The sequence below is a fragment of the Aeromonas crassostreae genome (genome assembly GCF_054052445.1).
This window is the reverse complement of sequence record NZ_JBSTYM010000008.1, coordinates 54,485-163,852: the sequence shown is the minus strand read 5'-3', so window position 1 is coordinate 163,852 and position 109,368 is coordinate 54,485. Positions and strand designations below refer to the sequence as shown.

97 protein-coding genes (1 of these 97 running past the window's edge) are annotated in these 109,368 nt (G+C 63.7%); 45 read left to right on the top strand and 52 right to left on the bottom strand.

Going from position 1 to position 109,368, the window contains the following annotated elements; translation table 11 throughout:
• Positions 1-132: 132 nt before the first annotated feature.
• The 3 genes from aqpZ to ACW5W4_RS08765 all read right to left on the bottom strand — a co-directional run bounded on the left by aqpZ (position 133) and on the right by ACW5W4_RS08765 (position 3,408).
• Positions 133-822: an aquaporin Z gene (gene aqpZ, locus ACW5W4_RS08775; RefSeq protein WP_408792428.1), complete on the bottom strand. Its 690-nt coding sequence runs from the start codon at positions 820-822 to the stop codon at positions 133-135.
• 285 nt (positions 823-1,107) lie between these two features.
• A complete protein-coding gene (ruvC, locus tag ACW5W4_RS08770) occupies positions 1,108-1,629 on the bottom strand; it encodes a crossover junction endodeoxyribonuclease RuvC (RefSeq protein WP_041993544.1) in 522 nt (173 codons plus the stop codon).
• Between the two features lie 117 nt (positions 1,630-1,746).
• A complete protein-coding gene (locus tag ACW5W4_RS08765) occupies positions 1,747-3,408 on the bottom strand; it encodes a sigma-54-dependent Fis family transcriptional regulator (protein ID WP_456689110.1) in 1,662 nt (553 codons plus the stop codon).
• A gap of 290 nt (positions 3,409-3,698) precedes the next feature.
• On the opposite strand from ACW5W4_RS08765, the gene exaC reads away from it, so the two are divergent.
• Positions 3,699-5,216, top strand: a complete 1,518-nt coding sequence (gene exaC / locus ACW5W4_RS08760) for an acetaldehyde dehydrogenase ExaC (protein ID WP_456689109.1) — start codon at positions 3,699-3,701, stop codon at positions 5,214-5,216.
• Between the two features lie 61 nt (positions 5,217-5,277).
• Here exaC and ACW5W4_RS08755 read toward each other — a convergent pair whose 3' ends face one another.
• Positions 5,278-6,072, bottom strand: coding sequence for an AraC family transcriptional regulator (locus ACW5W4_RS08755; RefSeq protein ID WP_456689108.1), 795 nt, complete (start codon positions 6,070-6,072; stop codon positions 5,278-5,280).
• Positions 6,073-6,168: 96 nt separating this feature from the next.
• Here ACW5W4_RS08755 and ACW5W4_RS08750 point away from each other — a divergent pair, with 96 nt between their 5' ends.
• Positions 6,169-7,056 (top strand): DMT family transporter, encoded by an 888-nt coding sequence (locus tag ACW5W4_RS08750; protein WP_456689107.1) that lies wholly within the window; start codon positions 6,169-6,171, stop codon positions 7,054-7,056.
• Positions 7,057-7,201: 145 nt separating this feature from the next.
• Here ACW5W4_RS08750 and ACW5W4_RS08745 read toward each other — a convergent pair whose 3' ends face one another.
• The gene (locus ACW5W4_RS08745) at positions 7,202-8,185 is read right to left on the bottom strand and encodes an aldo/keto reductase (RefSeq protein ID WP_456689106.1); all 984 of its coding nucleotides are present in this window, start codon (positions 8,183-8,185) and stop codon (positions 7,202-7,204) included.
• A 99-nt stretch (positions 8,186-8,284) separates the two neighbouring features.
• Between ACW5W4_RS08745 and ACW5W4_RS08740 the strand changes: the two genes are divergently transcribed.
• Positions 8,285-9,193, top strand: a complete 909-nt coding sequence (locus tag ACW5W4_RS08740; RefSeq protein ID WP_456689105.1) for a LysR family transcriptional regulator — start codon at positions 8,285-8,287, stop codon at positions 9,191-9,193.
• Between the two features lie 103 nt (positions 9,194-9,296).
• Here the strand turns inward: ACW5W4_RS08740 and ACW5W4_RS08735 are convergent, their stop codons facing one another.
• The 4 genes from ACW5W4_RS08735 to ACW5W4_RS08720 are packed head-to-tail and all read right to left on the bottom strand — an operon-like array spanning position 9,297 to position 14,441.
• Positions 9,297-9,989, bottom strand: coding sequence for a response regulator (locus ACW5W4_RS08735; RefSeq protein ID WP_456689104.1), 693 nt, complete (start codon positions 9,987-9,989; stop codon positions 9,297-9,299).
• Between the two features lie 3 nt (positions 9,990-9,992).
• On the bottom strand, positions 9,993-11,561 hold the full coding sequence (locus ACW5W4_RS08730) for an ATP-binding protein (protein ID WP_456689103.1): 1,569 nt from the start codon (positions 11,559-11,561) through the stop codon (positions 9,993-9,995).
• A gap of 17 nt (positions 11,562-11,578) precedes the next feature.
• Complete coding sequence (locus tag ACW5W4_RS08725; RefSeq protein WP_456689102.1) at positions 11,579-13,129, bottom strand: NAD-dependent malic enzyme; 1,551 nt, start codon at positions 13,127-13,129, stop codon at positions 11,579-11,581.
• Positions 13,130-13,139: 10 nt separating this feature from the next.
• On the bottom strand, positions 13,140-14,441 hold the full coding sequence (locus ACW5W4_RS08720; protein WP_456689101.1) for a 2-hydroxycarboxylate transporter family protein: 1,302 nt from the start codon (positions 14,439-14,441) through the stop codon (positions 13,140-13,142).
• 256 nt (positions 14,442-14,697) lie between these two features.
• On the opposite strand from ACW5W4_RS08720, the gene slyA reads away from it, so the two are divergent.
• The 4 genes from slyA to ACW5W4_RS08700 all read left to right on the top strand — a co-directional run bounded on the left by slyA (position 14,698) and on the right by ACW5W4_RS08700 (position 17,862).
• Entirely contained in the window at positions 14,698-15,171 is a 474-nt protein-coding gene (slyA, locus tag ACW5W4_RS08715) for a transcriptional regulator SlyA (protein WP_456689120.1), read from the top strand.
• Position 15,172: 1 nt separating this feature from the next.
• Complete coding sequence (locus ACW5W4_RS08710; protein ID WP_456689119.1) at positions 15,173-16,228, top strand: HlyD family secretion protein; 1,056 nt, start codon at positions 15,173-15,175, stop codon at positions 16,226-16,228.
• A 19-nt stretch (positions 16,229-16,247) separates the two neighbouring features.
• Complete coding sequence (locus tag ACW5W4_RS08705; protein WP_456689100.1) at positions 16,248-17,297, top strand: DUF2955 domain-containing protein; 1,050 nt, start codon at positions 16,248-16,250, stop codon at positions 17,295-17,297.
• 211 nt (positions 17,298-17,508) lie between these two features.
• Positions 17,509-17,862 carry an MliC family protein gene (locus tag ACW5W4_RS08700; protein ID WP_427260783.1) on the top strand — a complete coding sequence of 118 codons (354 nt, stop codon included), beginning with the start codon at positions 17,509-17,511 and terminating at the stop codon, positions 17,860-17,862.
• Positions 17,863-17,941: 79 nt separating this feature from the next.
• Here the strand turns inward: ACW5W4_RS08700 and ACW5W4_RS08695 are convergent, their stop codons facing one another.
• From ACW5W4_RS08695 to ACW5W4_RS08670, 6 genes are all read right to left on the bottom strand, one after another.
• Positions 17,942-18,112 carry a YqaE/Pmp3 family membrane protein gene (locus ACW5W4_RS08695; protein ID WP_408792446.1) on the bottom strand — a complete coding sequence of 57 codons (171 nt, stop codon included), beginning with the start codon at positions 18,110-18,112 and terminating at the stop codon, positions 17,942-17,944.
• A gap of 138 nt (positions 18,113-18,250) precedes the next feature.
• Positions 18,251-18,766, bottom strand: a complete 516-nt coding sequence (nrdG, locus tag ACW5W4_RS08690) for an anaerobic ribonucleoside-triphosphate reductase-activating protein (protein ID WP_456689099.1) — start codon at positions 18,764-18,766, stop codon at positions 18,251-18,253.
• Positions 18,767-19,007: 241 nt separating this feature from the next.
• The gene (gene nrdD, locus ACW5W4_RS08685; RefSeq protein WP_456689098.1) at positions 19,008-21,125 is read right to left on the bottom strand and encodes an anaerobic ribonucleoside-triphosphate reductase; all 2,118 of its coding nucleotides are present in this window, start codon (positions 21,123-21,125) and stop codon (positions 19,008-19,010) included.
• Positions 21,126-21,600: 475 nt separating this feature from the next.
• Positions 21,601-23,607, bottom strand: a complete 2,007-nt coding sequence (ligA, locus tag ACW5W4_RS08680) for an NAD-dependent DNA ligase LigA (RefSeq protein ID WP_456689097.1) — start codon at positions 23,605-23,607, stop codon at positions 21,601-21,603.
• Positions 23,608-23,706: 99 nt separating this feature from the next.
• Positions 23,707-24,801: a cell division protein ZipA gene (gene zipA / locus ACW5W4_RS08675; protein ID WP_456689096.1), complete on the bottom strand. Its 1,095-nt coding sequence runs from the start codon at positions 24,799-24,801 to the stop codon at positions 23,707-23,709.
• A gap of 15 nt (positions 24,802-24,816) precedes the next feature.
• Positions 24,817-28,188, bottom strand: coding sequence for an AAA family ATPase (locus ACW5W4_RS08670; protein WP_456689095.1), 3,372 nt, complete (start codon positions 28,186-28,188; stop codon positions 24,817-24,819).
• Between the two features lie 210 nt (positions 28,189-28,398).
• Between ACW5W4_RS08670 and cysZ the strand changes: the two genes are divergently transcribed.
• Positions 28,399-29,163, top strand: coding sequence for a sulfate transporter CysZ (cysZ, locus tag ACW5W4_RS08665; protein ID WP_408792458.1), 765 nt, complete (start codon positions 28,399-28,401; stop codon positions 29,161-29,163).
• A 136-nt stretch (positions 29,164-29,299) separates the two neighbouring features.
• Positions 29,300-29,914 (top strand): trimeric intracellular cation channel family protein, encoded by a 615-nt coding sequence (locus ACW5W4_RS08660; protein ID WP_427260730.1) that lies wholly within the window; start codon positions 29,300-29,302, stop codon positions 29,912-29,914.
• A 67-nt stretch (positions 29,915-29,981) separates the two neighbouring features.
• On the opposite strand, the gene ACW5W4_RS08655 is transcribed toward ACW5W4_RS08660, so the two are convergent.
• The 4 genes from ACW5W4_RS08655 to ACW5W4_RS08640 form a co-directional block, all read right to left on the bottom strand.
• A complete protein-coding gene (locus tag ACW5W4_RS08655) occupies positions 29,982-30,233 on the bottom strand; it encodes a DUF3862 domain-containing protein (RefSeq protein WP_427260729.1) in 252 nt (83 codons plus the stop codon).
• Positions 30,234-30,309: 76 nt separating this feature from the next.
• Positions 30,310-30,855 (bottom strand): DUF882 domain-containing protein, encoded by a 546-nt coding sequence (locus ACW5W4_RS08650; protein ID WP_427260728.1) that lies wholly within the window; start codon positions 30,853-30,855, stop codon positions 30,310-30,312.
• A 132-nt stretch (positions 30,856-30,987) separates the two neighbouring features.
• Entirely contained in the window at positions 30,988-32,472 is a 1,485-nt protein-coding gene (locus tag ACW5W4_RS08645) for a L,D-transpeptidase family protein (protein ID WP_456689094.1), read from the bottom strand.
• Between the two features lie 105 nt (positions 32,473-32,577).
• Positions 32,578-33,342, bottom strand: a complete 765-nt coding sequence (locus ACW5W4_RS08640) for a substrate-binding periplasmic protein (RefSeq protein WP_456689093.1) — start codon at positions 33,340-33,342, stop codon at positions 32,578-32,580.
• 330 nt (positions 33,343-33,672) lie between these two features.
• Between ACW5W4_RS08640 and ACW5W4_RS08635 the strand changes: the two genes are divergently transcribed.
• The 5 genes from ACW5W4_RS08635 (at position 33,673) to ACW5W4_RS08615 (ending at position 39,171) form a co-directional block, all read left to right on the top strand.
• The gene (locus ACW5W4_RS08635) at positions 33,673-34,233 is read left to right on the top strand and encodes a hypothetical protein (RefSeq protein WP_427260725.1); all 561 of its coding nucleotides are present in this window, start codon (positions 33,673-33,675) and stop codon (positions 34,231-34,233) included.
• 29 nt (positions 34,234-34,262) lie between these two features.
• Positions 34,263-35,315, top strand: a complete 1,053-nt coding sequence (locus ACW5W4_RS08630) for a glycosyltransferase family 2 protein (protein WP_456689092.1) — start codon at positions 34,263-34,265, stop codon at positions 35,313-35,315.
• Positions 35,312-35,683, top strand: a complete 372-nt coding sequence (locus ACW5W4_RS08625; protein WP_041993472.1) for a GtrA family protein — start codon at positions 35,312-35,314, stop codon at positions 35,681-35,683. Before ACW5W4_RS08630 ends, ACW5W4_RS08625 begins: the two co-directional genes overlap by 4 nt.
• A complete protein-coding gene (locus tag ACW5W4_RS08620) occupies positions 35,683-36,837 on the top strand; it encodes a hypothetical protein (protein WP_456689091.1) in 1,155 nt (384 codons plus the stop codon). The genes ACW5W4_RS08625 and ACW5W4_RS08620 overlap by 1 nt, the downstream gene beginning before the upstream one ends.
• Before the next feature lie 219 nt (positions 36,838-37,056).
• Positions 37,057-39,171 (top strand): alpha-amylase, encoded by a 2,115-nt coding sequence (locus tag ACW5W4_RS08615; protein WP_456689090.1) that lies wholly within the window; start codon positions 37,057-37,059, stop codon positions 39,169-39,171.
• A 64-nt stretch (positions 39,172-39,235) separates the two neighbouring features.
• Here ACW5W4_RS08615 and ACW5W4_RS08610 read toward each other — a convergent pair whose 3' ends face one another.
• A complete protein-coding gene (locus tag ACW5W4_RS08610) occupies positions 39,236-39,865 on the bottom strand; it encodes a glutathione S-transferase N-terminal domain-containing protein (protein WP_456689089.1) in 630 nt (209 codons plus the stop codon).
• A gap of 160 nt (positions 39,866-40,025) precedes the next feature.
• On the opposite strand from ACW5W4_RS08610, the gene ACW5W4_RS08605 reads away from it, so the two are divergent.
• The 4 genes from ACW5W4_RS08605 (at position 40,026) to ACW5W4_RS08590 (ending at position 43,767) form a co-directional block, all read left to right on the top strand.
• Positions 40,026-40,670 carry a response regulator gene (locus tag ACW5W4_RS08605; RefSeq protein ID WP_456689088.1) on the top strand — a complete coding sequence of 215 codons (645 nt, stop codon included), beginning with the start codon at positions 40,026-40,028 and terminating at the stop codon, positions 40,668-40,670.
• A gap of 192 nt (positions 40,671-40,862) precedes the next feature.
• Positions 40,863-41,456 carry a TetR/AcrR family transcriptional regulator gene (locus ACW5W4_RS08600; RefSeq protein WP_456689118.1) on the top strand — a complete coding sequence of 198 codons (594 nt, stop codon included), beginning with the start codon at positions 40,863-40,865 and terminating at the stop codon, positions 41,454-41,456.
• Between the two features lie 167 nt (positions 41,457-41,623).
• Positions 41,624-42,481: an alpha/beta fold hydrolase gene (locus tag ACW5W4_RS08595; protein WP_456689087.1), complete on the top strand. Its 858-nt coding sequence runs from the start codon at positions 41,624-41,626 to the stop codon at positions 42,479-42,481.
• Positions 42,482-42,597: 116 nt separating this feature from the next.
• Positions 42,598-43,767, top strand: a complete 1,170-nt coding sequence (locus ACW5W4_RS08590; RefSeq protein WP_456689086.1) for a patatin-like phospholipase family protein — start codon at positions 42,598-42,600, stop codon at positions 43,765-43,767.
• 53 nt (positions 43,768-43,820) lie between these two features.
• Here the strand turns inward: ACW5W4_RS08590 and ACW5W4_RS08585 are convergent, their stop codons facing one another.
• Positions 43,821-45,773 carry a monovalent cation:proton antiporter-2 (CPA2) family protein gene (locus ACW5W4_RS08585; RefSeq protein WP_456689085.1) on the bottom strand — a complete coding sequence of 651 codons (1,953 nt, stop codon included), beginning with the start codon at positions 45,771-45,773 and terminating at the stop codon, positions 43,821-43,823.
• 128 nt (positions 45,774-45,901) lie between these two features.
• On the opposite strand from ACW5W4_RS08585, the gene ACW5W4_RS08580 reads away from it, so the two are divergent.
• Positions 45,902-46,807: a GGDEF domain-containing protein gene (locus tag ACW5W4_RS08580; RefSeq protein WP_456689084.1), complete on the top strand. Its 906-nt coding sequence runs from the start codon at positions 45,902-45,904 to the stop codon at positions 46,805-46,807.
• A gap of 118 nt (positions 46,808-46,925) precedes the next feature.
• Here the strand turns inward: ACW5W4_RS08580 and tilS are convergent, their stop codons facing one another.
• On the bottom strand, positions 46,926-48,281 hold the full coding sequence (tilS, locus tag ACW5W4_RS08575) for a tRNA lysidine(34) synthetase TilS (RefSeq protein ID WP_456689083.1): 1,356 nt from the start codon (positions 48,279-48,281) through the stop codon (positions 46,926-46,928).
• 130 nt (positions 48,282-48,411) lie between these two features.
• Between tilS and ACW5W4_RS08570 the strand changes: the two genes are divergently transcribed.
• Both ACW5W4_RS08570 and ACW5W4_RS08565 read left to right on the top strand, forming a co-directional pair.
• Positions 48,412-50,445 (top strand): M13 family metallopeptidase, encoded by a 2,034-nt coding sequence (locus ACW5W4_RS08570; RefSeq protein ID WP_456689082.1) that lies wholly within the window; start codon positions 48,412-48,414, stop codon positions 50,443-50,445.
• Positions 50,446-50,527: 82 nt separating this feature from the next.
• Positions 50,528-50,965, top strand: a complete 438-nt coding sequence (locus ACW5W4_RS08565) for a PliI family lysozyme inhibitor of I-type lysozyme (protein ID WP_456689081.1) — start codon at positions 50,528-50,530, stop codon at positions 50,963-50,965.
• 67 nt (positions 50,966-51,032) lie between these two features.
• Here the strand turns inward: ACW5W4_RS08565 and yjeH are convergent, their stop codons facing one another.
• Positions 51,033-52,316: an L-methionine/branched-chain amino acid transporter gene (gene yjeH / locus ACW5W4_RS08560; RefSeq protein WP_456689080.1), complete on the bottom strand. Its 1,284-nt coding sequence runs from the start codon at positions 52,314-52,316 to the stop codon at positions 51,033-51,035.
• 160 nt (positions 52,317-52,476) lie between these two features.
• On the opposite strand from yjeH, the gene ACW5W4_RS08555 reads away from it, so the two are divergent.
• Positions 52,477-52,902, top strand: coding sequence for an Lrp/AsnC family transcriptional regulator (locus ACW5W4_RS08555; RefSeq protein ID WP_041993430.1), 426 nt, complete (start codon positions 52,477-52,479; stop codon positions 52,900-52,902).
• A 183-nt stretch (positions 52,903-53,085) separates the two neighbouring features.
• Here ACW5W4_RS08555 and ACW5W4_RS08550 read toward each other — a convergent pair whose 3' ends face one another.
• Positions 53,086-54,384: an HAAAP family serine/threonine permease gene (locus tag ACW5W4_RS08550; protein WP_456689079.1), complete on the bottom strand. Its 1,299-nt coding sequence runs from the start codon at positions 54,382-54,384 to the stop codon at positions 53,086-53,088.
• A 469-nt stretch (positions 54,385-54,853) separates the two neighbouring features.
• Between ACW5W4_RS08550 and ACW5W4_RS08545 the strand changes: the two genes are divergently transcribed.
• Both ACW5W4_RS08545 and ACW5W4_RS08540 read left to right on the top strand, forming a co-directional pair.
• Positions 54,854-55,765, top strand: a complete 912-nt coding sequence (locus ACW5W4_RS08545) for a LysR substrate-binding domain-containing protein (protein ID WP_456689078.1) — start codon at positions 54,854-54,856, stop codon at positions 55,763-55,765.
• Positions 55,766-55,860: 95 nt separating this feature from the next.
• Entirely contained in the window at positions 55,861-57,258 is a 1,398-nt protein-coding gene (locus ACW5W4_RS08540) for an MATE family efflux transporter (RefSeq protein ID WP_456689077.1), read from the top strand.
• A 69-nt stretch (positions 57,259-57,327) separates the two neighbouring features.
• Here the strand turns inward: ACW5W4_RS08540 and accA are convergent, their stop codons facing one another.
• The 17 genes from accA to rpsB form a co-directional block, all read right to left on the bottom strand.
• On the bottom strand, positions 57,328-58,278 hold the full coding sequence (gene accA, locus ACW5W4_RS08535; protein WP_408792509.1) for an acetyl-CoA carboxylase carboxyl transferase subunit alpha: 951 nt from the start codon (positions 58,276-58,278) through the stop codon (positions 57,328-57,330).
• 16 nt (positions 58,279-58,294) lie between these two features.
• The gene (dnaE, locus tag ACW5W4_RS08530; protein ID WP_456689076.1) at positions 58,295-61,774 is read right to left on the bottom strand and encodes a DNA polymerase III subunit alpha; all 3,480 of its coding nucleotides are present in this window, start codon (positions 61,772-61,774) and stop codon (positions 58,295-58,297) included.
• Positions 61,775-61,832: 58 nt separating this feature from the next.
• Entirely contained in the window at positions 61,833-62,423 is a 591-nt protein-coding gene (gene rnhB, locus ACW5W4_RS08525; RefSeq protein ID WP_456689075.1) for a ribonuclease HII, read from the bottom strand.
• Between the two features lie 78 nt (positions 62,424-62,501).
• Positions 62,502-63,641, bottom strand: a complete 1,140-nt coding sequence (gene lpxB, locus ACW5W4_RS08520) for a lipid-A-disaccharide synthase (protein WP_456689117.1) — start codon at positions 63,639-63,641, stop codon at positions 62,502-62,504.
• Complete coding sequence (gene lpxA / locus ACW5W4_RS08515; protein ID WP_456689074.1) at positions 63,634-64,425, bottom strand: acyl-ACP--UDP-N-acetylglucosamine O-acyltransferase; 792 nt, start codon at positions 64,423-64,425, stop codon at positions 63,634-63,636. Before lpxA ends, lpxB begins: the two co-directional genes overlap by 8 nt.
• Positions 64,426-64,427: 2 nt before the next feature.
• On the bottom strand, positions 64,428-64,889 hold the full coding sequence (gene fabZ / locus ACW5W4_RS08510; RefSeq protein ID WP_041993394.1) for a 3-hydroxyacyl-ACP dehydratase FabZ: 462 nt from the start codon (positions 64,887-64,889) through the stop codon (positions 64,428-64,430).
• An 18-nt stretch (positions 64,890-64,907) separates the two neighbouring features.
• Positions 64,908-65,930 carry a UDP-3-O-(3-hydroxymyristoyl)glucosamine N-acyltransferase gene (gene lpxD, locus ACW5W4_RS08505; protein WP_427260780.1) on the bottom strand — a complete coding sequence of 341 codons (1,023 nt, stop codon included), beginning with the start codon at positions 65,928-65,930 and terminating at the stop codon, positions 64,908-64,910.
• Positions 65,931-65,933: 3 nt separating this feature from the next.
• Complete coding sequence (locus ACW5W4_RS08500; protein ID WP_427260699.1) at positions 65,934-66,446, bottom strand: OmpH family outer membrane protein; 513 nt, start codon at positions 66,444-66,446, stop codon at positions 65,934-65,936.
• Between the two features lie 162 nt (positions 66,447-66,608).
• A complete protein-coding gene (gene bamA / locus ACW5W4_RS08495) occupies positions 66,609-69,032 on the bottom strand; it encodes an outer membrane protein assembly factor BamA (RefSeq protein ID WP_427260698.1) in 2,424 nt (807 codons plus the stop codon).
• A gap of 34 nt (positions 69,033-69,066) precedes the next feature.
• A complete protein-coding gene (gene rseP / locus ACW5W4_RS08490; RefSeq protein ID WP_456689073.1) occupies positions 69,067-70,419 on the bottom strand; it encodes a sigma E protease regulator RseP in 1,353 nt (450 codons plus the stop codon).
• Positions 70,420-70,492: 73 nt separating this feature from the next.
• Positions 70,493-71,689: a 1-deoxy-D-xylulose-5-phosphate reductoisomerase gene (gene ispC, locus ACW5W4_RS08485; protein WP_427260696.1), complete on the bottom strand. Its 1,197-nt coding sequence runs from the start codon at positions 71,687-71,689 to the stop codon at positions 70,493-70,495.
• Positions 71,689-72,546, bottom strand: a complete 858-nt coding sequence (locus tag ACW5W4_RS08480; RefSeq protein ID WP_427260695.1) for a phosphatidate cytidylyltransferase — start codon at positions 72,544-72,546, stop codon at positions 71,689-71,691. Before ACW5W4_RS08480 ends, ispC begins: the two co-directional genes overlap by 1 nt.
• 27 nt (positions 72,547-72,573) lie before the next feature.
• Positions 72,574-73,350, bottom strand: coding sequence for a polyprenyl diphosphate synthase (uppS, locus tag ACW5W4_RS08475; RefSeq protein WP_041993377.1), 777 nt, complete (start codon positions 73,348-73,350; stop codon positions 72,574-72,576).
• Between the two features lie 72 nt (positions 73,351-73,422).
• A complete protein-coding gene (gene frr / locus ACW5W4_RS08470; RefSeq protein WP_041993374.1) occupies positions 73,423-73,980 on the bottom strand; it encodes a ribosome recycling factor in 558 nt (185 codons plus the stop codon).
• An 84-nt stretch (positions 73,981-74,064) separates the two neighbouring features.
• Positions 74,065-74,799, bottom strand: coding sequence for a UMP kinase (gene pyrH, locus ACW5W4_RS08465; protein ID WP_427260694.1), 735 nt, complete (start codon positions 74,797-74,799; stop codon positions 74,065-74,067).
• Positions 74,800-74,869: 70 nt separating this feature from the next.
• On the bottom strand, positions 74,870-75,751 hold the full coding sequence (tsf, locus tag ACW5W4_RS08460; RefSeq protein ID WP_041993370.1) for a translation elongation factor Ts: 882 nt from the start codon (positions 75,749-75,751) through the stop codon (positions 74,870-74,872).
• A gap of 105 nt (positions 75,752-75,856) precedes the next feature.
• Complete coding sequence (gene rpsB / locus ACW5W4_RS08455) at positions 75,857-76,585, bottom strand: 30S ribosomal protein S2 (protein WP_408792521.1); 729 nt, start codon at positions 76,583-76,585, stop codon at positions 75,857-75,859.
• A gap of 362 nt (positions 76,586-76,947) precedes the next feature.
• Between rpsB and map the strand changes: the two genes are divergently transcribed.
• The 4 genes from map to ACW5W4_RS08435 all read left to right on the top strand — a co-directional run bounded on the left by map (position 76,948) and on the right by ACW5W4_RS08435 (position 81,999).
• Positions 76,948-77,736: a type I methionyl aminopeptidase gene (map, locus tag ACW5W4_RS08450; RefSeq protein ID WP_408792522.1), complete on the top strand. Its 789-nt coding sequence runs from the start codon at positions 76,948-76,950 to the stop codon at positions 77,734-77,736.
• Between the two features lie 53 nt (positions 77,737-77,789).
• Positions 77,790-80,429 (top strand): bifunctional uridylyltransferase/uridylyl-removing protein GlnD, encoded by a 2,640-nt coding sequence (gene glnD, locus ACW5W4_RS08445; RefSeq protein ID WP_408792524.1) that lies wholly within the window; start codon positions 77,790-77,792, stop codon positions 80,427-80,429.
• A 120-nt stretch (positions 80,430-80,549) separates the two neighbouring features.
• Entirely contained in the window at positions 80,550-81,377 is an 828-nt protein-coding gene (dapD, locus tag ACW5W4_RS08440) for a 2,3,4,5-tetrahydropyridine-2,6-dicarboxylate N-succinyltransferase (protein ID WP_041993357.1), read from the top strand.
• 238 nt (positions 81,378-81,615) lie between these two features.
• Positions 81,616-81,999 carry a DUF3461 family protein gene (locus tag ACW5W4_RS08435; protein ID WP_041993354.1) on the top strand — a complete coding sequence of 128 codons (384 nt, stop codon included), beginning with the start codon at positions 81,616-81,618 and terminating at the stop codon, positions 81,997-81,999.
• A gap of 150 nt (positions 82,000-82,149) precedes the next feature.
• Here the strand turns inward: ACW5W4_RS08435 and ptsG are convergent, their stop codons facing one another.
• From ptsG to ACW5W4_RS08405, 6 genes are all read right to left on the bottom strand, one after another.
• Positions 82,150-83,580, bottom strand: coding sequence for a PTS glucose transporter subunit IIBC (gene ptsG / locus ACW5W4_RS08430; RefSeq protein WP_427260690.1), 1,431 nt, complete (start codon positions 83,578-83,580; stop codon positions 82,150-82,152).
• A gap of 424 nt (positions 83,581-84,004) precedes the next feature.
• Positions 84,005-84,973, bottom strand: coding sequence for a MalM family protein (locus tag ACW5W4_RS08425; protein WP_456689072.1), 969 nt, complete (start codon positions 84,971-84,973; stop codon positions 84,005-84,007).
• A gap of 91 nt (positions 84,974-85,064) precedes the next feature.
• Positions 85,065-86,321, bottom strand: a complete 1,257-nt coding sequence (locus tag ACW5W4_RS08420) for a maltoporin (protein WP_456689071.1) — start codon at positions 86,319-86,321, stop codon at positions 85,065-85,067.
• Between the two features lie 530 nt (positions 86,322-86,851).
• Positions 86,852-87,292: a flavodoxin gene (locus tag ACW5W4_RS08415; RefSeq protein WP_456689070.1), complete on the bottom strand. Its 441-nt coding sequence runs from the start codon at positions 87,290-87,292 to the stop codon at positions 86,852-86,854.
• 92 nt (positions 87,293-87,384) lie between these two features.
• The gene (gene truC / locus ACW5W4_RS08410; protein WP_456689069.1) at positions 87,385-88,170 is read right to left on the bottom strand and encodes a tRNA pseudouridine(65) synthase TruC; all 786 of its coding nucleotides are present in this window, start codon (positions 88,168-88,170) and stop codon (positions 87,385-87,387) included.
• A complete protein-coding gene (locus ACW5W4_RS08405) occupies positions 88,167-88,502 on the bottom strand; it encodes a YqcC family protein (RefSeq protein ID WP_408792534.1) in 336 nt (111 codons plus the stop codon). The genes truC and ACW5W4_RS08405 overlap by 4 nt, the downstream gene beginning before the upstream one ends.
• A 254-nt stretch (positions 88,503-88,756) precedes the next feature.
• On the opposite strand from ACW5W4_RS08405, the gene ACW5W4_RS08400 reads away from it, so the two are divergent.
• The 5 genes from ACW5W4_RS08400 to ACW5W4_RS08380 all read left to right on the top strand — a co-directional run bounded on the left by ACW5W4_RS08400 (position 88,757) and on the right by ACW5W4_RS08380 (position 91,663).
• Positions 88,757-89,785, top strand: coding sequence for a DUF3549 family protein (locus ACW5W4_RS08400; protein ID WP_456689068.1), 1,029 nt, complete (start codon positions 88,757-88,759; stop codon positions 89,783-89,785).
• Positions 89,786-89,805: 20 nt separating this feature from the next.
• Complete coding sequence (locus ACW5W4_RS08395; RefSeq protein ID WP_427260684.1) at positions 89,806-90,108, top strand: DUF3301 domain-containing protein; 303 nt, start codon at positions 89,806-89,808, stop codon at positions 90,106-90,108.
• An 80-nt stretch (positions 90,109-90,188) separates the two neighbouring features.
• Entirely contained in the window at positions 90,189-90,419 is a 231-nt protein-coding gene (locus ACW5W4_RS08390) for a DUF2789 domain-containing protein (RefSeq protein ID WP_427260683.1), read from the top strand.
• A gap of 115 nt (positions 90,420-90,534) precedes the next feature.
• The gene (locus tag ACW5W4_RS08385; protein WP_456689067.1) at positions 90,535-90,858 is read left to right on the top strand and encodes a hypothetical protein; all 324 of its coding nucleotides are present in this window, start codon (positions 90,535-90,537) and stop codon (positions 90,856-90,858) included.
• A gap of 19 nt (positions 90,859-90,877) precedes the next feature.
• On the top strand, positions 90,878-91,663 hold the full coding sequence (locus tag ACW5W4_RS08380; RefSeq protein WP_456689066.1) for a Zn-ribbon-containing protein: 786 nt from the start codon (positions 90,878-90,880) through the stop codon (positions 91,661-91,663).
• 91 nt (positions 91,664-91,754) lie between these two features.
• Here ACW5W4_RS08380 and syd read toward each other — a convergent pair whose 3' ends face one another.
• Positions 91,755-92,303: a SecY-interacting protein gene (gene syd / locus ACW5W4_RS08375; RefSeq protein WP_408792543.1), complete on the bottom strand. Its 549-nt coding sequence runs from the start codon at positions 92,301-92,303 to the stop codon at positions 91,755-91,757.
• A gap of 50 nt (positions 92,304-92,353) precedes the next feature.
• Here syd and queF point away from each other — a divergent pair, with 50 nt between their 5' ends.
• The 7 genes from queF to ACW5W4_RS08340 all read left to right on the top strand — a co-directional run bounded on the left by queF (position 92,354) and on the right by ACW5W4_RS08340 (position 101,494).
• Positions 92,354-93,202: an NADPH-dependent 7-cyano-7-deazaguanine reductase QueF gene (queF, locus tag ACW5W4_RS08370; RefSeq protein ID WP_427260679.1), complete on the top strand. Its 849-nt coding sequence runs from the start codon at positions 92,354-92,356 to the stop codon at positions 93,200-93,202.
• Positions 93,203-93,313: 111 nt separating this feature from the next.
• On the top strand, positions 93,314-95,581 hold the full coding sequence (locus tag ACW5W4_RS08365; protein ID WP_456689065.1) for a hypothetical protein: 2,268 nt from the start codon (positions 93,314-93,316) through the stop codon (positions 95,579-95,581).
• A 95-nt stretch (positions 95,582-95,676) separates the two neighbouring features.
• Positions 95,677-97,311, top strand: coding sequence for a GGDEF domain-containing protein (locus ACW5W4_RS08360; protein WP_456689064.1), 1,635 nt, complete (start codon positions 95,677-95,679; stop codon positions 97,309-97,311).
• A 188-nt stretch (positions 97,312-97,499) separates the two neighbouring features.
• Positions 97,500-98,855 carry a nucleotide 5'-monophosphate nucleosidase PpnN gene (gene ppnN / locus ACW5W4_RS08355; RefSeq protein ID WP_427260676.1) on the top strand — a complete coding sequence of 452 codons (1,356 nt, stop codon included), beginning with the start codon at positions 97,500-97,502 and terminating at the stop codon, positions 98,853-98,855.
• A 134-nt stretch (positions 98,856-98,989) separates the two neighbouring features.
• A complete protein-coding gene (gene xni / locus ACW5W4_RS08350) occupies positions 98,990-99,778 on the top strand; it encodes a flap endonuclease Xni (RefSeq protein WP_456689063.1) in 789 nt (262 codons plus the stop codon).
• A 149-nt stretch (positions 99,779-99,927) separates the two neighbouring features.
• Complete coding sequence (locus ACW5W4_RS08345) at positions 99,928-100,935, top strand: isocitrate dehydrogenase (RefSeq protein WP_456689062.1); 1,008 nt, start codon at positions 99,928-99,930, stop codon at positions 100,933-100,935.
• Between the two features lie 121 nt (positions 100,936-101,056).
• Complete coding sequence (locus tag ACW5W4_RS08340) at positions 101,057-101,494, top strand: hypothetical protein (protein ID WP_456689061.1); 438 nt, start codon at positions 101,057-101,059, stop codon at positions 101,492-101,494.
• Here the strand turns inward: ACW5W4_RS08340 and ACW5W4_RS08335 are convergent, their stop codons facing one another.
• Positions 101,495-102,670 (bottom strand): membrane-associated sensor domain-containing protein, encoded by a 1,176-nt coding sequence (locus ACW5W4_RS08335; protein ID WP_456689060.1) that lies wholly within the window; start codon positions 102,668-102,670, stop codon positions 101,495-101,497.
• Between the two features lie 86 nt (positions 102,671-102,756).
• On the opposite strand from ACW5W4_RS08335, the gene ACW5W4_RS08330 reads away from it, so the two are divergent.
• The 3 genes from ACW5W4_RS08330 to ACW5W4_RS08320 all read left to right on the top strand — a co-directional run bounded on the left by ACW5W4_RS08330 (position 102,757) and on the right by ACW5W4_RS08320 (position 104,499).
• Positions 102,757-102,993 carry a YheU family protein gene (locus ACW5W4_RS08330; RefSeq protein WP_427260671.1) on the top strand — a complete coding sequence of 79 codons (237 nt, stop codon included), beginning with the start codon at positions 102,757-102,759 and terminating at the stop codon, positions 102,991-102,993.
• 75 nt (positions 102,994-103,068) lie between these two features.
• The gene (locus ACW5W4_RS08325) at positions 103,069-103,938 is read left to right on the top strand and encodes a phosphoribulokinase (protein ID WP_408794986.1); all 870 of its coding nucleotides are present in this window, start codon (positions 103,069-103,071) and stop codon (positions 103,936-103,938) included.
• A 15-nt stretch (positions 103,939-103,953) separates the two neighbouring features.
• A complete protein-coding gene (locus ACW5W4_RS08320; protein WP_456689059.1) occupies positions 103,954-104,499 on the top strand; it encodes a DUF4136 domain-containing protein in 546 nt (181 codons plus the stop codon).
• 68 nt (positions 104,500-104,567) lie between these two features.
• On the opposite strand, the gene ACW5W4_RS08315 is transcribed toward ACW5W4_RS08320, so the two are convergent.
• Together ACW5W4_RS08315 and ACW5W4_RS08310 are read right to left on the bottom strand one after the other, a co-directional pair.
• Entirely contained in the window at positions 104,568-104,867 is a 300-nt protein-coding gene (locus ACW5W4_RS08315) for an MliC family protein (protein WP_408794981.1), read from the bottom strand.
• 37 nt (positions 104,868-104,904) lie between these two features.
• Positions 104,905-105,309, bottom strand: a complete 405-nt coding sequence (locus ACW5W4_RS08310) for an OsmC family protein (protein ID WP_427260669.1) — start codon at positions 105,307-105,309, stop codon at positions 104,905-104,907.
• A 317-nt stretch (positions 105,310-105,626) separates the two neighbouring features.
• Here ACW5W4_RS08310 and crp point away from each other — a divergent pair, with 317 nt between their 5' ends.
• Together crp and ACW5W4_RS08300 are read left to right on the top strand one after the other, a co-directional pair.
• Entirely contained in the window at positions 105,627-106,265 is a 639-nt protein-coding gene (gene crp / locus ACW5W4_RS08305; RefSeq protein WP_041995525.1) for a cAMP-activated global transcriptional regulator CRP, read from the top strand.
• Between the two features lie 190 nt (positions 106,266-106,455).
• The gene (locus tag ACW5W4_RS08300) at positions 106,456-107,256 is read left to right on the top strand and encodes a putative RNA methyltransferase (RefSeq protein ID WP_456689058.1); all 801 of its coding nucleotides are present in this window, start codon (positions 106,456-106,458) and stop codon (positions 107,254-107,256) included.
• Positions 107,257-107,360: 104 nt separating this feature from the next.
• On the opposite strand, the gene ACW5W4_RS08295 is transcribed toward ACW5W4_RS08300, so the two are convergent.
• Positions 107,361-109,368 carry the 3' portion of a glycosyl hydrolase family 18 protein gene (locus tag ACW5W4_RS08295; protein ID WP_456689057.1) on the bottom strand. Its footprint extends 587 nt past the window's final position, so only the last 2,008 of its 2,595 coding nucleotides appear in the window; the start codon falls outside the window, past its right edge; the stop codon is at positions 107,361-107,363.

The following is a 109,368-nucleotide window of genomic DNA, read 5'->3' as shown; positions in this document are numbered from 1 at the left end:
TACGCATAAAAAATCCGAAACCAAATCAACAGGTTTCGGATTTTTACACATCAGGAGGATCGGTCAATGGATCCTTAACTGATCGGCATTACGCCGGATGGCGTGTTTTTTCGATGCACGGAGAAACCCGGGTTATTTCTGCTCGGTCGCCACCATGCGATAGGCCAGCGCCCCCAGGATACCGCCCACGATCGGCGCCACCCAGAACAGCCACAGCTGGCTCACCGCCCAGTCACCCACGAACAGGGCGACGCCGGTGCTGCGCGCCGGGTTGACCGAGGTATTGGTCACCGGGATGCTGATCAGGTGGATCAGGGTCAGGCACAGACCGATGGCGATGGGGGCAAAGCCCGCCGGCGCCCGGCTGTCGGTGGCACCCATGATGACGAACAGGAAGAAGGCGGTCATCACCACTTCGCACACCAGGGCCGCCAGCATGGAGTAACCCCCGGGGGAGTGCTCACCGAAGCCGTTGGAGGCAAAGCCGCCACTGACATCGAAACCGGCCTGACCGCTGGCGATCACGAACAAGACGGCACCGGCCGCGATCCCGCCCAATACCTGGGCCACGATGTAAGGTGCGACACCGGAGGCCGGGAAGCGGCCACCGGCCCACAGGCCAACGGTCACCGCCGGATTGAGGTGGCAACCCGAGATGTGACCGATGGCGAAGGCCATGGTCAGCACGGTCAGACCAAACGCCAGGGAGACCCCGAGCAGACCGATACCCACATCCGGAAATGCCGCCGCCAGCACGGCGCTGCCACACCCGCCCAGCACCAGCCAAAAGGTGCCCAAAAACTCTGCTGCATATGGTCTCACGATAATTCTCCTGATTGATCAATCTCTTCTATGACAAGAGCCTCACAAGAGGCCGCCATCTCAGCAAGTGTATTATCGGGATATGAAGACGAATGACGAGGCACCCAGTTTCCGACAAAAATGTGATATCCATCACAAGTTATTGTTCTTACAACGATATATCCACAATATAAAAAAGGGATTACGCAATGGGGTCGGGAGGCAGCGACAAAAAGTGTCAGAATGAATCAAAAAACCGCCAGAAGCGGGCCTGATCACTCCATCAAAAAGAACCCAAAGGAATCCCTATCGATAGCGGCCCCGTGCGGCACCGGAGACCCGGCCCGCCATCTTGATCAGACTCTGGCGCGTGTGAAAGTGGCACAGGGCGACGCCGAGGGCATCGGCGGCATCGGCCTGAGGGGTGGCGGAGAGCTTGAGCAGATGGGTCACCATGTGCTGCACCTGCTCCTTGGCGGCCCCTCCCGTCCCCACCACGGCCTGCTTGATCTGGGTCGCCGAATACTCGCTCACCGGCAGATAGGCGTTCACCGCCGCCACGATGGCGCTGCCACGGGCCTGCCCCAGCTTGAGGGCAGAGTCCGCATTGCGGGCCATAAAGACACGCTCGATGGCAAATTCATCCGGCTTGAACTGGGTGATGATCTCGCAGACGCCGTCATAGACCTGCTTGAGCCGCTCAGGCAACTCGCCACAGTCGGTGCGGATACAACCGGACCCCAGGTAGCTGGCCTTGCCGGCAACGATACGAATGACGCCGTAGCCGGTGATCCGCGAGCCGGGATCGATTCCCAAAATGATACTCATGACAGCCGTTGTTCCAAAAAACCATGATGGGCGCCAAGATAGCAAACTCGAGGCCCCCGCGCTTGTCCGAGCCATCACTCGGGTTCGCTGACAGGCGAAAATCCGGCGGCGCCTCCCCTATTCCCGCCCCTCCCTCGCGAGGTGGCGATAGAAGGTGGTGCGGCTGATGCCAAGACGGCGCGCCGCCTCGCTCACGTTTCCGCCGCACTCTGCCAGGGTCTGCTGCACCCGCTGCCGGCTCTGCTCGCGCAAGGTGGTGACGCCACAGGGAGCCGGCATGGCGGCCACCTCGGGCAGATGCAGGTGGGCGGGTTCAATCCAGCCCTGCCCTTCCGCCAGCACGCAGGCCACCTCCAGCGCCTGCTTGAGCTGGCGCACGTTGCCGGGCAGGGGATGGGCCAGCAGTTGCCGCTCCGCCTGCGGCGTCAGTTGCAGGGCAGGATCCATCTCGAGGAGCAGGCGCCGGATCAGCCCCTGGCGCTCGGGCACCGGCCATGCCCGCAGCGGCGCCAGTTGCTGGCGCCAGCCGCAGATGCGGTAGTAGAGATCTTCGCGAAACGTCCCGGCCGCCACCATGGCCGCCAGATCCCGGTGGCTGGCGCTGACCAGCCAGAAATCCACCGCTTCGGGCTTGTGGCTGCCCACCGGGGTGACGGCACGCTCCTGCAACACCCGCAGCAGCCGGGTCTGGGCCGAGAGCGGCAGCTCGCCGATCTCATCCAGCATCAAGATGCCGCCGTGGGCGGCGCGCAGATAACCCTGGCTACCCTGGCTGCGGGCACCGCTGAAGGCGCCACCCACATAGCCAAACAGCTCGGCCTCCACCAGCTCCGCCGGCAGGGCGCCGCAGTTGACGCATACCAGGGGCTTGTCCCGTCGGCTCGACTGACTGTGCAGGGCACGCACCAGGTGCTCCTTGCCGCTGCCGGTCTCCCCCTCGATAAGCAGCGAGATACCGCGCTCCAGCATCTTGAGAGGCACCCCGGCGGTAACGGCTGGCTGGGGCTGGTTTTCGGTTTGAATCACCACAGGTTCGGGCTCCAGCCGCAGGCCGCGGCGATCCCGCAGCAGCTGCTTGCCGTCAAACGGGTGCAGGCCGAGCCAGAGCCGTCCGGCCCGGTTGGCCCCGAGCAGCTCCCCACCCTCCCCCAGCAGCAAACGGGCGGACCAGAGACTCTGAGGATCGAGATCCACCAGCCAGCCCGGCTGACGCGCCAGCAGGGCGTTTTCCAGGGTCATGGCCAGGAGCCGCACCGTGCCCAGCATGTCACCATCGTGATGGGCCGCATCGGTGGATATGTCGAGCACGCCCAGCAGTTGCCCGTCCGGCCCGAGCAGGGGGCAGGCGCTGCAACTGAGGAAGCTGTGCTGGGCGAAGAAGTGCTGGGCCCCCAGCACCTGCACCTCGCTCTGCTCGGCGAGCGCTGTGCCTATGGCATTGGTGCCCTTGCTCGCCTCCCCCCAGCGGGCACCGCTGCGCAAAAAGATCCGCTCGGCATGGCGGGTAAAGCCGTCGTCCCCGCTGGCAGCCAAAATGGCCCCCTCGCCGTCGCACAGCAGCAGGCGACAGGGGCGCCCCGCCAGCAACTGGCCAAACAGCGGCAGCACGAAGCGCTGGAAGCAGGTAATAAGCGTTCTGTGCTGCTCCTGGCGGGCCGACAGCTCCCCCTGGGGCAGCAGATCCAGCTCGGCGCTCTGCTGGCGGAGCAGGCCCTGATGCAGGCAGCGCTGCCAGGAGCGCTGGATCGGGCTGGGACTGGGTTGAAGTGACTCACTCATCACGCCTCCTGCTCATACAGAACATGAATAGGGCCGGGGCTAGATTGAGGTAACTCGCTCATCACGCCTCCTGTTCACAAAGGGCACAGTGTCACGACCACTGTCCAGAAACGGCACAGTCTCATCGGCACCGCCGCGGTCATTGGTTAATCAAGATACGCCGCCGCACCCCGTTTGATAACGTTTTATTAACTTTCAACCCTCTGGTCAGACCCTCTGGCACGGCCCTTGCGATATCAGCTGGTCACCGGCCCCGGGCCGGTCAGGACCACACACATAAGGATGATGAGATGATTTATACCGCTCCCGGTCAGGCAGGCGCCCTGGTCAGCTTCAAGTCCCGTTACGACAACTTCATCGGTGGCGACTGGGTGGCGCCGCGCGCCGGCCGCTACTTCGAGAACGTCTCGCCGGTGGATGGCCGGGTGTTCTGCGAGGTGGCCCGATCCGACGCAGCCGACATCGAGCTCGCCCTGGACGCCGCCCACAAGGCGTTCGTCAGCTGGAGCAAGACCAGCGTCACCGAGCGCAGCAACCTGCTGCTGCGCATCGCCGATCGCATCGAGCAGAACATCGAAGTGCTCGCCATCGCCGAGACCTGGGAGAACGGCAAGGCGGTGCGCGAGACCCTGGCCGCCGACCTGCCACTGGTGGTGGATCACTTCCGCTACTTCGCCGGCTGCATCCGCGCCCAGGAGGGCTCGGCCGCCGAGCTGGACCAGCACACCGTCAGCTACCACTTCAAGGAGCCCATCGGCGTGGTCGGCCAGATCATCCCCTGGAACTTCCCGCTGCTGATGGCGGCCTGGAAGCTGGCCCCTGTGCTGGCGGCCGGCTGCTGCAGCGTGCTCAAACCCGCCGAGCAGACTCCGGTCACCATCATGCTGATGATGGATCTCATCAAGGACATCCTGCCCCCCGGCGTGGTCAACGTGGTCAACGGCTTCGGCGCCGAGGCGGGTCAGGCGCTGGCTACCAGCGACCGGATCCAGAAGCTGGCGTTTACCGGTTCGACCGAAGTCGGCGCCCATATACTGCGCTGCGCCGCCGACAAGCTGATCCCCTCCACCGTCGAGCTCGGCGGCAAGTCCCCCAACATCTACTTCGCCGACGTGATGCAGCACGAGAGCAGCTACATCGACAAGGCGGTGGAAGGCATGCTAATGACCTTCTTCAACCAGGGGGAGGTGTGCACCTGCCCCTCCCGCGCCCTGGTGCAGGCCAGCATCTATGACGACTTCATGGACAGGGTGCTGGCCCGCGCCCGCACCATAGTGCAGGGCAACCCCCTCGATACCACGACCCAGGTGGGCGCCCAGGCGTCCCGCGAGCAGTTCGACAAGATCCTGAGCTACATGGAGATTGGCCGCGGCGAGGGGGCCAAGATGCTGATAGGCGGCGGCCCGGCCAGGGTGAGCGGCCTGGAGGGGGGCTTCTACATCCAGCCCACCATCTTCTCGGGTCAGAACAAGATGCGGGTGTTCCAGGAGGAGATCTTCGGGCCCGCCCTCGGGGTCACCACCTTCAAGGACGAGGCCGATGCCCTGGCCATTGCCAACGACACCCAGTACGGCCTGGGGGCGGGGCTCTGGACCCGGGACAGCAACCTGGCCTGGCGCATGGGGCGCGGCATCCAGGCTGGCCGGGTCTGGGTCAACTGCTACCACGCCTACCCTGCCCACGCCGCCTTTGGCGGCTACAAGAAGTCAGGGATAGGCCGCGAGACCCACAAGATGATGCTGGATCACTACCAGAACACCAAGAACCTGCTGGTGAGCCACGACATCAACCCCCTCGGCTTCTTCTGATCCTGCCACCTCTGATGACAAGGGCGCCTGTAAGGCGCCCTCTCTTTTTCCACCAGGCTCATCAGCCCCCTGGCTGGCCCAGCTGCTGGCGATAGCGCTGGGGGGCGCAGCCCTGTTCCCGCTGGAACATGGCGATGAAAGCCGAGGTGGAGGCGTAACCGAGGCGCCAGGCGATCTCCTGCACCGGCATCTCGCCCCGCAGCCAGTCCAGCGCCTTCACCAGCCGCAGCCGGGTGCGCCACTGGCCCAGGCTCATGCCAAGCTCCTTCTGGCAACGCCGCGCCAGGGTGCGCTCCGTGGTGTGCAGCGCCCTGGCCCACTCCACCAGCGTGCGGTTGTCCTCCGGCGCCGCCTGCAATGCCGCCAGCAAGGGTGCCAGCAGGCGATCCCGGCTCTGGGGCAGGTAGCTCGGCTGGCAACGGGTGCGGGCCAGCTTCTCGATGAAGAGCTCACCCTGACGGGCATCCCACTCATCCTCCATGTGGCCGACCCGGCGCTGGGTGAAGTCCTCCAGCAGGGCCCGCAGCAAGGGGGTGAGGGCCAGCAGCTGGGGTTCCCGTGGCAGGCGCGGTGCCAGCGCGTGGCTGACGTAGATGGAGGTGTAATCCAGGGTCTGCTCGTTGAAGGCGGTGTGGGGCAGGTCCGCCGGCACCCAGATGAGGTAGTCCGGAGGCGCCACCAGCCGCTCTCCCCCCACCTCCACCACCATGACCCCCAGGCTGATGAGGCTGAGCTGACCCCAGGGGTGGGCGTGCTCGGCGCAGGCGTTGCCCCCCTGGATCTGGCTGTAGCGAAAGTAGAGGGGGTTGGGGTCGGCCAGCAGGCGATCTTGCTCGGCCAGGGTGAGGGTGCCCATGCAGATTGTCCCAAAGCGGTTATGACATGTCTTATTTACGCTACTTACCTCGTTCAAGACAAGGCTAGACTCTCCCCATCGTACCAAGGAGTGCCTATGCCTTTTCTCTTCCCCCTGCTCGCCATCCTGATCTGGGCCGCCAATACCGTGGTCTCCAAGGCCGCCGCCGGCGTGCTGGATCCCGCCGCCATCTCCTTCTATCGCTGGGTGATCGCCGCCCTCGCGCTCTCCCCCTTCTGCCTGCCGCAGCTCTGGCGCCGCCGGGCCGACATCCGCCCCTGGCTCGGCAAGCTGCTGGTGCTCTCCCTGCTCGGCATGGTGCTCTACCAGTGCCTCGCCTACTACGCCGCCCACAGCACCTCGGCCACCAACATGGGGGTCATCGGCTCCCTGCTGCCCCTGCTCACCCTGCTCATCGGGGCCTGCTGCTTTGGCCAGAAGCCGGGCAAGCAGGCGCTGCTCGGCATGAGCCTCTCCCTGTTCGGGGTGCTCTGGCTGCTGGGTCAGGGCAATCCCCTGGCACTGCTGCACAGCGGCATCAACCCCGGCGACGGCATGATGCTGCTGGGGGCGGCCAGCTATGCCCTCTATGGCCTGCTGATCCGCCGCTGGCAACTGCCGTTCGGCCCCTGGCTCAACCTCTACCTGCAGATCCTGCTGGCGGTGCTGCTGCTCATCCCGGTGGCCCTCTCTGCCGACTCCCTGGCCATTCCCGCCCAGGGCTGGAGCATGGTACTGTTCGCCGGCCTCGCCTCCTCCATCTTCGCCGCCTACTGCTGGATGCGCGGCCTCGCCACCCTGGGGGCGGAGCGCACTTCGGTCTTCATGAACCTGATGCCCCTGTGCACGGCCCTCATCGCCGTCATCACCCTGGGGGAGCCCATCCACGGCTATCACCTGCTGGGGGGCGGCCTCATCCTGACCGGGGTCATGCTCTCCCAGCTCAAGCCGAGGGTATGCCGTCCTCTGCCGGAAGGGGCTTGAGCCGGCCAGCACCATGAAAGAAGGGAGCCTCGGCTCCCTTCTTGCTGCCCTCGTCAGGGCAAACCTGACCTTTTCGCCATGACGGCGTTTCATGGCGTCCTTGCCCCACCGCGCCCTCATGGGCAGCGAAGGCGCTGCGGGCCGCTCAGGCATTCACCCCCTTCATCCCCTCGGCGGTATAGCGCTCCCCCGCCACCGGCAGGGTCCGGATGGCCTGACCCAAGACCCCGAGCTCCACAGGGGAGAGACGCACCGAGAGGGCGCCGAGGTTATCCTCCAGGTGGGTCAGGCGCCGGGTGCCGGGGATGGGCACTATCCCCTCCCACTGTGCCAGCAGCCAGGCCAGGGCTATCTGCGCCGCCGAGCATCCCTTCTGCTGCGCCAGGGCCATGACCGCCTGCACCAGGGTGCGGTTGGTGGCGAGGTTCTCCCCCTGAAACCGCGGCAGAGCGGCCCGAAAATCCCCCTCCTCGAACACCGCCTCCTGCTGGTAGCGCCCGGTCAGAAACCCGCGCCCCAGGGGGGAGTAGGCCACCAGACCAATCCCCAGCTCCCGGCAGGCGGGCAGTACCGCCGCCTCCACCTCCTGGGTCCAGAGGGAGTATTCGGTCTGCACCGCCGCCACCGGGTGCACGGCATGGGCGCGCCTCAGGGTGGCCTCGCTCACCTCGCACAGACCGATGCGGGCTATCTTGCCCTCCTGCACCAGCTGCGCCAGGCCGGCCATGGTCTCCTCGACGGGATGGGCCGGATCGAGCCTATGCACATAGTAGAGATCGATCTGCTCGATGCCGAGGCGGCGCAGGGAGCCCTCGCAGCTCTGGCGCGCATAGCGGGCGCTGTTGTCGAGGGTACGCCTGTACTCCCCGTGCTGACGCACTATGCCGAACTTGGTGGCGACCTTCACCTGCCCCCGCCGGGTCGCGAGAAAGCGCCCGATCAGCGCCTCGTTGTGGTGGGGGCCGTACATGTCGGCGGTGTCGAGCAGGTTGATGCCCCGCTCCACCGCCTCCGCCAGCACCCGCAGGGACTGCTCGTCGTCCCGCGGCCCGTAGAATTCGCTCATCCCCATGCAGCCCAGCCCCAGGGCAGAGACCTGCAGGTTGGCTCCCAGTGTTCGTCGTTGCATCGCATTTTCTCCCTGACAAGTTGCAGGGGAGTATGGTCTTCCAAAAATGAATGAGATATAGAGATAACTCGCAACCTATTTTCCGATGATGGAAACACTATGCATGATCCCCTGCTCTGGGACGACGCCCGCGTCTTCCTGGCCATCGCCCGCAGCGGCACCCTGAGCGGCGCCGCCCACGCCCTTCGCCTGGGAGTGGCCACCGTCTCCCGGCGGCTGGACAGGCTGGAGGCGGCCCTCGGCCTGCCCCTGTTCAGCCGCCACCAGCAGGGCTATCGCCTGACCGACGACGGGGAGGCCCTGCTGGAGCGGGCCGAGGCGCTGGAACATGCGGGACTGGCCTTTGGCGAGGCGGGGCAGCAACAGGGGCAGGTGGCCGGCACCGTGCGCCTCGCCACCGCCGAGAACCTGGCCAACCCCCTTATCATCCCCTCCCTGCCGACGCTCTTTGCCCAGCACCCCGAGCTGAGGGTGGAGCTGGTCACCGGGGTGCAGACGGTGAACCTGCACCGGCGCGATGCCGATCTCGCGGTGCGCATGGTCAAGCCCGATGCGGGCAACCTCACCATCAAGCGGCTGGGCACCCTGGGCTTCGGTCTGTATGGGGCCCGCGCCTATGTCGATACCCGCCAGCCGGGGACAGATGCCGCCAGCTTCGATCGGGATGACTTCATCGGCTGGAACGAAACCCAGATCCAGCTGCCCGCCGCCAGATGGATGACCCGCATGCTGCGCGGCCGCCCCTGCCGGGTGGAAACCGGCACCCTGACGGCCCAGCTCGCCGCCGCCCGGGCCGGTCTGGGGCTGGCGGTGCTGCCCCACTTCCTGGCCAAAGAGACGGATCTGGTCTGCCTGCTGCCGGATCTGGGGGTGGATCAGCCCATCTGGCTGGTGCTCCACAGCGATCTCGCCCACTCCCGGCGGGTGCGGGCCGTGGCGGATCACCTGATCCAGCTGTTTGAGGAGGCCGAGTCAGGCCTCCACCCTTTCCCTCTGGGCGTACTGTGAACAAGGCTGGTTAGGAAGGGCTGCCAAGCATATGGCAACAGGCAGACAGCAAGAAGGGAGCCTCGGGCTCCCTTCTTGTTCTCCATGCTTTGCTCAAGCCACCTCAGCTGCCCCGGCGCCAGTGGTAGCGCCGCTCGGGGCGACCACGCTGGCCGTAGTTGAGGTCCACATCGACCCTGTCTTCGGACTCCAGATACTCCAGATAACGGCGCGCCGTGGTACGGCTGAGCGACAGCCGCAGCGCCACAATATCGGTGGAAAACGCCGTGTCCGGCTCGCCGGCCAGCAGCTCCAGCACCTGACGCAGGGTGATGGCGTCTATCCCCTTGGGGGTGTCACGCACTTCTCTCGGCTGGATGCGCCCCTTGCCCATCAGCTTGTCCAGATCGCTCTGCGCCAGGGAGCCCCGCTCGCAGATGCGTCTGTGCAGGGTGAGGATCTCCTCCAGGCTCTGCTGAACCCGAAACAGCCGCAGCGGCTTGATGATGTAATCCTGCACCCCCAGGTTCAGGGCCTGCTGTATGGTCTCAACATCGCAGGAGGCGGTGACCATGATGACGTAGGCCTCCCGGTTGTGGCTGCGTAGCCGGTTCACCCACTCCAGGCCCGAGCCGTCGGGCAGTGAGATGTCCACCAGCAGCAGCTGGGGCTCGGTCGCGCGCATCATGAGATCGGCCTGGGTCAGGCTCTCGGCCCGACCCAGCAGGGAAAATCCGGGGGTGGAGGAGACCAGCTCGGCCAGGATGGCACCGATCCGTTCGTCATCCTCGATCACCAGGGTGAAAATGGGCGCCATGACTCACACCAATTGGTTTTTATTCAAGTAGATACCGAACAGAGTGGTCTGTTCGGCGGTGCGGCGCCATTCTATCACACCCCCTCGTCTGGCCACCGTCTCCTTGACCAGGAAGAGGCCCACACCGTGATCGCCGGTCTGACGGCTCACCCCGTAGTCGAACAGGTGATCCGCCAGCGCCTCGTCCACCCCCTCGCCGCTGTCCTCCACCTCGATCACCAGGCGGCGGCCGAAGTCGTTGATAGAGATCAGCACCCGGGGCGGACAGCTGTTGCGCCGCGCCCAGGCGGCGCGGATGCCGTTGTCCAGCAGGTTGCCGATGAGGGTAATGAGATCCGCCGACACCGCCGCCGGATACTCCCCGAGCGCCGAGTCGGGATCCAGCACCAGGGTCACCCCCAGCTCCCGCGCCCGGCTGAACTTGCCGAGGATGAGGCCAGCCACCGGTTTGTCCTCGATGGCCCGCAGCAGCCCCTGCAGCATGGTCTGGCACGCCTCGCTCTCCTGCTGGATCAGCTCCACCGCCTGATCCACGTGGCCGAGCTGCAACAAGCCGGAGAGGCTGCTCAGCTTGTTGGCAAACTCGTGGGTCTGGATGCGCAGCATCTCGGCATACTGGCGCAGATGGGTCACCTGCATGCCGAGGCTGCCGGTCAGCTCGGGGCGGCTGAAGATGATCAGGCGGCCGGGCACCTTGCCCTCCACCGCCTGCCAGCACCCAACGAACGCCTCCCCGTGCACGGTGAAGCCGAGCTCGGTCTCCACCTGGGTCAGGGCGGGCGCCAGGGGCGGCGAGACCTGTGCCAGGGGCTGACCCAGCAGGGCGTGGCGCCCCGTGCCCGGCAGGCGCAGCTGATAGAAGGCGGCGCTGTTGAGCATGCGGATGCGGCCCTGGCTGTCCAGGGCTATCACCCCTTCCGGGATGTGCTCCAGCACCAGATCCTGCAACATGAAGCGATGGACGATGGCCTCGGGTTCGAGATCCAGCAGGGTACGACGCAGCAGATGCTGCACCCAGAGCGCCAGCAGCAAACCGCACCCCAGCACGGCAAGGATGGCGCAGGCCAGCAGGGCGACCCGCTCCAGGTAGATGCCCTCCACGGTGCGCATCAGGTAGCCCACCACCACGGCGCCCATGGCGCGACCATCGGGGCCGAGCACGGGGGCGAAGCAGCGGATGGCGGGCCCCAGGGTCCCCGCATCCTTGGAGCAGTAGCTGATCCGCTGGTTGAGGGCGGGCCAGATGTCGTCGCCGCGAAACCGGCCGCCGACCCGCGCCGGGGAGGGGTGGCTCAGGCGCACCCCATGCTCGTCGGTCACCACCATGTAGGCGGCATCGGTGCGGCTGCGGATCCCCTCCACATAGTCCCGCAGGCCCGGATCCCGCCCCTGCTTGAGGGCCTGTACCACCCGGCTGTCCGCCGCCAGCACCCGGGCCAGATCGCCGCCGCTCTCCTGCAGGTTGCTCTCCAGCAGGTGGCGGATAAAGAGGGCGAGCAGGCTGCCCAGGATCAGGATCAGCAGCAGTGACAGCCCGAGGGAGAGGGTGACCACTTGGTGACGCAGTTTCATCGATTAGCCTTGCAACATCAGGACGCGGACCAATAGTGCGGACGCCACCAGGTCTGGTCAATGAGGGGGGCGGGATCACCGTCAAAATCCGCCAATCCCTCCTCGCGGGCGGTGAGGGCCACGGCGCGAGCGACCGCGCGGGCCACCTCCCCCACCTGCTCGATGGGAGGCAGCAGGCGCCCCTCTGCCAGGGGATAGGCCCCCACCGCCCGCACCGCCGCCTGCAACATGCCGTCACTGATGCGCCTCGCCTTGACCGCGCAGGCGCCGAGACCGATGCCAGGGAAGACATAGACGTTGTTGCACTGGGAGACCACACGCGCCTCCCCCGCCACGGTCACCGGGGCGAAGGGGCTGCCGGTGGCGAGCAGGGCGCGACCATCTGTGGCCTGCCACACCTGCTCCGGCGTCGCCTCGGCGCTGCGGGTCGGGTTGGAGAGCGGCAGTATCACCGGCCGCTCGCACGCCTCCCCCATGGCCCTGAGCACGGCCTCTGTAAAGAGCCCGCCCTGGCCGCTCACCCCGATCAGCACCCCTGGGCGCAGCCGCTCAATGAGCGCAGGCAGGGCGGCGCAAGCCTCTTGCGCCGGACGGGCAAAAGGTCGTTGGGATGGGGTCAGATTGGCGCGATCCAGGCAGACCAGCCCATCTTGATCAAACAGTTGCACCCGATCCGGACTGCCCGCCAGTTGCGCCAGCATGGCGGCGATGCCGCAACCGGCAGATCCCGCCCCGACGATGAGCACGGGGGTGTCGGCCAGGGTAGTGCCCGCCTGCTGCAAGCCCGCCAGCACGCAGGCCGAAGCCACCGCCGCCGTGCCCTGGATGTCGTCGTTGAACATGCACAGCTCATCCCGGTAGCGGGCCAGCAGATTGGCGGCATGCTTGCCGGCGAAGTCTTCAAACTGCAACACCACCTGGGGCCAGCGGGTGCGGATGGCCGCCACCACCTTGTCCATGAAGTGGTAATAGGATTCGCCATCCACCCGGTTGGCCTGCCAGCCGAGGTAGGAGTCATCCTCCAGCAGCTCGGGATTGTTGGTGCCCACGTCCACGCACAGGGGCAGGGTACGGGCCGGGTTGATGCCGCCGGCGGCGCTGTAGAGCGCCAGCTTGCCGATGCAGATCCCCATGCCGCCGATGCCGAGATCCCCCAGACCCAGCACCCGCTCACCGTCGGAGATGACGATGACGTCCACCTCCTGCTCCACCGAGGCGAAGATGGCGTCCAGATCGTCTCTGTCGTGCCAGGAGAGGTAGAGACCGTGGCTGCGCAGATAGAGATCGCTGTGGCGCTGGCAGGCCTCCCCCACCACCGGGGTGTAGATGATGGGCAAGAGCTCCGGCAGGTGGTGGCGCACCAGATCGTAAAACAGCACAGGGTTGTCTTCTTGCAGCTGGCGCAGCAGCAGGTGCTGGTCGAACGGGCTCTGCATGGCGCTGACCAATCGGTAGATGCGGCGCCGCTGCTGGGCCAGGGACTCCTCCTTGTGGGGCATGCGCCCCATCAGGCCCTGACGCTTGCGTTCGGCGTAGGGCAGGCTGGTGCCCATCATGATGTCGTTCATTGTCGATTCCTTATGCCAGCAGCGAGATGAGCAGGGTGGCCAGGATCAACATGACGGCGCCCCCGAGACGGGAAGAGATCTGGGCGAACGGCATCAGCTTCATGCGCTGGGCCGCCGACAGCACGGCCACATCGCCCGTGCCCCCCATGTTGGCCATGCACAGGCCGCCGGTGATGGCCGCCTCTATGGGATAAAAACCTATCATGCGCCCCACCAGGGCCGCGCCGAGGGCGCCGCCGACCACGGTCACCAGCACCAGCACGAAGTAGCTGACGGAGAAGGCGCTGATGAGCTCCGGGATGCTGGTATAGGCGACCCCTATGCCCACCAGCAGGGAGGGGGTGAGATTGGTGACCACGAACTGGTACCAGTCGGCGGCAGCCTGCTCGTAGCGGCGCGGCAGCAGGCCGCTCACCTTGACGAAGGCCACCGCCAGTATCATGAGGGCGAAGGGGTGCATGGGGATGAAGTTGCCGAGCAAGGAGCCCAGCACGAACATGCTGGAGCTGATGAAGAGCCCGAGGCCCAGACTCTCCAGCGTCGGCGCCTGGGCCTGCTCGTCGGCGACGCTCTGGCTGTTTTCCTTGACCATCAGCTTGCCGTTGCCGGTCAGGGAGGGGTAGCGACGACCGAGGCGCGCCAGCAGGGAGCCCATCAAAATGGCCAGGGTGTTGGCGATCACCACGGCGGGGACCATGCGCGACAGCAAGTCTGCGCTGGACATCTGCAAGGGGCCGGAGAGGATCTCCACCAGGGGCACGGCGCCGGCGCCCATGCCGCCACCCATGATGGGCAGGCCGATGAGCAGCACGGCATTCTTGAAGCCATAACCCATCAGGGAGCCCACCAGACCGACGCTGAGCAGCGCCACGGCGACCCCACCCAGGATCACCGGCAGGTAACGCATGGCGGCGTTTTTCAGCAGGGCACTGCTCATCCCCAGCACAGATCCGGTCACCAGGCTGGCGATGAAGAAGTTCAGAAAGCCCCCCTCCTTCATGAAGCGGGTGATCACCTGACCGGCCTCGACCGGCAGCACCTGGTATTCGAACAGGGCGGCGCCGCCGAAGATGGCGAGTATGGTGCCGCCCCCCAGGTATTCACGGATGGGGTGGATGCGCTCGCCCAGCTCGCTTAGCAGGGTGCCGAGCACGAACATCAGCGCCAGGGCGCCGACCATGCCGAGCGGCAAAGAGCCGTTCCAGCCGGAGAAGAGGACGCAGGTGGCAAGCCCGAGGAAGATCATCATGGGCATGCCGGCGATTTGTTGACTGCCCCAGGGGGCGGCTTTCGGGGTAGAGAGGCTTTTCATTGTTATGCTCCAGGGTGTGAGGTGGCGCTACTCTAGTGCCCCGCCCCTCGCCTGTCGGTTAGCCCGGCTGCAAAGGCATATAAAAACATTAAAACCTTAAACGCCACCTCCCTGCCCGGCGAAACCTAACAGGTCTCCCGCCCCTTGCCCGCCGTGGCCACGGGCCAGCTCGGTCAAACAAGATCTCGATCACACTATTTACTTAGCCTGCTAAATAAATATAATACTTAGCAGGCTAAGTAACAGGAGCGAGATGATGGTCAAGGATCTGGAGATGTTGCGCGAGTTGTCCCTGGCGGAACAGTTGGCCCGGCTCAGCCGGTTGTGGCGCACCGTGGCCGATCACGAACTGGCCCCCCTGGGGCTGACCCATCCCCGCTGGACCGCGCTGTGGAAGCTCTCCCGCCTCGGGGGCTCCCTCAGCCAGAAGAGCCTGGCCGATGCCCTGGAAATCGAGCTGCCCTCCCTGATGCGCACCCTGGGTCAGCTGGAGGAGCAGGATCTGATCGCGCGCCACTGCTGCCATCAGGACAAGCGGGCCCGCATCGTGACCCTGACCCCGGCGGGCAAGGCCCTGCTCGACCAGATCGAGGACCGCATCATAGGGGTGCGCCGGGAGCTGCTCGGCGGCATCAGCAATCAGGATCTGATCCAGTTCGAGCAGATCATTGCCCGCATCTCGACCAATGCCATCGACAAGCTGGAACAACAGAGTGAAGAGAGAGAATAAGATGACGCCGGATCAACAATTTGCCCGCTGGATAAAGTTTGCCATGCTCGGCTTCGCGGCGGTGTTTGCCTACTTCCTGCTGGCCGACATCGAGATGCCCCTCACCCCCCAGGCCATGGCAACCCGGACCGTCACCCGCATCACCCCCCAGGTCAGCGGCAAGATAGTCGAGGTGGCGGTGAGCAACAACCAGGCCGTCAAACGGGGGGATCTGCTGTTCGCCCTGGATGGCGAACCCTTTCGCCTGGCGGTGGAGCAGGCCCGGCTCGCCCTGGATCAGGCCATGCAGGACAACCGTCAGCTCGATGCCAGCCTGGACGCCGCCAAGGCGGATCTCAGCGCCAACCTGACCGATCTCGCGCAAAAGGAGCGCGATGCCCGTCGCCTGGAGACGCTGTTCGCCAAGAAGCTGGTCTCCACCCAGCAGCGGGATCAGGCCAACAGCGCCTGGCAGACCGCCCGCGCCAACCTGATGGCAAGCCGGGCGCGCCTGGACCAGATCAGGGTCAACCGCGGCCTGGCAGGCGCCGACAACCTGCGCCTGCGCCAGGCCCGCAACAAGCTGGCCCAGGCCGAGCTCAACCTCGCCTACAGCCAGGTGACGGCGCCCCAGGACGGCATAGTGACCAATATGCAGCTCAAGCAGGGCAGCTTCGCCGCCGCCGGATCGCCCCTGCTGGCCCTGGTCTCGGACAAGGTGGATCTCATCGCCGATTTTCGCGAGAAGAGCCTGCGCAACGTCACGGCGGGGGCCAGGGCCCTGATCGCCTTCGATGGCAAGCCCGGCCAGATCTTCCAGGCCAGGGTCAGCAGCCTGGATGCCGGGGTCAGCGCCGGTCAGTTCGATGCCAACGGCCTGCTGGCCAGCCCGGTGGAGTCGGATCGCTGGGTGCGTGATGCCCAGCGCCTGCGCCTGCACCTGACCCTGGATAAGATGCCCAAGGGCCTGCCCACCGGAGCCCGCGCCACCGTCCAGCTGCTGCCAGACAACGCCCTGACCGCCCTGTTTGCCCGCGGCCAGATCCGGTTGCTGAGCCTGCTGCACTACATCTACTGATGCCAAGCGGACGCACATAATGGCAAGTACCCTGATCAACCCCACCCTCTGGCACAGGCCCCTGGCGGCCAACGAGCTGCGCCAATGCCTGCGCATCGCCTTCGGCAGCACCCTGGGCTTCCTGCTCTGCAAGCTGTTTGGCTGGAACTACGGGGTCTTCTTCACCGTGACCCCCATGCTGCTGCTCGGCATGGTGCCCGTGATGAGCGGCCACGCCGCCCGCCAGCTGATCGCCGCCGCCGTGATGTGCGGACTGGAGGTCGGCCTGCTCGGCGGTCTGTTTGGCGCTCATCCCGCCCTGATGACCCCCGTCGCCTTCCTGCTGTTCGTCTATCGCTTCGCCGCCATGTCCCGGGGCAGCCTGTTTCTGTTTGGCGCCAACGGCGTGCTCAGCCTCAGCATCATGCTGCACTTTGCCAGCTACCCGGACACGGACTTGAACGATCTCATCTTCAGCAACCTCTGGGCCAACGTGCTCTCCGTACTCATCGCCTACCTGATGACGGCCCTGCTGCCGGACGTGGAGCCCAGACCCAGCCCTGTGAGCCAGCCCAAGGCGCCGCACCGGATGCGCCACGAGGCGCTGCTGGGGGCCGCGGTCGCCACCCTCTCCTTCCTGGTATTCCAGATGTTCGACCTGCGCGACTCCATGTCTGCCCAGGCCACCACCCTGCTGGTGCTCTTCCCCATGCACTGGAACGGCGCCCTCGGCTATGCCAGGCGCCGGGCCATGGGGACCCTGCTCGGGGTCAGCTTCGGCATCCTGTGCCAGCTGGTGCTCTATGACTGGTCCGGACAGCTGATCCTGGTCGCCCCCCTGCTCTGGCTCGGCGCCATGCTGTTCAGCCACGCCCACGTCAAGGAGGCGAGCGGTTCGGGAGTCGGCTTTGGCGCCCTCACCACCCTCGGCATCCTGTTCGGCCAGTATCTGACCCCGGGCAACGATCTGGTGTTCAGCGCCCTCTATCGGGTCAGCAGCATCCTCTTTGCCATCGTCGCCACCCTGCTGGCCTGCTACCTGCTGCACCACCTGCTTAACCGGTTCGAGGCGACCCGCTTCGGCCACTGACTACTGTGATGAGCCCATGGACGAGCTTGCTTTTTGCCCCGATCATCGGGGCTTTTTTTGGCCACAAGCCAGGCCCGGGGCGAGGGGGAAACGTCACGACTCGACCAGGGGTTTGCCCCTGCCCCTTGCCTGAGCCGCCCGCTCTGTTAGGCTTTACCCCAGGTTATGGGTTCAGTCGAACCTATATCGCACCAATGGAGTCTTCATCGTGATGTTTCTGCGCTTCTCTCTGCCGGGCGCCCTGCTGCTCGGCCTCGCGGGCTGTGCCCCGGCTCCCCACACCCTCACCGTCACAGGCGGCGCCCCAATAGCCTATCAGTGTGCCAACGACCAGAAGGTTCAGGTGAGCTACTACGCCCTCTCCGACGACAGCCTCAACTTCATCAAGCTCGCCCTGCCCGATGGCAAGGATTACACCCTGCCCCAGGTGGTCTCTGCCTCTGGCGCCCGCTATACCGATGAGCATGAGGCCGTCTGGTGGAACAAGGGGAGCGAAGGCTTCGTCGAGATGAGGGGCGAGAGCGGTGAATGGCAGAGCGCCTACACCGACTGCAAGCAGCAGTGAGCCCAAGGGGCCATACCGCCAGACAGCAAAAAGGCCAACCCCTGGGTTGGCCTCTTCTTTGCGTCTGCGCTGTCGTGGCTCAGGCGCGCTTGTCCGTCACCACCAGCCAGAGCGCATGGACCATGCCGGGCAGGCCGCCGAGCAGGGTCAGCACTATGTTGAGGAAAAAGTGCAGGCTCAAGCCGACCTGGATAAAGGCGCAGACCGGGGGCAGAAAGATGGCCAGCAAGATTTTGACTAGGTTATTCATCACATTCTCCCGTGAGTTTGATGCCCTACAGTAAGCCTCACGCACTCAGTTGGCAACTAAGGCGCGGATTGCCCTCCCTCGCCGGCCCGCCGCTTCATCCCAGGCCAGGCGCCCCCAGATCGCCATCAGGGCCCGAGGTCACGCCAGCTGCAGACAGGAGATCCGACTCTTGTGTTCCCGCTCCCGCCAGCCGTTGAGGTCGTGAACGATCTGGTTGCTGCTGCCGCGCCAGAGCAGGCCGGGATCGGCCAGGGCCTTCTCGAACTTGCCATCCACCAGCACGTCCAGCAGGGCGACCAGCTCGCGCTGGGCCGGGCTGAGATCTGCCAGCAGATAGCCGGTCCAGCACCAGATGTCCTTGCCGGGGCACTCGGCCCGCACCCGCTTCACCAGCGCCAGCACGCTGGCCAGGTTGGCGGGGTGGAGCGGATCGCCGCCGGAGAGCGACAGCCCCCGCCGCTTGATGCGCGAATCGTTGAGATCGCCAATGATGCGATCGCTCATCCCCTGATCGAACGGCTTGCCCCCATCGAGGCGCCAGGTGCTCTGGTTGTAGCAGCCTGGGCACTGGTGCTCGCAGCCCGACACAAACAGGGTGGCGCGGGTGCCGGGGCCATTGATCACATCGACCGGGTAGTACTGGTGGTAGTGCATCTTTTCTCTCGGTTCACTGTTTGGCAGGCAAGTGATGATGGATTTTCAGCCCCCTCATCCCCAGCCCTTCTCCCACTCTTTTCAACGTGAGCGGGAGAAGGGTGCAGAGCGACGTATTGCGGATAGTCCCGAGGAAACCAGCTTGCCAATCAGAACAAGAGATGACTGTCGCTCTTCGGCCCCCACAGCTCAGCTATCGGTTCCCTCTCCCTCTGGGAGAGGGCCAGGGTGAGGGCTCGGCTTACATATGCTTGACCCGGCGCTTCACTTCTTCCTGCTTGCCCGCGTTGAAAGGGCGCGCATCCGGGCTGCCGAGGTAGCCGCACACCCGGCGGGTCACCGACACCTTGGCCGGATCGTGGTTGCCGCAGCGCGGGCAGGTAAAGCCCTTGGAGGTGCACTCGAACTCGCCGGTGAAGCCGCAGTCGTAGCACTCGTCTATGGGGGTGTTGGTGCCGTAATAGGGCACCTTGTCATAGCTGTAGTCCCAGACGTTCTCGAGCGCCTCCAGGTTGTGCTGGATGTTGGGGTACTCGCCGTAGCAGATGAAGCCACCGCTGGCGATGGGGGGATAGGGCGCCTCGAAGTCCAGCTTGTCGTAAGGGTTCACCTGCTTTTCCACGTCCAGGTGGAAGCTGTTGGTGTAGTAGCCCTTGTCGGTCACCCCGGCCACCACGCCAAACTCCTTGGCGTCGATGCGGCAGAAGCGGGTGCAGAGGTTCTCGCTCGGGGTGGAGTAGAGGCTGAAGCCGTAGCCTGTCTCCTCCTTCCAGGCGTCGGTGGCCGCCTTGAGCCGCGCTATGATGGCGATGGCCTTCTGGCGCAGGGTCTCGCTGTCAAACAGGTGTACCGAGTCGCCGAACAGGGCGTTGATGGTCTCGTGCACCCCTATATAGCCGAGGGAAATGGAGGCACGGCCATGTTTGAAGATCTCGCTGACGTTATCGTCCGCTTTCAGCCGCACACCGCAGGCCCCTTCCATATAGAGGATGGGGGCGACCCGGGCTTTCACACCGTCCAGGCGCTCGATGCGGTACATCAGCGCCGTCTTGGCCACCCGCAGGGCGGCGTCCAGACGATCCCAGAAGTCCGCTTCGTCACGGGATTTCAGCGCAATGCGCGGCAGGTTGAGGCTCACCACCCCCAAGTTGTTGCGTCCCTCGTGGACCAGCTCACCATTCTCCTTATAGGCACCGAGGAAGGATCGGCACCCCATGGGAGTCTTGAAGGAGCCGGTCACCTTGACCACCTGGTCATGGTTGAGGATGTCCGGATACATCCGCCTGGAGGCACACTCCAGCGCCAGTTGCTTGATGTCGTAGTTGGGATCGCCCTGCTTGTGGTTCAGGCCATCCTTGATGGCGAACACCAGTTTCGGGAACACGGCGGTCTTCTTGTTCTTGCCAAGGCCTGCGATACGGTTGCCGAGGATGGCGCGCTGGATCATCCGCGACTCCCAGCTATCCCCCAGGCCGAAGCCGAAGGTGACGAAGGGGGTCTGACCGTTGGCGGTGTGCAGGGTGTTGACTTCGTACTCCAGTGACTGGAAGGCGTCGTAGCACTCTTTCTCGGTGCGGGCCATGGCGTAGGCATCCACATCCTGGATCCCCCACTCTTCGGCCACTTCACGATGCTTCTGCCAGCTGATGGTCACATAGGGGGCCAGCACTTCGTCGATGCGGTTGATGGTGGTGCCGCCATAGATGTGGCTCGCCACCTGGGCGATGATCTGGGCGGTCACCGCAGTGGCCGTGCTGATGGATTTGGGGGTGTCGATCTCCGCGTTGCCCATCTTGAAGCCGTGGGTCAGCATCCCCTTCAGGTCGATCAGCATGCAGTTGAACATGGGGAAGAAGGGGGAGTAGTCGAGATCGTGGAAGTGCAGGTCGCCACTCTCGTGGGCCTGAACCACCTCGCGGGGCAGCATGTGGCTGATGGCGTAGTGCTTGGCGACGATACCGGCCAGCAAGTCGCGCTGGGTCGGGATCACCTTGGAGTCCTTGTTGGCGTTCTCGTTGAGCAGGGCCGCGTTGGTCTGCTCGACCAGGCCGCGGATCTCCTGGGCCAGGCGGCCACGGGCCTCGCGGGCCTGATCCCGGTCGTGACGGTATTCGATGTAGGCGCGGGCGATGGCCTTGTCGTCGGAGGCCATCAGGTGGTTCTCGACCCGGTTTTGGATCTCGTGGATATCCACCTCGCCCCGCCCTTCCAGCTCCTGGCTGACGGCGCCGGCGATGCGCTCGGCCAGCGCCGGACTGGCCTGATTGACCGCTTCCGCCGCCCGGCTCACCGCCTCGGCAATCAGCTGGCCATTGAATGGCGCACGGCATCCATCACGTTTGATCACAACCGGTTTCATCTCTTATCCCCGCAAAAAATGGTCGTATCGGGTCGACCCGATGAGCGATGCCAGCCCGCCCGGCTCACCAGGGCGAGGCGGGGCCAGCCGGGCCTCTGACCCTGGCTGACATCTGGCAGAGGCTGACGTTATACACAGCTTACAAACACAATATATAGGTGATTTATTTCTTTAATGCCCTATATGTGGTGGCTATTAGGCCCCAAAGCCGGCACCGCTTTCTTGATCCAGGACAGGTTTTCCGCCAGCTGCTCAGTTAGAAATCAGACCCAAAGGGATAGTATTTCCGTCCAGGCCAGACCCCGATTGGCCCGGACGCGGATCCCCGGTTTTCACTTTTTTGCTCTTTTCCAGGTCTCCCCTGATTCGCCGCGACGGCGCCGTCCTCTCCCCTGTCGCCATCCCTGATCCTGCGGCCAGCAGAAACGGCAGACCCGGCCTGGGCCGGGTCTGCTGTCATCGTGAAGAGGGGGGCTCAGGGCTGAAGCGCCGCCTGCAACTCGGCTTCGGTCCAGATGGTGATGCCGAGCTCCTGGGCCTTGACCAGCTTGGAGCCGGCGGCGTCCCCGGCCACCAGCACGTCGGTCTTGGCCGACACCGAGCCCGCCACCTTGGCCCCCAGGGCCTGCAAGGCCGCCTTGGCGTCGTTGCGCGAGAGCTGGGTGAGGGTGCCGGTCAGCACGAAGGTCTTGCCGGCGAAGGGCTGGGCGCTTGCCTCCTTCTTCTCGATGGCCGGCCAGTGGATGCCGGCGGCCAGCAACGCATCCAGCACCTCTATGTTGTGGGGCTGGCGCAGGAAGAAGTAGACATGCTTGGCCACCACGTCCCCCACGTCCGGCACGGCGAGCAGCTGCTCCACGCTCGCCTCCCGCAGCGCCTCCAGGGTGAGGAAGTGGTTGGCGAGGTTCAGCGCCGTCGCCTCCCCCACCTCGCGAATGCCGAGGGCAAACAGGAAGCGGGGCAGGGTGGTGCTGCGGGCCTTGTCGATGGCGGCCACCAGGTTGAGGGCGGATTTTTGCCCCATCCGCTCGAGACCGGCCAACTGGATGGCGTTGAGGCCAAACAGGTCCGCCGGGGTCTTGATCATCCCCTTGTCCACCAACTGATCCACTATCTTGTCCCCCAGGCCATCCACATCCATGGCGCGGCGGGCGGCGAAATGCTTGATGGCGGCGGCGCGCTGGGCCTCGCAGAACAGGCCGCCGGCGCAGCGGGCCACCGCCTCCCCTTCCAGCCGCTCCACCGCCGAGCCGCACACCGGGCACTGGGCGGGGAAGAGGATCTCGCGGGCATCCGCGGGGCGCTTCGCCTCCACCACGGCCACTATCTGCGGGATCACATCCCCCGCCCGGCGCACGATCACGGTATCGCCGATCATGACGCCGAGGCGCGCTATCTCGTCGGCATTGTGCAGGGTGGCGTTGGAGACGGTGACGCCGCCGACGAACACGGGTTTGAGCTTGGCCACCGGGGTGATGGCGCCGGTACGGCCCACCTGGAACTCGACATTCTCCAGCTCCGTCATCTCCTCCTCGGCCGGGAACTTGTGGGCGGTGGCCCAGCGCGGCGCCCGGGCCACGAAGCCCAGCTCCAGCTGCAAGGGGATGGCATCCACCTTGTAGACCACGCCATCAATTTCATAGGCCAGCTCACCGCGACGGGCCAGGATGTCATCGTGGAAAGCCTGGCAGCCGGCCGCCCCTTCCTTGAGCTTCACCTCGGGGCTGAGCGGCAGTCCCCAGGCCTTGAGCTGATTGAGGCGAGCGAAGTGGGAATCCCCCAGCTCGTCGCCGCCCACCCCCACGCCATAGGCGTAGAAGCTCAGGGGACGGCTGGCGGTGATGCGGGAATCGAGCTGACGCAGGCTGCCGGCGGCGGCGTTGCGCGGGTTGACGAACACCTTCTCCCCGGCGGCCAGGGCTTTCTCGTTCATGGCCGCGAAGCCGGCCCTGGGCATGAAGACCTCCCCCCTCACCTCCAGCCGGGCGGGCCAGCCGCTGCCCCGCAGGGAGAGCGGAATGGCCTTGATGGTGCGCACGTTCTCGGTGATCTCCTCCCCCGTGGTGCCATCGCCCCGGGTGGCCGCCTGCACCAGCTGGCCCTCCACATAGAGCAGGCTGACTGCCAGGCCGTCCAGCTTGGGCTCACAGCAGAAGGTGAAACTCACCTCCCGCTTGAGGCGATCCTTCATGCGCTGCTCGAACGCCTGCAGCTCCTCGCCGCTGAAGACGTTGTCCAGGCTCAGCATGGGGATCTCGTGGCGCACCTGTTTGAAGGCCGAGAGCGGCGCACCGCCGACCCGAGCGCTGGGGGACGAGGGGGTCTTCAGCTCGGGATGCTCGGCCTCGAGCGCAATCAGCTCGCGCATCAGGCGATCGTATTCGGCGTCCGGCACAGTGGGGTTGTCCAGCACGTAATACTGGTGGCCGTAGTCATTAAGCAGTTCACACAGCTGGCTGTGGCGGGAGAGGGGCTCGCTCATGAAAAAGTCTCGAAGTGTGATGAAAAATCCAGGCCGGGGCAGAAACAAAAATGCGGCACCTGGGTACCGCACTCTTGCTCTTGCAGACCCCGGGGAGTCTTAGTCGCGGCCCGCCTCGAAGGCGGCCAGCTCGCGGCGATAACGGGCTATGGTCTCGTCGCTCAAGGGGCTGCGCTCCATGTCGGTCAGCATGGCATCCAGATCGCTGGCCAGCTGATCGGCGGCCTGCAACATGTGTTCGAACGCGAACGCCACGTTGCTGCGCAGGGGCAACTGCATGAAGAGCGACACACCCGGGGTGCTGAACTGCTCCATGCGGTAGGGGTTGAAGGTGCCCGGCTTGACCATGTTGATCATGGAGAAGAGCACCTCCCCATGACCATCCAGCCCCTCGTGGCGGTGGAAGATGTCCATCTCGCCAAACTTGAACGCCAGAGATTGCAGGGAGGCGAGCAGGGCGGCCCCTTGCAGCTCCTGACCGGGGCGGGCCATCAGGTTGATGACGTAGACATCCTGCCAGATCTTCTCGACCGGGGCGCGTACCGGCTCGGGCTCGTCATAGACGGGGGCCTGAACGGGAGCGGCGCGCTCGCTCCGGGTCTCGACCAGGGGGGCGCGTTCGGCGACGGGTTCGGCGGCCTGACGGGGTTGGGCCCGGGGCGCCTCGCCAAAGCTGAGGCCGCTGGTGTAATCGGGCTCGCTCTGGGGCTCATCATCAAACGGCTGCATGGCCGGTTCGCGCTGGGGGCGGGAGCGGTAGACCGGGGTGCGACGATTGACCTGGGCAGGCTTGCGCTGGGGCTCGGGTGCCACTGTCTCCAGCACCGGCTCCTCCATCTCCTCTTCCTCTTCATAGACGGGAGGGGGAGCGACCGGACGGGCGACGGGTTTGCGCGGGGCGGGCGGCGGCAGCTCGTCCTCGTCCTCGTCATCGAGATACTGGCTGCGCGGGACGGCTTCGCTCTGCAGCTTGGGCTCGGCACGGCGCCCGGCACTGACCACGCGCACCTGGCCGATGCCGTCGCTGTCGAAGGCATCGCTGTCACGATCCCGTGTTTTGCTGTCCATCCGGTTCAAGGGTTTCTCCTTGATCGGGGACTGACGATTCTTCCTGTTGCTCCACAACCCGTGAATGAGCAATGCCGCAATGGCAATCCCGCCCAAGGCGACCAAGATGTAACGCAATTCCTGCATTAGCTGCTTCTCTTTCTAGTTTTGCTCAGCCAAAGCGACGGCTTCACCGATATCGACCGAGACGATGCGAGAAACCCCAGGCTCTTGCATCGTTACGCCGACCAGTTGTTCGGCCATCTCCATGGAGACCTTGTTATGACTGATATAAATGAACTGTACTGTGCTCGACATCTCTTTGACAAGAGAACAGAAGCGACCGACGTTCACTTCATCGAGCGGTGCATCCACCTCATCCAGCATGCAAAATGGCGCCGGATTGAGTCTGAAGATGGCAAAAACCAGCGCCAGCGCGGTCAAGGCCTTCTCCCCCCCGGAAAGCAGGGCAATGGTAGCATTCTTCTTGCCCGGAGGTCTTGCCATGATGCTCACCCCGGCCTCCAAAAGATCGTCGGAGGTGAGTTCCAGCCAGGCACTCCCGCCCCCAAACACCTTGGGGAACAGGGATTTTAAATCTTCATTGACCTTATCGAAAGTGTCACGGAAGCGTATTTGTGTCTCTTTATCAATTCTTTTAATGGCTTGGCTCAAGGTTTCCAGTGCCTGTTCGAGATCCTGGCACTGATCTTCCAGGTATCCGGCCCGGCTCTTCGCCTCTTCATACTCCCCAAGGGCGGCCAGATTGATGGCCCCCAGCGCCTCCACCTGCCCCTCCAGGGTCTGGATCTCCTGGCGCAGGGCGGTGCGGTTGGCGGCGATGAGCGCCGCCTGATCGAGGTCAATCAGGCGCACCCCCAGCTCCTCGAGCTGCTCGTGCAGCCCCTGCCTGCGGGTGAGATTGCGCTCGCGCTCCAGACGCAGCTGGGCCAGCTGCTCTTGCAGGGTCACCATCTGCGCCCGATCCCGGCTGCGGGCCTGCTCCAGCTCGGCCAGCGCCTGATCGAGGCGAGCGATGCGCTGATGACAGGCAAGCTGGGCCTCTTCGAGGGCGCGCTGCTCGCCAAGCAGGGGCGACAGTTCCTGACTCTCCTGCGGCTGCGGCGCCTTGAGCTGCGCCAATTCCAGCCCGAGCCGGGCCAGCTCCTGCTCGCGCAGGGCGATAAGCTGATTCAGATTCTGTTTTTCCAGCAGCAGGCGCTGGCACTGCCCCTGCTGCTGCTCACGGCGCCCCCGCGCCACCTCCAGATCCTGCTCGGCCCGCTGCGCCTGCTCCTCGAGCAGACGCCGCTGTGCCTGCTCCGACTCCCCCTGGGCCAGGTGCTCCTGCCACTGGGCATCGGCCAGCTCGAGGGCCTGGGTGAGGGCCTCGCCGCGGCTGGCCTCGGCGGCCTGCTCGGCGTCGAGGCGGCTCAGCTCTTCGCCGAGCTGGCCCAGGCGCAGCAGACGCTCCTGACGCTGGCCCTGCTGCTGGCTCCAGGCTTCCCGCAGTTGCTGCCACTGCTGCTCCTGCTCGCGCAGGGCGCGCTGGCTCGCCTCAAGAGCGCCGTGCAGCTGGGCGCGTTCGCCATCGGCCCCACTCAACCGGGCATCCAGCCGGGCCAGCGCCTGCTCCCCTGCGGCCAGCTCGGTGTGCAACCGCTCACGTTCCCCCAGCAGCGCCAGGGTGCCAAGGGCGCCGCCCTGACCGAGATCGGCCCAGTTGGGGCCAAACCAGTCTCCCGCCGGGGTCAGTACCGACTCACCGGCCAGGAGCGATGGCTGGCGGGCCAGCGCCGCCGCCCTGTCATCGGCCAGCCAGATGACGTTGAGGAAGGCGGGGATGTGCTCCCCCTCCAGCCGGGCCGCCAGGGTGCCTGGTACCGCAGGCTGAGCCGGGCCTATCCAGAGCCCGTCTTGCGCCAGGTTGCACTCATCCCCCGGCTGGGCGGTGAGCCAGCGCCCGAGCACCTTGTCCAGGGCCTGGGCCCACTCGGGGGCGACCTGCAGCCGGTCCGCCAGGGTCGCGCCCAGCATCTGTTCCCCCAGCATCTGATCAAGAGTGGCGAGGCGGGCACCGAATTCGCGCAGCAGACCCCCCTGGCTATCCCGCTCTCCCTTGAGCGTCTCGTGGCGGGCCACGGCGGCCTGCCACTGCGCCTCCAGCTCGTCATGTCGGGCCCGGGAGAGCGCCAGCTCATCCGACAGGGCATCCAGTCGGGGTTGCAGATCCGGCTGCTGGCCGAGGGCGTCCCCCTGCGCCTCCTCGAGCTTGAGCCGGGCGAGCCGGGTCCTGGCCTGCAACTCCTGCAGGCCCTGTTGCTGGGTGCGGATCTGATTGAGCTGGGTTTGCAGCTGCCCCTGGCGCTGCTGCCACTGCTGTTGCCGTCCCCTGGCTCCTTCGAGGGCCTCGCTCACCGCCAGCCGTCGTACCTGCTGCTCGGTGAGCAACTGCTCACACTGCTCGAGGCGGGCCTCTTCCTGCTCGGTGGCCAGGACAAGATTTGTCTGGGCCTCATGCTGCTCGGCCAGCTGGCCCTTGAGCCCCTCGACTCGCTCACTCAGGGCGCCGTGGCGAGCCTGCCAGTCGCGCCCCAGCTCGTCTCGGTGCAGTTGCTGCTGCTCTAGCCGGGCGATGGCCTGACCGCCAAGGAAGAGCTGCTGCTGGCGCGCCGTCTGCTCGGCCTGGGCCTCCTGGCGGGCCACCGACAGGCTGATGTGGCGGCTGTCATCCTGGCTGCGTCTGGCGTCGAGGGCGGCGATGGCGAGCTCCACCTTGCCCAGCTCCTCCTTGGCCTGAGCCAGTCGGGTCTCCAGCGCCCACAGCTCGGAGCCGATGAGCTCGGCCCGGGCGGCGCGCGAGCGGTGCTTGAGCTGGGTGTAGCGTTCGGCTGTCTCGGCCTGGGACTTGAGGTGTTCGAGGCGCGAGCCCAGCTCGCCGCGAATGTCGCCGAGCCGCTCTAGGTTCTCCTGGGCGTGGCGGATGCGCAGCTCGGTCTCCCGGCGCCGCTCCTTGTAGCGGGAGACCCCGGCGGCCTCCTCCATGAACAGCTTGAGATCGGCGGGGCGCGACTCCACCAGCCGGCTGACGGTGCCCTGCTCTATGATGGCGTAGCTGCGCGGCCCCAGGCCCGTGCCGAGGAAGAGGTCGGTGACATCCTTGCGGCGGCACTTCTGGCCGTTGATCTCGTAGTGGTTGGAGCCGTCGCGCAGCACCTCACGGCGCACCGAGATCTCGCCGAAGCGGCCAAATTCACCGGGCACCCGGTTGTGGGGATTGTCGAACACCAGTTCGACCGAGGCGCGGCCATGGGCGCTGCGGTTGAGGGAGCCGTTGAAGATGACGTCCGTCATGTTCTCGCCGCGCAGATGGCGGGCCGAACTCTCCCCCAGCACCCAGCGTACCGCGTCGATGACGTTGGATTTGCCGCAACCATTTGGCCCCACTACGGCGGTCATGTCGGCACTGAGCACTATCTTGGTCGGCTCGACGAACGACTTGAAACCGGCGAGCTTGATCAATTTCAGACGCATGGAGGCCTATATCCGGGCTAAATAGTGGGGCGGCGGGCTGGCGACTTTACCAAATCCAGACCCGGCTTTGTGTGTAATATGCAGGCATCATCCCCATCCCTGCCCGATTTTCAGTCGTCACGGCACGAAATAAGGAATGGTCGGCGACTTTACCAAATCAATGGCTTGTTTGTAATATGCAGGCTGTTTCCTGTCACGGATGGAGCTCATATGAGCCAATCACGCCCCCTAGTCAACGACTCTATCAGCGGTGCAGACTACTTCCTGCGCGGTTTCTCACTCATCCGCCAACCCGGGATCCGCACCTTCGTGCTGATCCCCCTGCTGGTCAACTTCGTGCTGTTTGCCGGTGCCTTCTACGCCCTCTTGCTGCAACTGGACGGCCTGTTCGCCTGGCTGCACCAGCAGATCCCGAGTTGGCTCTCCTGGCTTGATTATCTGCTCTGGCCCATTGCCCTGATCACCATACTGGTGGTCTTCTCCTTCCTGTTCAGCTCGGTGGCAAACTGGGTGGCCGCCCCCTTCAACGGCCTGCTGGCCGAGAAGGTGGAGCAGCAACTCACCGGGCAGGCGAGCGCCGAGACGGGCATGCTCGACATCGTCAAGGATGTGCCGCGCACCTTCGGCCGCGAATGGAAGAAGCTCAAATACTATCTGCCCAAGGCGATCGGCTGCCTGATCCTGTTCCTGATCCCCGTGGTCGGCCAGACCCTGGCCCCCCTGCTCTGGTTCCTGTTCAGCGCCTGGATGATGGCGATCCAGTATGTGGATTATCCGTTCGACAACCACAAGATCGACTTCATCACCATGCGCGATGCCTTGAAGCAGCGGCGCGGCAAGTGCCTGAGCTTCGGCGCCCTGGTGACCCTCTTCTCCGCCATTCCCGTGGTGAACCTGTTCGTGATGCCGGTGGCCATCTGCGGCGCCACCGCCATGTGGGTGGATCAGTACCGGGATGAACAGCTCGGACGCTGAGGCGATGACGGCATGAGAAAAAGAGGGGGCAATGGCCCCCTTTTCATTACTTAATCTAATGTGAATATGGTGTCGCTTGTAGGGACTGCGCAGGATTGTTAGGATGCGGGCCTTTCTTTAATCCCGGGTATTTCTCATGTTACATGCACTCTTCCTGCTCGGTCTGGTGGCCGAGGGAATGACGGGGGCCCTGGCGGCGGGTCGCAGGCGGATGGACCTGTTTGGCGTTGTCATCATCGCCTCGGCCACGGCCATCGGCGGGGGCACCATACGGGATGTGCTGCTCGGCCACTACCCCCTGCTCTGGGTCGAGCATCCCCACTATGTGCTGCTGGTGGCGGGGGCTGCCCTGCTCAGCGTCATCTGTGCGCCCCTGATGCGCTACCTCGGCAAGCTGTTCATGGCCCTCGACGCCCTGGGATTGGTGGTCTTCTCCATCTTCGGGGCGGCCCGCGCCCTGGAGATGGGGCACGGCGCCGGCATCGCCTGCATCATGGCGGTGGTGACCGGGGTGTTTGGCGGCGTGCTGCGGGACCTGCTCTGTCAGCGCATTCCCCTGGTGTTCAGACGCGAGCTCTATGCCGGCGTCTCCCTCATCACCGCCGGGCTCTATTGCCTGGCCCTCGAGCAGGGGCTGCCCAACGACTGGGCGGCGTTCGGTGCCATCGGCATCGGCTTCGTGCTGCGGCTGCTGGCGGTACGCTTCAAGTGGGGACTGCCTACCTTCAACTACCAGTACGCTTCCCACTGAGTAGCGTCTGCCCTCTGGATTGCGAGCAACAAAAAAGCGCCTGACGGCGCTTTTTTGTTGCTCGGGGCTACTTGATCCCCTCCGAGCTGAAGAAGGTCGCCTTGTCGGCGATGAACCGGATCTTGATGTTGTGCTGGGCATCGCCCCAGACACAGCTGGTGGTACCGAGCACGTCGTCACAACTGTCCGCCTTGCCGAGGATGGTGCTCGCCTGGTTGTAGCTGATCCCCATCTTGAGCTTGTCATAGTTGTCACGATTGACCTTGCTGCAACCCGTCAATACCAGGGCCATCAAGGCGCCTATCAGGATCTGCTTCATCTCGTTCTCCTCTTCTGGTGAGCGCAAAGCCTAGCAGGCCCGCCCCGCCCCTGTCAGCAAATAAGGCCGAATGAGTCTACCAACTGCGGGCTGGGCCGGTATCGAGGTGAACGAAATTGTCGCTGGGGTAGTAGCCCACCCCACCCACCTTGAGCTGCAGCGCCGCCTGGTGCAGGTGGGCGAGCTGCACCCCTTGCAGCCGCACATCGACCGCCTGGCCCAGGGTGTGGTAGCTGCGCTTGGCAACCCCCTTGCTGCGCCTGTGCTTCGCGGCATTGGTGGCGGGGGAGCGGTAACCCGAGATGAGCTGGATCTCGCCCCTGTGGCCGAGGCGTTGCTGCAACAGGAAGAGCTGATCGAACAGCTTGCGATCCATGTTGAACACCTCGTCCCGGCGATAGTCCCGCAGCAGGTGATTGAGTTCGGCCAGACCATCGGGCAGGTAGCGCCCCTGCTCCCAGTAGCTTGCCTTGACCCGTTCGCCGGTATTGAGGTTGAAGAAGCTCAGCTCGCGGCTGTGAGTGCTGCGGCTCGCCAGGGCCGGAAAGGAGAGCAGGCTGGCTCCCATTGCACAACCGGCCCCCAGCAGCAGGCGGCGTCGGCTTATCTCTGTGTCGAGCATGTCGGCTCCGTCCGTAAGTGAATGAATTTGATACAACCGCTCGAACTTACCCGCCGTCTCACCCCCCTGTCAAACCCAAACCCGCCAACAGAAAGCCCGGCCGGGGCCGGGCTGTCGACTCTGTGTTCGGGATCACAGGTGCTGGGGCTGGAAGCTGACTCGATCAAATCCATAGATGTCGCTGCGCAGCTGCTGGCGCCCGTCACCGTCGATCCAGCTGCTCCAGTAGACGGTAAACACCGGGGTCGGCGTGCTGAGGGGCAACCACTTGGTCTTCTCCTCCTTCAGCAGGCTGGCCACCTTGTCCGGCTGGTAGCGGGAGTCGGCCAGCAGCAGCTCGGCCAGATCATCGGCATGTTCGACCCGGATGCAGCCCGAGCTGAAGGCCCGCGCCCCCTGCTCGAACAGCCGCTTGCCCGGGGTCGAGTGGAGATAGATGGCGTCATTGTTGGGCAGGTAGAACTTGTAACGGCCCAGGGCGTTGTGGTCCCCCGGCTTTTGCCGCAACCGGTAGGGGAAGCCCTCGGCCAGGGCCTGGTGCCACTGCTCCTCGGTGAAGTAGAGGGGGTTGCCTGCGCTGTCCGTCACCTCGAACCGCTCCCGGGCGAGGTAACCCGGATCCCGGCTCAGCTTGGGCAGTATGTCCTTGCTCAGGATGGATCTGGGCACATGCCAGGCGGGATTGAGCACCACGGAGCGGATCTCGCTGGCGAGGATGGGGGTCTCCCGCTGCTCCTTGCCGACGATGACCCGGCTGGTGAACACCTCGCTTCCCCCCTGCACCACGCTCAGCCGATAGTCGGGAATATTGACCAGCACGTAGCGGCTGCCCACCAGATGATCCACCAGGTCCCGCCGCCAGAGATTACGCAGCAGCAGGCTGGCACGCACCAGGGGCCCCGTGTTGAGCCAGGCCAGGGTACGGCGACCTATGATGCCGTCGGCGGTCAGGCCGTGACGGCCCTGAAACAGCCTGATCGCCTGCTCGGTCTCGGGATCATAGATCTCGTCTTCGTGGGCGGGGGCGACATCGCCGAGCTCGTTGAGCATGGCGCGGATCTGCCCGAGTGCGGGGGAAGGCTCGCCCAGTCGCAGGGTCGGCATGGCGAGGGTCGGCCAGTCGCTGGCCATGGGCAGGGTCAGCAGGCGCGCCACCTGGACCCGCACCGCATCGTATTCGGCCACCTGGGGCCGCAGGCTCCTGATCTGGTCGAGCAGATCGCCCCCCTCGGGCGGCTGGACCGGGGGCAGGGAGAGATCCAGTTTCTGGGTCTTGAGCTGCTCGCGCGCGACCAGGTCCATGGCGCGCCACCCTTGCTGGAAGCGGGTCAGCTTGCCAAACGCCTCGTCATAGAGGGGACCACGCGCCTGCTCGGGCGTGGCCTTGAGCCGCTGCCACAGGGGCTTGAACTCGGGGTGCAGCTGGGCCAGCACCGCCTCCTGCAGCTGCTGCTCCAACTCGTGCCTGGCCTGTTCTGCCCTGGCATCCTGGTACCACTCATGGGTCCCGCTCGCCGCACTCACCACCACGGCGGTCTCGGTGGCCTGTGCCAGTCCCAGCGGCCAGCATCCCAGCCACATCAGGTTTGCCAATGCCAGCCAATACTTCTTTGCCATGTGAACCTCAATTCATCCGAACATTGCTTGCAATCGAAACGACCCGACTGCCTGCCCATGATGCGACAATCGGCGCGGGCTGGCCAGCATACCGGCAGCGAGCGGCTAGCGCACCCGGGTGTAGCGCCGCCAGACTCGCTCATATTCACCCGTTGCCTTGAAGTCAGCCAGCGTCTGGTTGAACTGCGCCAGGAAGTGGGCAGAGACCGTCAACCGACTCAGCATGAAATAGCTCGGCGACTCGTACACCACCATGGGATGAGATGAGAACTGGCCACTCATCCCCGCCTGGCTGAGCCCGCTGGAGGTCGCCAGCATATCCCCGAGAAACCCGTCGATGCGTCCCCGGAGCAGCTTGTTGTAATTCTGTTTATCGCTCACCGCGCTCACTTGCCCGGGATAACGATCGAGCAAGGCCATCACCTCATCACCGTAAAAGTAATCCTTGGTGATCCCCAGCCTGTAGCCCTTGGCCAACCAGCTCGCCAGATCCTGCTCGTCATACTGCTTTCCCTGACGCACCCACAACAGGGTGCGCCCCGGATTGTAGGGATCGGAAAAATAGGCATAACGGGCACGCTCGTCGTTGATGTTGGCTTCCATCGCCACATCGATCTCGCCATGCTCCATCTCATGGAGCACCCGCTTCCACGGCAACTCCAGATAGGCGACCTTGCAGCCCATTCTGGCCAGCACGGCGGACAATACCTCGACGGCATATCCACGCATCTGCGAGGGCGAATCCGCTTCATAGTAATGATAGGGAGGCCAATTATCGAAACCGACCCGCAGCGGAGAGGGGCACAGGGCCGACGCCCACAACGCAGGGGACAGCAACAGGGCGAACAGAGGGAGGAGTAGGCGAGTCATGGGGCATCCTTGCGCAGAGTGACTCCATCATAAAGGGAGAAAGATGACATGGCGACTGCTCCCGCCGAAAAACAGATGTCAAGGCATGACGCACCCTTCTTCCCAACCCCGACCCGCCATCTGCCCCCGAGGCCCGTCATTCGCCGCCCTCGGGGATTGCTACCCATTCGACGCCAAACCATCCCGAATCCGCGAGGTGGTGAGGGGGCTGTAGCGGGCATAAGCTGGGGTTAATATCTGACCAAATATTTTTTTGTGATCCACTATGCTTTTTTTGCAATTGGATTAGCATATGCGCGGTTAGCCCCACCACAGGCCGTAGAGAGCAACATGACTTACAAAAAGTTCGGATTCATCACAGCCATCCTCGCCTTGAGCGGCTTTTATCTCTACACCCTCTATCTGGCCGCCCACCCCGATGTGAGCCTGGCCTACCGCCTCTATTACCTGGAAGGCAAGACCCGCTTCTGGGAACACAACTCCAGCATGACCTATCGGGTGGGCAATGAGCTCAACCTGACCAAGCCGAGCCGCTTCCTCTCCAGCGAAGGCTGGGCCAAGAAACCGAGCGAACAAGGCACCCAGCTGAGCGGCCAGGGCGGCCTCTATTTCCTGCTGCCCCAGCGCGGCGCGGCCAACACCCTGACGGTACGGGCCCGCATCAACAGCCCGGAGGCGGGCGCCCTGCTCAAGGTCGCCATGGGCAATGACTTCGTCACCACGGTCAAGCTGGCCAAGGCGGGGCTGAACGAGATCAACTTCCGCCTGCCCGGTGAGGCCCTGAACCAGGATCCCAAACAGCTCAACTTCCTGGCTCTGTCGACCGTCACCCCGCTCAATGTCGAATCCCTGCGCCTGACCGCAGAGCCGAGTCGCCCCCTTCTCCACTGAAGTCCCCGTTCTCCCATAAGGACAGCCCCATGTCGCAAGCCGATTTCCGACTCTCTCTGGTCGTGCCCGTTTATAACGAGGAAGAGAGCATAGATGCCTTCATTGCCGCGATAGACACAGAACTTGCCTCCATCAGGGAGCACCTGGAGATCGTCTTCGTCAACGACGGCAGCCGTGACAGCACCCGCGAGGTGATCGAGCGGGCCATCGCCCGGGATCCGCGCGTCACCCTGGTCAACCTGGCCCGCAACTTCGGCAAGGAGGCGGCCATGACCGCCGGCCTGAACCAGGCTCGCGGCGATGCCATGGTGCCCATGGATGTGGACTTGCAAGATCCCCCCTCCCTCATCCTGGAGTTCGTCAAGCTGTGGCAGAGCGGTGACTACGACACCGTCTATGGCATCCGGGTCGATCGCAGCGCCGACACCCCGATGAAGCGGATCACCGCAGGCGGCTTCTATCGCTTCTTCAACATGCTCTCCAGCACCACCAAGCTGCCGGAGAATGCCGGTGATTTTCGCCTGATCGATCGCCGGGTGGTGGAGGCGCTCAAGCAGCTGCCCGAACGCAACCGCTTCATGAAGGGCCTGTTCGCCTGGGCCGGTTTTCGCGCGGTCGGCGTGCCTTACGAGCGCCCCGCCCGTCACGCCGGCGAGACCAAGTTCAACTACTGGAAGCTGTGGAACTTCGCCCTCGACGGCCTGATGAGCTTCTCCAGCTGGCCGCTGCGGGTGTGGAGCTATGTGGGGATCGGGGTCTCCTTCATCGCCTTCCTCTACATCCTCAAGATAGTGACCCAGGTGCTCTTCTTTGGCATCGACGTGCCCGGCTACGCCTCCCTGATGTCGGTGGTGCTCTTCCTCGGCGGCATCCAGCTGTTGTCGCTCGGCATCATAGGCGAGTACATAGGCCGCATGTTCGTGGAGGTGAAACAGCGCCCCGTCTACCTCATCGAAGGGGTCTACGGCCAATATGCCGCCGATGAGGCGACCAAGCCCGCTGCGCGCAAGAGCCGGGCCAAGGCGGCCAAGCCGGTGCCAACCGCGAAAGGAAGCGACGACCAGGAGCAGCAGACCCCATGATCTCCCGGGATGAATGCTGGCGTCTGGTGCGCTTCGGTTTCGTCGGCGGGGGTGCCACCCTGGTGGATCTGGGCACCTCCTTCGCCCTGTTTCATGGCTGGCCGGGCATCAATGAGCACCTGGTCACCACCCTCGCCTTCCTGATCGCCTTCTGGTTCTCCTTCTTCGGGCACAGGTACATCACCTTCCAGAAGCAGGGCGCTGCCGGCAAGTTCCTGCTGGTGGCCCTCTTCTCCCTGGCGGTGCGCAACCTGATCCTGAGCGGCCTGCTGTTTGCCGGGCTCTCCGGTCTGCTGCCCGTGGTCATCGCCACCCTGACGGTGACCGTGCTGACCTATGTTCTCTCCCGTATCTGGGTATTTGCCTGATGAGTGACCTGACCCTGTCCCAGGGGGCGAGCGCCCCCTATCGCCCCTCCCTGCGCCTCGATGGCCGGGACTGGCTGCTGATCCTCGCCGCCTTCTTCCTGAGCCGGCTCGCCCTGTACGGCATGGGCTACTTCGGTACCCAGCTCTACGGCCCCGACGTCGGCCCCTTCCAGGCCTATTGCCAGTTCGACTGCGTCTGGTTCCAGCGCATCATAGAGAACGGCTATGATCTCTACCCGCGCTGGCTCAGCAAGGGCAATGCGGCGAACTGGGCCTTCATGCCCCTCTACCCCATACTGGCCGGCAGCATCTCCAACCTGCTCGAGGTCGAGAGCCTGTTCGGGCTGATGCTGGTGGCCAACCTCGCCTTCTTCATCAGCCTGCCGCTGATGCTGCTGGTGTTGCGCCAGCTCAAGCTGGGGGAAGAGACCGCCCGCTTCGGGGTCTGGCTGCTCGCCTTCTCCCCCTTCTCGGCCTACTTCGTCTCGGGCTACACCGAGCCCATGTTCATGGCGCTCATGCTGGGCATGTTCCTGTTCGCCTATCGGGAGCAGTGGCTCATGGTCGCCTTGCTCGGCATCTTCATCTCAGGGACCCGCAATCTGGGGGTCATGATGGTGTTCCCCGTGCTGATCCTGGCGCTGCAGGCCTACGGCTGGCGGGAGTTCTTCCGCTTCACCGAGCGCACCCTCAAGGTGGTGTTCACCCTCTGGCTGATCCCCTTTGGTCTGTTCGCCTACATGGTCTATCTGCACAACCTGGTGGGGGATGCCTTCGCCTTCAAGCACATCCAGGTCGCCTGGGGCCGCGAAATGGACAGCCCGCTGGACTGGTGGCTGAGCGGCTTCGAGCTGGGGGGACGCAAGGCCTATCTCTCCATCATGGTGATGTTTGGCTGGGCCCTGAACCTCTATCTGTTCAGCCAGAAACGCTGGGCCGAGGCGACCCTGATGTTCATCTGCTGCACCATTCCGCTGATGACGGGGCTCAACGCCATGCCCCGTTACATGTTCGGCCTCTACCCGACCCTGCTGGCCATCATACTGCTGACCCACCGCTGGCCCGCCCTGCGCCCGGCCGTGCTCTGCATCAGCGGCATGGTGGCCTCCTTCATCGCGGTCGCCTTCGTCAACCACCTCTTCTTCACCGTCTGATCCCGGGACGAGGCAGACAACCATGCCAGCATGCCGGTCGAGGGACCGGCATTTTTCTGGCGACGCTGCTCCCCCGCTTTGCCCCCGTCACACTTTCCCATCCTTGAAAACGTAACCAGGGTCACCGAGCTCACAGATCGGCATTTTGCCGATCCAAGGAGGCGCCCCCCCCTCCTAGAATGGGCGCTTATCCGAACTGCTCTGCTCAAGGAATGGCATATGCGCCCCTCTCCCCGCTTCTCCCCCCTGTGGCTCGCCCTGCTGGCCGGTCCGCTGCTCCCCCATCAGGCGTTGGCCGCCCCCGAGGTCCGTCTCCATGTGGACGACAAGCCGGTCGGCGACGCCGTGGCGCTGGACAAGGGCATGGTCACCCTGACCCACCCCCTGGCCAAGGGCAGCCACCAGATCCGCATCAGCGATGCGGGCAACAGCTGCGGCACCAGCTTCGGGCCCACCGAGGCGAGGCCCCTCCCCTTTGGCACCGCCCAGCCCATGGACAAGTGCGCCAAGGGGACAAGTTTCACCCTGCGAGTCGTCCTGGCCGGGGACTACGAGTTCAGCTTCAACCCCGATACCCCCAGCCTCAAGGTGCTGCGGGCGACCAAAAAGATCGAGTTCAAGCGCCAGCCCCCGGCAGAGCCCTGCATCAGCTGGGATGGCGGCCCGGTTACCGTATCCCTGAAAGAGGTCTGGCCCGACGGCACCCGGCTGCGGGACGCCTACTCTGGGCAGGAGGCCGTGGTCAAGGGGGGCAAGCTCACCCTGACGCCGAGCAAGGAGAGCGGCGGCCTGCTGCTGCTCGAACCGGTCAAGGCCGCCAAACCGGTCCCCTTCAGCTGGGATCAGGCGAGCGTCTATTTCCTCCTGACCGACCGCTTCCACAACGGCGACCCCAGCAACGATCACAGCTTCGGCCGCCAGAAGGATGGCCAGGACGAAGTGGCCACCTGGCACGGCGGCGACTTCAAGGGGCTGACCGATAAGCTCGACTACATCAAGTCCCTCGGCATCAACGCCATCTGGATCACCCCCATGGTGGAGCAGGTGCACGGCTTCATCGGCGGTGGCGAACAGGGCAACTTCCCCTTCTACGCCTACCACGGCTACTGGGCACTGGACTTCACCAGGATCGATCCCAACTATGGCGACGAGGAGAGCCTGAAAACCCTGGTGGACGAGGCCCACAGGCGCGGCATGCGCATCATCCTGGATGTGGTGATGAACCACGCAGGTTACGCCACCCTGGCCGACTTGCAGGATCTGGGGCTCACCGATCTGACCCAGAACACCGGCAAGCTGCCGAGCCGATGGAACGAATGGCGCCCGAGCGGCGGCCTCAACTGGCATGGCTACAACCAGTTCATCGACTATCAATCGAGCGATTGGAGCAACAAATGGTGGGGCCCTGACTGGGTGCGCGCCGGTCTGCCCGGCTACCCCCAACCCGGCGCAGACGACGTCACCGGCTCGGTGGCGGGGCTACCGGATTTTCTCACCGAATCAGCCAAACCGGTGGGCCTGCCGCCCCTGCTGGCGGCGAAAAAAGACACCCGGGCCAGGGCGCTGCCCAATGCAAGCGTCAGCGATTACCTCATCGCCTGGCACACCGACTGGGTGCGCCGCTTTGGCATCGACGGCTTTCGGGCCGACACCGTCAAACACCTGGAGCCCGAAGTCTGGGCCAGGCTCAAGCAGGCGGGCACGGCGGCGCTCAAGGAGTGGAAGGCCGCCAACCCGGACAAGGCCCTCGACGATCTGCCCTTCTACCTGGTGGGCGAGGTGTGGGATCACGGGGTCGCCAAGGATTTCTGGTATCAGAACGGCTTCGATTCCCTGATCAACTTCGACTATCAGCGCGAGTTCGCCCTGCCCCAGGCCCAGTGCATGGCAGGCAGCGATCCCACCTATGCCGGCTACGCCAGCCGCATCAACCAGGATCCCGAGTTCAACGTGCTGAGCTACATCAGCTCCCACGACACCAAGCTGTTCTTCGGCGACTATCAGGATGTGCCGCTGCAACGGCGGGTGGCGAGCAGCTTCATGCTGCTGCCGGGGGGCATCCAGCTCTACTACGGCGACGAGTCCGGCCGGGGGCTGGCCAAGGATGGCGGCGTGTTCGATCAGAGCGTACGCTCGGACATGAACTGGCAGGAGCTGGGGAGCGGCGAAAAGGCCGAGCTGGTCAAACACTGGCAACGACTCGGCCAGTTTCGCGCCGCCCACCCGGCCATCGCCGCGGGCAGCCACAAGAAGATTGAAGATGCCCCCTACGCCTTCGTGCGGGAGAAGGGGGATGACAAGGTGGTGGTGGTCTTCGCCGGCCGCCAGCAGTAGCGGCCAAGCCAGCAAGAAAGAGGGGAGCCCATGGCTCCCCTCTCGCGTTTCCCCCTGATCAGGATCAGCCCTGGGGCTGGGCGGCCAGCGCGGGCCACTGGTCGGTGGCGCGGGTCAGGGTCTCCTGCCACAGGGGCCAGGCCAGCAGGTGGCGCTGATAGGCGCCCGCCGCCCCCGGCAACCAGATGCCGTAATTGAACAGCCGCTGCGCCATGACGGCATAGAAAGCATCCACTATGCCGGGGGCGCCGAAGTAGAACCCCGCCCCCGCCTGGGACCAGAGCACCTGCAGCCTGGCCAGTTCGGGCAGCGCCGCCAGGGGCGGCTCCTGCACCCTGGGGGCACCGAGGAAGAAGGGCAGCAGGGCGCGCGTCTGGCCAAACCCGGCATGCAGCTCGGCGCACAGGCTGCGGGCCAGGGCGCGCTCGGCCCGATTAGGCGGATACAAGTGGCGCTCGGGGCAGAGCTCATGCAAGTATTCGGCGATGGCCAGGGAGTCATGCACTCGCACCGCCCCATGGTCCAGCCAGGGCACCAGCCCGGCCGGGGCCTGCTGCTTGAGGCGGTGCATGTCGGCGGCGTCCGCCAGATCGAAGGCCCGCTCGCGCCACGCCAGTCCGCTGAGCCCCACCACCAGGGCGGCTCGCATCGCCCAGGTCGAGCCGGTGCCCACCGTCAATACCATCTCGTCCATCTGCTTCTCCTCTATCCCTGTGCCATCGGCGGCCGGCAGCGGCTATTGACAAGGTTGCAATCTATCCCGGCCAGCCATCACAATTGTCGCGCCACGGGTTTGACCCTCATGGGCGGCGGTGCTAGTTTGGTGTTCCAAAACAAATAGTTAACATCGAGCCATGGACAGCCAATTTACCATCGTCATCGCAGATGACCACCCCCTGTTTCGGGGCGCCCTCTATCAGGCCGTGCACATGGCCATCAGCGATGCCCAGCTGCTGGAAGCGGACTCCATCGACAGCCTGGCCCAGTTGCTGGGGGCCCATGCCGAGGTCGATCTGCTGCTGCTCGATCTCAAGATGCCGGGCGCCAACGGCTTTGAGGGGCTGGTTCACCTGCGCGGCCAGTATCCGGACCTGCCCATCGTCGTGGTCTCGGCCTCGGAGGATCCCGCCATCATTGCCCAGGTGCTGCGACTCGGCGCCCTCGGCTTCATCCCCAAGTCCTCCCCCCTCCAGCAGCTGGTGACGGCCCTCAACGCCGTCATCGCCGGGGATACCTGGCTGCCGGAGGGGATCTCGCTCCAGCCCGAGTGCGAGGATGGCCCCGACTTGGCCAGCAAGCTCGCCAGCCTCACCCCCCAGCAGTACAAGGTGCTGGTGATGCTGCGGGACGGCAGCCTCAACAAGCAGATCGCCTGGGAGCTCAACGTCTCCGAGGCCACCATCAAAGCCCATATCACGGCGATCTTTCGCAAACTCGGGGTCAAGAATCGTACCCAGGCGGTCATTGCGCTCCAGCAGATGGATATCAAGGACGACTGAGCCATCACGGCCTCACCGTGATATGCCGCAAGCTCGGCGCAAAGCATCGCACCCAGGCGGTCATTGCGCTCCAGCAGATGGATAGCAAGGACGACTGAGCCATCACGCCAACCCGGCCATCCCACGGTTTCTTGCTCGACAAATAGCACGATCGTCCTCTATGCTGGCCAGCCGGACCAGAGAGGGGATGTGATGAGCAAGGGCCAGTTGACCCGGGAGTACATTCTGAACCAGGGCTTCGAGCAGGCGAGCATCCAGGGGCTGGAGAGCCTGACCATAGGCTCCCTGGCCAGTGCCTGCGACATGTCCAAGAGCGGCCTGTTCGCCCACTTCCACTCCCGCGACAACCTGCAGATCGCCGTGCTCGAGCATGCCGCCGAGGTGTTCCGGGATCGGGTGATCCAGCCGGTGCGCCGGCAGCAGTATCCCAGCCAGGGCGAGAAGCTGACGGCCCTGCTGCAGGCCTGGCTCGCCTGGAACCAGAGTTTCGCCGGCCGCTGCATGTTCCTCGATGCCTGGACTTCGGCCCAGGAGGGGGCGGTGCAGCAGGCGGCGCGCCAGCTGGTACGCTTCTGGCTCGACTACCTGGCCCGCCAGGTGGTGCAGGGCCAGGCGAAGGGAGAGTGGCGCGGGGATCTGGATCCCTGGCGCGCCGTCTACCGCCTCTATGGCCTCTATCTGGGGGATCAGGTGTTCGGTGCCCTGGGGCTGTGCCAGGATGCCGGGCAGCATTTCTGGCCCGAGGTGGCGGCGCTGCTGGCCAGCTGGCGCGCGCACTCGGCCTGAGGCCGACAGAGGCGCCAGGAAGAGGGCGCCCTGACCCGCTCTCCCAGGCAAGGTCGGCCGGGTCGCTTTTTAGCGCCGACCAGGCTGTTTTTTAAAACCAACAAAAAAGCACGACCGTTCGCAAGGTTGATGACCCGCGTCGCCCCGTGCCGCCACAGGATTGATCCATGAGCAGCAAGATCTACTTCAATACCCGCCGATTCAGCCCGAGCAAGTGGCTGCTGGGCATAGGTACCCGGCTGCACCACGGCCTGGCCCCGCGCCACGCCAGGCGCACCGCCAGCCGGCTGCTGCTGACCCCCCAGCGCAATCAGCGGGATGAGGCCACGCCCGAGGGGCTCGTCCGCCAGGCCGTCCACACCGGCGAGGGTCAGCTGATGAGCTACCGGCTCGGCCAGGGCCCGGTCTGGCTGCTGATGCACGGCTGGTCCGGCAGCGCCAGCCAGCTGTTCCCGCTGATGGAGCAGGTCGCGGCCCGGGGCTTCACCGCCATCGCCTACGACCACCCCGCCCATGGCAACAGCGAGGGCAGCACGGGCCACCTGCCCCGCTTCGTGCGGGCACTGGATGAGCTGATCGAGCGGGTCGGCCCCATCCATGGGGTCATGGCCCACAGCATGGGGGGCGCCGTCGCCCTCTCCAGCCGTCATCCCAGCCTGGAGCGCTGCCCCCTGCTGCTGGTCGCCCCCGTCATCGATTATGTGCCCCAGCTCTACGCCATGGTGGCGCGCTCCGGTTACTCGATGCGGCTGTTCGATGCCGTGGTCAAGGAGATAGAGCAGGAGTACCAGCACCCCCTGAGCGAGGTGGATCCCCTGGCCGCCCTGGCCAGGCGCAGCGGCCCGGCCCTCATCGTCCATGACGAGGCGGACAGGTTCGCCCCCTACCAAGACTCATTGCGTGCCAGCCAGAACGGCCGCACCCGCCTCATCTCCACCCAGGGGCTGGGACATGGCCGCATCCTGGCGAGCCCGGCCCTGTTTGCCGCCTTCGCGCAGCTGAGTCAGTCAGCCCCCTCGGCCTGAGTCGCCAACGGGCCGTGAAAAATGAGATCGCGGCCCATTTTTATCCGGGATACAAGCTCTTATAGTTAAGTGGCGCGGTGGCAACCGCCCTTGCACTCACCATAAGGCGCATCCCTATGGCCAGACCCAATACAGCACTGCTGTTAACCGGCGGTGGCGCACGCGCCGCCTACCAGGTTGGCGCCCTCAAGGCCATTGCCGAACTCTACCCCCGCAACCAGGGGATCCCCTTTCCCATACTGTGCGGCACCTCGGCCGGCGCCCTCAACGCCACCTCCCTCGCCTGCCACGCCTCCTGCTTTCAGCTCGGGGTGCGCAAGCTGGAGTGGGTCTGGCGCCGCTTCGAGACGCACCACATCTTCGATTTTCACCCGGGGCGCCTGCTTTGGCGCCTGCTCTACGAAGGCTCGGCCGGCCTGATCCACCCGGACCCGAACCGCGCCTTCAACCTGTTCGACAACGGCCCCCTGCGCAAGCTGCTCGAGCAGCTCATCGACTATCACCGCATCGATGACAACATCCTCTACGGCAGCCTGGAGGCCCTGGCCATCACGGCATCGGACTACGGGGACGGGCTCAGCACCACCTTCTTCCAGGGGCGCTCCCAGCACCAGCCCTGGCAGCGGGAGCGCAGGCGCGGCATCCGCACCCTGATCACCTCGGATCACCTGCTCGCCTCCAGCGCCCTCCCCTTCGTGTTCCCCGCCACCCGCATCGGCGACAAGTTCTACGGGGATGGCTCCATCCACCAGCTCAGCCCCCTCAGCCCGGCCATCCACCTGGGGGCGGAGCGGATCCTCGCCATCGCCCTGGCCTCGCCCCCCGAGCCCGGCCAGGGCCAGTTCCGGGAGCGGCTGACCAGCTCCCACATCGCCAGCCACCTGCTGGAGACTGTGTTCACCGATACCCTCAACTCGGATCTGGAGCGGCTCGGGCGCATCAACCTCACCCTGTCGCTCATCCCGGAGCGGGACAGGGCCAGGCTCAAGCTCAAGGAGGTGGAAGCCTGCCTGCTGCAGCCGAGCCAGGATCTCGATCTGCTGGCGCTGCCCTTCCTGCCGCAGTTGCCGACCAAGATGCGGCGCCTGCTGCGGATCCTCGGGGTCAAGGGGGATGAGGCCAGCAGCCTGGCCAGCTTCCTGATGTTCGTGCCCGGTTACTGCCAGAAGCTGATCGCCCTCGGCTATCAGGACACCCTGGACGACAGGGAGAGAGTGGCCCGCTTCCTCGACATCCAGGGCCCGCTGACCCAGCCCCAGCCGCGCCAGGCCAGCCCCAGCCGCTAGCCTGACCGTCCCGGCAGCCGCTTCGGCCTACGCTATGACGGCCTTGGCAGGCCTCACCCTCCTTCCAGCAACCGCTGCTCGGCCTGCTCTATGGCGGCATTGGTGCCAAAGAGCACCAGCGTATCCTCCGCCTCCAGCCGTAGATCCCCTCTGGCCTCCAGCACCTCCCCCGCCCGGTGCAGCTCCTTGATGTGCACCGCTCCCAGGGCCAGCTCGTGGACCCGGCGCCCGATGGCCCAGGCCTGGTCGCTGAGTCGCACCGGATGCAGCCGCTCCAGGCCATGGTCCCGCTCCAGTCCCTGGGCGCTCTGCTCGCCCCAGTAGAAACCGTGCAGGAAGGGATACTGGCTGGAGCGCTCCTGCTCCATGCGCCGGATCACCCGGCCTATGGGCACCTCGCAGTGGCGCAGCAGGTGGGAGACCAGCATCAGGGTCCCCTCCTGGGATTCGGGCACCACCTCATGGGCCCCCGCCTGCTTGTACTGCTCGAGCAGGCGGTCGTCCCGGGTACGCACCAGCACCTTGACCCCCGCGACCAGCTGGGGGATGAGGGCGAGCATGGCGTCGATCCGCTTGGCATCGTCGAAGGTGATGATCACCAGCCTGGCCCGGGTCAGGCCGGCCGCCAGCAGAATGTCGCGCCGGCTGGCGTCGCCGAAGGCCACCTGCTCCCCCGCCAGCTTGGCCTCGCCCACCCGCTCGGGATCCAGATCCAGGGCCAGGAAGGGGATCCCCTCCAGCTTGAGGAAACGGGCGCAGGTCTGGCCGGCCCGGCCGAAGCCGGCGATGATGACGTGGCCGCTCTTGCCAAGACCGGATTGGGCCAGTTCCGATTCCCCGAGCAAGGGGGAGCGACTCAGCCAGCGCGCCAGCTCCCGGGAGCGTCCCACCAGCCAGGGGGTGAGGGCGATGGAGACGACCCCGACCCCGATCAGCAGGGAGACGAGACGCTGGCCCAGCATGCCGTATTGGTGGGCCAGGGCCAGCAGCACGAAGCCAAACTCCCCGACCTGGCTGAGCATGATGCCCGCCGCCAGGGCGTCGCGCTTGCGCTCCCCCATCAGGCGCCCCGCCAGCAGCACCAGCAGGGACTTGAGCAGCATCAGCAGCAGGACGAAGCCCATCAGCTGCCCCCCATGGCGCACCACCAGCAGCCAGTCCATGGCCATGCCGATGGTGACGAAGAAGAGCCCCATCAGCACGTCGCGAAACGGCTTGATGTCCACCTCCAGCTGGTGGCGGTAGTGGGACTCGCCCAGCATCATGCCCGCCAGGAAGGCCCCCAGGGCCATGGAGAGCCCCATCCATTGGGTCAGGGAGGCGGCGAGCAGGGCCACCAGCAGGGCGCTCAGGACAAACAGCTCGTCGGAGCGGGCCCGGGCCACCTCGTGAAACAGGGAGGGCAGCAGCCACTTGCCCACCGCCAGCAGGCCGAGCAGGGCCAGGATCCCCTTGAAGGAGGCCCAGGAGAGGGCCGCCAGCAGGGCTTCTCCCTGGGCCTCGGGTTCGGCCAGTATGGGGATCATCACCAGCAGGGGCACCACGGCGAGATCCTGAAACAGCAGGACGCTGACCCCCAGCTGGGCCCGCCGGGTATGGAGCTGCTTCTGCTCCCCCAGCTGCTTGATCACCACGGCGGTCGAGGAGAGGCTGAGGGTGCCGGCCACCACCAGGGCCTGGGGCAGGGTCAGCCCCCACAGCCAGCCCAGCCAGCAGAACAGCGCCGTGGTCAGCACCACCTGCAGGCCCCCCACCCCGACCACCAGGCTGCGCATGGCGATGAGCTTGGAGAGGGAGAACTCGAGGCCGAGGGAGAACATCAGGAAGACCACCCCCAGCTCCCCCAGGGTGTGCATCATGGCCTGCTCCTTCACCAGCACCAGGCCGTGGGGGCCCAGCAACACGCCGGCGATCAGGTAGGCGAGGATCACCGGCAGTCCCAGGCGCCGGAAAACCGCCACCAGCACGACGGCGGCACAGAGCAGGATCAAGAATTCCGTATACAATTTTTCCTCCATTTTTATCGACTTAAGTCTAGCCAGCCTGAGTTGGCCCCATAGAACATATTTTGGGCACAGCTTTTGCATTTCGACTGCGAAGGGTGGGCCAGAGGGCCGCTAGGTGAGGAAAGAGAGTGGATAATTCAACATCTTGGAGAGGGGCAAACGCCGCGGTCGGCTTCGATGCAACCCAGTGGATCCGCCAGCTGGATCACCAGGCGCCCGCCCTCAAGCAGCCGGGCAACGGCCTGCTCGAGCGCCTGCTCGGCCAGCAGACCCTGAGCAAGCTGCTGGCAATCTTTGCCCGCACGGCGGCAAGGGTTGTCCGCATTCACAGTCTCTGCCTCGAGGGGCCGGTTCACCACAGCCTGATCCAGTGTCTGCCCCAGGAACAGGTCAGCCTGCACAGCCACCAGTTCCCCCTCAAGGACAGTCACGGCCTCTGCCTTGGCCAGCTCCACTACCAGCTGACCCAGGCTCCGAGCGAGGGGCAGATCGCCGAGTTGCAGAGCTGCCATCGCCAGCTGCAGTTGGCCCTGCCCCTCTACCTGCGCCTGGCCAATCTGGAGCAGCAGGTGCGCCTCGATCACCTGACTGGCCTCGGCAACCGCGCCTACTTCGACGAGGCCCTCGGCCGCGCCGTGGAGCAGCACAGCCGGGACCCCCATGGCCTGGTGCTGGTGCTGCTGGATCTCGACAGATTCAAGCAGATCAACGACACCTGGGGTCACCCGGTGGGCGATCTGGTGCTCAGCCGCTTCGCCCAGCTGCTGGGGCAGAGCATTCGCGCCACGGATCAGGCGTTTCGCCTCGGCGGCGACGAATTTGCCCTGTTGCTGCAACCCGCCGAACCCGAGGCCTGGCGCCCGGTCTGGCTGCGGCTGCAACAGATGCTGCGCAGCCATCAGGAGCTGGCCAGCTTCTCGGTCGGTTGCACCCTGGGGGCCGCCTGCTGGCAACCCGGCATGGATGTCTACACCCTGTACGAGACGGCCGACAGCCACCTCTACGCCCGCAAGAAGGCGGACGGAACGGCCTGAGACTGACAGCCCTGGTGCCCGCAAGCAAGCGGACAAAACGGCCTGACCCAAGCCGCCACTGGCATGGCGGCATGAACACAGCAAAACAGCGAGGCGGCCATTGGCCGCCTCGGTGTTTTCATGGCAAGGGGCCGTCCCCCTCCTTTGGGCTGGCGGGCGGGCCCTGCCGCAGCCAGGCCAGCCCCTGCGGGCCCGTGCGGGCGAATCCCTCGCAGATGAACAGACCCGGCACGGCGGCCGGCTGCTCCCCATAGAAGAGGATGGGCACGCGGCCCCGCTGCCAGGAGGGGATGCCGTACTCCTGCCACAGCTTCTTGAGGCGGCGGCTCCCGCCCCGTCCCAGGGGCCTCAAGGTCTGGCCCGGCGCCACCGCGAAGCGCAGGGAGAGGGGTTCATCGGCTCGGGGCAGCCGCAGGGGCCCCTCGTCGCTTAGGATCAGGCCCAGGGTGCCCAGATCCTCCGGCAGGGTCGCCCTCACCCCCGGGGTGAGGGGGATCTGAGCGCTCAGGGGGGCGAGATCCTGGCGTACCAGATGGAGCAATCCCTGATGGCGGCGGCAGCTCACCCGCCCCCAGTTGAGCTGGGGGTTGGCATCGGGGCGGGCCAGCACCAGCTCGTCCCAGAGCCGGGCCAGCTGATCCCGGGCCGGCATCTCCCCCCCCTGGCGCCGGATCCAGTGGCGCAGCAGGTTGTTGCGCCTGGCCGGACTCAGCTCATGGAGCGGGGCGATGCGCAGCGCCTCCCCGGCCCCCGCCCGTTGCCAATCCCCCTCGGCCAGCTCGGCGAGGAGCGCCTCCTGCTCGGCGCACAGGGCCATGCTACGGGCCGCCGTCTCTGCGATGGCGGGCCAGCGCGCCTTGAGCCCAGGGATCACCTGCTGGCGCAGGAAGTTGCGATCGTAACTCACATCCTGGTTGCTCTCATCCTCGACCCAGCTCACCCCGGCCTCCCCCACCGCCTCGGCCAGCACCTGACGGGGCTCCGCCAGCAGGGGGCGCAGCAAGAGCCCGTCGGCGAAGGGCTGGCTCGGCAGTATCCCGGCCAGGCCCCGGGGGCCGGCGCCACGCTTGAGGGCCAGCAACAGGGTCTCCAGCTGATCGTCCTGATGGTGGGCGGTGAGCAGCCAGCCGCCGGGGGGCAGGGCCGCCCCCAGCCTGGCGTAGCGCGCGCTGCGGGCCTGGGCCTCGAGACTCTCGCCATTGCCTCGCGCCAGCGCCACCCGCTCCACCTGCAACGCCACCCCCAGCTGCTGACAGAAGGCGGCGCAGCGCTCGGCCCACTCGTCGGCGTGAGGACTCAGACCATGGTGCACATGCAGGGCGCCCAGGGGCAGTCGATGCTCCCGGGCGTAACGCTCGGCCAGCAGCAGCAGCAGGGTGGAATCCAGGCCGCCACTGTACGCCACCAGCAGGGCGCTGGAACTTGTTGGCGTCGGCAGGGTCTGACAGAAACGTGAATAGAGTCGAGAAATCATAGGCTTCCCCAGGATGGACGAGCCATCTTAGCAGATGCGGGCTTATCAAGCTGTACCCCGGCTGTTAGAGTGAAATCGCCTGCTCGCCCCTTGAGCAAGGAAGCAAATGACCCGAATTGGAACCATAAGAATGCACAACAAGAAAAGCATACTGGCCGGGCTCATCACCCTGGCACTGCTGGCTGCTGGTTGCAGCCAGGGAGACCGTCAGAGTCAGGCTCGCTCAGGGCTGACGCTGGCCAACATGGATACCGGCGTCAAGCCGGGCGACGATTTCTTCCGTTATGCCAACGGCCGCTGGCTCGCCAGCGCCCGGATCCCCGACGACAGGCCCGCCGACGGCGCCTTCTACACCCTGCGCGACAAGTCCCTGGCGGACGTGCGCACCCTGATAGAAGCCCTGCCCAAGGATGCGCCCCAGGGCTCGGAAGATCAGCAGATCCGCGATTTTTACGCCAGCTATCTGGATCAGGCGACCCGGGATGCCAGGGGCATGAGCCCGCTGCGTCCCCTGCTCGCCGAGCTGGATGGGGTGAGCGACAGCCAGAGCCTGGCCCGCGCCCTGGCCCGCGCCGGCAAGGTCGGCGGCAATGCCCCCTTCGGCTTCTGGATAGGGCCGGATGCCAAGGCGCCGAGCCAGTACATCGTCCATCTAGGCCAGTCCGGCCTCGGCCTGCCGGACAGGGACTACTACCTCAAGACAGATGCGGCCAGCGTGAACCTGCGCCGGCAGTACCAGCAGCACATCGCCACCATGCTGGGCCGGGCCGGCGAGGACGATACCAAGGCCAAGGCCGCGCAGATTGTGGCGCTGGAGACCGCCATCGCCCGCATCCAGTGGGACAAGGTGGCGCTGCGGGACAGGGAGAAGAGCTACAACAAGCTGGCCATGGACGAGCTCGGCCGCCTCGCCCCCCATATCGACTGGCAGAGCTATCTCGCCGAGGCGGGGATCGCCCATCAGCGCCAGCTGATCCTGGGGCAGCCCGGCTACCTCCAGGCCCTGGACCAGCTGATGGCCCAGACCCCGGCCACCCAGTGGCGCAGCTACCTCAAGTGGCAGCTCATCAGCGACTATGCCCCCTACCTCGACGGCGAGACCGACCGGGCCAACTTCGCCTTCTTCGGCACCACCCTGAGCGGCACCCCCAAGCAGCGCGCCCCCTGGGAGCGGGCCCTGGCGGTGCTCGATGCCCACCTGGGGGAGGCGGTCGGCAAGCGCTACGTGGCGCAATACTTCCCCCCCGAGGCCAAGGCCCGCATGGAGCAGCTGGTGGAGAACCTGCGCACCGCCTATGGCCAGAGCATCGAGGAGCTGGACTGGATGTCGCCGGACACCAAGCGCCAGGCCAGGGAGAAGCTCGCCAAGTTCAGGCCCAAGATAGGCTACCCGGACAGGTGGCGGGACTACGGCGGCATCCGGGTCGAGCCCGATGATCTGGTGGGCAACCTGATGCGGGCCCGCGCCTTCGAATACCAGGAGAGCCTGGCTCGCCTCGGCACCCCGGTCGACAAGGATCTCTGGTACATGTCGCCCCAGACGGTGAACGCCTACTACAACCCGAGCAACAACGAGATCGTCTTCCCGGCCGCCATACTGCAACCCCCCTTCTTCGACATGGCGGCGGACGATGCGGTCAACTACGGCGCCATCGGCGGGGTGATCGGCCACGAGATGGGACACGGCTTCGATGATCAGGGGGCCAAATCCGACGGCGACGGCGTGCTGCGCGACTGGTGGACGGCGCAGGATCTCAAGGAGTTTCGCTTTCGCACCAGCCGGCTGGTGGCCCAGTACAACCGCTTCGAGCCCATCGACGGCCAGTTCGTCAACGGCCAGTTCACCCTGGGGGAGAACATTGGCGATCTCGGCGGCCTCACCATAGCCCACAAGGCCTACGAGATCTCCCTGGCCGGCAAGGAGGCACCTGTGCTGGATGGTTTCACCGGGGAGCAGCGTTTCTTCCTCGGCTGGGCCCAGGTGTGGAAGGGCAAGTATCGCCCCGAGCTGATGCAGATGCTGCTCGCCTCGGATCCCCACTCCCCGCCCGAATACAGGGTCAATGGGGTGGTGCCGAACATCCCCGCCTTCTACGAGGCATTCAACATCGATCCCCAGGACAAGCTCTATCTGGCCCCGGCCAAGCGGGTCAAGATCTGGTGATCACCGGCGCTCGGGCAGGGGGCGGCCGACCAGCGGCCCCCTGCCCGTCACAGACACACAAGCAGCAACAAGGGTTATCTCCATGAAAGTCTTGCTCATTACGCTCGGCCTGCTCGGCCTGCCCCTGACGACCCAGGCGGCGGACGGTTTCTTCCAGCAACTGACCCTGCCCACGGGCCAGGTGATCACCGTCGGCGAGGGACGCGGCGAGCCCGCCTCCACCGGCAGCTACGACGTGCGCCTCTACACGGGGGCCAACCCCGAGTTTCCCCTGGATCAGTTCATCGACGGCAAGGTGATGCCGCGAGACGGCAGCATCAAGGCCCTCAAGCTGCAGGATCTCGATGGCGACAGGCAGCCCGAGCTCATCGTCATCGTCGAGAGCGCCGGCAGCGGCAGCTACCTGAGCGCCGACGCCTTCATCATCTTGCCCCAGAAGGGGCTGGAGAGCGTCAACCACGTGGAGGGGCTGGCCCCCGGCGAGGACGTGATAGAGGCACTGCGCACCCCGGCAGACTGACCGGAGCTGCCATGAAGAGACGCCCCCTTCAACCCGGCCTCGGCTGGGTTGAAGAGGGTGAGGCTCCCTACTTTGACACCTCGATCGCGGGACCCCGAGACGCCCCCCGTCGGCCACGGCGCCGCCACCAGACGAAGAGGCCATAGCCCAGGGTCAGCAGCAGGGCATAGATCCCCTCGGCCGCCAGGGCCACCATGATCCCCAGACAGAGCAGGGTACTCACCCCCGCCAGCCACTTGCAGCCCCCCGTCAGCAGGCGCCAGCCCGCCGCCATGCAGAGCAGATAGACCAGCACGAAGTTGCCGTTGGCATAGCGGATCAGGGTATCCAGGGGCAGGGTCCAGTAGAGGATCAGGGTGATGGAGAGGACGCAGACGGCGATCACCCAGCCGAGGGCCCGCACCGGCGCCCCCCGGGCCGACAGAGTGGCCAGGGAGGCGGGCAGCTTGCCCTCGCGAGCCATGCTCCAGATGAGCCGCGCAAAGCCTTGCAGATAGATGTTGATGCTGGCGAAGCAGGAGAGGTAACCCAGGATGGCCACCAGCCACTTGGCGGTGGGGCCGAACAACAGGGAGAGCAGGGTCGGGATGGCGGTGGCATTGGTCGCCTCGTCCCCGTAGAGACCGTATTTCAGCACCACCAGGGAGTGAACCCAGTAGATGAGCCCGGCCAGCAAGACGCCGCCGAGCAGGGCCAGGGGGTAGTCCCGCTCCGGGTTTTTGAACTCCTCCCCCATGTGGGCGAAGGCCTCCAGGCCGACGAAGCACCAGAACATCACCGCCAGGGCCGTGGCCATGGCGGGCCACTCTCCCGGGGTGGGCAGGGGCATCGCCGCATCCTGCCAGCGGATCTCCCCCTTGATGGCGATGAGCAGGGTCAGCCCCACAATGGCCAGGGCGATCAGCAGTTGCAGGTTGCCCGAGGAGCGCGCCCCCCTCAGCCCCAGCAGGAAGACACCGAGCAGGGTCAGCAGCTGGATGGCCCACAGGGTCAGCTCGCCGAGCTCGAACAGGGCGTGCCAGAATCCCGCCGCTATGGTGAGGGCGGCGGGCAGTCCCACCGGCAGCACCGCCAGAAAGAGGAACGCCGAGTAGCGCTCGGCCCCTTCCCCGAACGCCTTGCCGATGAGATGAGGCGCCCCCCCCGCGTGAGGATAACGACGCCCCAGCCTGGCGAAGGTGAAGGCGATGGGCAGCACCAGCACGATGAGCAGCCCCCAGGCCCAGAGGGAGGCGTCCCCTGCCAGGGAGGCGGCGGCGGCCGGCACCACGAATATTCCGGTGCCCAGCAGGGAGGTCGCCAGCAATCCCATCCCCTGCCACAGACCCAAATCTTTCTTTAAACTCGACATAATCCCTTGTCCGATGTGAGAATCGCCCACCATGTTAGGCCAAATCGGCGCGGCTGATAAGCCATCAAGCCGCCCCTTGGCGACGGCGAAGTGACGGTTGTCGCCGCCATTTCGTCGGCAGCGGATCGGGCGCACCCAACAGAGGCAACAAAGAGGCAAGGTGGACAGATACGACGAGAAGATGGTGGCCCTGCTGCAGCAGGATGGCCGCCTCAGCATCAGCAAGCTGGCCGAGGCGGTGGCCCTGTCCCGCTCGGCGGTGAGCGAGCGGCTCAAACGCCTGGAAGAGCGGGGCATCATCCTGGGTTATCGCGCCGTGCTGGCCGAGCCAGAGGGACAGATCAGCGCCTTCTTCGAACTCTGCTTTCGCACGCCCCGCTGCGAACAGTACGGCGCCCTCATCGGCCAGATCCCCGAGGTGCGCCTGTGCTACAGCATCAGCGGCGATACCGACATGCTGGTGCAGGTGAGGGTGGCCGGCATGGCGCGGCTCGAAGCCATCCGCCAGCAGCTGGAGGCCCTGCCCCAGCTCACCATGATCAAGACCCACACCATCCTCAGTGAGCTAGTGGATCGTACCCGCTAAGCCCGGCTCGCCATGGTCAATACCCACTCCCTTGTGAGCGAGCGGGTGGATCGTCCCCGCTAAGCCAACCCCCGTAGCCTAAGCGAGCGGGTGGAGCGTACCCACCAACCCCGGATCCCGCAGTCAGACTCCCCATATGCACAAAGCCGCCCGAAGGCGGCGTTGTGCTATCCGAGCCGACGCTCAGAACAGCAGGGAGTAGAGGATCCCCGTCATGGCCAGCCCCCCTATCAGGGTGACGAACAGGTTGCTCGGCTGACCGGCAAACCTGGCCATGGCGGGCACCTTGCGGATGGCGTACATGGGCATCAGGAACAGCAGCATGGCGATGATGGGGCCGCCCAAGGATTCAATCATGCCCAGAATGCTGGGGTTGAGGGTGGCCACGGCCCAGGTGGTCAGGATCATGAACAGGGCGGTGATGCGATCGAGCTGGGCCACGTCCAGTCGCTTGCCGCGCTCGCGCAGGGTCTTGACCATCAGGCCGTTGAACCCCTCCTTCGCCCCCAGATAGTGACCGAGGAAGGACTTGCTGATGGCGACCATGGCAATCAGCGGCGCCAGGGTGGCGATCACCGGGTTGTCGAAGTGATTCGCCAGGTAGGAGAGGATGGAGAGGTTCTGCGCCTTGGCCGCCAGCAAGTCGGCGGGGGAGAGAGCCAGCACGCAGCTGAACACGAAGAAGAGCACGCTGACCACCATCATGATGTGGCTGCCGAGCAGGATGCGGTTGCACTTGCCATCCGCCCGCTCCCCGTAGCGCCGCTTGTTGTCCACCGCGAAGGAGGAGATGATGGGGGAGTGGTTGAAGGAGAACACCATCACCGGGATCGCCAGCCAGAGCGTCTTGATGAAGTCACCGCCAAAGGCCTCGGCCAGGGGCGGCGCCTCGCTGATGATGGCGCCGTTCCAGTGGGGCACCAGATAGAGGGCCAGCCCCATCAGGGCGATGACGAAGGGGAAGACCAGCACGCTCATCGCCTTGACGATGAAGTGGCCACCCAGGCGCACCACGGCCATCAGGGCGAGGATCAGCCCCAGGGCCAGCAGGGCCCGCGGCGGCGGTGTCATGCCCAGCTGGTGCACCATCAGGCTCTCCACCGTGTTGGTGATGGCCACCGCATACATCAGCAAAATAGGGTAGATGGCGAAGAAGTAGAGCAGGGTGATGAGCTTGCCCGCCGCCTTGCCGAAATGCTCCTCGACCACCTCTGTGATGTCCCCCTCCCGGGTCGAGCCGGAGAGGACGAAGCGGTTGAGGCCACGGTGGGCGAAGAAGGTGAGCGGCAGGGCCAGCACTGTCATGGCCAGCAGTGGCCAGAGACCGCCCACACCGGCATTGATGGGCAGAAACAGGGTGCCGGCACCGATGGCGGTGCCATAGAGTCCCAGCATCCACACCAGATCGGCCCTGCTCATGCTGCTGGTGCGCGCCCCCTGACGTGGCAGGCCGGCCTCTACTGCAATATTCATCTCGGACATGGGTCTTTCCTGTAGTTTGACAATCGAAATCTGGCACACGGCATACGCCACCTCGTTCCGACTCCCTGGAACCCTGTCTCCCTCCTGGATCCTGCCCGCATCCCGGGCCTGTCGCGGCAACATGCTGGCAACGGCGGGGGCATGCAGAAGGGTCAGCGCTCATCGGCCGCCCGGGTCATTCACATCCCGTTAACCCCTGCCATGTCTATGGGGTCACTGTAAATTAAACACCCGGCCAAACAATAGGTAAATTTTAAAGATTCAACAAAAGTTTGACCCAAATCGTATTTCCGGCGCCCTAGTTCACACTCTTGCCCCAAGGTTGTAAACCCGGGGTAAACCGAAGGCCGCCCCGGCGGCCATGGCCGCCGGGCGTTAACAAGGTGTTTGCATGCTCGGGTTGGTGCGCCCGATTGTGCGCCGCCCTGCCCTGGCGTACCCTGTTCTCCCCATTTTTCGCTGGATCAACATGGCCATCACCCGCACCGATCTCGCCGAGCTGGCGGTGTTTGCCGCCGTCGCCCGCCACCAGAGTTTCAGCAAGGCCGCCCTCGAACTCGGGGTCTCGGCCTCCGCCCTCAGCCACAGCCTCAAGGGGCTGGAGACCCGGTTGGGGATACGCCTGCTCAACCGCAGCACCCGGGCCGTGGTGCCCACCGAGGCGGGTCAACGGCTGCTCGAGGGGTTGCTGCCCACCCTCACCACCCTGGAGGAGGCCCTGGCGGAGCTGACCCGTCACGGCGACGAACCTGTGGGGCGCCTCAAGATCAGTGCCCCCCGCAGCGCCATCGACGAGCTGCTGACCCCTGTGCTCATCGACTATCTGGCGCGCTATCCGCGCATGCAGGTGGAGGTGGTGGAGCAGGAGCAGATGCCGCGCCTCATCGAGGATGGTTATGACGCCGCCATCTTCTATGGCGACCTGCTGCCCAAGGAGATGATCGCCGTGCCCATAGGGCCGCCCCAGCGCTACCTGGTGGTGGGCTCCCCCGCCTATCTGGCCGAGCACGGCACGCCGCAACACCCCAGGGATCTGGCGCGCCATGCCTGCATCGGCTACCGGCTGACCCCCTCCCACCACTACCGCTGGGCCTTTGCCGGGGCGGAGGGAAGCCTGCTGGAGATAGAGGTGAGCGGGCCGCTGACCACCAGCTCCCCCGCCCTCTATCTGGGGGCGGCCGAGGCGGGTCTGGGGCTGGCCTACTGTCTGGAGGAGGAGGTGAGCGCCTCCCTGACGGCGGGTCGGCTGCTGGCCGTGCTGACCCCCTGGAGCCCCACCTTCGCCGGTTTCCACCTCTTCTATCCCAGCCGCCATCAGCTGAGCAGGGGGCTGCGCGCCCTGATCGACCTGCTCAAGGCCCGTCAGGCGGCCAATTACTGAGATTTACTCAGCAATTCATTAAATAAAAACCGGATTATCAAAGAAAAGCGATCAATCTAGACTGTCTGTTCGATGATTGCCGCGAGAGCATCCCTATGTCCGCCCATGTCCGCCTGCGTCAACGGGCCATGACCCGCCGTTTCTGGCGCCATGCCCTCCCCTCCATCATGGCCATGCTGGTCTCCGGGGCCTACTACCTGATCGATGGCATCTTCGTCGGCCACTACGTGGGGGCCTCGGGTCTGGCCGGGATCAACCTGGTCTATCCGGTCATCATGGTGCTGATCGGCCTCGCCGCCATGGTCAGCATGGGCACGGCCACCGCCATCTCCTTCCAGCAAGGGGCCAGGCAGCCGGGATTGGCCCGCCAGGCCCTGGTCAACGGACTCTGGCTGCTGGGATTGCTGGGTACGGTGGCGCCGCTGTTGCTGCACCACTGGCACACCGAGATCCTGCTGGCGCTGGGTATCCAGCAGGGCAGCGACACCTGGCGCCAGGCCAGCGACTACCTCGGCTGGATTGGCGGCGGCACCCTGCTGCTGGCCAGCAACCTGGCGGTGCCCTATCTGCTGCGCAACGACAGCCGCCCCCGCCTCGCCATGGTGCTGGTGAGCGCCGGCGCCCTCCTCAACATCCTTCTCAACTACATCATGATCGGGCGCCTGGGGCTGGGGCTGGTGGGCACGGCCCAGGCTACCCTCATCTCGGAAGGGGTGGTGAGCCTGCTGGGACTGGGCTACTTCTTCACCCGCCACGCCAGGCTGCGCCTTGGCTGGCAGCTGCTCCTGCCCAGAGTGCGACTCATGCCCGGGCTGCTGTTCAGCGGCCTGCCGAGCCTCATTGCCCAGTTCAACCTGGGGATGCTGCTGCTGCTGCACAACCTCCAGCTGATGGTGTACGGCTCGGTCAAGGATCTGGCGGGCTTTACCGTGGCCGGTTACACCGAGGCGGTGTTCATCGTGATCCTGCAGGGGCTGGCGTTTGGCATCCAGCCCCTCATCAGCCAGGCGGCGGGGGCCGGGCGCCATCGGGATCTCAGCTTCCTGATGGCCATGGGGCTCAAAGTGGCGCTGCTCTACGGGATGGCGGTCTGGCTGCTGGTCCAGCTGCTGCCGCAACCTGTGGCCATGCTCTACACCGGCAGCCAGGATGACGAGCTGCTCGCCGCCGCCGTTCGCAGCCTGACCCTGAACCTAGGAGCCATTCCCCTGGAGGGGATCATCATGTTTGGCATAGTGCTGCTGCAATCCATGACCCGCACCCGCCAGGCCCTGCTCATCTCGGTGGCCAAGACGCTGCTGCTGCTGCCCCTCATCTTCTGGCTGCCGCTCTGGTGGGGCCGGGACGGCGTGCTGCTGGCCCAGCCCGCGACCGTGCTGCTGCTGACCCCGCCGCTGTGCTGGCTGCTGTGGCGCGAATGGCGGGCCCTGAGCCCAGAAGTGGCTCATCGCTCCGCCCTCTCCCGCTGGCGCAGGGAGGCGAGCGCCCCCTGATCCTCGTCACCCTGCGCCGCCCATAAAAAAAGTCCCCGCATGCGGGGACTCTTCATTGGCGGCGAGGGCTTAGCAGTAGCCGTAGCCCAGCAGGCGCTGGTAGCGCTGCTCCAGCAGTTGCTCGCTGTCCAGGGGGCGCAGGGCGTCCAGATCCTGCTTGATGCGGGCCTTGAGGCGCTCGGCCATCAGGGGCACATCGCGGTGAGCGCCGCCGAGGGGCTCCTCGACGATGCTGTCGATGAGTTTGAGCTCCTTCAGGCGCTGGGCGGTGATGCCCATGGCATCGGCAGCCACCGGCGCCTTGTCGGCGCTCTTCCACAGGATGGAGGCGCACCCTTCCGGCGAGATGACGGAGTAGGTGGAGTACTGCAGCATGTTGACCCGATCGCCGACGCCGATGGCGAGCGCGCCGCCGGAGCCGCCTTCACCGATCACGGTGCAGACCACGGGCACGGTCAGACCGGCCATGACTTTCAGGTTGCGGGCGATGGCCTCGGACTGGCCGCGCTCCTCGGCTCCCACGCCGGGGTAGGCACCCGGGGTGTCGATGAAGGTGATGATCGGCATCTTGAAGCGCTCGGCCATCTCCATCAGGCGCAAGGCCTTGCGGTACCCTTCCGGGCGCGGCATGCCGAAGTTGCGCTTGATCTTCTCCTTGGTCTCGCGACCCTTCTGGTGACCGATGATCATCACGGGCTCGCCGTCCAGACGGGCGATGCCGCCGACGATGGCCTTGTCATCGGCGTAGGCGCGATCGCCGGCCAGTTCGTCGAAGTCGGTGAAGATCTGCTCGATGTAGTCGAAGGTGTAGGGACGCTGAGGATGACGCGCCATCTGGGACACCTGCCAGGCACCCAGATCGCCGAAGATCTTCTTGGTCAGCTCTTCGTTTTTCTTCTCCAGCCGACGAATGTCCTCATTGAGATCGACGGCACTGTTGTGCTCACTCACATGGCGGAGTTCATCGATCTGCGCCTGCAACTCGGCAATCGGCTGTTCAAAATCCAGAAAAAGACTCATAGGGCCTATAGATCCTCTAATCAAAAACCAATTCCACCCGCTCTCGTCCCAGCAGGACGCGCAAGTCATCTATCAGTTGATCGGTGGGCGTCACCCGCCACTCGGTACCAAGGGTCAGTCGCACCCGGGAGCCGGGGCGCCGATAGTGTACCTGAACCGGACAGACTCCGGCACGGGCGGGTTCCAAAATCTCGTTAAAACGCTGAAAAAAGCGTTCATCTATCCGTTGTTCGTCGAGGAAAATGCGGATCGCTCTGGCGAATCGTTCCCTCGCATCGTTGATATCCAGTACTTCACGGGCCGACATTTTAAGGCCACCGGAGAAGTCATCAAAGCTGACCTGTCCAGAAACCACCAAAATACGGTCTTTTTGCATCAATTCTTCGTACTTTTCCAGCGCTTCGCTGAACAGGGTCACGTCCAGACGCCCGGATCTGTCGTCCAGGGTGAAGATCCCCATCTTGTTGCCGCGCTTGGTCACCATGCTGCGGGCCGCGATCACCAGCCCGGCCGCCGTGGTGACCGTATCGCGGGAGGTGGGGTGCAGGTCGCACAGCCGCCCCGAGGTGTAGCGCCGCAACTCGCCGCTGTACTGGTTGATGGGGTGGCCGGTGAGATAGAGGCCGAGGGTCTCGCGCTCCCCCTCCAGCCAGACCTTGTCGGGCCAGTGGGGCACGTTGGCGAACGCCTTCTTGACGTCGTCTATCTCCTGGGTCAGCACCCCGAACATGTCCACCTGGCCGAACGCCTGGGCCTTGGCATGCTGCTCGGCGGCGCGCATGGCTTCTTCCAGGGTCGCCATCAGGGCGGCGCGGTGGGGGCCGAGCCGGTCCATGGCGCCGGAGTAGATGAGTTTCTCCATCACCCGCTTGTTGATCTTCTTGATGTCGACCCGGTTGCAGAAGTCGAACAGATCCCGGAAGGGGCCGTCCTGATCCCGGGCGCTGAGGATGGCGTCGATGGGGCCTTCCCCCACCCCCTTCACCGCGCCTATGCCGTAGACGATGTGGCCGTCCTCGTTGACGCTGAAGCGGTAGCGACCTGTGTTCACGTCCGGCGGGATCACGGTCAGCCCCATGCGCTGACACTCGTCCACCAGGGTCACTATCTTGTCGGTGTTGTCCATGTCGGCGGTCATCACCGCCGCCATGAACTCGGCCGGAAAGTGGGTCTTGAGCCAGAGGGTCTGGTAGGAGACCAGGGCGTAGGCGGCGGAGTGGGACTTGTTGAAGCCGTAACCGGCGAATTTCTCCACCAGATCGAAGATCTTCATCGCCAGCTCGCCGTCGACGCCGTTCTTGACCGCCCCCTCCTCGAAGCCGGCCCGCTGCTTGGCCATCTCCTCGGGTTTCTTCTTGCCCATGGCCCGGCGCAGCATGTCCGCCCCACCCAGGGTGTAGCCCGCCAGGGTCTGGGCTATCTGCATCACCTGCTCCTGATAGAGGATGATGCCGTAGGTGGGCTCGAGTATGGGTTTGAGGCTCTCGTGCTGCCACTTCTCGTCCGGGTAGGAGATGGCTTCTTTACCGTGCTTTCGCTCGATGAAGTTGTCCACCATGCCGGACTGGAGCGGGCCCGGACGAAACAGGGCCACCAGGGCGATCATGTCTTCGAAGCAGTCGGGCTGCAGCCGCTTGATGAGATCCTTCATGCCGCGGGATTCGAGCTGGAAGACCGCCGTGGTCTCGAAGCGCTGCAACAGATCGAACGACTTCTTGTCGTCGATGGGAATGGCGGCGATGTCGACCGGTGGCTTGCCCTCCTTGGCAAGGCGCGGGTTTATCATGCCCAGCGCCCAATCGATGATGGTCAGCGTTCGCAGCCCCAGGAAGTCGAACTTGACCAGGCCCGCGTACTCCACGTCGTTCTTGTCAAACTGGGTGACCGGGTGCTGGCCCTCGCTGTCGCAATAGAGGGGCGCAAAATCGGTGATCTTGGTGGGGGCGATCACCACGCCACCGGCGTGCTTGCCGGCGTTGCGGGTGATCCCCTCCAGCCGGCGCGCCATGTCGATGAGGTCTTTGACCTCCTCGTCCTGCTCGTAGAGTTCCGGCAGCTTGGGCTCGGCCTCGAACGCCTTGGCCAGCGTCATGCCCGGATCCGGCGGAATGAGCTTGGAGATGCGATCCACGAAGCCGTAGGGGTGACCCAGCACCCGGCCGACGTCCCGCACCACCGCCTTGGCCGCCATGCTGCCGAAGGTGATGATCTGGGACACCGCATCCCGGCCATACATGTCGGCCACGTGGTCGATCACCTCGTCGCGCCTGTCCATGCAGAAATCGACGTCGAAGTCGGGCATGGAGACCCGCTCCGGGTTGAGGAAGCGTTCGAACAGGAGATCAAACTCCAGCGGATCCAGATCGGTGATCTTGAGGGCGTAGGCCACCAGGGAGCCCGCCCCCGAGCCCCGACCCGGGCCCACCGGAATGCCGTTGTCCTTGGACCACTGGATAAACTCCATCACGATGAGGAAGTAACCCGGGAAGCCCATCTGGTTGATCACCTTGAGCTCGATGTCGAGGCGCTCGTCGTACTCGCCGCGCTTGGTGGCGCGCACCTCTGGGTCCGGGAACAGGAAGGCGAGCCGATCCTCCAGCCCCTCCTTGGACTTCATCACCAGGAACTCTTCGGTGGTCATGTCGCCGGTGGGGAAGTTGGGCAGGAAGTATTCGCCCAGGCGCACCGTCACGTTGCAGCGCTTGGCGATCTCCACCGTGTTCGCCAACGCCTCCGGGATGTCGGCGAACAGCTCGGCCATCTCGGCCTGGCTGCGCAGATACTGCTTGGGGCTGTAGTTGCGCGGCCGGCGCTTGTCCGCCAGGGTGTAGCCGTCGTGGATGGCGACCCGGATCTCGTGGGCATCGAAGTCTTCGGCCTCGAGGAAGACCACCTCGTTGGTGGCCACCACCGGCAGGTCGAACTCGGTGGCAATCGCCACCGCCATGTGCAGGTAGACCTCCTCATCCGGGCGCTCGGTGCGCAGCAGCTCCAGGTAATAGGCATCGGGGAAATGGGTCTGGTAGAAGGCGAGACAGCTCTCCGTCATCTGCCGGTTGCCCTTGAGCAGGAACTTGCCCACGTCCCCCTCGCGCCCGCCGGACAGCACTATCACCCCCTTGGCGTGCTCGCCAAGCCAGGCCTTGTCGATGACGGGCTTGTCCTGGACATGACCGCGCTGATAGGCCCGGGAGATGAGCAGGGTGATGTTCTGGTAGCCCTCGTTGTCCATGGCCAGCAGGGTGAGGCGAAACAGCTCGTCGCCGAGATCGCTGCTCTGCACCCAGAAGTCGGCCCCGACGATGGGCTTGATCCCCTTGCCGTGGGCCGTGCCGTAGAAGCGCACCAGGCCGCACATGTTGACCTGATCGGTCAGGGCCAGGGCACCCTGGCCATCGGCGGCGGCGGCGGCCACGATGGGGCCTATCTTCTGCAGTCCGTCGACCATGGAGAAATCGGAATGCACGCGCAGATGGATAAAGCTAGGCTCGGCCATGGTCACCTCTTGGGTTGGCTGAAGAGAGAGTCAATTGCATCATGAGTGAGGGGCCGGCTCACTCCTGCCCGAGCGCCCGGCGCACCGGCTTGAAGCTCTGCCGATACTCGGGCAGGGGGCCGCGTTCGGCCAAGATGGCGAGGTGCTCCGCGGTCGGGTAGCCCTTGTGACGGGCGAAACCGTACTCGGGATGGCGGCCATCCAGCTCTGTCATCTCGGCGTCCCGGGTCACCTTGGCCAGGATCGAGGCGGCGCTGATGGCGGCCACCAGGCTGTCCCCCTTGACCACGGCGCGGGCCTCCATCGGCAGAGCCGGGCAGCGGTTGCCGTCGATGAACACCAGCTCCGGCGTCACCGCCAGCCCCACCACGGCGCGCTGCATCGCCAGCATGGTGGCGTGCAGTATGTTGAGTTCGTCGATCTCCGCCGGGCTGGCGCGGCCGATGGCCCAGGCCAGCGCCTTTTCCTTGATCTCGCCGTACAGGGCGAGCCGCTTCTTCTCGGAGAGCTTCTTGGAATCGGCGAGGCCGAGGATGGGATTGGCGGGATCCAGGATCACTGCGGCGGTGACCACGTCCCCCACCAGGGGGCCGCGACCCACCTCGTCCACCCCTGCAATCAGCTTGTCTTCGGGAATATCGATCGTCATCTCATAGCCTTGAATCAAAACCGGCCCCGCAGGGCCAGTATCAGCACAACATCACGCCTGACACACAGGCAGACCCCACTAGCGTTCCAGCAGCGCGGCGACCGCTTCCGCTGCCTGCACATCGGCATTGCAGCGGATCTTCTCGTGCAACCGGGTGAAGGTGGCGATGAGCTCGCTATTGTCATGGTCCAGCAGCTTGCACACCTCCTCCACCAGGTTCTCCGGGGTGCATTCGTGCTGGATGAGCTCGGGCACCAGCATCTTGTCCGCCAGCAGGTTCGGCAGGGAGACATACTCCGTCTTCACCAACCACTGGGCCAGCAGGTAGCTGAAGGGTTTGAGCTTGTAACCCACCACCATGGGCTTTTTCACCAGCATGGCTTCCAGCGCCGCGGTGCCGGAGGCGAGCATCACCACGTCGGCGGCGATCATGGCCTCCCGGCCCTGGCCATCCAGCAGCACCATGTCGAGATCCGGCGCCACCTCGGCCTTGATGGCGAGAAACTGCTCACGCCGCTTCTGGTTGACCAGAGGCACGATGAAGCCGAGATCCGGGTTGTGCACCGTCAGGTGCTTGCACGCCTCGAGGAAGACCGGCGCCATGAAGCCCACTTCCGCCGTGCGGCTGCCCGGCAGCACCGCCAGCCAGCGACGAGACGCATCCAGCCCCAGCTCGGCGCGCACCGCCCCCTGATCCGGCACCAGGGGAATGTCGTCCGCCATGGTGTGGCCGACGAAGCGACAGGGGGCGTCGAAGCGGTCGTAGAAGGCTTTCTCGAACGGCAGGAAGGCGAGCACCATGTCGGTGGCCGCCTTGATCTTGTGAATGCGGCCCTGACGCCAGGCCCAGACCGAGGGGCTGACATAGTGGACCGTCTTGATACCGGCGCGGCGCAGTTTCAGCTCCACCCCGATGTTGAAATCCGGTGCATCCACCCCGACGAAGATATCGGGCGGATTGGCGATGAAGTGGCGCAGCAGCTCGCGGCGCACCTGGAGGATGCGCGGCAGTCGGCCCAGCACCTCGCTGATCCCCATGACGGAGAGCTCTTCCATCTCGAACAGGGCCTTGACCCCGAGCGCCTGCATGCGCGGCCCGGCAATCCCTTCGAACTGCGCGTCCGGGTAGCGGGCCTTGAGCTCGCGCACCAGGCCGGCGGCCAGGATGTCGCCGGAGGTCTCTCCGGCAACGATGCCGATGCGCATGGGATCAGGCACGGATGATGCCACGCTCGTTGTCCTTGAGGAAATCCACATAGAGCTGGACGGCCGGCTCGGTGGCCGCCATCTCGCTCAGCACAGGCAGCACCTCTTCGATGGTCTTGCCGGAGCGGAAGATCTCCTTGTAGGCGCGCTTGACCGCGGAGATGGCCTCAGGACTATAGCCACGGCGACGCAGGCCTTCGGAGTTGACCCCGAACGGCTTGGCATAGTTGCCGGCAGCCATCACGTAGGGCGGCACGTCCTTGTTCAGGGCGGCGCAGCCACCGACGAAGGCGTGGGAGCCGACCCGACCGAACTGGTGAATGGCGGAGAGGCCGCCGAAGATGACGAAATCGCCGATCACCACGTGTCCCGCCAGGGTGGCGTTGTTGGCGAAGATGCAGTTGTCACCGATGATGCAGTCATGGGCCACGTGAACGTTGACCATGAAGAGGTTGCCGCTGCCCACCTTGGTCAGGCTCTGGTCCTGGGTGGTGCCACGGTGCACGGTGCAGTTCTCGCGAAACACGTTGTTGTCACCTATCTCGAGGAAGGTGCGCTCACCGGCGTATTTCTTGTCCTGGCAATCCTCACCGATGGAGGTGTGCTGGAAGAACTTGTTGCCACGGCCAATCCTGGTCGGGCCCTTGATCACCACATGGGATCCTACCCAGGTGTGGTCGCCGATCTCCACTTCGGCGCCAATGACGGTAAAGGGGCCGATTTCAACCCCTTTCCCGATCACGGCAGACTCATGGACGATGGCGCTATCGTGAATCATGGCTGTCGAATCGATCACTATTACACCTCGCGTTTGGCACACATCAGCTCGGCGGTACAGACCACCTCACCATCGACGGTGGCCACACCGGTAAACTTGGCGATGCCGCGGCGCTCCTTCAGGAAGACCACGTCCAGCACCAGCTGATCGCCAGGACCGACCGGACGCTTGAAGCGGGCGTTGTCGATGGAGGCGAAGTAGTAGAGCTCGTTGGGGGACGGCTTGCCCACCATGGTGAACGCCAGGATGCCGGTGGCCTGGGCCATGGCTTCCAGGATCAAGACCCCGGGGAACACCGGCTTGGCCGGGAAGTGTCCCTGAAAAATGGGTTCGTTGAACGAGACGTTCTTGATGGCGCGCAGCGTCTTGCGCTCATCGCTGATCTCGTAGTGCTCCACCTTGTCCACCATCAGGAACGGATAACGGTGCGGCAGCAGATCCATGATTTCCTGGATCCCCAGGCTTTTCTTTTCAGTAGTCAAAACAGTACCCTATCGTGATTATTCTTCTTCACCCAGTTTCTTCTCAAGCTTGCTTATCCGCTTGTGCATCTCGTCGATACGCATCACCCGGGCGGCGGTCTTGCGCCACTCTTTATTGGTTTGCAGGGGGATGCCGGAGGAGTAGACACCGGGCTCGGTAATGGGGCGCATCACCATGGCCATACCGGTCACGGTGGCCTGGTCGCAGATCTCCATATGCCCGTTGAAGACGGAAGCGCCGCCAATAATACAATACTTACCGACCTTGAGACTACCGGCCATCACGGTCGAACCCGCCACGGCGGTGCCGTAGCCGATCTCGACGTTGTGGGCGATCTGACACTGATTGTCGATGATGACGTTGTCGGCAATGCGGGTGTCTTCCAAGGCTCCCCTGTCAATGGTAGTACAGGCGCCTATTTCGACCCGATTGCCTATGGTGACACCGCCCAGCTGGGGGATCTTGATCCATTCGCCACGCTCGTTGGCGTAGCCAAAGCCATCGGCCCCGATGACGGTGCCGGCTTGCACCAGGCAGTCGGTGCCCAGGGTCACCTTGTGGTACAGGGTGACGTTGGCCCACAGACGGGAGCGGGCGCCCAGCCGGGTATCCTTGCCAACGAAACAGCCGGGGCCGATGCGCACATCGTCCCCCAGCACCACACCGGACTCGATGACCGCATTGGCACCGATGGCAACCCTCTCACCCAGCTGAACATCGGCGGCGATGACGGCGCTAGGATGGATATCCGTGGCCGGCTGCGGCGTGGTGTCCAGCAACTGGGCGACCCGGGCAAAGCCGACATAGGGATCCTTGAGCACCAGGGCGTTGGTGGGGCAAAACGGCAGATCCGCCTCTGTGATGAGCACGGCACTCGCCTTGCTCTGCGCCAGATAGTCGCGGTACTTCTTGTTGGACAGGAAGGTGATCTCCCCCTCCCCGGCCTTCTCTAGTGTCGCTACCTTGCGAATTTCCAGGTTTTCGTCCCCATGAACCTCGGCCCCCAGTTGCTGGGCCAGCTGTGCGAGAGTGAATACCATCAATTAATTGCTCTTGCTGACCTGGGAGATGACCTGGCCGGAGATGTCCAGCTTGCTGGCGGCGTAAGGGGCGGCATTGCGCTCCAGCACCAGATCGTAACCATTGCTCTTGGCGATGGAATCGATGGCGGCCTTGACCTTGGTCAGGATCTTGTTGCGCTCTTCCGCCTGACGACGGCCGTTATCCTGCTCGAACGCCTGACGCTTCTGGTTGAATTCCATCTGCAGCTTGGCCAGTTTCTCCTGGTTCTGCTTCTTCTGCTGGGCGCTCATGAAGGCTTCGTCCTTCTTGAACTTCTCGACCAGCGTCTGGCCTTCCTGCTCCAGCTTTTGCAGCTCGCGCATGCGCGGCTCGAACTCGCCCTTCAACTTCTGGGAGACGGCTTCACGCTGGGGCAGCTTCTGGAAGATTTCGCCCATGTCGACCACGGCAATCTTGGTGTCAGCCAGGGCGGAACCCATGCCGGCAGCCATCAGAGCAATACTCAGACCCGCGACTTTCAATGCTTTGTTCACACTAACTCCTTGTTCCCTCAAGGTGAGGGTAACGGATTACCTTGAATGACAAGCGGCACCCTGTGCCGACTCGTTACTGGTCGGGGCCGAATGGCCCCGGCATTACCTGCCCTCAGGAAGAGGGCGTTTCATCGAGAAAGGAGCCAGACTGGCCCCTCTCTGTTAGAAGGTGCGACCTATGTTGAAGGAGAAGAACTCGGTCCTGTCACCCTCGTACTCCTTGAGCGGTCGCGCGATGGCGAACACCAGGGGGCCCATGGGGGAGAGCCACTGCAACGACAGGCCATAGGAGGCGCGGAAGTTGGTGGGATCCGAGTAGTCCAGCAGGTACTTGCAGCCCGTGGTGCAGCGATCCTTGTACTGGTCATAGTCGAAGGTGGTGTCCCACACCGAACCGGCATCGAGGAAGACGCTGGTCCGCAGCTGGGGCTGATAGGTCTCGGACGCAAACGGCGTCGGCACTATCATCTCCAGAGAGGCCACCGCCAGGGCGTTGCCCCCCACCGAGCTGCTGGTGCCCTGGGTCACGTCATTGCCCGCGACGTTGTAGTAGTAGAGCGCCTTGGGACCGACCGTGTTGCTCTTGAAGCCACGCAGGGTATCGAAACCACCGGCGAAGTAGTTCTCGAAGAAGGGCAGCACGTGCTCGTAGTCACCGTTGTTGCCGTAACCGTTGCCGTAGGAGGCGCGGGCCCTGGCCATCAGCACCCACTGATGATCCGCATCGAACGGGAAGTAGTGGGCATCTTCGGCATTGAGCTTGAAGTACTGCAGATCCATGCCGGGCACCGTCACCTTGGCGTTGACGCGCTGGCGATCGCCATCGGTCGGGAAGGTGCCCTTGTTGAGGGTGGATCGGGTCCAGCCGGCGGTGACGTCAACCGTGTTGAAGGTCAGTCGGTTGTCGCCGTCTATGTTGCCGTTGTAGACCTTCCAGAACTCCTCTACCTGCTGATAGGGGTTGGGCTGGGAGAGCTTGTTGTTCTCGATCCCCAGGCTGAAGTCGAGGCGGTTGTTCTCGTTGACCGGGAAGCCGCTGGAGAGGCGGAAACCTATGGTGGTGTTCTCGTAGTCGACGATGTTGGCATCGCCCGCACTGAATTTGTTGTAGTAGAGGCGACCACCCAGGCTGACCCCGTCCACTGTGAAATAGGGATCGTTGTAGCTGAGATCGACGCTCTTGGAGTACTTGTTGGTACTGGCGGAGATGCCGATCTTCTTGCCGGTCCCCATGAAGTTGTCCTGCTGCAGGCCCGCCTGCAGGCTCAGGCCCGACTCGGTACCATAGCCGACACCGGCGTTGATGGAGCCTGCCGGCTGCTCCTTGACCTTGAAGTCGAGATCGACCTGATCGTCCCGGCCCGGTACCCGCTTGGTGTCCACCTCCGCGGTTTCGAAGAAGCCGAGGCGGTTGAGGCGGGTCTTGGACTGCTCGACGTTGTCGGAGGAGAGCCAGGTGCCCTCCATCTGACGCATCTCGCGCCGCAGCACCTCATCCTGGGTGGTGACGTTGCCGCTGAAGTTGATGTTGCGCACATAGACACGGGGGCCCGGCTCTATGTTGACGATCAGCTCCACCTCTTTGCTCTCGTCATTGATCTGCGGGAAGGTGGTGACCTTGGGATAGGCGTAGCCGTAACGACCGAGGAACTTGGAGAGCACCTCTTCGGTGTGGGTCACCTGGCTGGCGGAGTAGACGCTGCCGGCCTCGATGGGGATCAGCTCCTTCATCTCGGCGCCGCGGTCTATCATGTCGCCCTTGAGCTGGACGCCGGAGACCTTGTACTGATCCCCTTCCTTGAGGTTGAGGGTGACATAGACCCCCTTCTTGTCCGGGGTCATGGAAACCTGGGTGGACTCCTGGGCGAAGCGGATGTAGCCGCGGTCCAGGTAGTAGGAGCGCAGCACCTCGATGTCGCCGGCCAGTTTCTGTTTCTGGTAACGCTGATCGCCGGTGAAGTTCCACCAGGGCACGTCATCTTTCAAGGAGAGCTGGGCAAGCAACTTCTCTTCCGGGAACACCTGGTTGCCGACGATGTTGATCTGCTGGATCTTGGCGGCCTCACCCTCGACGAAGGTGAACTTGAGGTCGACCCGGTTGCGGGGCAGCGGGGTGACGATGGCCTTGACCTTGGCGGAGTATTTGCCCACGCCGTAGTAGAAATCTTCCAGTCCCTTCTCGAGGGAACTCAGCACGGTGCGATCCAGGGGGTCACCGACCCGGATGCCGGAGGACTCCAGGCTCTGGGTCAGCTGCTCTTCCTTGATGTCCTTGTTGCCGGAGAACTCGATGCTGGAGATGGTCGGCCGCTCCTTGACCGCCACTTGCAGCACGTTGCCGTCCCGATAGACCTTGACGTCCTCGAAGTTGCCCGAGGCATAGAGCCGCTTGATGGCGGCGGCCAGGGTCACGGGATCCACGGTGTCACCGACCCGGATCGGCAGGTTCAACAGGGCGGCGCCCAGGGTCACCCGCTGCAGCCCGTCGACCTGGATGTCTTGCACCACAAAAGAGGCAGGGGCCGCCTGGGCCAGGAAGCTGGCACCCAGCAGGCAACTCAACACCAATGCTTTTTTAACAGCCATTTTGTTCTTATGTGTCCTTGTTGATGCTCTGGCCTCAGAGGCGAGCGAAATCATTAAACAGCGCAATACCCATCAGCAACATCAGAATGGCGGCGCCTATCCTGAACCCCACTTCCTGAATCCGCTCCGAGACCGGCTTGCCGGTCACCGCCTCGATGAGGAAATAGACCAGGTGGCCACCATCGAGCACCGGCAGGGGGAACAGATTGATGATCCCCAGGTTGACGCTGATCAGCGCCAGGAAGCCGAGAAAATAGACCAGACCATAATCGGCGCTGTTGCCCGCGCCCTTGGCGATGGAGATGGGGCCGCTCAGGTTGTCCAGCGACACTATGCCACCGATCAGCTTGCCTATCATGTCGAAGGTGAGCGTGATCAGGCTCCAGGTCTTGTGCATACCCTGCCAGAGGGCATCGAACGGCCCATACTGTAACAGAATTCGATATTCATCCGGTAATGGAACCACCTGAGGCGATATCCCTACGAATCCCACCGCCTTGCCCTTCACCTGCCTGGACTGGGGGGTCAGCTCGATGGGCAGTTCGCCGCCATCCCGCGCTATGGTCAGTCGCAGGGGTTGCTCGGGAGAGGACTGCACCTGGCCCACGAAGCGAGCCCAGTCGGTCAGCGGCTCCCCCTCCAGGGTCAGGATCTTGTCGCCCTTGCGCATCCCGGCCGCCGCGGCGGCGCCCCCCTCCACCACCTCGGCCACCACCGGCAGCACCTTGGCACCCAGGGGCACTATCCCCAGGCTGGAGATGGGGGACTCCTTGTCCGGATCGAACTGCCAGTCGTGCAGCATCAGCGTCTTGTCGGTGGCGTAGCTGCTCTGGGGCGCGGTCAGCTTGAGGGTGACGGCGTCCTCCCCCAGGTGGCTGATGAGGGCATAGGTGATGCTCTCCCAGTCGCCGGTCGGCTCACCGGCCACCTCGACGATCTGCATGCCGGGCAGCAGCCCCGCCTCGGCGGCGATGGAGCCGGTGCGCACCTCGTCGACGATGGGCTTGACGCTCGGCACCCCTATGATGAACATCAGCCAGAAGGCAAACAGGGCGAACACGAAGTTCGCCATGGGGCCGGCGGCGACGATGGCCATCCGCGCCCAGACGCTCTTGTGGTTGAAGGCCTGGGCCTCCTCCCCCGGCTTGAGTTCGTCGACCCGGCCGTCCAGCATCTTGACGTAACCGCCCAGGGGGATCAGGGCCAGCACATACTCGGTGCCATCCTTGCCCATCTTGCGCCAGATTGCCTTGCCAAAGCCGATGGAGAAACGCTCCACCTTGACACCGCAACGACGGGCCACCCAGAAGTGGCCAAACTCATGGACCGCCACCAGCAATCCGAGGGCGACGACGAAGGCGCCTATGTTCCACAGCAGCGTGCCCATCAGCCCAGCACCTCGACGCGGTGTGCGGCCCTGCACCCGAAGGGGGGAGTGGCAATCTGCCTGAGCGCGTCATTCATCGGCTAAGTTCCTCAATCAAGTCGTGAGCCCGGGCCCGGGCCGCCCCATCCAGGGCAATCAAATCATCCAGCGAACCGGCCCCCTGCTGACCGAAGGCCTGCAGGGCCGCCTCGTTGACTCTGGCAATATCCATGAAACCGATGCGCTCGGCAAGGAAAGCCGCTACCGCCGCCTCGTTGGCGGCATTGAGGGCCGTGGTGGCCGCCTGACCTTGTCGGCAGGCGCTCATGGCCAGGGCCAGGCAGGGATAACGATCCAGGTCGGGCCGGATAAAGCTGAACTCTCCGACACTGAAGAAATCCAAAGGTTCCACCCCGGAGGAGATACGGTCCGGATAGGCCAGGGCGTGGGCGATGGGGGTGCACATGTCCGGGTTGCCGAGCTGGGCCAGCACGGAGCCGTCCTTGTACTGCACCATGGAGTGGATGACGGACTGGGGATGGATGACCACCTGGATCTGCTCGGGGGCGGCATTGAACAACCAGCGCGCCTCTATGTACTCCAGCCCCTTGTTGAACATGGTGGCGGAGTCCACCGAGATCTTGGCCCCCATGGACCAGTTGGGGTGCGCCACCGCCTGGGCCGGGGTGACAGAGGCCAGCTCGCCTAGCTCGCTGTAGCGAAACGGACCGCCGGAGCCGGTGAGCAGTATCTTGCTTATGCCGGCAGCGGCCAGATCGCAGAAGCCGGGCTGGCGCTGGATGGCCTCGGGCAGGCACTGGAAGATGGCATTGTGTTCGCTGTCGATGGGCAACAGCTCGGCGCCATGGTCGCGCACCGCCTCCATGAAGAAGGCGCCGGACATCACCAGGGCCTCCTTGTTGGCCAGCAGAATGCGCTTGCCGGCGCGCACGGCGGCCATGGTGGGGGCCAGCCCGGCCGCACCGACGATGGCCGCCATCACGCTGTGGGCATCGGGGTGCGCCGCCACCTCGCACAGCGCCTTGGCGCCAGACAGCACCCGGGTCTGGCTGCCGTGGGCCCTGAGTCGGCTCGCCAGTTCACGGGCGGCCGTCTCGTCCACCATGACGGCGAAGCGGGGGGAAAATTCGAGGCAGTCCCGCACCATGGCATCCAGGCTGCGCCAGGCGGTCAGGGCCAGCACCTGCCAGCGGCCGGGATTGCGGCGCAGCACCTTGAGGGTGCTCTGGCCGATGGAGCCGGAGGCCCCCAGGATCACGAGCTGGCGCATCAGACCCCCTGGCTCAGCAGCAGATAGCTGAGCAGGAACACGGGCAATGCCGCGGTCAGGCTGTCGATGCGATCCAGGATGCCGCCGTGACCCGGCAGCAGGGTGCCGGAATCCTTGATGCCGGCTTCCCGCTTGAACATGCTTTCGGTCAGATCGCCGAGCACCGAGGCCAGCACCGCCAGCAGGGAGCAGAGCAGCACGGTTGCCATCTTGGCAGGGACGAAGCCCATGAACCAGGTGACCCCGACCGCCAGCAGTCCTGCGGTCAACAGGCCGCCGCACAGCCCTTCGATGGTTTTACCCGGGCTCACCGCCGGCGCCAGCTTGTGCTTGCCGAACGCCTTGCCGAAAAAATACGCGCCAGAATCTGCCGCCCAGACCAGTCCCATGACGAACAACAGGATCCAGGCGCCCATGGCGGAGTCGTGATAGAAGTTGTAGCCGCGAATGGCGACCATGGACCAGAAGAAGGGGATCAGGGTAACCAGACCGAACAGGGACTTGAGCCAGATAGACTCCTTCCACAGCCGGGCGCTTTGGGGATAGCGCAGCACCAGCAGCAGGCCGAGCAGCCACCAGCTGGCGGCGGTCCAGAGCACCCCCATCAGCAGGGGATGCAAGTCCGGCGTCCATAGCTGCTCCACCGGCAGCCACACCAGGCTGGCCCCCAGCAGCAGGCAGAACAGCAGCGGGATCCACTCCCGCCGCTCGGTACTCACGAAACCACTCCATTCACGACTGGCCAGCAGAAAGACCAGGGCTGCCAACAGGGCAAAAAATTTCAAAGGCAAGAAAAACAGCGCCCCCAGCACCAGGGGGATCAGACACAATGCGGTAATAATTCGTTGTTTTAGCAAAAGAAACCTCTCTCTTGGGAGCGGGGTTTAGCCGGTCTGTTGCGCGGCGATCAATTCCCGGATCTGTTCACCCGTACACCCGAAGCGACGCTCGCGGGCCACGAAAGAGGCAACTGCCTCACTGAACTCGGCCTCGTCAAAGTCGGGCCATAACACAGGGGTAAAATGGAGCTCGGCATAGGCGAGCTGCCATAACAAAAAGTTGCTGATGCGGTGATCACCACCGGTGCGGATCAGCAGATCGACCGCAGGCAGGTCCGCCATGCAGATGGCTTGCCCCAGTCGTGTCTCATCTATCTCGTCGGCCTGAAGTTCACCGGCCGCCACGGCCCGAGCCAGTTGGCGCGCCGCCTGGGCGATGTCCCACTGACCGCCATAGTTGGCGGCGATGTTGAGGGTCAACCCGGTGTTGCCATCGGTCAGCGCCTCCGCCTTGGCGATCTTGCCCCTCAGCCGCTCGCTGAAACGCGAGGTATCGCCGATGACCCGCAAGCGGATGCCATGGCTGTGCAGCTTCTTGACCTCGCTGCCCAGTACGGTGAGGAAGAGTTCCATCAGGGCACTGACCTCCCCTTCCGGGCGGCGCCAGTTCTCGCTGGAGAACGCAAACAGGGTCAGGGCTTCCATCTTGGCCTGGGCGGCAAAGGTGACGGCCGCCCGCACGGCCTTGACGCCGGCCTTGTGCCCATAGACCCGCATCTTGCCACGGTTCTCGGCCCAGCGCCCGTTGCCATCCATGATGATGGCCACATGGCGGGGCAGACACTGGTTGGCGCTATCGCCTAACGCTGCCAAACGCGACATTCATTTCTCCCACAAAGACAAAAGCGCCGTGCAGGGGCACTACACGGCGCTCGTAATATACCTGTCAGAGCCTTAGATTTCCATTAGCTCCTTTTCCTTCGCGGCCAGGGCTTCATCCACCAGCTTGACGAAAGAATCGGTGAGTTTCTGGATCTCTTCCTGGGCACGACGGTCGTCGTCTTCGGAGATCTCCTTGTCCTTGAGCAGCGCCTTCAGGTCTGCGTTGGCATCGCGGCGGATGTTGCGCACGGCGACACGGGCACCTTCGGCCTCGGCACGGACGATCTTGGTCAGATCCTTGCGGCGCTCTTCGGTCAGCGGCGGCAGGGGTACCCGCAGGGTCTGGCCGTTGCTGGACGGGTTCAGGCCTAGATCCGAGGTCAGGATGGCTTTTTCCACCGCCTGGATCATGGAGCGATCGAAGATGGAGATGGACAGGGTGCGGGCATCTTCAGCCACCACGTTGGCCAACTGCTTGAGCGGAGTCGCTGCGCCATAGTACTCAACCTGGATGCCGTCGAGCAGGCTCGGGTGAGCGCGGCCAGTACGGATCTTGGACATCTGGGATTTGAGCGATTCTACGCTCTTGGACATGCGGTCCTTGGCGTCGTTTTTAATCTCGTTGATCACAGTGGTTTTCCTTTTGGCGAACGAACCCGCAACGGGTCCGTTTCTGACTTATTTACTGACGTAATGGATAAGAGTCCTTTCGGCTCATTTACCAATGTGGTGGATCAGGGTGCCTTCCGGCTCACCCATGATAACCCGACGCAGGGCACCCGGCTTGTTCATGTTGAACACCCGGATCGGCAGGTCGTGGTCACGCGCCAGGGTAAAGGCGGCAAGATCCATTACTTTGAGTTCTTTATCAAGCACTTCGTCATAGCTCAGCTCATGATACAGCACGGCGTCCGGATTCTTAACCGGATCATCGGTGAACACACCATCGACCTTGGTGGCCTTGAGCACGACGTCAGCCTCGATCTCGATCCCGCGCAGGCAGGCCGCAGAATCGGTGGTGAAGAAGGGGTTGCCGGTACCGGCGGAGAAGATGACGACCTTGCCGGCGCGCAACTGGCTGATCGCCTCGGCCCAGACATAGGAGTCACAGATGCCCTGCAGGGAGATGGCAGACATCAGACGGGCATTCACATAAGCACGATGCAGGGCATCACGCATGGCCAGGCCGTTCATCACGGTGGCCAGCATACCCATGTGGTCACCCACCACGCGGTTCATGCCCGCCTTGGCAAGACCGGCACCCCGGAACAGGTTGCCGCCGCCGATGACCAGACCGACCTGAACACCCAGCTCAACCAGTTCCTTGATCTCTTGGGCCATGCGATCCAGCACCGCCGGATCGATGCCGAAGCCTTCTGCGCCTTGCAGGGCCTCACCACTCAACTTAAGAAGAACGCGTCTGTATGCAGGTTTGGGATTGGTACTCATGTCACTGATTCCTGGTCATATAAAGACCGCGACATAAGTCGCGGTCTGGAGTTAGCGAAAACCGGTTCGGTTATGCCTTCTGAGCAGCCGCGATCTGGGCAGCCACTTCGGCAGCGAAGTCAGTTTCCTGCTTCTCGATGCCTTCGCCTACTTCGAAGCGAGTGAAGGAGACAACGTCAGCACCTTCTTTCTTCAGCAGCTCGGCAACGGTCATGGACGGATCCTTGACGAAGGGTTGACCAGTCAGGGAGACCTCACCGGTGAACTTCTTCATGCGGCCTTCAACCATCTTCTCGGCGATCTCTTTGGGCTTGCCGGAGTTGATGGCGATGTCGATCTGGATTTCGCGCTCTTTGGCAACGACTTCGGCAGACACATCTTCGGGCTTGACGAACTGCGGGCTGTTGGCAGCAACGTGCATGGCCAGATCTTTGGCCAGCTCGTCGGAACCACCGGTCAGCTTGGTGATAACACCGATGCGGGAACCGTGCACGTAGGTACCCAGGTTGTCACCTTCCACCAGCATCACGCGACGCAGGTTCATGTTCTCACCGATCTTGGCGATCAGGTTGGTGATGGTCAGCTCGACGGTCTCGCCGTTGCCGAAGTCAGCCGCTTTCAGGGCGTCAACGTCAGCAATCTTCTGGGTGGCAGCGATCTCGACGATCTTCTGACCCATGGCCAGGAAGCCGGCATCCTTGGAGACGAAGTCGGTCTCGCAGTTCAGCTCGATCATCACGGCAACCTTGCCTTCGGTACGGGCAAAGATCACGCCTTCGGCGGCGATACGGCCCGCTTTCTTGGCGGCCTTGGCCTGACCAGATTTGCGCATGTTTTCGATAGCCAGTTCGATATCACCGTTGGCTTCTTCCAGCGCTTTTTTGCAATCCATCATGCCAGCGGCGGTGCGCTCGCGCAGTTCTTTCACCAGGGCGGCGGAAATATTTGCCATGTCCAGTATCCTCGGTCTCGAGTTATCAAGAAACAGGGGCCACAAGGGCCCCTGCTAACCAATTACATCAGCTTGGTTAATAAGGGCTTTAACAGACCTTATCAATTACTCAGCTTCAACGAAGCCATCTTGTTCGGCTTGAACAACGATGTCTTGAGCGCGCGCTTCCAGTACGGTATCAGCAGCAGCGTTCAGGTACAGTTGAACGGCACGGATCGCATCGTCGTTACCCGGGATGACGTAATCAACGCCGTCCGGATTGGAGTTGGTATCAACGATGGAGACAACCGGGATACCCAGGTTGTTGGCTTCTTTGATAGCGATGTGCTCGTGGTCGGCATCGATCACGAACAGAACGTCAGGCAGGCCGCCCATGTTCTTGATACCACCCAGGCTCTTCTCCAGCTTGTCCATTTCGCGAGTACGCATCAGCGCCTCTTTCTTGGTCAGCTTTTCGAAGGTACCGTCTTGGCTCTGGGTTTCCAGATCTTTCAGACGCTTGATGGACTGACGAACGGTTTTCCAGTTGGTCAGCATGCCGCCCAGCCAGCGATGGTTCACATAGAACTGATCGCAACGAGCAGCAGCTTCTTTGACGGCTTCAGACGCGGCACGCTTGGTACCAACGAACAGTACCTTGCCTTTCTTGGCAGCAACGGAACTCACGAAGTTCATGGCTTCATCAAACATCGGAACGGTTTTTTCCAGGTTGATGATGTGAACCTTGCTGCGGGCACCGAAGATGTAGGATTTCATTTTCGGGTTCCAGTAACGAGTCTGGTGACCGAAGTGAACGCCGGCTTGCAGCATGTCGCGCATAGAAACTTTAGCCATTTTATACCTCTGTATTGGGGTTAGGCCTCCACACATCCCATGTAACCGACCCCAGAGGGGCACCCCGGTACAGGTGTCGATGTGTGTGTGTTATTGATTAAGGGTGATGAAACCTGGACCAGTAGTTCCGGTTCCGGCGCGCTTTATACCATAAGTTTGCCTGAGGCGCCACCGGCAGCCGTGCTAAAAACCGGGGCCCCAGCTTCACTCTGTGCCAGAGATTTGACCCTGTGATGACAATCACACTGGAAGTCGGCGGGGGTTGCGGATAAAATTTTGCCCTGATTGCAAACGCATCTATTTTTCATTACCTGCTTGTTGTCGGCCATGCCGGCGAGGAACCAGGCCGCAAGAGAGATCCCATGTCCATTAAAATCAAGACGCCGGAAGAGATTGAAAAGATGCGCGTTGCCGGCCAGCTGGCCGCCGATGTGCTGGTGATGATAGCCCCCCACGTCAAGGCGGGCGTCACCACTGACGAGCTCAACACTCTGTGCCATGACTTCATCGTCGATGTCCAGCAGGCCATTCCCGCGCCCCTGAACTACCACGGTTTCCCCAAGTCCATCTGCACCTCGGTCAACGACGTCATCTGTCACGGCATCCCCAACCACAAGAAACTGCGGGAAGGGGACATCATCAACCTGGACATCACCGTCATCAAGGATGGCTACCATGGCGACACCTCCGCCATGTTCATCGTCGGCCAGACCACGCCCCTGCGCCGTCAGCTGTGCAAGATAGCCCAGGAGAGCCTGTACGCCGCCATCAAGCGGGTACGCCCCGGCATGTGCATCACCGAGATTGGTGCCGTGATCCAGCCCATCGTCGAGCAGGCGGGCTTCTCCGTGGTGCGCGACTACTGCGGCCACGGCATCGGCGCCGAATTCCACGAAGAGCCGCAGATCCTGCACTATCGCAACAGCGGCAAGCTGGAGCTCAAGCCGGGCATGTGCTTCACCATAGAGCCCATGGTCAACAGCAAGAAGTACCACTGCCGCACCAACCCGAAAGATGGCTGGACTGTCACCACCAAGGATGGCGGCGACTCCGCCCAGTGGGAACACACCCTGCTGGTGACCGAGGATGGCTGCGAGGTGCTCACCCTGCGCCCCGACGACACTATCGACCGCCATATCAAACACGGTTAACATCAAACCCCGGCCCCGCGCCGGGGTTTGTGTTTTCAAGATGACGAGATGCCATGGACGCCAGCCTGCTTTCCCCCCACCTGCTCCCCGATGACGACCTCGGCCGGGACAACTGCAAAGAGTATCTGAGCCGCTTTCTCGGCTGGTTGCACGAGCGCTTCGATGCCGGTGACAACATCATAGAGCTGGTCGCCACCCGCTCCCTCTACATGGATCAGCTGCTGACCCGGCTGTGGCACAAGTTCGGCTTCGATCAGGAGACCCACCTCACCCTGATTGCGGTCGGCGGTTATGGCCGAGGCGAGCTGCACCCCCACTCCGACATCGACCTGCTGATCCTCTACCAGGGGGATGAGCTGGATGAGGCCCTGGGCCAGCGCATAGGCGAGTTCATCACCCTGCTCTGGGATCTCAAGCTGGAGGTGGGCCAGTCGGTGCGCAACCTGGCCGAGTGCATCGAACAGGGGCTGGCCGACATCACGGTCGCCACCAACCTCATCGAGGCGCGTTACATCACCGGCCATCTGGCCGGCTTCGAGGCGCTGCAGCGGGCGACCCGCCCCGAGGTGTTCTGGTCGAGCGAGGATTTCTTTCGCGCCAAACGCGCCGAACAGACCCAGCGTCACCAGCAGTTCCTCGGCACCGCCTACAAGCTCGAGCCCGACCTCAAGAGCAACCCCGGGGGGCTGCGGGATATCCAGACCCTGGCCTGGGTCGCCCGCCGCCACTTCGGCGCCACCACCCTGTTCGAGATGACCAGCCACGGCTTTCTCAACCGGGCCGAGTACCGCGAGTTGCTCGACTGCCAGAACTTCCTGTGGAAGGTACGCTTCGCCCTGCACATGGCCATCAACCGGGGCGACAACCGGCTGCTGTTCGACAGGCAGCGCACCGTGGCCGAGATGCTCGGCTTCGAGGGGGAAGGCAACCGACCGGTGGAGCAGATGATGAAGCGCTTCTACCAGACGGTGCGCCGGGTCTCCGAGCTCAACGAGATGCTGCTGCAGCTGTTTGACGAGGCGATCCTCGGCAACACCGCCATGGACGTGCGCCGTATCAGCGACGAATTCCAACTGCGCGGCCGCCTCATCGATGCGGTGGATGCCGAGCTGTTTGGCCGCGATCCGGCCGCCATACTGCGGCTCTTCTACCAGATAGCCCAGCACCCCGAGATAGCCGGCATCCACTCCGCCACCCTGCGCCAGCTGCGGGAGGCGCGGCGCAAGCTCGACTGCTGGTTGCAGGAGATCCCCGAGTGCCGGCGCCTGTTCATGGCGCTGCTGCGCCACCCCGGCGGCATCGGCCAGCCCCTCACGCTTATGCACAAATACGGGATCCTCGCGGCCTACCTGCCCCAGTGGAACCTCATCGTCGGCCAGATGCAGTTCGACATGTTCCACGCCTACACGGTGGACGAGCACACCCACCGGCTGCTCAAGAACATCCACCAGTTTCCCAATCCGGCCAGCCGCCAGACTCACCCCCTCTGCCACGAGATCTTCAATCGGCTGCGCAAACCTGAGCTGCTCTGCATCGCCGCCCTGTTTCACGACATCGCCAAGGGGCGACGCGGGGATCACTCCGAGCTCGGCGCCGTCGATGCCCTGGAGTTCTGCCAGCTGCACGGCCTGGATCGCTACGAGAGCCGACTGGTGGCCTGGCTGGTGCGCCACCATCTGCTGATGTCGGTCACCGCCCAGCGCCGGGATATCCACGACCCCGAGGTGGTCACCGACTTCGCCCAGAAGGTGCGCGATGAACAGCATCTGGATCTGCTCTACTGCCTGACGGTGGCCGATATCTGCGCCACCAACGACACCCTGTGGAACGACTGGAAGGGCACCCTGCTGCGGGAGCTCTACTTCACCACCCAGAAGGCGCTGCGTCAGGGGCTGGAGAATCCTCCCGACATTCGGCTGCGCATCCGTGAAAACCAGCGTCAGGCGCGCCAGCTGCTCAGCCAGCGCCACCTGGACGATGCCTCCATCACGGCCCTGTGGAGCGACTTCAAGGCAGACTACTTCCTGCGTCACAGCCCGGAGCAGATCGCCTGGCACAGCCGCCATATTCTGGAGCAGGAGGGGGCCGGCGAGACGCCCCTGGTCACCATAGGCAAGCACCCGACCCGGGGCGGCAGCGAGGTGTTCATCTACTGCCGCGACACGCCTAACCTGTTCGCCACCGTGGCCTCGGCCCTGGATCAGAAGAACCTCAACATCCACGACGCCCAGATCATGAGCTCCCGCAGCGGCTATGTGCTCGATACCTTCATCGTGCTCGAGCCCAATGGCGAGCCCATCAGCCCGAATCGCACCGCCACCATCAAGAAGGCGCTGGAAAAGGCCCTGCAGGAGCCGGGCAGGCTGGTGCTGCGCAACAAGCCCCTGTCACGGCGCCATCGCCAGTTCCTGGTGCCGACCCGGGTGGTGTTCCTGCCCCACAAGGGCGAGAACCGCCACACCCTGCTGGAGCTGACCGCCCTGGATACCCCCGGCCTGTTGGCCCGCATCGGCGCCGTGTTCCAGCAGTGCGGCCTCTCCCTGCATGCCGCCAAGATCACCACCATCGGCGAGCGGGTCGAGGATTTCTTCAGCCTGACCAATCGCGACGGCGAGCCCCTGACCCAGGAGGAGCAGCGGGCCCTGGAAGAGAAGCTGGTGCATCAGCTCAACCCTCAGGAGCAGGAAGCCTGAGCCAAGTGAACCTATTGGGCCACGCCTGCCGCGGTTATGGGGAAGAAATCCCCTCTCCCCCTTAAACCCGGCGGGAAAAGTGTGATACAACAAACAGAATTTTTTCAAAGGAACCCCACCATGACCGAGTTGCAACAGATCATCGAGTCGGCCTTCGAGCGCCGTGATACCATCACCCCTGGCACGGTAGACGGCGCCACCAAGGCCGCCATACTGCAAGCCATCGAGCTGCTGGACAGCGGCAAGGCCCGGGTGGCCGAGAAGATCGCCGGCGAGTGGGTCGTCCACCAGTGGCTGAAAAAAGCGGTGCTGCTCTATTTTCGCATCAATGACAACGGCATCATCAAGGGTGACGACGCCCAGTACTTCGACAAGGTCCCCCTCAAGTTCTCCGACTACAGCGCCGAGCAGTTCAAGGAAGCGGGCGTGCGCGTGGTGCCGCCGGCCACCGCGCGCAAGGGCTCCTTCATCGCCCCCAATACCGTGCTGATGCCCTCCTACGTCAACATCGGCGCCTTCGTCGATGAGGGCACCATGGTCGACACCTGGGCCACCGTCGGCTCCTGCGCCCAGATAGGCAAGAACGTCCACCTCTCCGGCGGCGTCGGCATCGGCGGCGTGCTGGAACCCCTGCAGGCCAACCCGACCATCATCGAAGACAACTGCTTCATCGGTGCCCGCTCCGAAGTGGTTGAAGGGGTGATCGTCGAAGAGGGCTCCGTCATCTCCATGGGCGTCTTCATCGGCCAGTCCACCCGCATCTATGACCGTGAAACCGGCGAGATCCACTATGGCCGCGTCCCGGCCGGCTCCGTGGTGGTCTCCGGCTCCCTGCCTTCCAAGTGCGGCAAGTACAGCCTGTACGCCGCCGTCATCGTCAAGAAGGTGGATGCCAAGACCCGTGCCAAGGTCGGCATCAACGCCCTGCTGCGCTCCATCGACGAGTAACATGCCGCACGGCTTGCACAAAGGGCACCTTCGGGTGCCCTTTTTCGTTTCCAGCGCCTCCTGAAAGCGGGGGCGGCTCATCAGCCAGCATCCATCCCCTGCGGCGAATCCGGCACACCGCGCCGGCACGAGAGGGGCCTGAACGGCACCGCTGATTTTGGTGCCCCAGTCACAGGTCGGTCGCACTTTCTCGGCTATCATGGCTGGGCAAGACGCTTTCAAGTCAAGGAACAGTCGAATGTACGAGAATCTGAAGAGTTTGGGGATCCAGGATCCCACCGCGGTGGACAGCTATACCCTGCGCCAGGAAGCCAACCACGACATCCTCAAGATCTACTTCAAGAAGCAGAAAGGGGAGTTCTTCGCCAAGAGTGTCAAATTCAAGTACCCACGCCAGCGCAAGACCATACTGGTGGACTCGGGCACCCATCAGTACAAGGATGTCACCGAGATCAACGCCAATCTCAAGTACGTGGTCGATGAGCTCGACAGCCTGACTCAGGGAGTCCATGTTCAGGCAGATCAGGATCTCAAGAAGAAGATTTTGCGTGACCTGCGCCATCTGGAAAAAGTGGTGGCCAACAAGATAAGCGAGATAGAAAAGGATCTGGAAAAGCTCTGAGCCTGCCGCCATGCCGGCTCGCTGCAACAACAAGGGTGCCTCTCTGGGCACCCTTGTTGTTGCATCTGCGCCCCGGGGTCGCAGATGCCCAGCATGAAAGAGGGAGGCCAACGCCTCCCTCTTTCGTCTTCTGTCTGTCAAGCAAGCGGATTAGTTGCTCTTCATCCAGATATCCATGTCGGTCTTCAGGTTGTCGGACTTGGTACCGAAGATGGCTTGCACGCCGGAGCCTGCCACCACCACACCGGCGGCGCCCAGCTTCTTCAGACCAGACTGGTCAACCTTGGCCACGTCTTTCACGCCCACCCGCAGACGGGTGATGCAGGCATCCAGAGAGGCGATGTTCTCTTTACCACCGAAGGCACTGACCAGGGCGGCAGACATCTCGTCCTTGCTCTGACCCACGGTCTCTTCGGCGGCTTCATCTTCACGGCCCGGGGTTTTCAGGTTCATGGTACGGATGACGAAGCTGAATACCACGTAGTAGAGCGCGGCATAGGCCAGACCCAGACCCACCAGCAGCAGCATGTTGTCGGCGCGCGGCGATTGCACCACGAAGTCGATGAAGCCGTTGGAGAAGGTGTGACCGTGCACCACGCCCAGGGAGTTGGTCAGCACGTAGGCCAGACCCGCCAGCAGCGCGTGGATGGCGTACAGTACCGGGGCGATGAACAGGAAGGAGAACTCGATCGGCTCGGTGATACCGGTCAGGAAGGAGGTCAGGGCGGCAGAGGCCATGATGCCTACGATCTTGGCGCGGTTTTCCGGCTTGGCGGCGTGAGCGATGGCAAACGCGGCGGCAGGCAGACCGAACATCTTGAACAGGTAGCCACCGGCCAGCTGACCGAAGCCGTTGCCGGCGGCGCGGGTGGCGTCATCGGCGGTCAGGAAGCAGGTCATGATGCCGTGTACGGTTTCACCGGCGCCGTTGACGCAGGTACCGGCCTGATAGAAGAAGGGCACGTTCCAGATGTGGTGCAGACCGAACGGGATCAGGGAGCGTTCAACCACGCCGTAGATACCGAAAGCCAGGACAGGGTTCTGGTTGGCAGCCCAGTCGGAGAAGGCACCGATGGCGGCGCCAACGGGCGGCCAAATCACGGAGAGGATCACACCCAGGCCGATGGAGACGAAACCTGTAATGATGGGTACGGCACGCTTGCCGGCGAAGAAGCCCAGGTACTCGGGCAGCTGGATCTTGTAGAAGCGATTGAACGCCCAGGCGGCCACACCACCGGCGAGGATACCCCCCAGAACACCGGTCTCGATGTTCTCAACGCCCATCACGGGTGCCATTACCTTCAGGGTGGCGGTCATGATGCCGTAGCCAACGATGGCTGACAGGCCGGAGACGCCGTCGTTGTTGGTAAAGCCGAGGGCCACGCCCACCGCAAACAGCAGAGCCATCTGACCGAATACGGAACCACCCGCCTGCTCCATCAACTGGGAGACAATTTCTGGCATCCAGCTGAAGTGGGCGGCACCCACCCCAAGCAGAATACCTGCAACGGGCAAGACCGATACAGGCAGCATCAGCGCCTTACCGACTTTTTGCAGATTGGAGAATGCATTTTGTAACATGTGTGTACTCCTGAATGATTGTTCCCTAACGGACCCGTTCGAAGTTAAGCCTATCATCCGCATGAATGCTAACCAGAACCGGGAGATGGGGTGTTTTTTATTTTGACCAAGTCAATATACCCCATGGAATAGGGAAATTCTTCAGTCAGGAATTAGCAGATAAGAAATTTGGGGAAGAGATCACAAGATGATTGACACAAGACAAGAATAACATTTAAGAGTTAATATTCTTCACAATAACTATATTTCATTCTCATGAAAACTGCTGTTTCATATTGTATTTTAACCCTACCAAACACAACCAACTGAAACGCAGTGTAACTCAACGTAACCAACCATTGGTTAAGTGTAGACCCAATATAATCATTAAAAAGGCCCCCGACAATGGAGGCCTGATAAATATAGCTCAGTGATGGTAAACGCATTATTTCTGCTGAGAACGTTTCACCGCATCGACGAACACGGATTTTGCCTTGGTGGAACCGGCCCGTTCGGCCTCGTTGACCAATTGCATTGCCTTGTCGATATCCCCGCCCTTCACCGCTTTTTCGATCTGGCTGTGATAGAAGGCTTCCGTCTCGCTCAACATGGCGGGTGCCGGCTTGCTCGGCGCCGTGGCCACCAGGGCCGTGCCCCCCACGGCGGCAGCCGTGGCGGTCGTTGCCGGCTGACTCATGGCCACCTTGTCGGCATACTCGGGCTTGAACACGGCTTCAATGCCCTGTGCCTTGGCCATGTCGGTGACCACTATCTGCACCAGGCCCCAGGGAGAGTGCGGGATCACGGGATCCGGCACGGCCGGCTCCACCGTGTTGTTGGCCCGGGCGAAGGCCTTGGCGGGATGCAGTATGGTGGTGCTGCCAGAGAGCGCATCGGCAGGGGTGTAGACAATCATATAGGTTTCGGCTGCCGGATTGCCCGGCATGCTGCGATCGACAAATACCTTGCCTTCGATGCGATCACCATCCATCAGGTGTGCCGGCTGGTAAGCAAATACGGACTCCCCGAGCACACGGGTCACCTTGAAGTTGCCATCCAGCATGATGACCTTGGGCTGCAATACGGACTTGCCTACCTGAGAGGCCAGACGGATATAGAGGTTACCCGTGTCCTTGGGCAGACGATAGGCGGCAAAATAGCTCATGCCTTCATCGAAACGATAGCTGGGCTGCTTGCCATCCAGGCTGAGCAGCGTCTCCCCTTCTGGCAGATTGGCGTACTGGAATTCGTTGAAACCGGCACAGCAACTATTGGCCTGGGCGAGGGCTTGCCTGGCCTGGTCGGCGCTTTCCAGCACGGCGCCATGCTCTTGCAAGGAGACCCCCATGTTACCCGCACAACCGGTCAACCAGGCGGTCACTACGGCTGCAATCGACATCTTTACCAGCGTCATTCTTATTATCCCCATAATCCAGTGGCCGTTACCCGGCGAAACGAAACTGCCCCCAAGTGGGGGCAGTGACTAACTTAACTGAAAGCCGGGCTTACCACCAAGCTTCCGCTTGGATACCGAAGTTCCAGGTGTTGTCGTCGTTGTTGCTGCCATTGAAAGTCTGGCCATTGTCACCACCGGACTTCAGGTAGGAAGCAAATACGCGAATTTCCGGACGGGCCCAGAAGCTGGAACCGGCGGACCAGGCTTGAGCGATGGTGTACTTCTGACCGCTGCTGTCCTTGCTGTCCTGATCACGGACGTCCTTGGTGTCACGATAGTAACCCAGCTCCAGGATGGTCTTCTGGATGTCATCCCACTTGTACATGGGACGGATCACCGCGGAGAAGGTATCGGCATCGGAGCCGGTTACACCATCGATGGTCACGTCGTTGGACTGACCGTAAACCAGTTGGTGACCAAACTCGACCTTGTCACCGACCGGCAGCACGCCCCAGTTGATGATGCGGAAACCATCACCGCTGGCGCCATCCTGGCTGGTCCAGCTACCTGCACCGTAGTAGATGGGCAAGGTGGCGTAGCTGTCGCTCATGTACTGCAGCACGGTCTTGTTGAAACCACCCAGCATGTTCTGAGTCAGTTCTGCGGTCAGCATGACGCCATCTTTGATGTCGTCGTTCACTTTTTCCTGATCGTCGGTCGGATTGGCGATGGCGTAGTCGACACCCAGCTCCAGGGAGGCATCGCTCCAGAGCGGAATACCGGCATAACGGACATCCAGGATGTTGTTGTTCAGCTCGCCAGCATCGCTGCGGGTCCAAGCCAGGGACACTTTGCCCGGGCCAGCCTGGATGTTCTCGACACCGGCACCGGCGCCAGACACATCCCAGTAGTAGAAGTCAGAGATGTGGATGTCGTGACGCTGGTAGAAGCGCTTGCCTGCCCACAGGGTTGCTTCCGGGGCGAAACCGAGCACACCCTTGGCCTGGACGTTGAACTGACGCAGGGCGAAAGTGGCATCGTCTTCACACTGTTTGGTGTCGAAGTTGCAGCTGGTGCCAGTGCCTTCCCAGTCGTTGGACTGGTTGCTGACCATGGCGACCATGGAGTCAACGTAGAAGGACTTGCCATCCTTGTTGTAGACCTCCTGGCCCAGTTGTACTTCACCGTAGGTCTCGTTCTCGTTACCCAGACGACCTACTTTGAACTTTTCGAAAGTCTGCATGTCGCCATCTTCGGAGACGCCGACACCGGAACGGAAGTAGCCGTGGAAATCAACGGCGAAGGCGGCTTGAGAAGCCAGGGCTGCAGTTACTGCGGCAGCGATCGGGAGCCACTTTGCTTTCATTTTCATTTTCCTTATTTCCCGCTGTGGAGTGTGTGTCCTGAGGTTTTACTTCCTATCACCATAAAAACGTTTGGGTGATAACCGAGGTCGATTATAGGTAGGTGATATAGGGACAAACATGAGCCAATTCACAAAACAGGGACAAACAGCGCCCACTCTGACAGCAGGGGCAATAACGCCCCACAAAGAGCAAATATCAGCAACAATCAACCAATATAACAACCATGATGCCGCACAACGACAAAATGAAAGCGCTATCAACAATTAATTTGCGACGAGTAAAAAGTAACTTCATGACGAGTGAATGGCAAAAACATGACTGAAATCGCTTTCAATGAGGAACTTTTAAATTTGGGACTTGTCAGCGCAACAGTACTTTATCCATGGTGATGTCATGACGGAGATCTCTCAGCAGGATAGGTGAAACAGAAATAATGCCCACCACAAGGCGGCGGGCAATAAAAATAACGGGCCAAATATTGGCCCGATTATTCCGAATAAAAGCGTTAATTATTTTCTCTTTGGTCTGATCAGATACTTTCTTGCCACTCTTTCAGCCAGGCGAGCGCCACCACTTCCGGCTCGTCCACCTGGGTCGCATCTATTTCCAGTCGGGGCAGCAGGGCATGGGCCCCCAACTCCTCGAGCAGGGTGTCAAGCTGGCGACCGGCGCCGCAGAAGTGTTCATAGCTGCTGTCACCCATGGCGATCAGCGCATAATTGAGCCCCTTCATATAGGGGGCCCTCTCCCTGAGGTCGGCGGCAAAGGGCTCCAGGTTGGGGGGAATATCCCCCTGGCCCGTGGTCGCCGACACCAGCAGCAGGAAACGATTGGTACTTATGTCTTCGAGACGCGCCTCCTCGTGGAGACGGCACTCATGGCCCAGCCCCTCCAACGACGCCATCAGCGTCTGTGCCACCAGAAAGGCGGCGCCATAGACGCTGCCCACTACGATATCTATCTGTGCCATCTTGCCTCCTCAGTCGGGGAATGACCCCAGCATGCCACAGTGGGCGGGGAGGGAACAGGGCAAGGCACCAGGTGGCAGAAGCGGCCTGCAGGTCAGTAATCACTCTCGCTGGCGGGCCATCCCAACTTGGCAAACAGGCCCAGCAGCTCGGCGCCGAGGGGAGCCTGGATCCGCATCGGCACCTTGAGCACAGGGTGCTCGAAGCTCAGGGTGCGCGCCACCAGCAGCAGGCGCTGGCAGTCAAAGTGCTCTCGAAAGAAGCGATTGTGGCGGCCATCACCATGGGTGGTGTCCCCGACGATGGGGTGGAACAGGTGATCGAGATGGCGGCGCAGCTGATGCTTGCGGCCGGTGTGGGGCGCCAGGCGCACCAGGCTGTAGCGACTGGTGGCATGCTTCTTGGACACCGCATGGGGCAGCTCCACCTGATGCAGCCGGCTGAAACTGGTCACCGCCTCCTGGGCGGGCTTGTCCGGATCGGCGAAGGCATCGGCGATCTTGTCCAGCTGCTCCTTGAGGGGATAATCGATGAGCCCGCGGGTCGGTGCCCAGCCCCGTACCAGTGCCAGATACTCCTTGTGCACCCGTCGCCCGGCAAACGCCTCGGTCAGGCTGCGGGCCACCTCGGGACTCAGGGCAAAGAGCAGCACGCCCGAGGTCGGCCGGTCGAGCCGATGCACCGGATAGACGTGACGCCCCCCGATGAGATCCCGGGTCATCTGCATGGCGAAGCGGGTCTCGCCCTTGTCGAGCCAGCTGCGGTGCACCAGCAGGCCGGAGGGCTTGTTGACCGCCACCAGCCAGTCATCCTGATAGAGCAGGGTCGGCGCCAGCGCATCCTCCCCGGGCTCACAGCCAGGGGTCAGGGGCTCACTCATTTTTCCACCACCTTGCCGGAGAGCAGCAGATCGAAGCGGGCGATAAGCCGCAGCAAATCGGCCACCTCCGCCAGGTTCTCCTTGTAGCTCTCGCTCGCCATGGGATAGAGGGAGACATTGGCGGGCAGGGGCGCCTGCAACATGACCAGCTGCTCCATGCGCGGGATCAGCACGAACTGCAGCCACTGATCGAAGCTCAGGGTATCGACGCAAAACGGCAGCGTGCTGGCCAGCGCCTCTTCCCCCGGGTGGTCGCTCTGCCAGCGTTCCAGACGCTGCAGCTCGGCGCTCAGCTCGCCCAGCAGGCCAGCCACCAACAGATACTTGTTCATCATCTACTCCTCAAGGCCGGGAGCCTCGCTCAATCGGGCCGCTCGCATCGGCCGCCAGATACCATCAGAGATAGCCCAGCCGGTCGCATCGGCTGCCGGATGCCATCAGAGGCAGGGGCTGATCCGTCGGCGGGGATACACAAAGGGGCGCCACTATACACAATCTCGCCACGGTTAGGCAGGGGCCGCGCCGCTGGCTATCTGGTGCCGGCTCCTTATAATCGGGGGCCATGACTCATCAGCCTTCTCATACCATGACCGCCATCAACACCCTGACCGAATTCCTGACCCAGGCCGATACCCAGTTCCAACTGTTCGATCTGGGCCGCCAGGTGCGCCCCCTCGACAGCGCCGAGTTCGTGCGTGTCGAGCAGCAAGCCATCCCCTACCCCTGGCCCCTGCAGCAACACGCCTGGCTCGCGGTGCACTTCTTCCAGCGCGCCGAGGAGAAACACTACCTCTGGTTCCTCAAGTTTGCCCTCGATGAGCGGGGTCTGCTCGTCAGCGCCGGTCCCAAGCACTTCATGGATCTGGTGGTCGAGACCCTGGGCTACAAGCTGACCGGCGAGCTGGACGATGCCACCGCCAAGCGGCTGGCAGACAACCCCTACACCTTCCGTCCGGCCGAGGCCAAGATGGCCAGTCTGCACGCCAAGCTGGGGTGCCAGCTCGAGCAGGCACCCTCCGGCTACTATCAGGCCCTGTGCCACTATCTGGCCGCCCCCAGTGAAGAGGGCTGGCAGCAGCTGGGCCTGCAGGGCTTTGCCGATCTCGCCGAGCGTCTGCAACAGGAGAGCAACCTGGCCCTGGTGTGCAAGGCCATGGCGCGCCTGCCCGAGGCGCCGCTGCACGCCCTGTGCCAGAGCCTGGAGAGCGCCCCCCTGCCCCCCGCCCTGCAAGGGGCACTGCTCGAGCGCATCGCCTGGGAGCAGGAGTCGGCCCACCCCAATCCCGAGACCCTGGCCTATCTGTGCCGCGCCTTCGCCGCCACCGCCAGCAACGGCCAGCGCATCAACAAGCTGCTGACCCTGCTGGAGACCCACCCCAGCCCCAGCCTGCTGCTCGCCATCGCCGGTCGGCTCTGGCCGGATCTGCAAGATCCCGCCCTGCTCGATCTCTTCCTCGAGCGACTGGCCGAGCAACCGACCCCCTTCTTCAATCAGGTCTTTGCCGAGCTGGTCACCCTGCCCCTGCTGCGACCCCAGGTGCTCGCCACCCTGCGCAGCCCGACCCGCAGCGAGGCGGTCAGCCGCGCCATCGGCCGCCTGTTCAAGGCCGGCTGACCGGCCCCAAGGAGCCCATCATGGAAGAACTGCTCTGGATCCTGCTGCTGGTTGTGCTGGCCTCCGCCTTCTGGCATCAGCGGCGCCAGGCCGAACTGGCCTGGCAATACCTGAGACGCTACTGCCAGCAGCATCAGCTGCAACTGCTGTCGGTGGCCCGCAGCCACCGGCGGCTGGCCCATCGCCCCTTGCGCCTGCTCACCTGCTACCAGTTCGAATTCAGCAGCGATGGCGAGAGCCACTACCTTGGCACCCTCACCATGCAGGGGCTCAAGATAGCCGGGGTCGAACTGCCACCCCACCGGCTGCCGAGCGAGGGATAGCGCCAGCGATGAAAGGGGCACCGGACGAGGCGAGGCAGGGGGCGGCTATAATCTAGGCATTTGCACCAAGGAGAAGAAAGATGGACCCCATGGTACACGACATGCCCGCCCTCTTTGCCCAGTTGGGGCTGCCCAACGATGCCGACAGCCTGCGCCGCTTCATCGACAGCCACGCCCTGCGCGATGGCATGGAGCTGGCAGATGCCCCCTTCTGGAATGCGTCCCAGGCCAGTTTCCTGCGCGAATCCCTGCGCGATGATGCCGCCTGGAGCGAGACCATAGATCAGCTCGATGTGCTGCTGCGTCAATGATTGCGGGCTCGCCGGGGCCGTGACAAGCGCCCGTCCATGACTTACCCTGCCGGCGCCAATCCGGCATAAAGGCAGCCCAGTTCGCCGCCCCGGCCAAGACCCCAGAGGAGCGCTCATGTCGTCCAGCGAAATCCATCAGATTGCCAGCGAGCTCAAGGCCCGCGGCATCAGTCCGACCACCGCCATGATCAAGGCGCGGCTGAGTCAGCCCATCCCCATGGCCGAACTGCTCAAGGGCCTCAGCCAGTGGAAGCAGGCCCAGCTCAAGGCGCCCCAGACCGAGCCGGCATCAGAGACGCAGGTCCAGGCGCCTCAGGTGCAGCCTGACCAGGCCGCCCCCGATGCGGACGGCCCCAGCCTGCAGAGCCTGAGCGAGCGGCTGACACGGCTCGAACAGAAGCTGGACCGCCTCCTTGCCCTCATGACCCAGCCCCGCTAAATCAGGCCCAGCATCCACCATGTATATTCTCGAACTCACCTTCGAATGCTATCGCGACACCTCCCTCGGCGAGGCCGAGGGCGCCATCGTCAACTACCTCGACATGCTGCGCTATCAGGGCCAGATCCTGGGCCGGGAGTTTCCCACCAGCATGCACGATGGCCATTTCATCAGCCGGGTGGTCTGCCCTGAGCAAGACAGTCTGCACCCGGACAACCAAAGCGAGCTGGTGACCCTGGCCGAGCAGAGGCTGCACCAGGCGGGGCTGCTGGCCCCCAAACTGCAACTGCAGGGGATGGACCTGCTCTCCGACAGCACGGATCCCTGCAGCCAGGACGAAGTCCGACCCGGCTGGCTGCTGCTCTATACCAGCTTCCTCCACAGCTGCTCGCCGCTGCGCTGCGGCGAACACTTCGCCCCCGTCCCCCTCTATCGGCTGCCCGCACTCGCCAACGGCGATCACAAGCAGATCATCAAGTGGCAGGAGGATTGGGAGGCCTGCGATCAGTTGCAGATGAACGGCTCCATCGCCGAGCACGCGGCCCTGCACGAGATAGGGGATGCGGGCAGCCGCCTCGCCCGGCGCGGCAGGGATCTGTGCCAGCGGCTCGAGGCCCTGACCGGCATTCCCGTCTACTACTACCTCTATCGGGTCGGCGGCCTGAGCGGCGCCGAGGAGCGCGCGCGCCCCTGCCCGGGCTGTGGCGGTGACTGGGCACTCCAGGCCCCCCTGCACGAGATCTTCGACTTCAAGTGCGAGCCTTGCCGACTCGTCTCCAACCTCTCCTGGGACTTCAAGGATTGAGCCTCCTCCCTTGAGATGACACTACCTTGTGTTCAGATAGCAGAAGGGCCTTGCCGGATAGCAAGGCCCTTCTCGTCTCACAGGGACAGGATCAATGGGGCAGGGTTTCCAGCCGGGCAAGGAAAGCCGGCAGGGAGGGCGCCAGCGCGAGGCGGCGGCCCGAGTCGAGCCACTCCAGCCACACCTGGCCGGTCTCATTGTCCAGGGAGATGAGGGTCATCTCGTTGCGGGTGGTGGCGATAAACAGCGACGGGGCCCGCTTCAACTTGCGCAACATCAGCAGGTGGCCTATCAGGTTCTCCCGCAGCAAGTCGAGATCCTGCTCGTTCCAGGGCAGGATCAACTCGAGGCGCAATCCCTTGAACAGGCAAGGCAACGGCCGGCTGAACCCCAGGCCGAACCAGAGCCTGGCGCTCGGATGCAGGGTCAGCTCGAGGGCCGCCTCCATGGCGCTGAAGTCGGCGGGCTCGGGGCGAACATGGGGCCGCCAGGCGACCTGACCCCCGCTGGGTTCCCCCAGCTCGCAGGGGGAGCGCCAGTCCGCCTCCCACTGGCACAGGGGCAGCCCGCGCCGCGCCTCCCCCTCCCGCTGCCAGCGCAACAAAAAGTGCGTCAGGGCAGACAAGACTTGATCCGGCATCGAAATTCCTCACAATTAGCGACAACATTCGCCATTGCACCACCAATCCCATGAGCAAACAAGACAGATACCAGGATGCCGCGGCCCTGCAGGGCCTGAGCCTGGGCCAGCAGTCCGCCTATATCAGCCACTACAGCCCGGCGCTGCTGCAACCCGTGCCCCGCAGCCTCAACCGTGACGATCTCGCCCTGCCGGATCCCCTGCCGTTCCGGGGCTCCGACATCTGGACCCTGTACGAGCTCTCCTGGCTCAATGCCAAGGGCAAACCCATGGTGGCCCTGGGCGAGGTGAGCGTGCCCGCCAGCAGCGCGAACCTCATCGAATCCAAGTCGTTCAAGCTCTATCTCAACTCCTTCAACCAGACCCGTTGCGCCAGCATGGCGGCGGTGCGCGACTCGCTGATCCAGGATCTGAGCGCCTGCGCCGGTGCCCCGGTGGCGGTGACCCTCTTCCCCCTGGAACAGGCGCCGCACCGAATAGCCAGCCTGCCCGGGGAGTGCATCGATGACCTCGATATCGAGGTGGATGAGTATGAATTTGATGCCGACCTGCTGGCGGGCGCCGCCGGGGACGAGGAGGTGGAGGAGACGCTGCACAGTCACCTGCTCAAGTCCAACTGCCTGGTCACTCGCCAGCCTGACTGGGGCTCTGTGGTGATCCGCTATCGCGGCCCTCGCCTGGATCGGGAGAAGCTGCTGCGCTACCTCATCTCGTTTCGCCAGCACAACGAGTTCCACGAGCAGTGCATCGAGCGGATCTTCACCGACCTGAAACGGCACTGCGCCCCGCAGCGGCTCACCGTCTACGCCCGTTATACCCGCCGTGGCGGCCTGGACATCAACCCGTTTCGCAGCGACTGGGAAGAACCCGCTGAGAACCTGCGTCTGATCCGGCAGTAATAAGGGGGCGCTGACGGCGATGACCCCGGGTATCATATCTGTCAGTAAACTCTGGACTCACGGGGGGGGGCTTGGATAACATGCCCTCACCCCCGTGCGGCCCCCAATACCATGAATCAACTGTTTTTTCTGGCAATGATGATGTCCTCCCTGTCGGCTCCCAATGTGGATCTGGCCAAGGAGCAATTGTCTGTCGATCTCCAGCAGGCTCAGACCCTGGTGCAAAGCGATCCAGCCAGATGCGTACAGATCACCTCCGCCTTCCTGGTCCGCACGGCCAACAATCCCAAGCAGATCATCAATAGTCGCCAGGATTATGGCTACCGCGAGCCCCTGCTCACCTTCGGCACCATAGCCCAGGCCACCGGTGCCCACCTGCTCAAGGGGGAATGCCTGATCCAGCTCGGCCAATATCAGCTGGCCGAGCAGGAACTGCGGCAGGCCCTGGCCCTGGCCAGCAAGGAGAAGCAGACGAAGCAACAGGCCCAGAGCCTCTACCTGATGCTGCGCAACCAGAACCTGCTGGGCGCCGGTCAGGACAATGCCCCCCTGCGCACCCAGCTCTCCCGCCTGCTCGATGAACGGGCACTCCAGAACAGTCCGCTGCAGGTCTACAGCCGGCTGCTGCGCGCCACGGATCAGATCCAGGCCCATCAGTTCGAGGAGGCCAAGCAGTTGATCAGCGAATCACGGCAGTGGGCGAATGCCGCCGGCGACATCAGGGCCCTGGCCTGGGTCGATGCGGTCAGCGGCGACCTCTATCACGCCCTCGGCCAGCCCCAGCTGGCCCTTGGCGACTACATCTCGGCCCAGCAACAGGCCAGACCCCTGGCCGATCCCCTCTTCCTCGGCCTGCTCGCCAACCAGATAGTGAACCTCTATCAGGAGGAGCAGGAGCCCCAGAAGGCGCTGCAATATGCCAACGAGGCCACCAACTACTTTCACGCCCTCGGCAACCCCATCCTGCTCAGCCAGGCCCTGAGCGTGCTGGCGAGCCTCAACCGCAACCAGGGTGACATGAACATGGCCCTGGTCTATTTCTTCAATGCCCTGGATCTGCTGGACGAAGGGAGCCAGCGCACCCGGGTCGCCCAACTCAAGTACGAGATAGGCAAGACCTATCTGCAAAGCGGCAACCTGCCCCTGGCCCGCAGCTATCTCAGCGCAGCCCGCCAGGCTCACCGGGCGGGGGATGACAAGGAACCCCTGATCGATACCCTGCTGTTGCTGGGAGAGCTGCACCTCAAGCAGAAAGAGGCGGCCATCGCCATCCTGCAACTGGAGGGGGCCCAGGAGCTGGCCAATCAGATAGATGACGCCCACCGCCAGTTCGAGATCTACCGCCTGCTCTCCCTGGCCTATGAGCAGAAAGGCTACCTGCAACAGGCGCTGGAGAGCTACAAACGCTTCCATCAACTGAGCGAGCGGATCAACCAGCAGCAGGTGGATCTGGAGCAGGAGGCGATCCGCGACAACTACAGCCAGATAGAGCGCGAACAGCAGATCAAGGCCCTGGAACTGAGCCTGGACCACAGCCGCCACCAGCAGGAGCGCTACCTCTGGTCGAGCGTCATCTCAGGCCTCTTGCTCGCCTTCTTCATCTACCTCTTCTTCACCCTCTGGCTGCGGCTCAAGAGTGCCCGCCAGCAGGCGCGCTTCCTCGGCGAGGCCACGCTGACTGAGCCCCGCAGCGGCCTGGCCAACTGGCAGCGGCTGATGAATCGCTGGCCCAGAGAGATGGCCAAGCGCCAGCAAAAATCGGAGCGCTGGTACCTCAATGAGCTGACCGAGGGGGAGTTTGACGACAAGCTGCATTATCTGCTGTTTCGGGTTCCCTTCCTGGCCAACAACCTGGAGCGCCACGGCTATCAGCTGGCGCGGGAGATAGAGAGCGCCTTCGGCGACTATGTGGCCGGCCTGACCCCCCCCGATGGCCGCATCTATGACCTGCGCGAGGGCCACCTGCTCTATGTGGTGCCCCAGCGCCACGTCGCCCAGCTGCATCAGCTGGCCCGGCAACTACTCGAGCAGCTTGCCGCCTTTCCCTGCGATCAGCCCCTGGATCGCCGCATCAGCCTGGGGATCGTCAGCCACCCCTTCCTGCCCAAGGCGGCCAGCGCCCTCGACCACCTCGGCCTGTTCGATCTCTGTTACCTGGCCCTGGCGGGCGCGACTCAGCTGGGGGAGAAGGCCAATCAGAGTGCCTGGCTGGAACTGGCGGCGATCGACTGCCAACAGGCGGCCTTTTTTAACGGAGACGTGTGGCAATGCTGCCTGATGGCGATTGACAAGGGATTGGTAAAAGTAAACTCTTCTCACGACAAACAGTGGATCAACTGGGCAAGCCTGTCACGGACGAGGGGCGCAGATGATCGATGACAAGATAGCGGATCGCTGGGGATCTGAGTCGGCCTCGCCCACAGAGGACTATCCCACCTCCACGGACAATAACAACAAACAGGGCAGCCTGAATAATGAATGACATCACTGCCGTAGCAGGGCAACTGGCCAGACTCAGGGAGTCGCTCCAGCACAAGCAACTCGAGCTCGATGAGACGGTGCTCTGCAGCCAGGCCGAGCGCAGCCGCAGCATCCAGTTTATCGCCAAGCTGATGCAGGCCTGCCGCGGTCATGATCGCGAGCTCGACAACAAGCTCGCCCGCCTCAAACAGAAGCTGGAAGGACAACCCTCCCTCACCAGCCTGGACAACGACCTCGCCGCCATCGAGAAGCTGCTGCAACAGCACAGCACGGCCCTGGAAGAGTCCATCAACCTGACCGCCAGCGCCATCGAGCTCGGCTCCCGGCAGCTCAAGTCCCTCAAGGGATTCCCGGAGGAGACCCGCAAGTCCCTCAGGGCCTTCCTGGCCGCCCCCAACGGCTATGGTCTCAGCGACCACCAGCGCCGGGTCACCCAGTTGCTGGAGTTCTACCAGCAGGCGATCAAGATCCAGCTGCTGCCCAGCCAACCCCTCTCCCCTTATGGGGCTGGTCAGGACCAGCCCCCCGCCGACAAGGGGGCGGATGGCGCGGCCCTGGATACGGACGAGGCCGCCAGCCTCGACGTCAAGGTCTACAACCGCATCGCCGATGAGCTGCAGCGCCTCATCACCGAGCTCGATTTTGCCGGCGCCGTGGGGGAGAGCCTGGGGGAGATACGCCGCCAGCTGCTGATGGGGATGGATCCCTCCCTGCTGGCCGAGTCCTGCCTGCAGGTGATCCAGCTCATCATCGAAGGCACCCGCGAAGAGCGCAAGAGCTCGCGCGCCTTCCTGACCGCCCTCAACGAGAGCCTCTCCTCGGTCCACTTCAACTTCACCGAGTCCCTGGATGAGGGGCGGGCCTTGCAGCAGGCGAGCCAGACCAGCCGTGAGGCCCTGGACAACGAGGTTCAGGCCATCGATGACACCCTGACCCGCCACCACTCCTCCGAGGAACTCAAGCAGGCCATCAGCGACCACATGGCCGCCATCGGCCTGCTGCTCAAGGAGCGTGAGGCCATGACGGCCCGCGAGCTGCACCTCATCACCCGCCTCTCCACCATGGAGGCCAAGCTGCGGCTGATGAAGGAGGAGACGGCGGAGTACAAGAAGCGCCTCACCATCCAGAAGCACAAGCTGTTCCTCGACAGCCTGACCCAGGTCCACAACCGGGCAGCACTGGACGAGCGGCTCGAGCTGGAATACAAGCGCTGGCTGCGCTACCGCACCCCCCTGTGCCTGGCCATCATCGACATAGATCACTTCAAGGGGATCAATGACAACTATGGCCACATGGCGGGGGACAAGGCGTTGAAAGTGGTCGCCAAGGCGCTGCAAAAGTCCCTGCGCGACACCGACTTCATCGCCCGTTTCGGCGGCGAGGAGTTCGTGGTGCTGCTGCCCAACGTCAACCCGGACAAATTCGAGACCCCTCTCGAGAACCTGCGCAAGGCGATCAAGAGCATTCCGTTCCGCTTTCGCGATGCCCGGGTCGAGATCACCATCTCCATCGGCGCCACCCTGTTCAAGGAGGGGGACCAGCCCTCCGACGCATTCGAGCGGGCGGACAAGGCGCTCTATGGCTCCAAGCACGGTGGCCGGGACAGGGTCAACACCGACCTGGGCTGATCCGCATCGAAGGGGGCCGGCACGCCGGCACCATTTCACCGACGCTCAAAAAAACGGCAGTCACACCCGCCCCTATTCCCCTCCCCCTCCCCTTGGCTCTACTATCAGGTGAGAGGGATGCCCAAAGGCATCCCTCTTATCCCCAGGGGCAGAGACAACGATAACAAATGAGTGAGAAGGGGAAGATCATGATCACGCACATCAATCCCGTGGGCAGCATGGACCTGCTGTCCCAGCTCGAAGTCGACAGACTCAAGCAGACGGCCTCCAGCGATATCTATCAACTGTTTCGCAACTGCTCGCTGGCGGTACTCAATTCGGGCAGCCACACCGACAGCTCCAAAGAGATACTGGAGCGCTTCAAATCATTCGACATTCATGTGATCCGGCGCGAGCGCGGGGTCAAGCTGGAGCTGTTCAACGCGCCCGAACACGCCTTCGTCGATGGTGACATCATCCGCGGCATCCAGGAGCATCTGTTCTCGGTGCTGCGCGACATCCTCTATGTCTCCAATCAGCTCGAGGCCAACGCCCTGGTCGACCTGGCCAGCCCGAGCCACATCTCCAATCTGGTCTTCTCCATCTTGCGCAACGCCAAGGCGATCCACCCGGGGGCGGATCCCAACCTGGTGGTGTGCTGGGGCGGCCACTCCATCAACGAGACCGAATACCAGTACACCCGCGCGGTGGGCAGCGAGCTGGGCCTGCGCGAGCTCAACATCTGTACCGGCTGCGGCCCGGGCGCCATGGAGGGGCCCATGAAGGGGGCCGCCGTGGGCCATGCCAAGCAGCGGGTGCGCAACGGCCGCTACATCGGCCTGACCGAGCCCTCCATCATAGCGGCCGAGCCTCCCAACCCCATCGTCAACGAGCTGGTGATACTGCCGGACATCGAGAAGCGGCTCGAGGCGTTCGTGCGCCTGGGTCACGGCATCATCATCTTCCCGGGCGGGGTCGGCACCGCAGAAGAGCTGCTCTACCTGCTCGGCATCATGATGCACCCGGCCAACGAGCGCCAACCCATCCCCATCGTGCTGACCGGGCCCAAGGAGAGCGCCGACTACTTCCGCGCCATCGATGACTTCATCAAGGCGACCCTGGGAGAGCCGGCCACCAGCCTCTATCGCATCATAGTGGGCGATGCCCCCGAGGTGGCCCGCACCATGAAGGAGGCCATGCCGCGCGTGCGCGAGTACCGCAAGTCGGTGGGGGATGCCTACTCCTTCAACTGGTCCCTCAAGATAGAGCCCGATTTCCAGCTGCCCTTCGAGCCCAACCACACCAACATGGCCAGCCTGGATCTGCACCGCAACCAGGCGCCGCAGCAGCTGGCGGCCCACCTGCGCCGCGCCTTCTCCGGCATAGTGGCGGGCAACGTCAAGGAGGCCGGGCTCCATGCCATCGAGCAGCACGGTCCCTTCAAGCTGCACGGCGACAAGGAGCTGATGGTGCTGATGGACAAACTGCTTGAGAGCTTCGTCAAGCAGCAGCGCATGAAGCTGCCGGGCAGCCAGTACGTACCCTGCTACGAGATAGTGCGCTAGGACAAGGGGCGAGTCACCCCGTGAAGGGAGGGGCGCAATGGCGCCCCTCCCTTGTTACAATGGCGCCATTCCCGCGCGTCAGCGCCACACCCGCCGCTCCCCGAGCCGGCCCCTGGAGAAAGCGCACCGCCACCATGTCGCCCAAGTCTCATCTGCTGATCATCGATGCACTCAACCTCATCCGCCGCCTCCATGCGGTGCAGGCCCAGCAAGCCCTGAGCCCGGAACAGGCACTGCTCGCCACCCGGGCCAACCTGGTCAACACCAGCCGCAAGTTGCTGGCGGCCGCCACGCCGACCCATGTCATCGCCGTATTTGATGGCGAGGTCAACAGCTGGCGCAAGGGGCTCTATCCCGACTACAAGGCGGGGCGCAGCCCCATGCCCCCCGAACTCAAGGCCGGGCTGGCCAGCCTGCAGGACGCCTTCTGGGAGTGCGGCATCGATGCCCTGCTCTCCCAGACGGACGAGGCCGATGATCTGGTGGCCACCCTGGCCTGCGGCATCGCCCGCCACGGCCACAGGGCCACCATCATCTCCACCGACAAGGGGTTCTGCCAGCTGATAGGCCAAGGGATCCAGGTGCGCGACTACTTCAACAAACGCTGGCTCGACGCCGCCTTCGTCCAGCAGCACTATGGGGTCGCCCCGGCCCAGCTCGTCGATTTCTGGGCCCTGACCGGGGTAGCCGGCTCCAACATCAAGGGGGTGGCGGGCATAGGCCCCAAGGGCGCGGCCCAACTGCTGCAGCAATACGGCAGCCTGGACGGCATGCTGGCGGTGGCCATAGAGGAAGCCGGCAAGCCCCTGCAAAAGGTGCTGGCCCAGGCCGAAGACGCCAGACTCGCCCAGACACTGGTGCGACTACGACTCGACATCCCCCTGGGTTTCAACCTGCAGGAGATCCGCTATGTGCCTCGCTGATCCCCCGTCGGCACAATCATGACGGCGCTCACCTTCGCTGTTGAGGAAAACCGGTAGAATGTAAAGAAACATGGTGGGATTGGGGTGAAAATGATATAAAAACCGCCGAATCCTCCCCCTCCTCTGTTCCCTAGAAGTGGATACGTTTCATGTCAAAAACCAAGATCACCGTCATCCCGGGCGACGGCATAGGCCCCAGCATCATCGAATCCGCCATCCAGATCCTGACCCATGCCGGCTGTGACTTCGATTATGAGTATGCCGATGCGGGCCTGGTGGCCCTCGAGAAACATGGCGAGTTGCTGCCCCAGTCCACCCTCGATCTGATCGAGAAGAACAAGATCAGTCTGAAAGGCCCGCTCACCACCCCGGTCGGCGGCGGCTTCACCTCCATCAACGTCTCCCTGCGCAAGCGGTTCCATCTCTACGCCAACGTCCGCCCCGTCATCTCCTTCAAGGGCACCAGGAGCCGCTACGACAACATCGACATCATCACGGTGCGGGAGAACACCGAAGGCATGTATTCGGGGGCAGGCCAGAAGCGCAGCGATGACAACAACAGCGCCGAGGCGATGAGCATCATCACCCGAGAGGGCGCCGAGCGCATCGTCACCTTCGCCTACGAGCTGGCCCGCAAGGAGGGTCGCAAGAAGGTCACCGCGGTCCACAAGGCCAACATCCTCAAGTCCACCTCGGGCCTGTTCCTGGAAGTGGCCCGGGAAGTCGCCGCCCGCTACCCGGACATCCAGAGCGAGGAGATGATAGTCGACGCCGCCTGCATGAACCTGGTGATGTACCCGGAGCGGTTCGATGTGATGGTTACCACCAACCTGTTTGGCGACATCCTCTCGGATCTGTGCGCCGGCCTGGTAGGCGGCTTAGGCATGGCCCCGGGCGCCAACATAGGCGAAGGGGCGGCCATCTTCGAGGCGGTCCACGGCTCGGCGCCGGACATCGCCGGCAAGAACATCGCCAACCCGACCTCGGTGATCCTCGCCTCCATCCAGATGCTGGAATACCTCGGCATGCAGGACAAGGCCGAGCGGATCCGCGAGGCGGTGCGCGCCACCATAGAAGCGGGCGAATGCGTGACCCGGGATCTCGGCGGCAGCGCCTCTACCGACCAGTTCACCCAGGCCATCATTGCCCGACTGTAATATGGGCTAATCGCTTGATTTGAAAAGGGAGCCTCGGCTCCCTTTGTTTTATCCGGCTCACGGCTTCCCCCTTGTCCCAATGGCAACTATGTTCAATAGACCAAGGATAAGGAGATCCGACATGCGAGCTATGCTGATGCTGCTATTGATAAGCAGCGGGGTAATGGCCATCGACAGACCCGTCGCGCAACGAGCCTGGAAAGAGGCCCCCCAACAGACCCCCACCCAGATCTGGCAGTCCAGCCTGGACACCAATGACCTGCTCAAAGCCCCCAAACCTCTCTCCTTTGGCGTCGAGATCACCACGGACAACCTGGGCAACCAGACCATCACCCCCTACCAGAGGCTTAATCTGACGCCGGAGAAGAGCGTCAGCCTCGCCTTCGAGAACTACAGACCCAGGATCAAGTTCAAGGCCGGCGGCATGAACACCGCGGTCAAGCTGCGGGGAGACGGGGTCAAGGTGCAGTTCAACCCGACTGACAAGACGATCCCGCTGCAAGTCGAGATCAAGGTCACCGATGATGAGTCTTCCCTGCGTTTTGACTACAAGTTCTAGCTAGGGCGCGACCCCGTAGCCATTTCGTCCCTGCTCCTTGACCCGATAGAGGGCCTCGTCGGCCCGTTGCAGCAGCATGTTGAGCGTCTCTCCCGCTTGCCACTGGGCCACCCCCTGACTCACGGTGAGATACGGGGCCACATCGGACCCTGCGTGGGGCAGGGCCCGCGCGGTCAAGGTGGCGCGAATGCGCTCGGCCACCTCGACCGCTTCCCGACGGTCCGTCTCGGGCAACAGCACCACGAACTCCTCCCCCCCGTAGCGGGCCACCAGATCGCCGGGCTCACGTATGCTCTCCGTCAGACACTCGGCCACCAGGAGCAGGCACTCATCTCCGGCCTGATGACCATAGTGGTCGTTGTAACCCTTGAAAAAATCCACATCGATCAGGATCAGTGTCAATGCCCCGCCCACCTTGGCGCCCTGGGCGATCGCCGCCTTGCTGGCTTCATCAAAATAGCGGCGGTTGGCGATCCTGGTGAGCGGATCCTGATGGGCCATGGCATCGAGCCGCTTGAGTATCCGCTCCTGCTCATATTCCCGATGGACGGCCAGCACAAACCAGCTCTTGAGCATGCGTCGCCCGGTTTCGATGATGACCAGCAGCAGTAGCAGGCCCGTGATGAACGCCAATGGCGAGATCACCGTCTTGATCAGCATCATGCTGGCGAGTCCGAGCAGGATCGGCAGACAGAAGCCATAGAGGACGCGGCTCACGGGGTAGAGGGCGATGAGCCCCAGCAGCAGCAGCATGGCCGCCAATGCGGGCTCCAGCGCGCCCCGGCCCGGTTGTTCACTCTTGATCAACCCGTAGATGACGCTGGCCCAGAGGCAGCCCCAGACCAGCGCCAGCACCAAGATCGCGTGATACCAGCGTGATGAGGCGAGGCGACCCATCCAGAACCACAGTGGTGGCTGCAACATCAAGGAGAACAAAAGCAGCCAGAGTTGGGAGTCCAGTTGCCAGGGCAGTGCATGCTCGACCAGCAGGTGTGCCCCCTCCATCACCCGCACGTTGAACAGCAGATAGAGGATGATCAGCAGCTGCACCCACCAGATCCAGACATTCCCCTTTCTCAACGCCTCGCGACTGGCCTGCTCGAGCAGGTGCTGGCACTGTGGCGAGTGGCGGCGATTGGATCGCAGGGGACTTGGCCCCTCTTTCAGCAAGGGCATAGGCCCCTCCTTAACAATGGAAAAACTGTTTGCAGCGCCGCTCCCCTGAATCGACAATGGCGCATCCCATTTTGAGAGATCTCCCCATGATCATTCCCTGGCAGAGCCTGGAACCCGATACCCTGCAACGACTTATTGAGCAATTTGTGTTGATAGAGGGTACCGATTATGGCGAGCAGGAGTCCACCCTTGCCGACAAGGCGGAGGCGGTACTCACCCAATTGCGCCAGGGAACGGCGGTGATCGTCTACAGCGAGCTGCACGAAAGCGTGAACATAGTGCCCGCCGATCGCTTCGATTCATCGTGGACAGAGAGCCCCTAACCGGTACATTCTCCCTGTCGATCCAGACGGACAACCCCCTGCTGCGCGGGGGCAACAGCAAGGAAACAGACCCCAATGTCGGCCAAGCACCCCATCATAGCGGTCACCGGTTCATCCGGTGCAGGCACCTCCACCACCACCAACGCCTTTCGCTCCATGTTCCACCAGCTCGGCTACCAGGCGGCGGTGATCGAGGGCGACAGCTTTCATCGCTACACCCGTCCCGAGATGGACGTCGCCATTCGCAAGGCGCGGGAACAGGGGCGCCACATCAGCTATTTCGGCCCGGAGGCGAACGACTTCGCCCTGCTCGAATCCTTCTTCCAGCGCTACGGCCAGGATGGGACCGGCCAGTACCGCCGTTATCTGCACTCGTTCGATGAGGCCGTCCCCTTCAACCAGATGCCGGGCACCTTCACCCCCTGGCAGGATCTGGCCAGCGAGACGGACCTGATGTTCTACGAGGGGCTGCACGGCGGCGTGGTCACGGCGGATCACAACGTAGCCCGCCACGTCGACTTTCTCATCGGCGTGGTGCCCATCGTCAACCTGGAGTGGATCCAGAAGCTCATCCGCGACACCTCGGAGCGCGGCCACTCCCGCGAGGCGGTGGCGGACTCCATCGTCCGCTCCATGGACGACTACATCAACTTCATCACCCCGCAATTCTCGCGCACCCACATCAACTTCCAGCGGGTGCCGACCGTGGACACCTCCAACCCCTTCAGTGCCAAGGTGATACCCAGCCTGGACGAGAGCATGCTGGTGATCCGTTTTCGCGGCATCAAGAACGTCGATTTCCCTTATCTGCTGTCGATGATCGATGGCGCATTCATGTCCCGCATGAACACCATCGTCGTCCCCGGGGGCAAGATGAGCTTCGCGATGGAACTGATCCTGCGCCCCCTCATCCAGCAACTGATCGAAACCGGCAAGATCACCTGACACGAGGCGACCCCCATGCACACTATCTTGAGAACCCCCTGGCCACTCCTGCTGCTTGGACTGGTTGGCTTGCTCGGCGGCTGCAGCAGTGGCCACCAGGCCCCCGTGGTCGACATGGGCACCCAGGTGACCCGTCCGGCCGAGCAGTGGCCCTTCCCGGCCCAGCCCCGCTACGCCCTGGCCGAGCAGTACCAGTATTCGGGGGCGAGCGCCGAAGGCTGGCTTGACCCCTTGCAGCAGGCGGTGGCGCTATACCTCGATGGCAAGGGTTGGCGCAGCGCCCCCCTCGATGAGGCCGATATCTGGGTGGCCATCGGCGTCGCCGGCGCCCAGGACATCAGCGACGAGGAGCTGTTCGCCCGCCTCGGCATGAACCCTGGGCTGCAGGCCAAGGCGGGGGCCCGTAAGGGGACGCTCGCCATCATCATGCTGGATCGCCAGCGGCAGCAATCGGCCTGGAGCAGCGTCATCCAGCTCACCACGGATCAGGCCATTGCCGAGTCACAGCGGGCGGCCTTCAGTCAGGAGCTGGTCGGCAAGATGCTCAGCACCCTGCCCTGAGCCCGCCTCCGGCGCCCGCAAACGACAAAGGCCTGCATGATGCAGGCCTTTGTCCGTGCTGACCGCCGTTACAGGCGGGTACAGTTGAGCAGGGTGACCCCCTTCTGGGTCAGGGTCAGCCGATCCCCCTGGGTCCAGAACATGGTGACCCCGTCCGAGTAACGGGCACTCTCTTTCTCGGATTCGACCCGGCCCAGCTTCTGGTAGACCCCGTTCAGGGGAAACTGCACCATGTCGGCCTGGGGATCATAGGTCACCGCCAACATCTCTTCACCACACTGATACTGGTTATATTGGTACTGGGTCGGTTGCGGCGAGCTACAGGCTGCCAGTCCCAACAGGGGGATCAGAGCGACTAGTTTCTTCATTGCACTTTCCTTTTGTGATGACGAGAGAAGCGGGGGATCATGCCTCAATAATTTGATAACTATGGGTAATTTCGACGGCTTTTTCCAGCATCAGGGAGACGGAGCAGTACTTCTCCATGGAGAGGTCGACGGCGCGAGCCACCTGTTTCTCGGCCAGGCCCTGACCCGTGACCACGAAGTTCAAGTGGATCTTCTCAAACACCCGGGGCACCGTCTCGGCCCGCTCACCGGAGAGATCCACATGGCAGGCGCTCACGTTCTGGCGCGCCTTCTCCAGGATGGAGACCACATCGATGGAGCTGCAACCGCCCACCGCCAGCAGGATCAACTCCATCGGGCTGGCCCCCTCCCCCGGGTTGGTGCCGTCGAGGATCAGCTGGTGACCAGACTCGCTGTGACCCACAAACTTCATCCCTTCCACCCAGTTGACCTTGGCTTTCATCTTCATTACCTCATGCGTGATACGAGTGTCCTGGCGGACGCGATGCCATAGCATACCCCAGTCGAGGCCGCCGCTGCACCCGGCCGCGATGTCGGCACCACCACAAGCCGTCGCTGGCTAGATCAAAATCAAGGTTTGTGGCGGCCAAGTTCCCTAGAATGCCCTGTCCAGTGCGCTAGCCTGCGCCCAAAGGAGGCCCTAAGCCTTGTCAGCACCGGCAAAGGCTCTTATCCTACTGCGACTAATACAAGGAATGGCAAGATTGGCAGCTTGCCCGGACGCACGAGTCCATAAAAAGACACTACAGAGGAAATCTCATGGTCATTGGCAAACCGCAAAGCGATCCCACCCTGGAATGGTTCTTGTCGCACTGCCACATTCATAAGTATCCCGCCAAGAGCACCCTTATCCATGCGGGTGAAAAAGCGGAGACCCTCTATTACATCGTCAAGGGCACGGTGGCCGTCCTCATCAAGGACGATGAAGGCAAAGAGATGATCCTCTCCTATCTCAACCAGGGGGACTTCCTCGGCGAGATGGGCATGTTTGAAGAGAACGACAACCCCGAGCGCAGCGCCTGGGTGCGCGCCAAGGGCGCCTGCGAAGTCGCCGAGATCTCCTACAAGAAGTTTCGTCAGCTGATCCAGGTCAACCCCGAGATCCTGATGCGTCTCTCCGGCCAGATGGCGCTGCGCCTGCAGCACACCAGCCAGAAGGTCGGCAACCTCGCCTTCCTGGACGTGACCGGCCGGATCGCCCAGACCCTGCTGAACCTGGCCAAACAGCCGGATGCCATGACCCACCCCGATGGCATGCAAATCAAGATCACCCGTCAGGAGATAGGCCAGATCGTCGGCTGCTCCCGGGAAACCGTCGGCCGCATTCTCAAGATGCTGGAAGAGCAGGAGCTCATCTCGGCCCACGGCAAGACCATAGTGGTGTTTGGCACCCGCTGACCGCGGTGCCAGCCCCAGGACAAAGGCTGCCGAGGCAGCCTTTTTCGATCTTGGGGCCGCGCCAGCCCGGGTCGCGCCAAGATAAAACCCGTCGGGGCCGCCCTTTTCGGCGCAATCCCCCTATAATGCCCCCCAATCAGGCTCGGCCCCCGCGTCAGCCTGCCAGCCCCCTTGATCGGAACGAGAAGCCATGCACCTGCAATGTCCCCGCTGCCGTAGCCCCTTGCATCTTCACCAGGCCAGCAAGGGCCTCTACTGTGATAACAAGCACCACTTCGATCCGGCGCCCGAAGGCTATCTGGATCTCATCCCAGGCAAGAAGAATCCCAAGGACAGCGACAGCCGCGCCCTGATGCGCGCCAAGCGCCACTTCCTGGAGCAGGGCCACATGCAGCCCCTGGTCGATGCCATGGCCAGCCTGCTGGCCCCCCTCGGCGAGCGTGAACTGATCCAGCTCGAGTGCGGCGAAGGCTACTACTGCCGCGCCCTGGCCGAGCGCCTGCCCGGCTGGCGTTTCGCCGGGGTGGACCTGGCCAAGAATGCCATCTTCGCCGCCAGCAAGGCGCAGCCGGAAGGCAGCTTCGTCATCGCCGATCCGGCCCGGGCCCCGCTGCAACCGGGCCAGGCCGAGCTGCTGCTGGTCAATGACCTCAGGGTCAAGACGGAGCAGCTGTGTGACTGGCTGGCGCCGGGCGGCTACCTGCTCCACCTGCAGCCGGGCCCCCGCCACCAGTGGCAGCTGAGGATCAGCCTCAATCCGGTCAGCATGGAGCATCCCCTGAGCTGGCCCGCCCTGGCCGGGCTCGACCCGCTGGCGCAGCAACGCTGCCAGTTCTCCCTGACCCTGGATCAGAAGCTGCGCGGCTTCGTGCTCGAGACCAGCCGCCTCGGCTGGCGCGCCGACGCCGAGCAGCGTCATCAGTTCATCCAGCAGGGCCCGGACGAGCTGGAGCAGGATCTGCTGCTCACCCTGTGGCAGAAGCCGCTCTGAGACCCGCACACAGAAAAAAGGCCCGAACGGGCCTTTTTTTATGTCGTGGCATCGCCACTGCTTCCATCAGGAGCGCTTGAGGGTGCCCCGCGCAACGGTCTGGCTCAGTGGCAGCTAGCGGCCCCCTGATCCAGCCAGACGGCGGCCACACCGGGCTCGTCGCCCCTGGTCCAGTACTGGGCTTTCCAGCTGTGGCCGTCATGGGTGGTGAGATCCCCTGCGTTGTAGGCCACGGCGGCATCCCAGCCCAGTTGCACATTGCTTGCCAGCGTCCACTGATCGGCACTGCGGCTCGGCTCGTTGCCCTGGGTCCAGTACTTGGCCTGCCACACCAGCCCCTGATGGCTGACCTTGGCTCCGCCGTTATAGGTGGCGCTGGCCTGCCATGCCGGCCAGTTGGCGGCATCCGGATCGCTGGCCTCGCAGTCACCGCCCGTGCTGGCCGGCTTGACGGTGAGGCGGGTGCTGGCCTGGGTGTCCAGGGCGCCGTCGGTGACCACCAGGGTCAGATCGTAGGCGGTGTCACTGGTCACGCTCGGACCTGTGACCACCAGGGTGGCGCTGTCCTGGCCGGTGGCGCTCAAGCCGGCGGGCACAGTCCACTGATAGCTCAGGGCATCGCCGTTGGGATCGCTCGCCTGGGCCTGGATGCTCACCTGCTTGCCGGACTCGACGCTGGCCGTGGCGGGCAGGGTCAGGGTCGGAGCCAGGTTTGGCTGGGGCGCCTTGTTGGTCACCACCACGCTGTCCTTGGCCGTCAATCCTTCACCATCGGTCACCGTCAATTCGAAGGTCAGGGTGACATCCGCACTGACGCCATCGAGATTGACGCTGGCCTTGGCCTGATCGGTACCACTCAGTGTCACCTGAGGGCCAAAGAGCTGACGCCAGCCATAGGTGAGGGCTGTCCCTTCCGGATCCCGGGAAGCGGAGCCATCCAGAGTCAGGCTGGCCGGGCCGGTCACGGTCAGATCGGCCCCGGCATTGGCGATGGGCGGCTTGTTGACGGGAGCCGTGCCATCACCGTGACCCAGCCCTTCGTGCATGGCGTTGAGGATATCGCCGTTATCCGAGTCGATCTCCCAGGCGAACAGGCCGCCGAGCTGATTGGCCTGCACGTACTGACCCTTGGCCTTGACCGAGCGGTCGTTGTCGAAGGTGATGAGATCCCCCGTGCTCGCCTTGAACACATAGGGAGCCTCGGCCACCTCATCATAGCCCTGCTCCCAGCCGGCGCCCATGTAGTCGTTCACTATCTGGCGATAGTCCACCACGCCGTTCTCCCAGGTGCCCTTGACCGGGCCGGTGGCGGTGCCGGTGAAGGGGTTGTCCGCCTGATAGCCGCTCACCCCGGTCCAGCCACGGCCATACATGGCGGCGCCGACCACTATCTTGCCCGGGGTCACCCCCTGATCCAGCAGGGCCTTGACCCCCTTGTCCGTGGTGTACTTGGTGTCTGGATCCCAGCTGGCCGCAAACAGGTTGGTCTGGTGACCCAGCTCGGTATTAGTCCAGGCGCCATTGAAGTCGTAACTCATCAGGAAGATGTGGTCCATGTACTGCTGGGCCGCCTGATAATCCACCTTGGCTATCTTGTCGCCACCGGCGCTGATGGCCGAGGTGAGCTCGTACTGGCGACCCGTCTTGGCCTCCAGCTCGTCGAGCATGGCCCGCAGCTCTTGCATCAGGGTCACATAGGTGACCCCATCGCTCGGGGCACCGAGGTCCGGGTTGGCCCCCGATCCCCCCGGGAATTCCCAGTCGATGTCCACCCCGTCGAAGAATTTCCAGGTCTGGAGGAACTCCTTGACCGAGGCGACGAAGGTGTCTCGCTTGCTCTTGTCGCCGAGGAAATAGAAGGGATCGGAGAGGGTCCAGCCGCCGACCGAGGGCAGGATCTTGAGGTCGGGATGGGCCTGCTTCAATGCCATCAGGTTGCCGAAGTTGCCCTTGTAGGGCTCATCGAAGTCCTTGAGGTTGCCCTGAGGCATCTGGATGGCGGCCCAGGGATCGTGCATGGCCACCTTGAAGTCGGCACGACCGGCGCAGGCGCGCTGCAGCGCCTCGAAGCTGCCCTCTATGCTCTTGAGGCCATCATTGATGCCGTCACCG

Coding starts and splice junctions, on each gene's coding strand:
- ACW5W4_RS08670 (WP_456689095.1), bottom strand. CDS start 28,188: ATGCGTCTGAAATTGATCAAGCTCGCCGGTTTCAAGTCGTTCGTCGAG.
- dapD (WP_041993357.1), top strand. CDS start 80,550: ATGACCGAGTTGCAACAGATCATCGAGTCGGCCTTCGAGCGCCGTGAT.
- ACW5W4_RS08750 (WP_456689107.1), top strand. CDS start 6,169: ATGCCTTTTCTCTTCCCCCTGCTCGCCATCCTGATCTGGGCCGCCAAT.
- ACW5W4_RS08705 (WP_456689100.1), top strand. CDS start 16,248: ATGGCAAGTACCCTGATCAACCCCACCCTCTGGCACAGGCCCCTGGCG.
- ACW5W4_RS08650 (WP_427260728.1), bottom strand. CDS start 30,855: ATGCTCGACACAGAGATAAGCCGACGCCGCCTGCTGCTGGGGGCCGGT.
- ACW5W4_RS08425 (WP_456689072.1), bottom strand. CDS start 84,973: ATGACGCTGGTAAAGATGTCGATTGCAGCCGTAGTGACCGCCTGGTTG.
- ACW5W4_RS08390 (WP_427260683.1), top strand. CDS start 90,189: ATGGACCCCATGGTACACGACATGCCCGCCCTCTTTGCCCAGTTGGGG.
- ACW5W4_RS08700 (WP_427260783.1), top strand. CDS start 17,509: ATGTTTCTGCGCTTCTCTCTGCCGGGCGCCCTGCTGCTCGGCCTCGCG.
- crp (WP_041995525.1), top strand. CDS start 105,627: ATGGTCATTGGCAAACCGCAAAGCGATCCCACCCTGGAATGGTTCTTG.
- syd (WP_408792543.1), bottom strand. CDS start 92,303: ATGCCGGATCAAGTCTTGTCTGCCCTGACGCACTTTTTGTTGCGCTGG.
- ACW5W4_RS08695 (WP_408792446.1), bottom strand. CDS start 18,112: ATGAATAACCTAGTCAAAATCTTGCTGGCCATCTTTCTGCCCCCGGTC.
- ACW5W4_RS08330 (WP_427260671.1), top strand. CDS start 102,757: ATGATCATTCCCTGGCAGAGCCTGGAACCCGATACCCTGCAACGACTT.
- ACW5W4_RS08600 (WP_456689118.1), top strand. CDS start 40,863: ATGAGCAAGGGCCAGTTGACCCGGGAGTACATTCTGAACCAGGGCTTC.
- ACW5W4_RS08660 (WP_427260730.1), top strand. CDS start 29,300: ATGTTACATGCACTCTTCCTGCTCGGTCTGGTGGCCGAGGGAATGACG.
- ppnN (WP_427260676.1), top strand. CDS start 97,500: ATGATCACGCACATCAATCCCGTGGGCAGCATGGACCTGCTGTCCCAG.
- ACW5W4_RS08730 (WP_456689103.1), bottom strand. CDS start 11,561: ATGAAACTGCGTCACCAAGTGGTCACCCTCTCCCTCGGGCTGTCACTG.
- ACW5W4_RS08420 (WP_456689071.1), bottom strand. CDS start 86,321: ATGAAAGCAAAGTGGCTCCCGATCGCTGCCGCAGTAACTGCAGCCCTG.
- tilS (WP_456689083.1), bottom strand. CDS start 48,281: ATGATTTCTCGACTCTATTCACGTTTCTGTCAGACCCTGCCGACGCCA.
- ACW5W4_RS08335 (WP_456689060.1), bottom strand. CDS start 102,670: ATGCCCTTGCTGAAAGAGGGGCCAAGTCCCCTGCGATCCAATCGCCGC.
- ACW5W4_RS08300 (WP_456689058.1), top strand. CDS start 106,456: ATGCACCTGCAATGTCCCCGCTGCCGTAGCCCCTTGCATCTTCACCAG.
- ACW5W4_RS08360 (WP_456689064.1), top strand. CDS start 95,677: ATGAATGACATCACTGCCGTAGCAGGGCAACTGGCCAGACTCAGGGAG.
- ACW5W4_RS08380 (WP_456689066.1), top strand. CDS start 90,878: ATGTATATTCTCGAACTCACCTTCGAATGCTATCGCGACACCTCCCTC.
- bamA (WP_427260698.1), bottom strand. CDS start 69,032: ATGGCTGTTAAAAAAGCATTGGTGTTGAGTTGCCTGCTGGGTGCCAGC.
- ACW5W4_RS08605 (WP_456689088.1), top strand. CDS start 40,026: ATGGACAGCCAATTTACCATCGTCATCGCAGATGACCACCCCCTGTTT.
- zipA (WP_456689096.1), bottom strand. CDS start 24,801: ATGCAGGAATTGCGTTACATCTTGGTCGCCTTGGGCGGGATTGCCATT.
- ACW5W4_RS08365 (WP_456689065.1), top strand. CDS start 93,314: ATGAATCAACTGTTTTTTCTGGCAATGATGATGTCCTCCCTGTCGGCT.
- ACW5W4_RS08385 (WP_456689067.1), top strand. CDS start 90,535: ATGTCGTCCAGCGAAATCCATCAGATTGCCAGCGAGCTCAAGGCCCGC.
- ACW5W4_RS08435 (WP_041993354.1), top strand. CDS start 81,616: ATGTACGAGAATCTGAAGAGTTTGGGGATCCAGGATCCCACCGCGGTG.
- ACW5W4_RS08345 (WP_456689062.1), top strand. CDS start 99,928: ATGTCAAAAACCAAGATCACCGTCATCCCGGGCGACGGCATAGGCCCC.
- ACW5W4_RS08570 (WP_456689082.1), top strand. CDS start 48,412: ATGCACAACAAGAAAAGCATACTGGCCGGGCTCATCACCCTGGCACTG.
- ACW5W4_RS08745 (WP_456689106.1), bottom strand. CDS start 8,185: ATGCAACGACGAACACTGGGAGCCAACCTGCAGGTCTCTGCCCTGGGG.
- ACW5W4_RS08645 (WP_456689094.1), bottom strand. CDS start 32,472: ATGGCAAAGAAGTATTGGCTGGCATTGGCAAACCTGATGTGGCTGGGA.
- ACW5W4_RS08415 (WP_456689070.1), bottom strand. CDS start 87,292: ATGGCACAGATAGATATCGTAGTGGGCAGCGTCTATGGCGCCGCCTTT.
- ptsG (WP_427260690.1), bottom strand. CDS start 83,580: ATGTTACAAAATGCATTCTCCAATCTGCAAAAAGTCGGTAAGGCGCTG.
- yjeH (WP_456689080.1), bottom strand. CDS start 52,316: ATGTCGAGTTTAAAGAAAGATTTGGGTCTGTGGCAGGGGATGGGATTG.
- rseP (WP_456689073.1), bottom strand. CDS start 70,419: ATGGGCACGCTGCTGTGGAACATAGGCGCCTTCGTCGTCGCCCTCGGA.
- rpsB (WP_408792521.1), bottom strand. CDS start 76,585: ATGGCTAAAGTTTCTATGCGCGACATGCTGCAAGCCGGCGTTCACTTC.
- ACW5W4_RS08340 (WP_456689061.1), top strand. CDS start 101,057: ATGCGAGCTATGCTGATGCTGCTATTGATAAGCAGCGGGGTAATGGCC.
- accA (WP_408792509.1), bottom strand. CDS start 58,278: ATGAGTCTTTTTCTGGATTTTGAACAGCCGATTGCCGAGTTGCAGGCG.
- ACW5W4_RS08550 (WP_456689079.1), bottom strand. CDS start 54,384: ATGTCCGAGATGAATATTGCAGTAGAGGCCGGCCTGCCACGTCAGGGG.
- ACW5W4_RS08325 (WP_408794986.1), top strand. CDS start 103,069: ATGTCGGCCAAGCACCCCATCATAGCGGTCACCGGTTCATCCGGTGCA.
- nrdD (WP_456689098.1), bottom strand. CDS start 21,125: ATGAAACCGGTTGTGATCAAACGTGATGGATGCCGTGCGCCATTCAAT.
- ACW5W4_RS08545 (WP_456689078.1), top strand. CDS start 54,854: ATGGCCATCACCCGCACCGATCTCGCCGAGCTGGCGGTGTTTGCCGCC.
- map (WP_408792522.1), top strand. CDS start 76,948: ATGTCCATTAAAATCAAGACGCCGGAAGAGATTGAAAAGATGCGCGTT.
- ACW5W4_RS08615 (WP_456689090.1), top strand. CDS start 37,057: ATGCGCCCCTCTCCCCGCTTCTCCCCCCTGTGGCTCGCCCTGCTGGCC.
- ruvC (WP_041993544.1), bottom strand. CDS start 1,629: ATGAGTATCATTTTGGGAATCGATCCCGGCTCGCGGATCACCGGCTAC.
- ACW5W4_RS08720 (WP_456689101.1), bottom strand. CDS start 14,441: ATGAAAAGCCTCTCTACCCCGAAAGCCGCCCCCTGGGGCAGTCAACAA.
- ACW5W4_RS08635 (WP_427260725.1), top strand. CDS start 33,673: ATGACTTACAAAAAGTTCGGATTCATCACAGCCATCCTCGCCTTGAGC.
- ACW5W4_RS08625 (WP_041993472.1), top strand. CDS start 35,312: ATGATCTCCCGGGATGAATGCTGGCGTCTGGTGCGCTTCGGTTTCGTC.
- ACW5W4_RS08320 (WP_456689059.1), top strand. CDS start 103,954: ATGCACACTATCTTGAGAACCCCCTGGCCACTCCTGCTGCTTGGACTG.
- rnhB (WP_456689075.1), bottom strand. CDS start 62,423: ATGACGATCGATATTCCCGAAGACAAGCTGATTGCAGGGGTGGACGAG.
- ACW5W4_RS08725 (WP_456689102.1), bottom strand. CDS start 13,129: ATGAACGACATCATGATGGGCACCAGCCTGCCCTACGCCGAACGCAAG.
- ACW5W4_RS08740 (WP_456689105.1), top strand. CDS start 8,285: ATGCATGATCCCCTGCTCTGGGACGACGCCCGCGTCTTCCTGGCCATC.
- cysZ (WP_408792458.1), top strand. CDS start 28,399: ATGAGCCAATCACGCCCCCTAGTCAACGACTCTATCAGCGGTGCAGAC.
- ACW5W4_RS08710 (WP_456689119.1), top strand. CDS start 15,173: ATGACGCCGGATCAACAATTTGCCCGCTGGATAAAGTTTGCCATGCTC.
- ACW5W4_RS08315 (WP_408794981.1), bottom strand. CDS start 104,867: ATGAAGAAACTAGTCGCTCTGATCCCCCTGTTGGGACTGGCAGCCTGT.
- ACW5W4_RS08735 (WP_456689104.1), bottom strand. CDS start 9,989: ATGGCGCCCATTTTCACCCTGGTGATCGAGGATGACGAACGGATCGGT.
- ACW5W4_RS08755 (WP_456689108.1), bottom strand. CDS start 6,072: ATGGGCACCCTCACCCTGGCCGAGCAAGATCGCCTGCTGGCCGACCCC.
- tsf (WP_041993370.1), bottom strand. CDS start 75,751: ATGGCAAATATTTCCGCCGCCCTGGTGAAAGAACTGCGCGAGCGCACC.
- truC (WP_456689069.1), bottom strand. CDS start 88,170: ATGAGTGAGCCCCTGACCCCTGGCTGTGAGCCCGGGGAGGATGCGCTG.
- ACW5W4_RS08595 (WP_456689087.1), top strand. CDS start 41,624: ATGAGCAGCAAGATCTACTTCAATACCCGCCGATTCAGCCCGAGCAAG.
- ACW5W4_RS08400 (WP_456689068.1), top strand. CDS start 88,757: ATGACCGCCATCAACACCCTGACCGAATTCCTGACCCAGGCCGATACC.
- ligA (WP_456689097.1), bottom strand. CDS start 23,607: ATGAGCGAGCCCCTCTCCCGCCACAGCCAGCTGTGTGAACTGCTTAAT.
- ACW5W4_RS08405 (WP_408792534.1), bottom strand. CDS start 88,502: ATGAACAAGTATCTGTTGGTGGCTGGCCTGCTGGGCGAGCTGAGCGCC.
- ACW5W4_RS08610 (WP_456689089.1), bottom strand. CDS start 39,865: ATGGACGAGATGGTATTGACGGTGGGCACCGGCTCGACCTGGGCGATG.
- exaC (WP_456689109.1), top strand. CDS start 3,699: ATGATTTATACCGCTCCCGGTCAGGCAGGCGCCCTGGTCAGCTTCAAG.
- pyrH (WP_427260694.1), bottom strand. CDS start 74,799: ATGAGTACCAATCCCAAACCTGCATACAGACGCGTTCTTCTTAAGTTG.
- ACW5W4_RS08540 (WP_456689077.1), top strand. CDS start 55,861: ATGTCCGCCCATGTCCGCCTGCGTCAACGGGCCATGACCCGCCGTTTC.
- slyA (WP_456689120.1), top strand. CDS start 14,698: ATGGTCAAGGATCTGGAGATGTTGCGCGAGTTGTCCCTGGCGGAACAG.
- uppS (WP_041993377.1), bottom strand. CDS start 73,350: ATGTCGCGTTTGGCAGCGTTAGGCGATAGCGCCAACCAGTGTCTGCCC.
- ACW5W4_RS08395 (WP_427260684.1), top strand. CDS start 89,806: ATGGAAGAACTGCTCTGGATCCTGCTGCTGGTTGTGCTGGCCTCCGCC.
- glnD (WP_408792524.1), top strand. CDS start 77,790: ATGGACGCCAGCCTGCTTTCCCCCCACCTGCTCCCCGATGACGACCTC.
- ACW5W4_RS08590 (WP_456689086.1), top strand. CDS start 42,598: ATGGCCAGACCCAATACAGCACTGCTGTTAACCGGCGGTGGCGCACGC.
- dnaE (WP_456689076.1), bottom strand. CDS start 61,774: ATGGCCGAGCCTAGCTTTATCCATCTGCGCGTGCATTCCGATTTCTCC.
- ACW5W4_RS08565 (WP_456689081.1), top strand. CDS start 50,528: ATGAAAGTCTTGCTCATTACGCTCGGCCTGCTCGGCCTGCCCCTGACG.
- ACW5W4_RS08765 (WP_456689110.1), bottom strand. CDS start 3,408: ATGAGTGAGTCACTTCAACCCAGTCCCAGCCCGATCCAGCGCTCCTGG.
- ispC (WP_427260696.1), bottom strand. CDS start 71,689: ATGCGCCAGCTCGTGATCCTGGGGGCCTCCGGCTCCATCGGCCAGAGC.
- ACW5W4_RS08630 (WP_456689092.1), top strand. CDS start 34,263: ATGTCGCAAGCCGATTTCCGACTCTCTCTGGTCGTGCCCGTTTATAAC.
- xni (WP_456689063.1), top strand. CDS start 98,990: ATGTCGCCCAAGTCTCATCTGCTGATCATCGATGCACTCAACCTCATC.
- lpxD (WP_427260780.1), bottom strand. CDS start 65,930: ATGGTATTCACTCTCGCACAGCTGGCCCAGCAACTGGGGGCCGAGGTT.
- ACW5W4_RS08620 (WP_456689091.1), top strand. CDS start 35,683: ATGAGTGACCTGACCCTGTCCCAGGGGGCGAGCGCCCCCTATCGCCCC.
- ACW5W4_RS08655 (WP_427260729.1), bottom strand. CDS start 30,233: ATGAAGCAGATCCTGATAGGCGCCTTGATGGCCCTGGTATTGACGGGT.
- nrdG (WP_456689099.1), bottom strand. CDS start 18,766: ATGCACTACCACCAGTACTACCCGGTCGATGTGATCAATGGCCCCGGC.
- ACW5W4_RS08310 (WP_427260669.1), bottom strand. CDS start 105,309: ATGAAAGCCAAGGTCAACTGGGTGGAAGGGATGAAGTTTGTGGGTCAC.
- queF (WP_427260679.1), top strand. CDS start 92,354: ATGAGCAAACAAGACAGATACCAGGATGCCGCGGCCCTGCAGGGCCTG.
- ACW5W4_RS08640 (WP_456689093.1), bottom strand. CDS start 33,342: ATGACTCGCCTACTCCTCCCTCTGTTCGCCCTGTTGCTGTCCCCTGCG.